Here is a 113,423-nt window from a genome sequence, read left to right on the forward strand (position 1 = left end):
CCCCCGCGTCTCCGGTCCCCGGGGAAGCGCGCGGCCCGCCCGGTGGACCGCCCCCCCCCCGGTCGCCCCGCCGGCGCCCCCCCCCCCCCCCCCCCCGCGCCCCCCCCCCCGCGGGGGGGGGCGCCCCGCTTCTGGCCTTCAGTTCGTCAGGCAGGCTGGACTCCGGGCTGGGCGTCGATCCACGTGGCGAGCCGCTCGATTCCCTGCTCAAGTGAGAAGCGGGGCTCCCAGCCGAGGATCTCCTTGGCCGCCGTGACATCTGCCCAGGCGTGGCGGACGTCGCCCTGCCGGTACTGGCCCGTGACGTGGGGCGCGGGCGCGCCGTAGTGGCGGGCGATGATCTCGGCCGCTGTGCCGATGGTCTGGAACTCGCCGGAGCCGATGTCGATCGGCTGCCCCGAGACCGTCTCCGACGTCGCGCCAGCGACGATTGCTGCGGCCACGTCGTCGATCAGAATGAAGTCGCGGCGGACCTGACCGTCCTCGTAGAGCGGGATCGACTTGCCGCCCATTGCCATGCGGCAGAAGAGGCTCATGATGCCCGTGTACGGGTTGATGAGCGACTGCCCGGGGCCGTAGACGTTTTGAAGGCGCAGCACGACCGTCTCGACGCCGTACGCCTTCGCCCACGTCTGGAGGACATTCTCTTGGGCCAGCTTCGTGGCGCCATAGACGCTCACGGGCGCCGGCGCGACGTCCGCCGCCCGCATGGCCGTCGGCTCGGAAGCTGGGAAGTCCCACTGCGCCTGGTCCAAGGTCTCGCTCGTGCGCTGTCCGGGGTAGTACTGCGTGCCGTCGGCGCGCCGCCATGCGCCTTCGCCGTACACGGCACGGCTCGAGGACAGTACGATGCGGCGCGGGAGCTTGCCGTGGCGGTTCAGGCCGTCCAAGAGCTGGGACGTGCCGACGACGTTCACGAGAGCGTGCCTGGTCGACTCCTCGAGCGACTGTCCGGTGCCCGTTTCGGCGGCGAGGTGGATGACGACGTCGGGCGTGACCTCGGCGAGGACACGGTCCCACGTGTCGGCGTCGGCGACGTCGCCGACGATGAGCTCGGCCCCGTCAGCGAGCTCTGCCGGGCGTTCGCCGCTTGCATGGATCTGCGGGTGGAGGTTGTCGACGACGACGACGCGGTCGAAGGCATCGACTAGGGCCGAGGAGATCGCGCAGCCAATGAAGCCAGCTCCTCCGGTAACCAAGACCGTCCCGCGGGCATATCCGCTTGTCTCGAGTGTTGCCATGGGGTATGTCCCTCTCGATTCTCTAGTTTCCGAAGGTGTGGCGCGTGAGCGCCTTGACGGCAGGGAGGTTGCGCGAGGCGACCGCCTTTGGAAGGAGGCTCAAGGCGTGCGCGCGGGACGTGAGGCGCAGACGAGCGCTGAGCGCGGCACGGGCCCAGCCGAGTTCTTCGGCTTGGGAGGCCGCAAGGGAGAAATAGTCCCGTTCGCCGGCGAAGCGCGAGCCGTCGACGAGTTTGGTCGACGACGCGCTGGCCGAGTGCCTCCGGTACTGGAAGCAGACGCTCGGCTCGACGAGCAACTGGTCGCCGCGATAGATCATGTCCATGATGAGGGCCAGATCCTGGATGATGGGGAAGCCGTCGCGGAAGTCGACTTCGCGGAGCTTGTCCGTCCGGAAAGCCAACGACGGCCAGTAGAGCCAATCGCCATGCAGGAGATTCGACGCGATCATCTCGCCTGAGAGGAGCTGCACCCCGCCGCCACGGGGCTTGACGAACTTCTGCTTCACGGCGTCGACGAGGGTGCTTACGACGGCGCCGTTCTCGTCGATCACCTCGACTCCCGGCTGGATAATTGCTGCGTCTGGGAAGCGCTTGTGCGCGTCGAGAATAACGTCCACGTAGTTTGGCAGGAGCACGTCATCGCATCCGAGGATGACCATGACCTCTTCGGAAGCCAGCGAAACACACGTGCGATAGTTCTCGGTGATTCCCTCGTTCTGGTCTTTGCGGATGTAGGTGATGCGGTCGTCGCCGAGCGCCGCGACGAAGTCCTTGATCTCGTCCGAGGGGTAGGCGTCGTCAACGACCGTAAGCTTCCAGTCGCCGTTGTTCTGGGCGAGGACGCTATTGACGGTGACCTTCATGTAGCCGGGGTCGCCCCAGTAGGGGATGAGGATGTCCAGGGCCATCGGGCAGTTCTCCGTGGTCGGTGGGATGGTGGGGTCGGTCAGCTTGCTTCGCTGTCGGCGTCGCGCAGGGGTTGCTCGCAGGCTGCCAGGGCCTCGACTCGAGCCTCGAGCCGCTCTATCTGCGCGCGGAGGATCGCGGCCTCTTCGGCGAGGATTCGGGTCTCGTCCTCAACGACTGAGATCTCCCACGAGAGGTGGAGGCACACGCCCAAGGCCAGAAGAATGCTGAGCGCGAACAGCAGATTGGACGGGACCTGAACGCCGAGCGTGCGGGCGACCAGTGCGAGCAATTGCGGGAACGCGGCCAGGATGAGGGTCGCGATGCCGACAACGAGCCAGAGTGTGGCGTACTTCTCGCGGAACTTCTTCCGCCGCAGGAGCTCGATGACGACGGCGACGATGACGAGGGCGAGGACGAAAGCTGAGTAAACGGCCACGGTCAGACTCCTGCAGCGGTGAGGTCCGAAGCCGGCAGGCTGGATCGTTTGCGGGTTAAGGCGAAGAGGAGGGCAAAGACGGATCGCCCGAGGTAGATCGCCGCCTTCACAGGATGGTGGCTCGGGGTTCCGCCCTGACGCGGACGCATTTCGACCGGGATCTGGGTGACGACACAGCCCGACTTGATGGCGACGACGAGGGAGTCGATCGTGTCCCCGAGGTACTCGGCGGGGTAGTGGTCGATGAACTGCGCAAGCCCGCGCCGGTTGACGGCCTTGAATCCGCTCGTGACGTCCGTGAGGCGAGTCCGGGCCAAGCCCGAAATCACTTTCGCCAGGAACACCATGGCCCACTTGCGTGGCCCGCTGACCTTGTAATCGCCTCGGTTGGCGAAGCGCGCGCCGATGGAGATATCGGCGCGCTGGAGCCCCTCGAGGACGAGCGCAATGTCACTGGGGTTGTGCTGGCCGTCGGCGTCCACCTGGATTGCCGCGTCGTAGCCGTTGCGGACCGCGTACTTGAATCCGGCCCGCATGGCGCCGCCGACTCCGAGGTTGTACGGAAGGTCAAGGACCGTGGCTCCGGCGTCCCTTGCGACTTTAGCCGTGGCGTCCGTCGACCCGTCATTGACGACGAGGACATCGTAGGGGCCTGGCTGGGCGAGGACTTCGCGGACCGTGGTGCCAACCGTTTCCGACTCATTCCAGGCAGGCATGATCACGAGCACACGCAAAGGGGGACTTTGGAGCATGATTCCCAATCTATCGCAGACCGTACCTTCGCCTGATGTAAAGGCCGTACGCGGCGCCGTAGACCCGGGGAAATGCTCGCAGGAAGCCGGCGGCGAAGGCCAGCACGGGAGCGGCCTTGAGCGTCGCCCACAGCCGTGCAATTGTCAGCTGCTGCCGACATTCTGCCAGGGTCTGCCGCACATCGGCGGAGTTACCTCCTCGTGCCATGGCCGATTGGGCGACGAGCATGGCCACGAGCACATTCATGGTCGCGTACGGTCCTGCGAAGCGGCCAGAACGGAAGCGCTGGTCGAGGCCCTGCTCGAGGTGACCCAGTGCGGCAACAGTGTCCTGCATGGTCGGTACGCGGCCCCACGTAAGGCTCTGCCCCGAGATGTAGTACTTGCACACGGGCTCGGACACGGAGACGACGCGTCGCGCCGAGGAGTAGACGAGGATGTTCATCGTCATGTCTTCGAAGCGAGCGGCGCCTTCGGCAAACCTCAGGCCGTCGAACATGGACCGGCGGAAAAGCTTGTCCCACGGGAACGGCGTGAGCTGGTCGAGCATCGCGAGCCTGCAGGCCTCTTCGCCGTCGAAGACTCCTTGGGCCTTTGACGCGGCCGGGGCGACCGAACCGTTGGCCTGCACGACGAGCCTTCCGGCCACAACGACGTCGACCTCCGGGGACGCCTGAGAAAGCATCGTCTGGTGCCACCCGGGCAGCCACTCGTCGTCGCTGTCAAGAAAGGCGACCCATTCGGTCGTCGTCCGGTCAAGGGCCGCGTTGCGGGCCGCGGAAACGCCTCGGTTCTTCGACTGGGTGAGGACCTCGACCCGCGAATCCCCGTCAGCGAGGCGCCGCGCAACCACCCCAGTCTCATCCGGTGACGCGTCGTCGACAATCAGGACTCGAAGGTCAGGATCCTCTTGGGTCAGGATGCTTGCGACCGCTCGCTCGAGTGTTTCGGCTGCCTTGTACGCGGGGATGATGACAGTCACCTTCAGGGTGTCACTCATGCTTTGCCTCCCGTGGTCGGTGAAGCCTCGTGGGAGGCGGCCGTGATGCCAAGAAGGTGGACCACGACGCCGGCCAAAGGCCCGAGCCCGAGCGCGAGAGAGCATCGAACGCCGAGCGGCAGGGGGCATAGGAGGAGCCCGACCGCGACCACCGTCGCCGTCACCCATCCGGTCGAGTAGATCCTATGGCGTCCCAGTGCGAGCGTGGCGGTGCCGCTGAGCGTGACCGCCGCCATGAGGGCGGCGTCGAATGTGAGCGCGGCCAGCAAGTACGGGCCGACGTCGAAGCGTCCCGGGAACAGCACGGACATGATCCACGGACCGAGCAGACCAGCGGCGACCGCGCCTACCGCCCCCGTCGCAGCGCAGAAGGCCAGAGGCTTGACGAGCGCCGCCACGCCGCGGCTCCGATGGGCCACGAAGGCCGAGACAGCCACGCCCTGGAAAGCTTGCAGGGGGACCATGATCGGTGCCCTCGTGAGCTGGATCGCGAGCAGGAGGCCGCCCGCCGACGCGATCTCGGCCGAACTGCTCGTCGCGCCGAGAAGAACCGGGAAGCCGACGATGAGCACCGCCGTCGACAGCGCGGAGAGAATTGCGTGCCCGGTGGTCTGCCAGAGCCGCGCCCGGTCGACGTCGGCCCGTGCTGCGGCAGCCCGGCGCGCCTGTCCCGACAGGGCGATGAAGCCGAGCCAGACGACTGCTGCTGCGGCGGCGCCTGCTTCGAGGCCGAACAGTCCGGCCCCGATCAGAGCGAGGCCAGCGATGAGGAGCAGCCGGACGAACGATTCGGCGCCCATGAGGAGCGAATAGAGTCCCCAGCGTTGATATCCCGCGGATGCCCCTGCGAGCGCCGCGTGTCCGGAATATGACACCGCGGCCGCGGCCATGACGAGGATGAGCGGGAGCCATGCCGTCCCAAGGATCCGCGGGGCCCACAGGGGGCTCGAGATGCAGCCGACGAGGGCGATGAGCCCTCCGGTCACGATGGCGTTGGGCAGGACTCGGGCGCGTCGCGAGCCCACGCCGGAGGAGTGTTCGACGCCGGTCCGGACTGCGCGCGTTGTCTCCTGCTGGATCCCGCTCAGCGTTCCGAACGTGCCGAACAGCGCTCCCCAGAACACCGAGAACGCCGCAAAGTCAGGGCCGGAGAGCGAGTTGCCAGCGATGATCATGATGACCAAGCTCGAGCCGGCGGCGACGATCGAAGCTAAGCCAACACCCGATGCCCCGCGGCTGTTGATGGTCTTTTCGCCGTCTGCGGCGGGAGCGTTTGCGGACGGCATGGCTACTTGCTCCCGGGCGGATCGATCAAGGGGACCATGAAGTCCCATGCCGTGATCTGGCATTTGTCCGTCCGCTTGAACGAGGTGCGGATGAGCTGGCCGTTCGCCCTTCCGAAGACGTCGGCCACTTGCGGTCCGCCGTCGATCTTCTTGCAGTTGTCTGAAGGAACAGGTGTCGTGAGCGATGTCACGTTTGCCTTCACGAACGCGCAGGCCTCGTTGCCATCGGCGCGAGTGCTCGGCTGGACCGCTTTCCCGTTCTGACACACGACGCGAGAGGTGACGGGGTCGACGGCGTTGCCTGGGACAAGCGTGATCGTCAGATCGATCTCGGGTTGACCGGTTGCCGCGGGGTAGAGGGACGTGTGGGGCGACGCGGAGCGGGAAGAAGGGGCCGGGGAAGTCGGAGAGTCGTCATTCGGCGGGGCCTCGCACCCGGACACTCCAAGTACCACCAGCGCCGCGACAGCCGTGAGCGCTGTTGCGGGGCCGATCTTCATGTGCGCCTCCTCCTGTCTGCTCAGCAGCCCAGCCTACAGGAGGCTGCTCGGTCAGGCGTGACGGCGGGGGCGCAGGTAGGCTTGTGCCCATGCGCAGACTGCTCGTGACCGGTGGCGCCGGGTTCATCGGCTCGAATTTCGTCCACTACGTTCTCGGCCACACGGACCATCACGTCATCGTCCTGGACAAGCTGACGTACGCCGGCAACCTCGAATCCCTCAAGGGTCTTCCCAGCCAGCGATTCCGCTTTGTCATGGGTGACATCACCGATACCTCCCTTGTCGACGAGCTTGTCGGAAGCGTTGACGCCGTCGTGCATTACGCCGCCGAGAGCCACAACGACAACTCGCTCCAGGACCCGCGCCCGTTCCTCGACACGAACATCATCGGGACGTACACGCTCATCGAAGCCGCCCGGAGGCATGGGAAGCGATTCCACCACATCTCGACAGACGAGGTATACGGCGACCTCGAGCTCGACGATCCGGAGCGCTTCACGGAATCGACCCCGTACAACCCCTCGAGCCCCTACTCGTCGACGAAGGCAGGCTCGGATCTTCTTGTCCGCGCCTGGGTTCGTTCGTTCGGTCTCGAGGCCACGATCAGCAACTGCTCGAACAACTACGGGCCCTACCAACACGTCGAGAAATTCATCCCGCGTCAGATTACGAACGTGATCGACGGTGTGCGCCCGAAGCTATACGGCAAGGGCGAGAACGTCCGCGACTGGATCCACGCGGACGACCACTCCTCGGCCGTCCTCACGATCCTTGACAAGGGCAGCACCGGTGAGACCTATCTCATCGGAGCCGACGGCGAGAAGGACAACAAGTCGGTCGTCGAACTGATCCTCAAGGCCATGGGACAGCCCGTCGACGCCTACGACCACGTCATCGACCGCCCCGGCCACGATCTGCGCTACGCGATTGACTCCACGAAGCTCCGAACTGAGCTCGGGTGGGAACCCCAGTACCGCGACTTCGAGGCTGGCCTCGAGGCGACTGTTCAATGGTACCGGGAGAACGAATCGTGGTGGCGGCCGCAGAAGGCTCAAACCGAGGCGAAGTACAAGGAGCAGGGCCAGTGACGGCGTCAGGGCACAGGTCAGAGCACAACATCGAGTTCTCCAAGCCGCTCGCCGCGCACGAGACGCCTATTCCCGGCGTCGTCTTGTATGACCTGCCCGTCCACGGCGACAACCGTGGGTGGTTCAAGGAGAACTGGCAGCGCGAGAAGATGCTCGCGCTTGGCCTGCCCGACTTCGGGCCCGTGCAGAACAACATTTCCTTCAACGAGAAGGCCGGAACGACGCGTGGCATCCACGCGGAGCCGTGGGACAAGTACGTTTCCGTTGCGACCGGGCGCATTTTCGGCGCTTGGGTGGATCTCCGCGAGGGGTCGACCTTCGGCGCCGTGTTCACCGCCGAGCTCGACCCCTCGAAGGCGATCTTCATTCCGCGTGGGGTTGGCAACGCGTTTCAGACGCTTGAGGACGGAACGGCGTATACGTACCTCGTGAACGACCATTGGTCGGCCGCTGCGCAGAGCCAGTACACGTTCCTCAACCTCGCCGATGAGGCCGCCGCGATCGAGTGGCCCATTCCGCTCGAGCAGGCCGAACTCTCCGACAAGGACCGGGCCCACCCGTCGCTTGCCGACGTCACTCCGATGGCGCCCCGCAAGATTCTCGTCTTGGGGGCCGACGGCCAGCTCGGCAAGGCGCTGCGCAAGACGTACGACGGCGACGCGAACGTAGAGTTCGCGGCGCGCGCGGAGTTCAACCTCACCGATCCGGCCTCGTACGCGAGCCGCAACTGGAAGAGCTACTCAACGATCATCAACGCGGCGGCCTACACGGCGGTCGACAAAGCCGAGACCCCCGAGGGACGCCGCGCCGCGTGGGCGATCAACGTCACGGCCGTCGCCCGCCTCGCGCGCGTCGCCGTCGAGCACGGGCTGACTCTCGTCCACGTCTCGAGCGACTATGTCTTCGACGGGACCGCGGAGGTCCACGACGAGGACGAGCCGTTCTCGCCGCTCGGCGTCTACGGCCAGACGAAAGCCGCGGGCGACGCCGTCGTCTCCGTCGTGCCGCGGCACTACATTGTTCGGACATCGTGGGTTATCGGAGAAGGCAACAACTTCGTCCGGACCATGGCCGCCCTCGCCGCGAAGGGCGTCAAGCCCTCCGTGGTTAACGACCAGGTCGGTCGACTGTCGTTCACCGACGACATCGCCGCCGGAATCCGGCACCTTCTCGACACTGAGCAGCCCTTCGGGATCTACAACCTGAGCAGCGACGGCGAGCCTCGGTCCTGGGCGGATATCGCGAAGGACGTATACCGCCTTTCCGGACACCGTGAGGACGAGGTCTCCGGCGTAACGACGGAAGAGTACTTCCGGGGGAAGCACGCTGCGCCGCGCCCGCTCGTGAGCACGTTCACGACCGCGAAGCTGGCGGGGACCGGCTTCGGTGTCCAGGACATGGGTGAACGACTTGCGGACTATCTGGGCGGCCGCGCCTGATCCGGCGCAAGAGACTTCGAACAACCGCGCCCGCCGAGCATTGCTTCGGCGGGCGCGACGGCGTTTCTGGATCCAGGTGGTCTTTCTAGTTCCAGCTCGCGTTGACTGAAAGGTTTCCGTTGACGTCGTAGGTGACGTACCAGCCGCCGTTGCGCACGATTCCGAATGTTGCGCGCGTCGCGCTCGGGTTCCATGCTCCCACGACCGGCTGGTCGCTCCCGATGCCGAACGCGAAATAGCGGTCGATGTTGCCCCACCAGATGCTGTTCTGGAGCATCCAAAGACCGTCCCGAACAATGCCAGGCGTGTCGTAGCCGTTCCCGAGCCAGTCGCCCACAATCGGCTTGTCAGTATTTACGCCGAAGTAGAAGTCGCGAAAGACGTACGGACTCGTCGTCGACTGCGCGAGGATCCATTCGTTTCCTCTCACGACTCCGATCGACGCTGGTCCGGGCCCGCTCCAGCGGCCAACGATCGGTCTGTCGGAACCTATACCGAAGTTGACGGCTCGGAATACCCACGGATTGGTAGCGTCGTTTGCCAGGAGCCATTGTCCGTTTCTCACAACTCCGATTCCGTCGGTTCCGCTGCCGGTCCAGTCGCCGACGATGGGGAGGTCCGTCGAGATTCCGAAATTGAAGCAGCGGTTGACATTGAATGGCATTTGCAGGCACCAGTAGCCGTTCTGCGCCCATCCGGCGTAAGTCAGGCCGTCGCCACCCCACTTGCCTGAGAGCAGCGTCGCCCCCGCAGGGGTCTGCAGGGAAGGCCTAACGTCGGCGTGCGAGGCGAGAGCCTGAAGCTGCCCGTACGAGCCATTGAAGACATTCTGATCGCCCGGGAACACCGAGCCGGCGCCGTCGTTGTACTGCCACATGGTGTATGTCGGCCACGAGCCCGGGATGTACGGACCGGTGCTGTTGTAGGCGGCAAGCCATACCGGGTTTGACTGGCTGAAAGCGTTCGTTCCGCCGAGGCACTGCTGCCAGAAATAGTAGCCCGTGTAGATCATCGGGGCTTTGGTCGTCCGGTTGAGCATTGTCTGCACGAAGTCCCGGGTCCACGATGTCAGTTGGGCTGGGGTCATCCCGTAACACTGATCTGTTCCGTACGCAGCTGGCTGCGCTTCCAAGTCAAGCGCGGGGGGCAGCGTAATTCCGTCGGGGCTCCAGCCGCCGCCTGAATTCAGAAACACATTGGCCTGCGTTGAACCGCTCGAAAGGTTAGGGCGAGCGAAGTGGTAGGCGCCACGGATCATTCCGGCGTTGGCGGAGCCGTTGTACTGCTGGGCGAAGTAGTCATTGAGAGTCCAGTTGCCCTCAGAGGCTTTGACGTAGGCAAACACGGCTCCATTGGCTCTCGCGCTCGTCCAGTCAACGTTGCCCTGCCACCCGCTCACATCGATGCCCATCGGCATGCCGTCCGTAGAGGGCGGCTGGCCCGGGGCCAATGAGCTGGGCACCGCGAAGTGGGATGCGAGAACGGACTTCCCTCCGGAAGGTGCGCCCGCTGAGGGCGAGGTTTGCTGATTCTTTGCTTGGGCAGCTGGCTGCCCGCGACCGGCACGCATCACCGCGCCGCCGCCGCTAGGTTTGCCAGAACGGTCGACGGTCAGGCTCGGCTGCCCGTCGGGAGCTGATGTTGTCGATGGGCTAGCGGGTGGGGCGGGGGCGCCCTGCGCTCGACCTGAAGGCAATGAAGTCGCGGTTGGTGCGGAAGACGCTGTAGCCGACGGACTTGGAGTCGTTATGGAAGCGGCTTGTGCGCACAACGGCGAAAGCATCATGGCGCCAGCCAACAGCGAAGATGCAGCGAGTCGGATACGGCGGCTCATCGACAGAACTCCAGAGTAGGGGCAGGGAGCTCGGCCCCCACCTCCCCAGGCCAAAGCATAAGGCACCTGTTACGGATGTTTCTAGTGATGCGCAAGTTAACACCGGCGCTGCGTATCGCCCAGGCTGACTCTGACCCTCCCGTAGGCTACCGATATGCCTCAGAGCTCACGTATCACGAAGGCCGTCATCCCCGCGGCGGGTCTGGGCACCCGCTTCCTCCCGGCAACGAAGGCGATGCCGAAGGAAATGCTGCCGGTCGTCGACGAACCTGCGATCCAGTACGTTGTCGCCGAGGCGGCGAAGGCAGGCCTGGACAACGTGCTGATGGTCACCGGCCGCAGCAAGCGGGCGCTCGAAGATCACTTCGATCGCGTTCCCACGCTCGAGACGATTCTCGAGGAGAAGGGGGATACGGCCCGCTTGGCCGCAGTGCGGGAGGCGAGCAATCTTGGCGACATCCACTATGTTCGCCAAGGAGATCCCCTGGGTCTCGGCCATGCAGTGCTCTGCGCGAAGCGGCACGTCGGCAATGAACCGTTTGCAGTTCTTCTTGGCGACGACCTGATTGATGCCCGTGACGAGCTTCTGAGCGAGATGATCCGCGTGCAGCAGACAACCGGCGGGTCGGTGATTGCTCTCATGGAAGTCGAGCCAGAAAAGATCTCGGCGTACGGCTGTGCCGACGTGATGGCGGTCGACGGCGAGGATTTTGTCAAGGTCAACGGATTGGTGGAAAAGCCTGCGGTTGAAGACGCCCCGTCGAATCTTGCGGTGATCGGCCGCTATGTTCTGAACCCCGCCGTCTTCGACATTCTCGAGATGACGGCGCCGGGTCGGGGTGGCGAGATCCAGCTCACTGACGCGTTGCAGACTCTCGCCGCTGGCGACGGCGAGGGAGGCGGCGTCTACGCGGTGGTCTTCCGCGGGCGCCGTTATGACACTGGGGACAAGGTCAGCTATCTCAAAGCTGTGGTGACGCTGGCCGTCGAACGTGAAGATCTCGGGCCCGAGCTGCGGCCGTGGCTGAAGGAATTTGCTGCTGCACTCTGACGCATTGCCCCCGCGATCAGAGCTGGCGAGACTGGTCGTATGGGATCTGCCACTACTGCTGCGGACGCGATCGGCGTATACGTCGATCGTTACCTGGACAAGCTCCTCGAACTGATTCCTGCCGCGGCACTTGGCGACGTCGACGCGGTCCATGACGCGCGGGCGGCGCTCCGGAGGGTGATCTCGGTGCATCGCGGCTATGGGGGCGAGCTGTTCAAGGTGCGGAAGAAGAAGCTTAAGGGGGCGCGCGCCGTCGTCCGTCATCTCGGTTCGGTGAGGGATCCCCAGGTCGCTCTGCAGAGGCTCTCCGAGCCTCCGCTGCCGCAGGACGTCGCGAGCCTCCCGGCATTGCGGCGGGCCCTGGTCGACCAGGCCGACCTGGGCCTGAACCGGCTGCGTCCCAAGCAGCTTCGCCGTCAGTCGCGCAAAGCTGCCAAGGGCCTCCGGCTCGAATCCTCGGAAGTCGGCAACGAGGCGGTCGTAGATCTCCTGCAGCAGCAGTGGGACATTTGCGAGCAGCTCAGGACCGAGGCCGAAGCCTTCCCGCCCGGTGCCGCGAGATGGACGCAGCTTCATCTCGAACGAAAGGCACTCAAGCGGCTCCGCTACATGGCGGAGGCTCTTGAATCGTGGGCGGAAGACCGCGCGAGCGGACTCGCCGACGCAGCCCGGGAGCGTCAGGACTCGCTGGGCGCGCTCAACGACTGCTGGCAGCTTGAGCGCTGGCTCGTCGATTCGATCCGCCTTCGTGGCGTTACCGAGGAGGACATTGTCCGTCTGTTGGGTGCCGAGGATGGTGCGCTCCGAGCGTGCGACGGCGACTACCGAGACCTTGCATCTGCCTCGCTCCCGTCGTGGGACCGTCAGCGTTCGGCGAGCTGAGTTATCCACAGACGAACCAGCCGGTGCCTAACAACTGCCTAAGATCCGCTAGGCTGGTCGAGTCGGCCGGGGGGCCGGCCCGCTGCGGCTTCGCACCGTCTGCAGCGTTGGGGGAGCAGCATGGCGCTGCGTTGGGGGTTGCATGGACGCCATACAGATCGTCGAAACCGAAGTGCGCGAGCTCGTACGCCTGCGCGGCATCGACCCGTTTCACGACGGGACCGAGGTCCGCCGGCTCATCGACGAAGCGGTCGCGGACTACGACGAACGAGCACTCCTAGGGGCTGTCCCCCCGGTCGGCGCGATCGAACGCGCACGCAAACAGGTATTCGATGCGGTGGCCGGATATGGTCCCCTTCAACCGCTCCTCGAGGATCCGACGATCGAGGAGATCTGGATCAACGCGCCGCATGAGGTTTTCGTAGCCCGCAGCGGCGAGTCGGAACTCACATCGGTGACGCTCACCGACCAGCAGGTGCGGAATCTGGTCGAGCGGATGCTCAAGACTTCGGGGAGGAGGCTGGACCTCTCGAGCCCGTTCGTCGACGCGGCATTGCCTGACGGGTCCCGCCTCCACGTCGTCATTCCCGACGTGACGAAGCGCCACTGGGCGGTGAACATCCGCAAGTTCATCGCCCGCGCGTCTCGTCTCGACCACCTCGTCGAGCTCGGCTCCTTGACACCGGAGGCCGCGCGGTTTCTGGCCGCGGCAGTCTCCGGCGGCCTCAATGTCCTGGTCTCGGGGGCAACGCAGGCAGGCAAGACGACCATGCTCAATTGCCTCGGGGCGTCGATCGGCTCGCGTGAGCGGGTCGTCACTGTGGAGGAGATCTTCGAACTGCAGTTTCCGCTCCGGGACGTAGTCGGCCTGCAGTGCCGCCAGCCGAACCTCGAAGGCACGGGAGAGATTCCCCTGAGACGGCTTGTGAAGGAGGCCCTGCGGATGCGCCCGGACCGGCTCATCGTGGGGGAGGTCCGCGAGGCCGAAAGCCTCGACATGCTCATTGCCCTGAACTCGGGCTTGCCCGGAATGTGCACCGTCCACGCCAACTCGGCCCGAGACGCGGTGACCAAGCTCTGCACGCTGCCTCTTCTCGCGGGAGCGAACATTTCGAGTTCATTCGTCGTGCCCACGGTGGCCGCATGCATTGACTTGGTTGTGCATTGCGCTCGGCGCCCCGACGGAACACGGCGTGTCGAGGAGATCCTCGCGGTCGGCTCCCGGGTGGAGAACGGCGTCATTGAGACCACTTCGGTGTTCGCACTCGACGGAGGAGCGCTGCGGCCCCATTCGGCCGGCGTTCCGAAGCCCGAGAAGTTCGCGCGAGCTGGCGTTGACGTGGCGGCCTTTCTTGGAGCCGCCTGATGGCCGCGATCGTGGGTCTCATGGGCGGCATCGGACTGTTCTTCGTGTGGTGGGCGTGCTGGGCGGTTCCTCCTCCCGCGCCGCGGACGCCCCGCGAGGGACGGATTGCCGCGCTTCTGCGACGCGCGGGCATCGACCGCGTGACGACGGCTGGCTTCGTTGCCTCGGCCGTGGGCCTCGGCTTGTTCGTGGCCTTGAGCCTCTTCGTCGCGACGTCGGCATGGCCGGTGGCCGTGTGCTTCGGCTTGTTCGCGTCTTGGCTTCCCGTCGCTGCAGTGCGGTGGCAGGCCCGGCGGCGCGCTGCGCTCCTTCGCGAGCATTGGCCCGACGCTGTCGACCACCTTCGTTCCGCGATTCGCGCTGGCCTGCCCCTCCCGGAGGCTCTCATCCAGCTTGGCCATAAGGGTCCCGCACCTCTTCGTCCCGTGTTCCTCGAATTCGCTGCTGATTATCGGGCGGGTGGGCGCTTCGGTGCAGCCTTGGATCGGCTCAAGGGGCGGCTCGCGGATCCGATCGCCGACCGCATCGTCGAATCCCTGCGGCTCACCCAAGAGGTAGGGGGATCAGACCTCGGGCGACTCCTCGGAACGCTTGCAGAGTTTCTCCGCGAGAGCGCGAGGACGCGAAGCGAACTCGAGGCCCGTCAGTCATGGACCGTCAACGGCGCAAGGCTCGCCGTTGCCGCCCCATGGGCTGTCCTCCTCATGCTCGCCACACGCCCCGAGGCCATGGTCGCCTACTCCAAACCGATCGGGATGGCTGTGCTGGGCGGGGGACTTGCCGTCTCGGTCGTGTGCTATCGGCTCATGCTGCGCATCGGAGCCTTGCCCCGCGAAGAACGGGTTCTGGGATGAGCGGAATCACTGGCTTGGCTGCCCTTGCCGGAGCAGCGCTGGGGCTCGGTCTCTGGCTCGTCTATGTCCGGCTTCCCGCGATGCGGCGGATCACTTTCGCTGACCGTGTGGCTCCCCAGCTGCGTTCGGTCGATGCCTCCTCGCGGCTCCTCCGTGACATTCCAGGCCCGGTCCTTCCCTTCGGGCCGCTTGAGCGGATCGCGCGGCCCATGCTTCGCGAGGCTGTTGCGGTACTTTCCCGTTTCAACCTGGGCAGCTCAGCGCTTTCAAAGCGACTCGCGGAATCCGGCTCGCCGAAGACTCCTTTCGACTTCCGCGCAGAGCAGCTCGTCTGGTCGGGCGTCGGCTTCGCTGCTTCGACGGCGGTTGCGGTGTGGCTTGCTCTGTCGGGGCGGCTCAACATCCTGACTGGCGTGCTCATGGTCTTGGGCGCCGCGGTGGCGGGGTTCGTGGCGAGGGACTACGCGCTCAGCTCGGTCATCCAGCGCCGACGCCACCGCATACTCGCCGAATTTCCGGCTGTTGCGGACATGATGGCCCTCGCGGTCGGAGCCGGCGAGACGGCCGGGGGCGCGCTCGAACGAACCTCGCGCCTGACACAAGGGGCCCTGGCTCAGGAATTCCGGCTCGTCTTGGCGGACATGCGGTCGGGGAGTCCGTTGGCGCAGGCCCTTCACGGCATGGCGGATCGAGTCGGCCTATCGCCGATCACACGTTTCGTCGACGGACTCGTCGTCGCTGTCGAGCGCGGAACCCCGCTCGCCGACGTCCTGCGGGCCCAAGCCCAGGATGTGCGCGACCTCGCAAAGCGGGAGCTCATGGAGGCTGCGGGGCGCAAGGAAATCGGAATGATGGTGCCGCTCGTATTCGGCATCCTCCCGCTCACCGTGCTCTTCGCCGTGTATCCCGGCATCGCGGCCATCACCATTGCGACCTAACCACCTTCACACCACACACAGGGGGAGACATGAACAGGATCTTTGGTCACGCGGCGATCGCGTGCCAGTCGACCGCCAGCGCGGCGTTCCGGATCATCGGGGGCGCACGGGATGACCGCGAACGGGGCGATGTGCCCGGCTGGGTGATGATCACCTTGATGAGCGCTGTGCTCGTGATGGGCCTTCTCGCCATCGCGTCGCCCACGCTCGAGGGACTCTTCAAGCAGGCCATCAGCAAGGTCAGCAAGTAGGCCGGGATGCGTTCTTTGGGTGCAGGAGAGCGCGGATCGGCGCCTGCCGATTTCGTGCTCGTGGGCAGCCTCGCCACGGTGCTCGCGCTGGGCATCGTTCAGCTGGCCTTGATCCTCCACATGCGGAACTGCCTAGTTGACGCGGCGGCATCGGCGGCTCGGTACGGCTCGTTGGCAGACCGAAGCCGCGACCAAGCGCGCGATCGAGCCGAGGAGCTCGTGACGTCCTCGGTCGGCTCCTCCTATGCGTCGGACATCTCGGTCCTCGATGCGAAGATCGGCGGCGTCGACGCGGTAGAGGTCAGAATCCGCGCGCCGCTCCCGATCATCGGACTTCTCGGACCAGCTGGGACGATCGAGGTGGCGGGGCATGCCCCTGCACTCTGAGCTACGGGAACCAGACGGTTGGCCGTCGCGGTCAAGGCCCGGGCCCGACCGCGAATCCGGAGGCGCGGCCGTCGAATTCGTGATGCTGGGCGCGTTGCTCATGGTGCCGATCGTGTACTTCATCCTCGGCGTAGGGATACTCCAAGGGGCGTCGTTTGCGGCCGCGGGAGCGGCCGATCACGCGGCGAAGGTCTTCGTGCGGGCCGAAAACCCCGTGTCCGGACAGGCCGCAGCGGAGGCCGCACTCCGCATGGCTGTCGCAGATTTCGGCCTCGTCGAGGCGTCCGCCTCGCTTGAAATCTCGTGTGATCGGCCCATGTGCCTCGAATCCGGGACGGCCGTTAGCGTCACGGTTGTCGTGGAGGCGCCGCTTCCACTTGTTCCGGCGCTCGGTGACGCTCAGCTCGCGGCCGGGCGAGTGAGCTCGAGCGCGACGCAGATCGTGGGGAGGTTCCGCTGAGACCCAGGGCGCCGGGCGACGGATCCGGCCAGCTCGCGATCCTCCTGATCGGCTACGCGGTCCTCTGCCTGCTCGTGGTCGGAGCAGTGATTGGGGTGTCCGCAGTCCACATCGAGCACAAGCGGCTCCTTTCAGCGGCCGACGGCGCCGCGCAGGCAGCCGCTGACAGCTTCACCTTGGCTGACGCGGCCCAAGCGCAGGGACTGCCCGCCGCGGCGCTCGGCACGGACCGGGTGCGTTCTGTCGTGAACACCTACCTCGCGCGCGACGTGGCAGCAGCGAGGCTCGAGGGCCTCGCCGTCGAAGGCGCCACTGGATCGCCCGACGCACGCAGCGCCCAAGTGACCCTCTCCGCCGTCGCCCGTCTGCCCCTCATCGGCATGGTCATGCCGGACGGCGTGCCGATCCAGGCGACGTCAACTGCCCGGGCGAGGCTCACACGCTAGCCGATGGCGTAGGCTTGAGAGGCTATGGCTGAGATCGACTTTCCCGCAGAAATCCGCGCCCTTCGCTCGACCCACTCGTCAATCGAGCAGGTGACCGACGTCGAAGCGCTGCGCGCCGAAATCGCCGAACTCAGCGAGGCCGCGGGCGCCCCCGACCTGTGGGACGACCCGAGCAAGGCCCAGCAGGTGACGTCGCGCCTCTCGCACCGGCAGTCGGAACTCGAGCGAGTCGAGCGGCTCGGAACCCGCATCGACGACCTCGAGGTGCTTGTCGAGCTCGCCAACGAAGAGGGCGACGCCGATTCCCTCGCGGAAGCCGCCAAGGAACTTGGGTCTATCAGCAAGGCACTCGAGGAACTCGAGGTCGTCACGCTGCTCAACGGCGACTACGACGAGCGCGAAGCCGTCGTGACGATCCGCTCGGGTGCCGGCGGCGTGGACGCCGCCGACTTCGCGGAGATGCTCCTGCGCATGTACCTGCGGTGGGCCGAGCGGCACGGCTACTCGACCAAGGTGATGGACACCTCGTACGCGGAAGAAGCCGGCATCAAGTCGGCCACGTTCGAGGTCAACGCGCCCTTCGCGTATGGAACGCTCTCGGTCGAGGCCGGGACCCATCGCCTCGTCCGCATCAGCCCCTTCGACAACCAGGGCCGCCGGCAGACCTCCTTTGCCGCGGTCGAGGTGATCCCGCTCATCGAGCAGACCGACTCGATCGAGATCCCCGACAACGAGATCCGCGTCGACGTGTTCCGCTCGTCGGGCCCGGGAGGGCAGTCCGTCAACACGACAGACTCCGCCGTGCGGCTCACTCACCTTCCGACGGGCATCGTGGTCTCGATGCAGAACGAAAAGTCCCAGATCCAGAACCGTGCGGCAGCGATGCGCGTGCTCCAGTCGCGGCTCCTCCTGCTCAAGAAGGAGCAGGAGGACGCCGAGAAGAAGGCACTCGCGGGAGACGTCAAGGCGTCGTGGGGCGATCAGATGCGCTCCTACGTCCTCAACCCGTATCAGATGGTCAAGGACCTCCGGACGGAGCACGAGGTCGGGAATCCTGCATCCGTGCTCGACGGGGAGATCGACGACTTCATCGACGCCGGCATCCGCTGGCGCGCGGGCCAGCGCCAAGGCGCCGAAAACTAGCCCGCGAGCGTGAGCTCGGGTCCGCGGCACCTGCGCCGTGGGAGAGACATTGCCCGTCCCGCGGCGGGAGGGTGAGGACTCCGCCGTCGAGCGTGGAGAAGATCCCGGAAACGGCAAAGTTCTCCCAAGACTTCTCCAAGGACTCGGCAACACGCCGGGGATGACCTCCTCGAAAGTCCCATTCCATGCATATAGTCGAGCAGCCGGCGCATTCCGTCCCCCCGACTGCGCCCGTGCGCCGGTGTTGGATGCGGCGACGCGTCCCGCCGGGCCGGAAGTGCCATGATTCGCTTCGACAACGTCACAATGGTCTACGACAAGAAGGCCAGGCCCGCGCTGGACTCGGTATCGATCGAGATCGAGCGCGGCGAGTTCGCGTTCCTCGTCGGCCCGTCCGGCTCCGGAAAATCGACTTTCCTCCGTCTCGTCCTGCGTGAGGACCGCGCTACCGCGGGGGCGGTGTACGTCGCGGGCCAGAACGTCGCCCGGCTTTCGAGCTGGCGGGTTCCGAGGCTCCGCCGGGGCATCGGCGTCGTCTTCCAGGATTTCCGCCTCCTCCCACAGAAGACCGTCTTCGCGAACGTCGCGTTCGCGATGCAGGTCATCGGCAAGAACCGAGGCGTGATCCGCGAGACCGTCCCCGAGGTCCTCAAGACGGTCGGCCTCGAAGGCATGGGCCACCGCATGCCGCACGAACTTTCTGGCGGCGAGCAGCAGCGCGTCGCGATCGCGCGCGCCGTCGTCAATCGTCCCGGAATCCTGCTCGCCGACGAGCCGACGGGAAATCTCGACCCCACCACCTCGCAGGGGATCATGCAGCTGCTCGACAAGATCAATCAGAACGGCACGACTGTCGTCATGGCGACGCACGACGACGACATCGTCAACTCGATGCGCAAGCGCGTCGTCGAACTCGGCTCGGGGAAGATCGTCCGCGACGAGGCGAAGGCGCTCTACACGTCGATGATGCCGGCCCTGCGTCCGCGCCGCCTGGACGATCCGCCGGCCGACGGAGGACGCGAACCCGTGCCCTCGCCGTCGGGCGCCGGCGAGGAGGAGATCTGATGCGGCTCGCGTTCATCCTCGGGGAGATCGCAAGCGGTCTCCGTCGGAACCTCTCCATGGTCGTCTCGGTCATTCTGGTGACGTTCGTGTCCCTCACGTTCGTCGGCGCGGCCGGAATGCTCCAGCTCCAGATCAGCCAGCTCAAGGGCTATTGGTACGACAAGGTCCAGGTCGCGATCTTCCTGTGCGGCCCGGGTTCGACATCGGCGGGCTGCGCGGGCGGGTCGGTCACCCCGGACCAGCAGAAGTCCATCCAGGCGCTCCTCGATTCGCCTGCCGTCGCCCAGTACGTCAACGACTACCACTTCGAATCCCAGTCCGAGGCCTACCAGCACTTCAAGGAGCAGTTCGCGAACTCGCCGATCGTGGACTCGGTGACCCCGGACCAGCTCCCCGCGTCGTTCCGCATCAACCTCAAGGACCCCGAGAAGTACCAGATCATCAGTGAGACGTTCTCTTCCCGCCCCGGCGTCGAGACCGTCATCGACCAGCGGCAGCTGCTCGAGCGCCTCTTCACGATCATGAATCAGGCCTCGGTTGTGGCGATCGTCATCGCAGGGGTCATGATCGTGTGCGCGATTCTCCTGATCGGCACCACGATCAGGCTCTCCGCATTCAGCCGTCGCCGCGAAACTGGCATCATGCGACTCGTGGGAGCCTCGAAGCTCGTGATCCAGCTGCCATTCGTGCTCGAAGGCGTCATCTCCGCCGTCGTCGGGGCAGTGTTGGCCTGCGCGACGCTGTGGGCGGTCGCGAAGTTCTTCCTCGGCGACGTGCTCGCGAAGCAATACCCGGACACGGCCTTCATCTCCCCGGCGCAGGTGCTCATCCTCGTGCCGCTGCTCATCGGTCTGAGCGTCGTCCTCGCGGGCGTCTCATCCCTCGTGACCCTCCGACGCTACCTGAAGGTCTGACATGGCTTCCGAGAAACGACTCTCCGCGCCCCGCACCGCATCGGCACGCCACCGACGGCTGGCCTTCGTCGCCGTCGTCGCCCTGGCTCTGAGCCTCGCCGCCTCCGTCCCGGCCAGCGCGGACGATCTCGACAACCAGAAGGCGCAGCTCGACCAGCAGTCGCAGCAGGTCCAGTCATCGCTCGAGTTCCTCGATGGCCGCATCCAGCAGTCCGCGGCGGACCTCGCGAACTATCGCGCCCAGATTCCCGGGGCCCAGCAGGCGCTCGTCGAAGCACAAGGGCGCGTCGCCGCCGCGACCAAGGAAGCCGAAGCCCTCGCGATCCGCGTCGACGCGGCGCAGCAGGACAAGGCCAAGATGACCCAGCAGCTGGCCGACGACCGGGGGAAGGCCGAAGAGACCAAGAAGCTCATCGGTCAGATTGCGACCCAGGCCTATAAGACCGGCGGCGTGCCGTCGAACCTGAGCCTCATCTTCGGCGACGCCGGCGGCGGGAGCCTGGCAGACAGCATTGACCTCGCAGACCAGGCGCTCCGCACCCAGAACGCGACCCTTGAGCGGCTCTCGCAGCAGACCGCCGCGAACGTCAACGCCGAAGCGAGGCTCGCCGCCGTCGAGGACCAGATCCGCGACCTCAAGGCCCAGGCGGATGCCGCGCTGGCCCGCGAGCAGGCGGCGCGGGACGACGCCGCGGCGAAGAAGGCTGCGGTGGACAAGCTGGTTGCCGACACCGACCGGCTCAATCAGGAGCTTGAGGCGCAGCGGCCCGCGATCCAGCAGCAGATCGCCGACCTCAAGGCCCAGCAGGACGCGGTGGCCGCCCAGATTGCCGACCGCGACCGTCGGCTGCGCGAGCAGTGGCTCGCCGAGCAGGCAGCCCGCGGGCAGTCGACGCAGGTCGGCTCGCCGTCCGCCTTCGGACTCCGGCACCCGTTCGCGTACGACATCCCGATCACGTCCGGCTTTGGCTGGCGCGCGACGCCGCCAGGAACCATCGATTTCTTCGGCACCGGCGGCTATATGCACACGGGCGTCGACTTCGGTGCCCCGTGCGGCACCCCGGTCTACGCGGCAGCGGCGGGCACTGTCACCGTCGGCGGCTGGACGAACGGCGGCGGTGGATGGACCGTCATGATCTCCCACGGAGTGATCCAGGGAAACTCGCTCACGACCGTCTACTACCACAACTCGAGCGTCGTCGTCTCGCCGGGGCAGCGCGTCGGCCAAGGGCAGCTCATCGCATACTCGGGCAGCACCGGCAACTCGACAGGCTGCCACGCCCACTTCGAAACCTGGCTCAACGGCAGGGCAGTCGATCCGATGACGCTGCTCTGATTCGCCCATGCGGTAGAATTCTTGGGTTCCTCGGGGCTGAACGCCAGAGGATCAGACCACGGAATTCGCAGCGAACCCAGCGATGAGGAGGAGAGACGTGTCGAAGGAGACCGGCCGCAAGGCCGTCGCAACCAACCGCAAAGCCCGGCACGACTACCACATCCTCGACACGTGGGAGGCGGGCCTCGTGCTCATGGGCACCGAGGTCAAGTCGCTGCGCGAGGGCCACATCTCGCTCACGGACGGGTTCTGCTCGTTCTCGAACGGCGAGCTGTGGCTTGAGGCCGTCAACATCCCCGAGTACAGCCAGGGGAGCTGGACGAACCACTCCGCGCGCAGGCGCCGCAAGCTGCTCCTCCACCGCGAGGAACTCGTGAAGATCGAGCACAAGGTCAACGAGCAGGGTCTCACCGTTGTGCCTCTTCAGGTGTACTTCAACGAGGGGCGCGCCAAGGTCGAGATCGCGCTCGCCCGAGGCAAGAAGGAATACGACAAGCGTCAGGCCCTGCGCGAGAAGCAGGACAACCGCGAGGCCCAGCGCGAGATGCGGGTACGCAACCGGCGCTGACCGCTCGCGGCGAGTCCCGAGCGGCGAACAATCGGAGCCTGTGAGGGAGGGTCGTGGCATTCGGGAGTACGCGGGCGAGGATCGTCCTGGCGGTCGGCGCGGCAGCTATGCTCGCCGCGGTGGTCGTCGTCATCGGCATCGTTCCCCGGCTGATCGGCACTCCCGGCGCCCCGCCGTCGTCGTCCGCATCCGCGACACCATCTCCCACCACGGCGCCCGGGACAGCCAGTCCGACGACGGCGGCGCCTGCCCCGCCGTCGTCCGCCCCGCCATCCAGCCCAGGCGCCGCGGCGCAAAGCCAGGCCCAGCGGATCCTTGCCTCGATGAGCATCGAGCAGCGCGTCGGCCAGATCATGATGGTGAGTTCGCCCGTGACCGGACCGGATTCGGCGACCCTTGACGCGCTCCGCCGGCTGCACGTCGGCAACGTCTTCCTCAAAGGGCGGACGACGGCGGGGGCGGCTGCCGTGGCGGGCGTGGTCGGGCAGCTGCGCGCCGAGGCAACGGCGGATGCGACACTCGGTGTCGGCCAGTTCGTGGCGACCGATCAAGAAGGCGGACAGGTCCAGATCCTCCGTGGCCCGGGATTCTCGTCGCTGCCGTCGGCGCTGGGCCAAGGATCCATGGACCCTTCCTCGCTCCGGAGCGCTGCGGGGCAGTGGGGGAGGGAACTCGCGTCCGTGGGCGTCAACGTGAATTTTGCGCCCGTCCTGGACACGGTTCCGTCCGCGGAATTTGCGCCGAGCAACATCCCGATCGGGCACTACGAGCGCGAGTACGGCTTCACGCCAGACGACGTCGCGGCGCACGGCATCGCGTTCGCCCAGGGGATGGCCGATTCGGGCGTCGAGGCTACCCCCAAGCACTTCCCTGGACTAGGGCGGGTCACGGCGAACACGGACACGAGCAGGGACGTCTCCGACCCCGCCATGACCCGATCCGACCCGTACCTTGCGCCGTTCGCAGGGGCCGTGAAGGCGGGGGTGCGGTGGCTCATGGTCTCGAATGCGCTCTACCCGGCCATCGACCCCGGCAACAACGCCGTGTTCTCGCCGGTTGTCATCCAGGGAATGATCCGTGGCGATCTCGGCTTCCGTGGCATCGTCGTCTCGGACGACGTCTGCGACGCGGCCCAGCTCTCCGGATTCCTCCCCGAGCACCGCGGAAGCAACTTCCTCGCCGCCGGCGGCACTATGGTGCTCTGCACGGATCAGGCCCTCGCACCCCGCGTGTGGCAGGGGATCGTCGACCGGGCACAGTCCGATCCGGCCTTCGCGCGGACGGTCGACGGCGCCGCGCTCGCCGTGGTTGAAGCCAAGGCGGACGCGGGGCTGCTTCCGCATTGATCCGCGGTCGGGGCGGGAATGAACCGCCTCTCGGGGGCGCTATACTGGATGTTCCGGTGAGCCGCGAGGCACGCCGGTCGGTTGACAACCGAATAGGGGATGATCGGTTTCGACGGTGTTGGTTGAGACAGGTGAAGCGGGCCGAGGATGCAGAGTCATCTCGTCAACGCTCTCTGCAAAACAATAAGTGCCAACTCTAAGCGCACTGACTTCGCTCTCGCTGCCTAAGTAGCGAACGAGTCCGTCAGCCCGGGAATGCTATCGTCCCGGATCCTGGCGTCGTTTAGATAGCCACTGCTGGTAGCCCTCGTCATTGGGGCTGCTGGGACTCTTAGATGACTGGGCCCGGGTCAGCCACTTGTGTGCATGATGGCTGGGGCCGAGAAATCCCGACGCATACTGCGCCCGGAGAAGCCCTGACAAAGCCGCATCGGACGGGGGTTCAATTCCCCCCATCTCCACTTTTCGCCCCCGGTCTTCGGACCGGGGGCGTTCTGTTTTTCCGACGGCGTCCGAAAGTCCCGTTGTCGCGAATCGCAGTTCTCTCCTCGCCCCTAAGTTCTCCGGTGGGGGACTTGTGCGCGAGGAGGGGACTGCTGTCGCCGGTTCCTTCCGAGTGGGGCCACGGGCCACGAGGTGCCGCCTCGACCTCGCGAGCTCCGTGGAGCAGGATGGGCGTGTGACCCAACCCGCGGGACCACCCGAGAACCCGGTGATGACGTCTCTCCAACGCCGTGTGCTCTTCGTGGCCGTGTGCTCGAGCTGTCTCGTGATCCTCGACGCGAGCGCCGTCAACCTTGCCCTGCCCGCGATGATGCGCGAGCTCGGGGGCGGACTCGCCTTCCAGCAGTGGGTTGTGGACGGCTACCTGCTGACGCTTGGGGCGTTCATCCTCGCGGCGGGATCGGTCGCCGACCGCTACGGCCGGGCGCGCGTGCTCGGCATCGGCGTGATCGCGTTCACCGCGACGTCCCTCGTCTGCGGCTTCGCATGGAGCGACTGGATCCTGGTGGTCGCCCGGCTGCTCCAGGGAACCGCCGCCGCGGTTGTGACACCGAGCGCACTCGCGCTCATCACGGCGTCCTCGGGGGGCCCTGTCCGCGCCCGCATGATCGGCCTGTGGACCGCCTGGACCTCGGCCGCGGCGGTTGCCGCGCCATTCGTCGGGGGCGCTGCCGTGGACCTCGCGACCTGGCGGCTCGTGTTCCTCGTCAACGTCGTTCCCGCCATACTCATGTGGCGGCCGCTTGTCCAGCTCAAGAAGGCCGTCCCCACCCCCGCGCCCTCGGGGAGGCTCGATGCGCTCGGCGCGTCCCTCGCCGTCGTCGCCCTTGGAGGCATTGTGCTGGGGCTCATCGAGCAGGGTGCCCGCGGATGGGGAGACCCGCTCGTCATCGTGTGCCTCTCGGCGGGAGTCGTCGCGGGGATAGCGTTCGCGGTGCGGCAGCGCGTTGCGGCCACGCCCATGCTTCCGCTCGCCCTCTTCCGCGAGCGGAACTTTGCGGCAGGCAACCTTGCAACGTGGTGGGCGTACGGAGCGCTCGGTGTCGGGTTCTTCATCCTCGGTCTGTACCTCCAGCAGCGCATGCGGCTCACGGCGTTCGAGGCGGGCCTAGGGCTCCTTCCGGCCACCCTGTCCCTGCTTTTCCTCTCCTCGACAGCCGCTCGGATCGGGGCACGCATCGGGCCGCGCCTGCCGATGGCGCTCGGCCCTGCGCTGGGGGCCGTGGCCTTTGCCTGGATCGCGCTCGAGACGCCGCCCCTCGACTACTGGCGGGACATCCTTGCACCCGTCGTCCTGTTCGGCATCGGACTGTCCATCATGGTGGCGCCGCTCACGGCGGCCGTCCTCAACGCAGCGCCCATCACGGCGGCCGGCATCGCGTCGGCGGTCAACAACGCCGTTGCCCGTGTCGCCTCTCTCGTGTGCATCGCGGCTGCCGGCGGGATCATGGGCGGCGTGCTCGACGAGGCCGGCCTCCGCCGTGGCATGCTCGCCTCGGCGGGGCTGCTCGCCGCGAGCGCGGCGACGTCGGCTGCGTGGATCCGCAATCCGAAGGCTGCCGCCAGGCCATCCTCCTCAGGGGCCGGCTCGGCCGTCGTAGGCGGAACCGAAGAGCACGACTAAGCTCGCCTCATGCCCGAGCGAATGGACACCGAGCGCGCCCGCAGGCCGCGGCCGCCTGCCGCGCGGCCCGTTCTCGCGGCAGTCCAGGGGCTGGTCGCGTTTCTTCTCGAGATCGCGATGCTCGCCGCCTGGGCCTATGCGGGCTTCCGTGGCACGCCACCCGCGAACGTCGTGTTCGGCATCGGCCTGCCGCTCGCCGTCGTCGTTCTGTGGGCCTTCTTCTTCGCGCCGCGCGCGTCCCGCCGCATCCCTTGGCCGTGGCTTCCGCTCGCTTCGTTCGGGATGTTCGCGACCGCGGGCCTCGCCGTCGTCGTCGTGCGTCAGCCGGTGCCCGGCGCGGCGCTTATCGCGGTCGCGTTCGCAAACCTGATCGCCTCGTTCTGGCTCAGGCGGAAGGACTGAGGCGCGTCACGCGCTTTCGATGGTGCAGCCCTCGTGGGGCGCGTCGCTGTGCACCCACAGCGCGGAGGCGATCGAATCCGGCACGTCGAACTCGTGTGCGGCGCCCCCGCCCCCGATCCGCACGACGAGCGGCCCGCCGAAAGGCTTGCGGCGCACCACCTCGACGGCCGTGTCGAGGCCGATGTGCTCGCGCGCGAGATAGCGGAGCATCTCGGGGTCGTCGTCGCTGATCCGCGTGATGCGCCCGGCATGGCCGGGGTCGAGCCCGCCGAGCGGGAAGGCCGACGGATGCTCGACGCGGCCCGTCGGTGTGGGGATCGGGTCGCCGTGGGGATCGCGCTCAGGGTGCCCGAGCTTCTCCGCGAGGCGTTCGACGAACGTCTCGGAGACCGCGTGCTCGAGCTGCTCGGCCTCGTCGTGGACCTCGTCCCAGCTGTAGCCGAGCTCCTCGACGAGGAAGGTCTCGAGGAGCCGGTGCCGCCGGACCATCGTGAGCGCGAGCCGCTCGCCCTCGGCGGTGAGCCGCACGGCGCCATACGGGCGGTGGTCGACGAGGCCCTGGTCTTTGAGCTTGCGCACCATCTCGGACACCGAGGAGTTCGCGACGCCGAGGCGAGCGGCGAGCTGGGACGACGTGATGGGCTTGTCCTGCCACTCCGTGAAGGAGTAGATGACCTTCACGTAGTCCTCGATCGAGGAAGATGGCTGGCTTTTCACTGTCTCAGCCTACCGTCACCCTTGCGCCGGGCCGCGGGGACGCGGCGTCGTCGTGGGGCGGGGCGCCGTCGTCATGCACCCGCAGTCGCCGTGAGCCACACGAGGACGAGGTTGAGCGCGACGACGAGCGCAGCGCTCCCCCAGGCCGCGACGACGACCGTGCGCGGCATGGAGAACTCGCCGACCAGCGACGCGTCGGATGCGAGCCGGATGAGCGGGATGAGCGCGAACGGGATCCCGAAACTCAGCACGACCTGGCTCACCACGAGGGACATCGTGGGATCGAGGCCGAGCGCGAGGAGCGCGACCGAGGGCACGAGGGTCACGAGGCGGCGGACCATGAGCGGGATCCGCCGGTGCAGGAGCCCCTCCATGATGGTCGCGCCCGCATACGAGCCGACTGCCGTGGACGCGAGCCCGCTCGCAAGCAGCCCGATCGCGAAGACCGTTCCGACGAGCGGTCCGAGCGCGCTCTCGATGGCTGCATGCGCGCCCTCTATCGAGTCCGTGCCTTCGCGGCCGCCGAGCGTCGAGGCCGCGAGCAGGAGCATCCCGACGTTGACGACGCCGGCGATGCCGAGCGCGATCACGACGTCGAAGCGCGTCCCGCGCAGGAGACGCGCGACGGCGTGTGGCGGCACATGCGTGTGCGGGTCCCCCCGGTGGCGGTCGCGGGAGAGGGCCGAGTGGACGTAGATCGCGTGCGGCATGACCGTCGCGCCGAGCATGGACGCGGCGAGGAGCACGGATTCGGGCCCGTCGAAATGCGGAAGGAGTCCCGCGACGACGCCTGAAGGCGCGGGAGGGCTCACGAACATCCCGGTGAGGAAGCCGATCGTGATGATCGCGAGGAGTCCGATGATGGCGAATTCGAAGCGCTGCTGGGTCCGCCGGTCCTGGATCGCGAGGATCCCCATGGAGACGGCTCCGACGATGACGGCGCCGAGGGGGAGCGGCACCTTGAAGAGGAGCTGGAGGGCGATCGCGCCGCCCACCACCTCGGCGAGATCCGTCGCCAGAGCGACGACCTCGGCCTGCGCCCAATAGAGGCGCCGCGTCACGGGCCGGAGCTTCTCGCCGAGGAGCTCGGGCAGCGTCCTGCCCGTGACGATGCCGAGCTTCGCGGATTGGTACTGGATGAGCATGGCCATCGCGTTCGCAAGCACGAGCACCCACACGAGAAGGTAGCCATAGCGCGACCCTGCCGTGAGGTTCGCCGCGACATTTCCGGGGTCGACGTAGGCAATCGACGCGACGAACGCGGGGCCGAGGAGCCCGATCGCGAAGGGCCATCGGAGGCGACGCGCCGGCCGCTCTCCGGTGTCCCGTATAGTCCTGCTCACGCCGCCCAGCCTTTGCGATGTCTCGGAAGAGTCGCGGCAGTTTCTGCCTGCCTCATCATTGAGTTTCGGTACACCTAAACATTAGGTGCGACTGTCAGCGGGCGCAAGGCGGCGCGGAACTGACGCGGGCCCTAGTGCGTCGCGGCGACCGCGCGCCACGCCTGCGTGATGTACGGCAGCAGGAGCTGCCCGCCGTCCCGGTGGCCGAGATGCTCGTGGAGGTACCACGCGAGGTTCGCTTCGACGCGCGCCCGCTGCTTCTCCGAAGCCCGCAGATAGTAGCTGCGCGACTTCGTGAGCTCGATGATCCCCTCGGGCGTGATCGGGTCCTCCCACCTGAACACTGCCGACTCCCACCCCGTGAGCTCGGGTCCAGTGGGCGGGTGGTAGTCAGGCTTGTGGACATCGCCGGCATGCATGATGCGGGAAAGGCGATGCACCCACGGGACCGAGGTGTCGAGCTGGTTCCAGACGAGTGCCGCTCGGCCGCCCGGCGCGAGGAGCCGAGCCGCCTCGCGGCTCGCGGCGCCGGGATCGAACCAATGCCAGGCCTGCGCCGCCACGACGAGGTCCGCGGAGCCACTCGGTAGAGTCGTCGCCTCTGCGGGGGCTATGACGACGGCGACACCCGGGTGGAGGCGGGTGAGCTCGGCGAGCATGCTCGGGCTCGGGTCGACGGCCGTGACCGCGAGGCCTCGCGCGACGAGCTGGCCCGTGAGCTTTCCCGTCCCGGCCCCGAGGTCGACGGCGGTGCTCGCCCCAGGCGGCAGGATCCAGTCCACCGCCGCGTCCGGATACCCCGGCCGCACCTGCTCGTAATGGGCTCCGCCGTCGAGGAACGCCTCGGCGAGCTCTCGCCGTCGTCGGTCGTCGAATTTCGGTCCGCCCCGCGCCATGCTGTTGCTTTCCTCTCCAGCATGCCCCTGCACGCTCAGTTCCCGGGTTCCCCCGATTCGCAGGGTCGAATCTACCGGGAAAAGAAGGCGCTGGCCGCACGAGGCGGATCGGTCAGTCCTCGGCGACGCAGGGCGCGGCACCAGCGGTGCCGGGCGTGTTGGGTGCCCACACGGGGAACGGGCGGCCGTCTTGGGCGGGAACCCACCGGCCGGCGTCGATGCGGTAGTCGAGGCGCAGGCCGCGTTCGACGAGTTCCCGGACACCAGCCACGAGGCGTTCGACGTCGTCGAGCCGCGAGCCGAGGCCGAAGCTCGCCCGCAGCGAGCCCGACGGGAGGCCGAGGCGGCGGAGGGCCGGATGGGCGCAGAAGCGGCCGTCGCGGAGCCCCACGCCGTGCTCGGCGGAGAGGTAGGCCGCGGTGAGGCCCGCGTCGTGCCCCGCGATCGAGAAGTTGACGATGCCGACGGCGCCGCGCGACGCCGTGCTTGCTCCGAGGTCCGAGTCCTCGAAGAGCCGGTGCACCGTCACACCCTCGATCGTGCTCAGCCCGTCGACGAGCGCCGACCGGAGCTGTTGCTCGTGGCGGTGCCACGCGGACTCGTCGAGCGAGGAGATCACCTGCGCGGCCTTCGCAAGCGTCGCAGCGCCGAGCACGTTCGGCGAGCCGGCCTCGTGGCGCGCGGGGCCATCGGCCCACGCGACCGAGTCGAGCCGCACTTCGCGCACGGCCCCGCCTCCCGCGAGATGCGGGCGGCCCTCGTCGAGCCAATCGCGGCGGCCCACGAGGATGCCCGCCCCGAACGGCGCGTAGAGCTTGTGCCCGGAGAAGGCGAGATAGTCGATCCCGGCCCCCGCGACGTCGATGCGGCGGTGCGGCGCGAGCTGGGCCGCGTCGACGGCGATGCGCGCACCGTGTTCGTGGGCCAGCGCGGCAAGTTCGGTGATCGGCAGGATTTCGCCCGTGATGTTGGACGCGCCGGTCACGGCGACGAGGCTGATCTCGCCCGCCTTGAGCCAGGCCCGCACGCGCTCGAGCGTCTCCGCGAGCGTGCGCGCGGCAACCACGCTGCGGTGCGGACGCGCCTGCCACGGGAGAAGGTTCGCGTGGTGCTCGATGTCGAGGTACAGCACCTCGCCCGAACCGGGAACCGAGCTGGCCAGGAGGTTCAGCGAATCCGTGGTGTTGCGCGTGAAGATGACCTCGTCGTCGGGGCGGGCCCCGACGAATTCGCGCACGATCCCCCGCGCGTTCTCGTAGAGCGACGTGCTCACCTGAGATGCGTACCCCGCGCCGCGGTGGACGCTTGCGTAGTAGGGGAGCACCTCGTTGAGGTACGCCGCGACCTCGGTGAGCGCCGGAGCCGACGCGGCGTAGTCGAGGTTGGCGTAGCGGACCTCGCCCCCGCCCGCGAGCGGCGTGATGAGCTCGGCGCCGATGACGTCCGCGAAGGGGCGCACGGAGTCGGGGTAATTCGCAGGGGAAAGAAGGGGAGAGGAACCAAAGGCCGAGGCCTGGTTGGACGGGGAAGAAGACTGGACGACGACGGGCGTGCTCATGACTGCACCTCGGGGTCGGGGCCCCGCCTCGCGGGGGCCGCGCTTGCCGTATCCGCTCCGGACCGGCCTGGTCGTCACCCGGGGCACCCCGCCGCGTGAGGAGGGTTGCCGGCCAGCAAGCCGGGGCTTCGCGCTGGCACTCGTGACCTGAACACGAGATTACGGGAGGGCGCGCACGGCCTCCAGCCGGCGCGCCCGTGTTACATCCCGTGAAGTGCGCCCCTTGCGCGGGTCTGGAGTTCGTGCGTGGCGTTCCCCTATGGGACGAGAAGGTCGTCGAGCTCGGGGTTGAGCCGGTGCAGCGCAGCCGAGTGGAGGATGCCGTTCGTCGCGAGGGCATTGCCTCCCCAGGGACCGTCCTCGCCTTCGAGGGACGTGAAGCGGCCCCCCGCCTCCGTGACGATCGGCACGAGCGCCGCCATGTCGTACAGCTGCAGTTCGGGCTCGGTCGCGATGTCGACGGCGCCCTCGGCCACGAGGCAATAAGACCAGAAGTCGCCGTACGCGCGCGTGCGCCACACGTCTTCCGTGAGGCTCAGGAAGTCGCCGAAGTTCCCGCGCTCGCGCCAGCCCGAGAGGCTCGAGTAGGAGAGGGAGGCATCCTCGATCCGCGAGACGTCGGAGACCTTGAGCTTGGTTGCGGAAGCGAGTGAGCGGCCCGTGTACGCCCCGGCACCCTTCGCCGCCCACCACCGGCGGCCGAGGGCGGGCGCGCTCACGACGCCCACCACGACCTCGTCCCCGTCGACGAGCGCGATGAGCGTTGCCCACACGGGCACGCCACGGACGAAGTTCTTGGTCCCGTCGATCGGGTCGATGATCCAACGGCGCGAGCCGTGGCCCGTGGTGCCGAATTCCTCGCCCACGACGGCGTCGCGGGGGCGCGACCGTGAAAGCTGCCCCCGGATGGCTTCCTCGGCGGCACGGTCCGCGTCGGTGACGGGCGTCAGATCGGGCTTCGTCTCGACCCGGAGGTCGAGGGCCTTGAAGCGGTCCATGGTCTGCGCGTCGACGGAGTCCGCGAGCACGTGGGCCAGGCGGAGGTCGTCAGTGTACGACTCGGCAGCGAGGGTCATGGGCTCAACGCTATCGTCTAGTTGGACGTTGGACGGTGTCCGGCGCGGATCGGGGCGGAATCAGAGCGTTCCGAGTTCCTTGGCGTCGGCGATCTCCTCGCGCGGCCCCGCCCCGAGGAGCCGTCGCAGGGATGCGAGGCGTGCGGGCCCGTGCGGGCCCGCGTGGCCCTCGGCAACCCAGGCGTCGAGCCCGCAGTCCACGGCGGTCGCGTCGTGCCGGCAGCCGCGCGCGCAGTCTTCGGTGCCGGGCTCGAGGTCGGGGAACGCGTGGAGGATCCGGTCGGGGTCCACATGGGCGAGGCCGAACGAGCGGATCCCCGGCGTGTCGATGATCCAGCTCCCGGGGGGCGCGCCGTCGAGCCGCAGGGCGAGGGCCGACGACGACGTGTGGCGGCCGCGGCCGGTCACCGCGTTGACGCCCCCCGTCGCGCGGTCGGCACCCGTGAGCGCGTTGACCATGGTCGACTTGCCGACCCCCGAGTGCCCGAGCAGAACGGTCACCTTGCCGTCGAGTTCCTCGCGCAGGCGGGCGACGGCGTCGTCGTCGAGCCGCACGCTCTGCCCGTCCGGTGCCGAGGCGCCCTCGGGCGCTTCACCCGCGTCGTCGTCGGCCTCCGCGGTGCGGCTCACGACGACGGCGAGCGGCAGGAGCTCGTAGGTGGCCAAGAGCGGGGCCGGATCCCTCAGGTCCGCCTTCGTGACGAGCAGCAGGGGCTCGATGCCCGCGTCGTAGGCCGCGACGAGGGCGCGGTCGATGAAGCCCGTGCGCGGCTCGGGGTTGGCCGCCGCGACGACGATCACGAGCTGGTCCGCGTTGGCGACGACGACCCGCTCGATGGGATCGTCGTCGTCCGCGCTGCGCCGCAGGACCGTCTGACGCTCCTCGACGCGCACGAGGCGCGCCAGGGTGTCCGCCCGCCCGCTCACATCCCCGACGAGGCCGACGAAGTCGCCCGGGACGACGGGGGTTCGGCGCAGCTCGCGCGCGCGGGCCGCGACGACGATGCGCTCCTCGGGCGTGTCCTCGGCGACGACGGCGGTGTAGCGGCCGCGGTCGACCGTGATGACGCGGCCGGTCACGGCGTCCTCGTGGCTCGGGCGGTCCTTAGTGCGCGGCCGGCTGCCCTTCTTGTTCGGGCGGATCCGGACGTCGCTCTCGTCCCATTCGCGGGCGGCCATGGGCCTACCGGGCTCCGTCCGCTCGCGCGCCGGTCTGGGCGGACGCCGCGGCCTCGCCGAAGCCCAGCATGCGCGCCCACATGTGCGGGAACTCGGGCATGGTCTTGGACGTCGTGGCGATGTCCTCGACCTCGACGCCTTCGACCGCGAGCCCCCAGATCGCGCCGGCGGTCGCCATGCGGTGGTCTGCGTAGCTCAGGACGACGGCGCCGTGCAGGCGGGCGGGCCGGATCACGAGGCCGTCTGCGGTCTCCTCGGCGTCCCCGCCGAGCCGCGTGATCTCCGTGACGAGGGCAGCGAGCCGGTCCGTCTCGTGGCCGCGCAGGTGGGCGATGCCCGTGAGGCGCGACGGCGAATCGGCGAGGGCGCACAGCGCTGCGACCGTGGGGGCGAGCTCGCTCGTGTCCGCGATCTCCGCCCCCGTGATGCGCTCGCCGCCCGTGACGGTGAGGGTTCCGCCGTCGAGCGCCACGCGTGCGCCGAGCTTCGGCAGGATTTCGCGCCATGCGTCGCCCACTTGGGTCGTGTGCTCGGGCCAATTCGGAATCCGCACCGTGCCGCGCGTCGCGAGCGCCGCGGCGAGGAAGGGGCCCGCATTCGAGAGGTCTTGCTCGATGCGGACGTCGAATGCGCGGATCGGTCCCGGCTTGACGAACCAATGGTTCGGCACGGTGTCGTCGACCTCGACGCCGAGCTCGCGGAGCACCGCGATCGTCATCGCGATGTGGTCGAGGCTAGGGACGGGCTTGCCGATGTGCTCGAGGTGCAGGCCTTCCTCGAACCGGGCACCCGCGAGGAGGAGCGCCGAGACGAACTGGCTCGAGCCGCTTGCGTCGACGATGATGTGGCCCCCGGGCACCGCGCCGGTTCCGTACACGGTGAAGGGGAGCGACGCGGGGCGCGCGCCATCGGGGGCGGACAGGGCGACGCCGAGCGATTCGAGGGCATCGATGACCGGGCCCATGGGGCGCACCCGGGCGTGCGGATCGCCGTCGAACGCGATCTCCCCGCGGCACAGCGCCGCAATCGGCGGCACGAACCGCATGACCGTGCCCGCGAGGCCGCAGTCGATGGCCACGGCACCGAGGCCGCCCGCCTCGCGCGAGCTTGAGGGGATGGGCGTGACCTCGAGATCCGGCCCGAAGTCGCCGTCGCCCTGCACCTCGGTGACGGTCGCGCCGAGCGCGCGGAGGGCTGCAATCATGAGCGCCGAATCACGCGAGTGGAGCGGGGCCCGCAGGCGGCTCGGGCCGTCCGCGAGGGCTGCGAGGATGAGGTAGCGGTTGGTGAGGGACTTCGATCCGGGGACCGTGACGGTGGCGTCGACGGGGCCGTGGGCAAACGGTGCTGGCCACGGCGCGGCGGAAGGGGTCACGCGTGACCGCCCGAGATCGCGCGCCCGGCCTTCTTGACGGCCTTTGTCGCGGACTTCGCCGCATCGGCATTGGCTGCCATCGTCGTCTTGGCTGTCCTCGACGCGTCCGCGGCGAGCTGCTGCGCGCGCCACGCGAGGCCCGGGCGCCCCGCGGTGTCGACGGATGCGAGCAGGACCCCGCCGACGAGCGAGAGGTTCTTGAGGAGCCTCGCGCGGCGCTCGGCCCGCAGCCCCTTCGAGCCGATGTCCGCCGTACGCCACTCGACGAACGTGTTGAGCGCCGTCGTGAGCGCAAGCACCGACGCCGAGAAGCGCGGCACCTTCCCGAACGCGAAGAGGAGGCCCGCCCCGAGCTGCGTGGCACCGACGGCGCGGGCAAGCGTCTTCTCCTCGACCCGGACCGGCAGGGCGTCGGCCGCGCGCCGCAGGACGGGGGAGAGCTGCTCGGCGGTATCGTCGGCGTTCTTGAACTTGTCGAAGCCCGCGACGATGAACGACGACGCGAGGAGTGGCCTCGCCAGGAACCGGACTGCCGTCATGCTTCGCTCCTCTTCCGTTTCAGTGATTGGTCGGTGACGTGGTGGCCACAGGGGCCCCAGCAGGTCCAGTCTTCCACTTCCTGGGAATATTTTCCCTTCCGCAGCGGTTCGCACCTTCGTCGACCCCCGCACCATCAGGAGGAGAGCCCGTGCTGGTCCTCGACCGTCCGCGCCCCGCCCCGCCAGTAGACTGGAGCGCGATGAGCACCGTCGATTCCATCGAGCCTGACGAGTTCGGCGCGGACAGCGCACCGGTCGTGGAGCTCGGCGCCGAGAGCGCCGAGCAGCGCCGCGACCGGTTCGAGCGGGACGCCATGCAGTATGTCGATCAGCTGTATTCGGCTGCGATGCGCATGGCCCGCAACCAAGCCGACGCGGAGGACCTGGTCCAGGAGGCGTACGCGAAGGCCTTCGCGGCGTTCCACCAGTACAAGCCGGGCACGAACCTCAAGGCCTGGCTGTACCGGATCCTCACGAACACGTACATCAATCTGTACCGCAAGCGGCAGCGCGAGCCGCAGCAGGCCAACACCGACTCGGTCGAGGACTGGCAGCTCGCACGCGCCGAGTCGCATTCGTCGACAGGGCTGCGTTCGGCTGAGGCCGAGGCCCTCGACCACCTCCCGGACTCGGACGTCAAGGATGCGCTGCAGTCGATCCCCGAGGAGTTCCGGCTCGCGGTGTACTTCGCCGACGTCGAGGGCTTCGCCTACAAGGAGATCTCGGAGATCATGGGCACGCCGATCGGCACCGTCATGTCGCGGCTCCACCGCGGCCGCAAGCTGCTGCGGGACCGGCTCGCGGACTACGCGGCGGAGCGCGGCTTCGCAGGTGCCGCCGCACCGGGCACTGCCGGTGCCACCTCGGGTGCGGGAGCGACCGCACGAACAGGCTCGAGCAAGCAGGAGAAGGAACGATGAGCAACTGTCAGGGACTCGGCGATTGCGATGAATCGCGGCTCGAGCGCCTCTATGAGTACCTTGACGGTGCGCTGACCGCGGCAGACGTCGCCGAGATCCGGGCGCATCTCGAGTCATGCGCCGAGTGCCGCGAGGAGCACAACCTCGAGTGCATGATCCGCAGCGCGATGAAGCGAAGCTGCAGCGAGCAGGCGCCCGCGACCCTCAAGATGAGCATTCTCGAGAAGATCCACGCCGTCCGTGGGGCGGCAGAGGCCGCGGAGGTCTGAGCCGCCCGCGCATGAGCTGATGCGAAAGGGCCCGGAGCCATTGGCTCCGGGCCCTTCCCGCACCACGGGGACGCCGCGCGGGCGCCTCATGAGGCGCCTCAGGCGTTGGGGCGCCGTCCGTGGTTCGCGCCGCTCTTCTTGCGGTCACGGCGCTTGCGTGCACGCTTGCTCATAGGGGCCTCCTTCGACTCGGTAACGTTGATGGCCCAGAAGGCCGCCTACCATCCTCCCATACGCCGCGCCGTGCGCCTAAACGCCCCCGGCGTCTTCGCGAGAGCGGGTTCAGCCGCGAAGCGAGTTCTTGACCGCGATCCGGGCCTGGTCGAGGACGGTCCGCAGCGTTTCAAGAGTCACCTCCGTGACGGGGTGGCGGGCGGCGTGGGTGCGCAGCTCGACGCGGACGTCGTCGCGGAACGCCTGGACGAGCATTTCGGCTTCCTTGAGGCGCCCCTGGCTTTCGCGGCTGAACCGCTCCGGCGAGGGTTCGCGCGTCTCCTCGCCCGGCTCGGGTCCCTGCCAGGACGACGACGGCGAGCCGGCCCCGTGAGGGTGCTTCGCCGTCGTACGCGCCTCGACGCGGACGCTGCGTGCCGCCTGACGCGCCGATTCCGCCGTCGCCGCTAGGTCCGCGCGCAGTCCGCGCATGCTTGCGCGCAGCTCGTCTCGCAGCGAATCGGCGAGGCGGCGCACCGACGCCGAGATGTCCTGCTCGACGTCGGCGAGCTCGTCGCGCCGCGCGTCGAGCTCGTGCAGGCCTGCTTCGGTGATGCGGTAGATGCTGCGCCGCCCGGCCGACTCTGCCTCGACCAGGCCCTCCTCTTGGAGCTTCGCGAGGCGGGGGTAGATGGTCCCGGGGCTTGGAGCGTAGGTGCCGCCGAAGCGGTCACTCAGGGCCTTGATGAGCTCGTAGCCGTGGCGCGGGCCGTCCTCGAGCAGGGCGAGGAGATACAGCCGAAGCGCTCCGTGCGCGAAGACCGGGGGAGTCACTCCGGGGCCTGCTCTCCCTCGGGTGAGCTGTCCGCCCTGCCCGGCGCGGCGCCGTCCGCCGCATGCACCACCGAGACGTTGCCCGAGACGGTGTTGGTGCGCAGGACCATGAGCTTGAGGTCGGGGCCGAGGATCGTCTCGAGGCGGCCCTTGATGGACGAGAAGCGGGATTCGTCGACGACGATGCGGCCTGACACCGTCGTGGCCGAGAGGTCCACGCCGATGTCGCGGGGGAGCCGGATCGTGACGTCGCCGCTCACGGTGCTCGCCCCGAGCGACTCGCAATAGCCTTCGGTGTCGAAGACGAGATCGCCCGAGACCGACTTCGCCCTGATGTCTTTGAGGCGCCCCGAGGCGGTCACTTCGCCCGAGACGGTCTTGGCGGTGAGGATGCCTTCGTGCGCGCGGGCGATGACGTCCCCGCTCACGGTGTTGAGGTGGAGCTCGCCGCGCGTGCCGTTGCCCAGCACCGAGCCGGAGACGGTGTTGAGCCGCGTGGCAGGTCCGGTCCCCGAGGCGAGGCCGTCCCCGCTCACGGTGCCGAGCTCGACCGGGACGCCCGCCGGGATGGCGATCGAGATCACCGCGTGGTTCTCGCTCGACCCGGAAACTGTGCTCATGAGGGTCTTGAACCACCCCTCGAGGCCCTGGACCTGATGGCGGACTTCGAGCCGCCCGTTGTCGAGGCTCACGGCGACCGCGTCGCCGACCACCTCGCTGATTTCGATGATCGCGTCGGTGCGGTCGTGCACGATGACGTCGAGCCGCCCGCCGACGATCCCGGCGCGGAGCGACGTGACGCCGTCGACCGTGATGGTCTGTGCCTCGGTGACGTTCCAATTCTCTGTGGACATGACCCCTCCTTGCGGATCCCCCTGCAAAGGTCCCGGCCGCGGGCCGGGGGGCCAGCGGCGGTCGCGATATAACGCGTTCTTGAACACGATATATCGCGATGTTGGAAGGTGCAAGGCCCCGCGAATACGTTCAGGGGTCAGCTCCCGGACCTAACCCACGGGAGCTGACCTGAACGAAAGAAAGGGGGACTACTGCTGCGGCTGGGAGAGCCGGAGCCACGGGAACCACCCGCGGTGCAGGACGAGCCACGCGATGAGGCCGTAGCCGGCTTGCCCTGGCGCGCCCGCGTTCGCCCCGAGATCGGTGCGCCACTGCTCGTGGTTCAGGAGCGGCGAGAACGTGTCGACGTAGTAGTGCTTGCGCCGCGTCGTCACGTCGGCGAAAGCTGTGTTGAGCTCGGCGAGCCGCCGGTTCTGGACCGGGTCGAGCGTCGGCGGGGGCCCGACGACGAACACCTCGGCGCTGTTCTGCGCCGCGCTGTCGAGGATGTTGGCCACGTTGAGGCGGCTTCGGGCCGGCGAGATGCCGAACTCGATGTCGCGTCCCGAGAGCCCGATCACGAGCCGGTTCTCATACCCGTCGCCAAACCGTCGCTGAGCCTCGGCAAGCCATCGGGTCGAAAGGGACTCCGTGCCCTCCTCGGGGGCCGCGAGCACGTAGCTCTCGAGCGTGAGCTCCTCGCGCGGCGTCCGTGCGAGGACACGCCCGAGCCAGCCGAGCGCGCGGGGGTCGCCGTTCCCCGCCAGCAGCTCGTCGCCGATCGCCGCGAGGCGAACTTTCCTCTCCTGCGCCATGCGCCCCTCCACGTCCCTGCCGGCGCCGTCCGCGCACGGCTCTCTCGGCTCCCGAGTCTAGCGAACCGAGCCCGCGGGACAGCGGAGGCGGGGAGTCCTTCGCGGGTCTTCGCACCGACGGAGGACGACGGCGGCCCGCACCCTCCGTCGGGAAGGCGCGGGCCGCCGTCGACCGCGTGGCACCCGGGGGCGCCACGAGCGCGTCAGAACTGGAAGCACTCCTCGAGGAGCGTGGTCTCCTCAGCCGTGTGCCGCTTCATCGAACCGGCCGACGTTGCCGCCGACGCCGGGCGCGAGACAAGCCCGAGCGGGCGGCCGAGCGTCGGTGCAAGGTTGAGGGCCATGAAGGACCATCCACCCTGGTTCGCGGGCTCGTCCTGAGCCCAGACCACCTCGGCGTTCGGGTACTTCGCGAGCTCCGCCTGGATCTCGGCCTCGGGCAGCGGGTAGAGCTGCTCGAGCCGGACGATCGCGGTCGTCGTGTCCTTCGCCTTCGTGCGCTGCGCGAGCAGGTCGTAGTACAGGCGGCCCGAGACGAGGAGCACGCGCTGCACGCCGTTCGGATCGAGGTTCTCGTGCTCCCCGATGACCGGGCGGAACGTGCCGCTCGTGAACTCCTCGACGGGGGACGCCGCGGCCTTGAGACGCAGGAGCTGCTTCGGCGTGAAGACGATGAGCGGCTTGCGCGGGCGGCTGTAGGCCTGGCGGCGCAAGAGGTGGAAGTGCGACGCAGGAGTGCTCGGATGCGCGACGATCATGTTGTCCTCGGCGCACAGCTGGAGGAAGCGCTCGATGCGGGCCGACGAGTGGTCCGGACCCTGGCCCTCGTAGCCGTGGGGGAGGAGCATGACCACCGACGAGCGCTGGCCCCACTTCTGCTCGGCCGACGAGATGAATTCGTCGATGACCGTCTGGGCGCCGTTGACGAAGTCGCCGAACTGCGCCTCCCACAGCACGAGCGCCTCCGGCCGCTCGACCGAATAGCCGTACTCGAAGCCGAGCGCGGCGTACTCGGAGAGGGACGAATCGTAGATCGCAAGCTTCGCCTGACCGTCGGAGAGGTTCCCGAGCGGCATCCATTCCGCACCCGAGTTGCGGTCGTGGAAGACCGCGTGGCGCTGGACGAACGTGCCACGGCGTGAGTCCTGGCCGGCGAGGCGGACCGGGACGCCCTCCATGACGAGGGTCGCGAAGGCCGCGAGCTCGCCGAAGCCCCAGTCGATCCCGCCCTCGCGGGACATCTGCTCGCGGCGCTCGAGGAGCTGCTTGAGCTTGGGGTGGACCGCGAAGTCCTCGGGGATCTCGAGGTGCACCTTGCCGACGCGCGCGAGGGTGTCCGTGCTGATCGCCGTCGACTCGGGGTGGCGCTCGCCCGTCGAGTCCTCCTGCTGCTGCGAGATCGGGCGCTCGAGGTCGGAAACCGCCTTGAGGTCGCTCGTGACGATCGGGATCGGCGAGGTCTGCGCGGCGTGCGTCTCGGCGAAGACGCGCTCGAGACGCTCCTGGTAGTCGCGGAGCAGCTGCTCGGCCTCGTCCTGCGTGATGTCGCCGCGCCCGATGAGGCTCTCGGTGTAGAGCTTGCGGACCGAGCGCTTCGCCTCGATGAGGTTGTACATGAGAGGCTGCGTCATCGACGGGTCGTCGCCCTCGTTGTGCCCGCGGCGGCGATAGCAGACGAGGTCGATCACGACGTCCTTGTGGAAGCGCTCGCGGAACCGGTACGCGAGCTGGGCCACGCGGACGACGGCCTCGGGGTCATCGCCGTTGACGTGGAAGATCGGCGCCTGGACCATCTTCGCGACGTCGGTCGAGTAGACCGACGAGCGCGAGGCGGACGGCGACGTCGTGAAGCCGACCTGGTTGTTCACGATGATGTGAATCGTGCCGCCTGTGCGGTAGCCGCGCAGCTGCGAGAGGTTGAGTGTCTCGGCGACGACGCCCTGGCCCGCGAACGCCGCGTCGCCGTGGACGAGGATCGGCAGGACGGGGAACGCCTCGCCCGTGTCGAGCCGGTCCTGCTTCGCGCGGACGATGCCCTCGAGGACCGGGTCAACGGCCTCGAGGTGCGACGGGTTGGCGGCGAGGTAGACCTTGGTCTGCTTGCCGTTCTCGGCCGTGAACGTGCCCTCGGTGCCGAGGTGGTACTTGACGTCGCCCGAGCCCTGGACGCTGCGCGGGTCCTGGGTGCCCTCGAACTCCCGGAACACCTGGGCGTAGGTCTTGCCCGCGATGTTCGTGAGCACGTTGAGGCGCCCGCGGTGGGCCATGCCGATGCCTACCTCGTCGAGGCCGTCCTCGGCCGCCTCGGAGAGGATCGCGTCGAGCATCGGGATGAGCGATTCGCCGCCTTCGAGCGAGAAGCGCTTCTGGCCGACGAACTTCGTCTGGAGGAACGTCTCGAACGCCTCGGCCGCGTTGAGGCGGGACACGATGCGGAGCTGCTCCTCGCGGCTCGGCTTCTTGTAAGCGTGCTCGATCTCGTCCTGGAACCACTTGCGCTCGGCGGGTTCCTGGAGGTGCATGTACTCCGTTCCCGTCGTGCGGCAGTAGGCGTCGCGGAGCACTCCGAGGATGTCGCGGAACTTCATCTTCGGCTTGCCGCCGAAGCCGCCCGTGGGCCATTCGCGGTCGAGGTCCCACAGCGTGAGGCCGTACGTGAGCACGTCGAGGTCGGGGTGACGGCGCTGGACGTACTCGAGCGGGTTCGTGTCCGCCATGAGGTGACCGCGCACGCGGTACGCGTGGATGAGCTGCTGGATCCGGGCCACCTTGTTGATGGTGTCCTCGGGGTTGACCTGGAGGTCGGGGCTCCAGCGGACGGGCTCGTACGGGATGCGGAGCGCCTCGAAGATCTCGTCGTAGAAGCCCTGCTCGCCGAGGAGGAGCTGGTGCACGATGCGGAGGAACTCGCCCGAGCCCGCGCCCTGGATCACGCGGTGGTCGTAGGTCGAGGTCAGCGTGATGATCTTGCCCACGGCCTGGAGCGCGAGGATCTTCTCGGACGAGCCCTGGAACTCGGCCGGGTACTCGAGGGCGCCGACACCGACGATCGCGGCCTGTCCCTTCGAGAGGCGCGGAACGGAGTGGACTGTGCCGATGCCGCCCGGGTTGGTGAGCGAGACGGTCGTTCCGGCATAGTCGTCCGCGGTCAGCTTGCCCGAGCGGGCGCGCTTGATGAGGTCCTCGTACGTGTGCCAGAACTCCGAGAAGTTCATGGTCTCGGCCTTCTTGACGTTCGGGACGACGAGCAGGCGCGTGCCATCCTTCCCCGGGAGGTCGATCGCGATGCCGAAGTTCACGTGTGCGTGCTGGACGGCGACGGGCTTGCCGTCGACTTCGTCATAGCTCACGTTCATCGACGGCATGAGCTTGAGGGCGCGGATCACGGCGAAGCCGATGAGGTGCGTGAAGGACACCTTGCCCCCGCGGACGCGCGTGAGGTGGTTGTTGATCACGACACGGTTGTCCATGAGGAGCTTCGCGGGGACCGCGCGGACGGTCGTGGCCGTGGGGACCTCGAGGCTCGTGATCATGTTGGCCGCGATGGCCTTGGACGGCCCCCGAAGGGTCGTGACGACGTCTTCCTCGACGGTCTCGTCCTTGGCCGACTTGGGCAGCTGGGCGGGAATCGGGCTCGTTGCCGAGGGGCGGGCGCCGTCACGGACGACGGCGGCGGCGCCCTTCTTGGGCGCGGGAGCTGCCGTGGGCGGGGAGGCGGGCTTGGCTGGGGCGGGTGCGGTGGGGGAAGCCGGCGTGGGGGTGGGCAGCGTCGCCGCGGGCTGGACGGGCGCGGCAGGTGCGGCGGCCTGGGGGGCGGCGGTGCCCGTGGCTGTCGTCGGTGTGCCGGTCTTGGGGAGTTCGCGCGTGAGTGTGTCGACGGAGCCCGGCTTCAGCGCGCCGTTGACGACGGCGGAGCTGCTCGCCGCCGATCCGCCACCCGCGGAATCGGCTTCGAAGGATTCGAACAGGGGCCACCACTTCGAGTCGACCGAGTTCCTGTTCTTCTGATACTGCTCATAGAGCTCGTCGACAAGCCACTCATTCCCGCCGAATTCTTCGGGCAGGCGGTGGGTTGGCAGTTCTGGCACGGGGAATACGCCTCTTCCATCGATCTATTCGGCCCTTCACCCGGTCATGAGCAGACCAGCCGTCGGGGCCATGTCCCGGCAGGCGGTCGACGTCGGGACAGGAGCCGCCTGCCACCGTGAACGCTGGGATTTCGGCCTTCGCGCCCACACTCCCGACTAGTCTAGTGAGCCTGCGCGCGAAACGGGCAATCCGTGCCGAGTGTCACATCGTATGGCAACGGGTTGGGGCCCGCGTGTGGCGCAAAGGCGGCTGATAAGCTGAGAGGGCTATGGACGATGACCCTCACCGATCCAGTTTCCGAACCCCATTTATTTCTACGCGCCGTCGAAATCGGCTGCGTTCACGACCGCTCCCGTCTTCTGCCCGGGTGGTCGAGGCCTGAATGGAGTGGCTCCTTCTCCTGGCTGGCGTCGTCTTGGTGCTCGGCACTGGCTTCTTCGTCTCCGTCGAGTTCTCGCTTGTCGCCCTCGACCATTCGACCGTCCAGCGGAGCATTGACCTCGGCGAGAAGGGCGCGAAGGCACTCATGCAGTGCGTCACGACCCTCTCGACCCAGCTGTCGAGCTGCCAGCTCGGCATCACGCTCACGACCCTCCTGACCGGCTTCGTCATGGAGCCGTCCGTCGGCAAGCTCCTCGAGACGCCGCTCGCCGCACTCGGCCTCCCCGGTGCCCACGCGGTCTCGCTGGTCATCGCGATGATCATCGCGACCCTCGGTTCCATGCTTCTCGGCGAACTCGTGCCGAAGAACCTCGCGATCGCCCGCGCGCTCGCGGTGGGCCGCGCCGTCGCCCGCCCCCAGCTCGTCTTCACGGCACTCTTCCGGCCCGCGATCCTCCTGCTCAACGGTTTCGCGAACCGCGTCCTCCGTGCGATGGGGATCGAGGCGCAGGAAGAGATATCGGGTGCACGCTCGCCTGCTGAGCTTGCCTCGCTCGTGCGCCGCTCGGCCGAGCTCGGCACGCTCGACGAAGGGACCGCCCGCTTCGTCTCGCGCACCCTGAGCTTCGCCGAGCGCACGGCGGCCGACGTCATGACGCCGCGCATGCGCGTGACGACGATCGAGGCGACTGACCCTGTCGAGGCGGTCATCACGGCCGCGCGCGCCACCGGCCACTCGCGCTTCCCCGTCATCGGAGATTCGCCCGACGACGTGCGCGGGCTCGTGCACGTCAAGAAGGCCGTCGCTGTCCCTGCGAGGAAGCGCGCGTCGATCGAGGCGGGGGCGATCATGACGGACGTGCTCCGGGTTCCCGAGACCATCCATCTCGACGCGCTCATCTCGCAATTGCGCGACGGGAACCTCCAGCTCGCGGTCGTCCTCGACGAATACGGGGGGACGGCAGGCGTCGTGACGCTCGAAGACCTCGTCGAGGAGATCGTCGGCGAGGTATCGGACGAGCATGACCGGCTTGTTCCGGGGGTCCTCCAAAGCGCCGCAGGGGATTGGTATTTCCCTGGTCTCATGCGACCGGACGAGGTATCGGAGCATGTGCCCGGGCTCGTCGTCGAGGACAGCCCCGCCTACGAGACCGTGGGCGGCTACGTCATGAGCGTGCTCGGCCGCGTTCCCGCGGCGGGCGACCGCGTCGACGTCGTCGGCGGGCTGCTCGAGGTGACTCGCATGGACGGCCGCCGCGTCGACCGGCTGCGTTTCTCGCCCGACCGCGAGCCTGCGCCGGAGGGCGCGCAGGAGGCAAGCCCAGACGGACGGCAGGCCGGAAAGCCGCACGCCAGGACGGCGAAAGGGGCTGACGCGTGATGGGCGACTGGGGAGGAATCGTCTGGCTCGTCATCCTGCTGCTCGGCAACGCGTTCTTCGTCGGCGCCGAATTCGCCATCATGTCTGCCCGGCGCAGCCAGATCGAGCCGCTCGCCGACGCGGGATCGACGCGCGCCGCGACGACCCTCAGGGCCATGGAGCACGTCTCGCTCATGCTCGCGTGCGCCCAGCTCGGCATCACGGTCTGCTCGCTGCTCCTGCTCCAGGTCGCCGAACCGGCCATCCACGACCTGATCGGCGTCCCGCTCACGTTCCTCGACATCCCCGTCGAGGTCGCGGACACCATCGCGTTCGTCGTCGCGCTCGCGCTCGTGACGTTCCTGCACGTGACGTTCGGCGAGATGGTTCCGAAGAACATCTCGGTTTCGGCGGCAGATCGCGCGGCCATCATCCTCGCGCCGGCCCTCGTTGCCGTGTCCCGCGTGGTGCGTCCGGTCATCGTCGCGCTCAACTGGGCCGCGAATGGTGTGCTCAAGCTCCTGCGCGTCGAGCCGAAGGATGAAGTCGCGTCGTCGTTCACGCTCGAGGAAGTCCAGTCGATCGTCGAGGTCTCCACGCGCTCAGGGCTCGTCGACGACGAATCGGGCCTGCTTTCGGGGGCGCTCGAGTTCTCAGACCAGACCGTCGCGTCGATCATGGTCCCGGTGGGCGAGATCGTGACGCTTCCGACGTCGACGACGCCCGCCGCGTTCGAGAAGGCCGTCGCGAAGACGGGCTTCTCCCGCTTCCCGATGGTCGACGACGACGGCGAGCTCGCCGGCTACCTCCATGTCAAGGACGTCCTCGCCATCCCGGAGGTGACGCGCGAGCGGCCGATCGGCGAGACGCGCGTGCGCTCCCTCGCGAACATCGGGCTCGACGTGACCATCGAGGATGCGCTCACGTCGATGCAGAAGAGCGGCCTGCACGTGGCCCGTGCGATCGATCGGGAGGGACGGACTCGGGGCGTGCTGTTCCTCGAAGACGTCATCGAGCAGCTCGTCGGGGAGATCCGCGATGCGACGCAGAGCCGGGTTCGGAGGACAGGGGAGAACGGCGGCGCGTGAGGCCGCTGCGAGCTAAATGGGAATTATTCCCAAGAAGCGCTACAGTGGTCGGTGTTGTGAATGTGATGCATTCGCATTAGCCCGAGAGGGCCGTCCGTGTCGCCCGCCGTGAACCGAGGATTTCCCGTGTCGCCTTCTGTCCGTCCCGCTTCTGCCCGCCTTGCCGCGCGGGGACTCGCCCTCGCCGGATCGCTCGTGGCCGGGGCGCTCGCGCTGAGCGCGTGCGGCGCCCAGTCGGCCGCGGGCCCCAGCTCGGGTTCGACGGCGGGGCAGATCGCCGTCGTCGCGTCGACCAACGTGTACGGGGACATCGTCAAGCAGGTCGGCGGGGACAAGGTCTCGGTCACGTCGATCATCTCCAAGCCGAGCCAGGATCCGCACTCGTACGAGGCGACGAGCCAGGACCGCGTCGCCGTCTCGAAGGCCAAGCTCGTCGTGCTCAATGGCCATGGCTACGACGATTTCATGGTCAAGCTCGCAAACGAGGCGAAGCTCTCGGCGGACAGCCTCGTCAGCGCCGTCGAGGAGTCCGGCCTGCACCACGACGAGGCGTCGCCGTCCGCCAGCACGTCGGCCTCGTCCGAGGCGAAGGACGAGTTCAACGAGCACGTGTGGTACAGCCAGGACGCCATGAAGAAGGTCGCCGACGCGCTCGCCGCGAAGCTCGGCAAGCTCGATCCAGCCGATGCCCAGGGCTTCAAGGACCGTGCCGCGCAGTGGGAAGGCAAGCTCTCTGGCGTCGCGTCGAAGCTCAGCGCGATCAAGGCCGCGCACCACGGTGAGGGCGTGGCCATCACGGAGCCCGTGCCCCTGTACATGCTCGAAGCGGCGGGGCTCGAGAACAAGACGCCCGAGGAGTTCAGTGCGGCGTCCGAAGCGGGCAACGACGTTCCGCCGGCGGCGCTCAAGGGCATGCAGGACCTGATCTCGGGGCATGACGTGAAGCTCCTGGCGTTCAACCCCCAGACCGAGACGCAGCAGATCCTCACGCTCCGGAAGTTCGCCGAGGGTGCCAATGTTCCCGTCGTCGATTTCCTCGAGACGATGCCCGAGGGCTCGGACTACGTGAGCTGGATGACCGCCAACGCCGATGCTCTCGCAAAGGCGCTGGGAGGGGCCAACTGAGGGGTGCGCCTCGCCTAGACTTGTCAATCATGACAGTCGACGGCGGGCGTGCCCGGGGAATTGCCGGGCCTGGTGGCACCCGGCCCTCCGCTTCCGCCGTCGCGCTTCGCGGAGCCTCCCTCGCGTTCGGCCCGCGGACCCTCTGGAGCGGACTCGACCTCGACATCCGCCCGGGGGAGTTCTTCGCGGTCCTCGGGCCCAACGGGAGTGGGAAGACGAGCTTCCTCAAGGTGCTGCTCGGGCTCCTGAAGCTCACGTCGGGAAGCGCCACGATCGCGGGGCACCCGGCAGGGGCGGCCGGACGCGACATCGGCTACATCCCCCAGCAGAAGGGCTTCGCCTCGGACGCATCGCTCAGGGCCCGCGATCTCGTGGGCCTTGGCGTGGATGGCCACCGCTGGGGCCTTCGCCTCGCACGGAGAAGGGCCGACAACGAGATCGACAGCCTGCTCGAGCGAGTCGGGGCGTCCGCCTACGCGAAGGTCCCGGTAGGCCAGCTCTCGGGCGGCGAGCTCCAGCGGCTCCGCGTTGCGCAGGCCATCGCGGGCGGTCCGTCCGTGCTCCTGTGCGACGAGCCGCTCCTCGCGCTCGACCTCAACCATCAGCAGGCCGTGAGCGCGCTCATCGACCGTCAGCGCTCCGAGACGGGCGCCGCCGTCGTTTTCGTGACGCATGAGATCAATCCGATCCTCGACTATGTGGACCGCATCCTCTACCTCGCGCAGGGCCAGTTCCGCATCGGCTCGCCTGAGGAGGTCATGACAACCGAGGTCCTCTCGGACCTCTATGGAAGCAATGTGGAAGTCTCGCGGGTCAATGGCAGGATCGTCGTCCTCGGGCTGCCCGATGCGACGACGCACCTCCACCACGACCACGTGCACTCGGCGCTTGCGCTCGACCAGGGTGTCGAGGAGGAAGCATGAGCCTCGCGGACATCTGGAGTTCGATCTTCTCGTTCGAGAACTACGGCGAGATCCTCGCCCTCGTCCAGAACTCAGTGTGGGCCGGCGCCGTCCTGGGACTCCTGGGCGGCCTCGTGGGCACGTTCGTCGTGCGGCGTGACCTCGCGTTCGCGGTGCACGGAATCTCGGAGCTTTCCTTCGCGGGCGCGGCTTTCGCCCTCCTCGTGGGGACCGACGTCGTGACGGGCTCCCTCGTCGGCTCGATCTTCGCCGCGCTCACGATCGGCCTCATGGGCGGGCGCGCGCGCAGCAAGAACTCGATCATCGGCGTGCTCATGCCCTTCGGACTCGGCCTCGGAATTCTGTTTCTCTCCCTGTATCAAGGGCGTTCGGCGAACAAGTTCGGGCTCCTCACAGGGCAGATCGTCGCGGTCGACACTGTCCAGCTCCAGGTCCTTGCGGGCGCGGCGCTCGCCGTCGTCGTCATGCTTGCGGCCGTGTGGCGGCCTCTTTCGTTTGCCAGCGTCGACGCCGAGATGGCCCAGGCGCGCGGCGTGCCCGTGCGCTTCCTCGGGATCCTGTTCATGTTCCTGCTGGGGGTGAGCGTCGCACTCTCGATCCAAGTGGTCGGCGCGCTTCTGGTCCTCGCACTCCTCATCACCCCCGCGGCCGCAGCGCAGAGGATCACCGCGTCTCCCGCCCTCGCCGTGCTTCTGAGCGTCGTCTTCGCCGTGACGGCGACGGTGGGCGGGATCCTGCTCTCGCTGGGAGGCAGGATCCCCATCAGCCCGTACGTCACGACGCTCTCCTTCATGATCTATGCCGCGTGCGCGGGCGTCGGCGCGCTACGCAGCCGGTGGGGGAGCGGCGGCCGCGTAGCGGCCGCCGATGTGGCCCGGAGGCCATCGCGCGCTCAGACCCCCGCCGCCTAGCCTCGCTGGGACGTGCGAACCACTGAGCGGTGAGGAGCCTGTGTGCCTCAGTGCACGCACTCCGCCACTTAAATGTGCGGCAGCTGAGAATCTTTCGCGACTAGGTGTGTCGCCTAGCCACTGAGATCGCGATGTCGGCTCCTTAGGGTGAGTAGGGCGCGGCCATCCGCAGCCCTGGAAAGCAGCTCGCACCCCTAGAAAGGGCCCTCGCGCATGGAAGAACAGAGGAAGCCAGTTAACCGACGTACCGTTCTGTACGGCGCAGCCTGGTCGGCACCGGTTGTCGTTGCCGCGGCAGCAACTCCTTTGGCGGCGGCGTCGGGATCGGGATCCATCCAGTTTGACAGCCCCAACTATTCGACGAGCGCCGGCGGCACCTACACGACGATCACCGGCAAGGTGATCCTGACCTCGGGAAGCTACCCGGCCACCGTCACGATCGCCTATCCGTCCGACTTCAGCGGGAACATCACCGTGGCCGTCAACCCGGCGACGGGTGCCTTCTCGCTCGGCACGGTCCAGGCTCCCGGCAGCGCTATTGCCTCGGCCGTGCTCACCGCGACGGCCAAGGGCTTCTCTCCGGGCACGACGACGCTGACGGTCACCCTTGTTCCCGTGCCGCTCGCGGGGCGCGGGCTCGTGTGGGGCTACGGGACCATGAACGGTACCGGGAGCTCGCAGACCCCCTACAACCGCCCGTATGCGGCAAATCCGCAGAAGGTCGTCGACCAGGGATGGAGCAACTATCGCGACGTCGCCCAGGTCGGCGACGAGCACACGTACATGATCTCGCCGGATGGGCTTTCCTACGTGTCGTTCGCGGGTGCCGCGGTCACGAAAGTCAACCGCTCGATCGCGCTCAATTCCGGCGAGACGATGGCCTCGCTCGCCGGCGGACCTCAGGTGATCGCCATCCTGACCTCTCAGGGACGCGTCTTCACCTCGCATTACGTCACGACGAACCTCACGTCTGCCCAGGTGCGGAACCCTGCGGGCGTGACCTTCGTGCAGATCGCGCATTTCTGGAGCGACGTCGCCGGTGCGGTCGGACTGGCCTCGGACGGGAAGGTGTACATCCTGAAGTCCGTCGACTCGGGGCCTTCTCCCACCACGGTGAAGCTCCAGGATGGCAGCGACCTTACGGGCGTCGTCGAGATCGCGGCAGGTGCCAATCCGCAGATCACGGCACGCAAGGCGGACGGAACAGTGTGGTCGGTGAGGTCCTACACCGGGACCTCCACTGCCAACACAACCTACGCCCAGCAGGTGTGGGCCGGCTCGCAGGGCACTCCGCTCCTCGCCAAGAGCCTCGCTGTGCACTCGAGCCCTTACACGGACTCGAGCTACGTGACCGCGGCCCTCGGCCAGGATGGGCTCATCTGGGTGTGGGGCCAGCGCGTGTCCTACTGCGTCTCCGGCGGTAATACGACGGATCGCTTCGCCCGCTCGGTCAACGTGATCCAGGCCCTGGGGCTCTCGGGCGTCGCCGTCAAGAATGTCTCGGTCTCGGCGCCAGTCTTCGCCACGCTCACGGACGGACGGGTTGTGAGCTTCGGCAACCCGGCGGACGAGGGCGAACGTGGGCAGGGCAAGGGCAACCAGTTCACCTTCACGACCAACCCGGGCTTCGTCGTCGACGTGAACGGTACCCCGATCACGGGCATCGACCGCGTCTGCACGACCCGCGGCGGCGGTTGGGCGATCCAGCCCTGATTGACGCGCTGGCGCGGGGCGTGGCTTGGCGGCGCCCCGCGCCGAGGCGTTTCCCTAGTCTTCGCTCCCGCTCTCGGCGGCAACCGCCGCGGAGCATTCGGGGCACAGCCCGAAGATCTCGACCGTGTGCTCGACCGCCGTGTATCCGTGCTCGGCGGCCACGCGGCTCGCCCACGACTCGACGGCCGGGGCCTCGATCTCGACGGCCTTCCCACACCGCCGGCACACGAGGTGATGATGGTGGCCACGGGCCTCGCATCGCCGATAGCGCGCCTCGCCGTCATCGGTCCTCAGGACGTCGACGAGGCCGTCCTCGGCCATGGATTGGACGATGCGATACGTCGTCGCGAGGGAGACCGACGCGCCGCGTTCCTGGAGGATGCGATGCAGCTCCTGGGTCGAGACGAAGTCGGCGAGGTCGTTGAGCGCCTCGCCCACAGCGACCTTCTGCTTTGTGACGCGCTGCTCGCGCCCCCCGGACGCGCGCGTGTGGCCCGTCGTCGTCCCGGTCACTGCATCCTCCGTCCCGGACGAGCCGCCCGATTGCTTCCTCCGCGAACACCGTGCTGCCGGCCTCCCTGTGAAGAACGCCAGCCATTCGCAGATATTCCAGCCTAACAAGCCTGCCTAGACTGGCCTGCATGAGGCTCACCAAGTACACCCATGCATGCGTCCGCCTCGACAAGCCCGCGCCGGTGGCGGGCGGGGGAGCGCCCGAGGACGGCGGGGCGCGCCGCGTGCTCGTCATCGACCCGGGGAGCTTCTCGGAGGTCGAGGAGGCCTTGCGCGGAGCTGAGGCGCTCCTCGTGACCCACGAACATGCGGACCACGTCGACGTCGATCGGGTCGCCGCGGTCCTCGGTCAGAGCCCCGTCCTCGAGGCATGGGCCCCTGCCAGGGTCGCCGAACAGCTCCGGGCGGCGGCTCCCGGCGCGGCGGACCGGATCCACGCGGCCGAGCCGAACACCGAGTTCGAGGCCGCCGGCTACCGCGTGCAGACGTTCGGGAGCCAGCACGCGCTCATCCACCCGCTCGTCCCCGTCGTGGCCAACATCGGCTACCTCGTGGACGGCGAGGTGTTCCACCCGGGCGACTCTTTCACGGTCCCGCACGGGACTGAGGTGGGCACTTTGCTCGTCCCGATCCACGCGCCGTGGAACAAGATCGGCGAGGTCGTGGACTTCATCATCGCGGTGCGGGCGCGGCGCGCCTACCCCATCCACAATGCTCTCCTCAACGACCGGGGGACTGGACTCGTCGAGGGGCATGCGCGGCGCATCGGGGACATCTACGGGACGGCGTTCGCGCATCTCGAGCCTGGCGAGTCGGTCGAGCTCTGACCCTCAGCCCGCCCAGCGGCCGGTCCCGAAGAACTCGTCGAGGGTCGCCGTGTGCTCGGTCGGGTCGAGGCGGTTCTCGGCGAGCCACGCATCGTCGGCGTAGGAGTTCGCGTAGCGCGCCCCGCCGTCGCACATGAGCGTCACGATGCTCCCGCTCTCGCCCGCCGCGAGCATCTCGGCGACGAGCTGCCACACGCCCCAGAGGTTCGTGCCGGTCGAGGGCCCTGCGTCGAACCCGAAGCGGGCCTTGAGATCGCGCATCGCGGCGACGGAGCCGCCGTCGGGCACTCGCATCATCCGGTCCACGATGGCGGGGTTGAAGCTGGGCTCGACCCGCGGACGGCCGATGCCCTCGATCCGGGACGCCCCGCCGTCGACCGCTTGCCCGGAGGCCCAGCTCGGGTAGAACGCAGAATTCTCCGGATCCACGACGGCGAGGCGCGTCGCGAACTGGCGGTACCGCACGTAGCGGCCGATCGTCGTGCTCGTCCCGCCCGTGCCCGCGCCCACGACGATCCAGCGCGGCACAGGGTGCCGCTCGACTTCTAGCTGGGCGAAGATCGTCTCGGCGATGTTGTTGTTGCCTCGCCAGTCCGTGGCCCGCTCGGCATAGGTGAACTGATCGAGATAGTGACCGCCGCACGCCTCCGCGAGCCGCGCGGCCTCGCCGTACACCTCGCCGGCGGTGTCGACGAAGTGGCAGCGGCCGCCATAGGACTCGATGAGCGCGATCTTCTCGCGGCTCGTCCCGCGCGTCATGACGGCGACGAACGGCACCCCGATGAGGCGCGCGAAATACGCCTCGGAGACGGCGGTGCTGCCGCTCGACGCCTCGACGACCGTGGTGCCCTCGCGGATCCAGCCGTTGACGAGGCCGAAGAGGAAGAGCGAGCGCGCGAGGCGGTGCTTGAGGCTTCCCGTGCGATGGGTCGATTCATCCTTGAGGTAGACGTCGATTCCCCATGCTGCGGGGAGCGGGATCGCGTGCAGATGCGTGTCCGCGCTGCGTCGCGAATCGGCCTCGATCCGCCGGATCGCCTCGTTGGCCCATGCGCGCTCGGTGCCGAGCGGATCGCGGTCGAGGGTCGGGCGGCCGTCGCGGGGTTCGGCAGGAGAATTCACCAGGAAAGCCTATGCGGTCGGGCCCGCCAGCGAGGGCTAGGGTGGTGGAGATGAGCACTTCACGGGTGAATTCGACGCCGGTCCTGATTTCCGCAGCCGAGCTCCGCGAGCGCCGCGAGGCCGGCCGCCTGGTCCTTGTGGACGTGCGGTGGGCCCTCGGCGGGCCGAACGGCCGCGACGCGTACCTTGCGGGCCACATCCCCGGCGCGGTGTTCGCGGACCTCGAGACCGAGCTCGCCGTCCCGGTGGAACCCGGCAGCCCCGAGGAGGCCGCTGGCGGTCGCCATCCGCTTCCGAGCCCCGAACGCTTCGAGGACGCCGCGCGCGGCTGGGGGATCGACGACGGCGATGCGGTCGTCGTGTACGACGCGACGTCTGGGCAGGCAGCCGCTCGCGCGTGGTGGATGCTGCGCGACGCGGGAATCGACGACGTGCGGATCCTCGACGGCGGGCTCGCGGCGTGGACGGGCGCTGGCGGCCCGCTGGAGGCGGGGCCGAGCAGCCCGGCACCGGGGAACGTGACCCTGCGGTCCGGCGTCATGCCGACCATCGACGCCGACGGCGCAGGGGCGTTCGACGGCGTGCTCCTCGACGCGCGTGCGGGCGAGCGGTTCCGCGGCGAGGTCGAGCCGGTCGATCCGCGCGCGGGGCACATTCCCGGGGCCGTGAACGCCCCGACGGCCGGCAACCTGGCCGACGACGGCAGCTTCCTTCCGTCGGACGCGCTCCGGCGCCGCTTCGAGAGCCTCGGCGTCGGGCCGGGGCGGCCGGTCGCCGTGTACTGCGGCTCGGGCGTCACTGCGGCGCACGACATCGCCGCGCTCGCCATCGCCGGCTTCGACGCCGCGCTCTATCCGGGCTCGTTCTCGCAGTGGTCGCGCGACCCCGAGCGCCCGGTCGCGGTCGGCGAGGACGCCTAGCACGGGTGTGCCATGGGCTCGGCCCGCGCGATGGGATAGCGTCGGCTGTATGACTCCAGGACGCCCCGTCATGCCAGGGGCGGACAAGCTGCGCCGCGGCCTGCCCGCCGACGTCACCGAACCGCCGTCGTCCGCCCGTCCCGACGACGCCGAGGTTCCCGCCGGGGGCAGCGACGTCGCGGCCCGCGGCGCGACCTCGTCGCGGAGCGGGCTCGTGCCGCTCACTGTGCACCGACGCGACCCCAAGCCGGACGACGTCGAGATAGACATCGAATTCTGCGGCCTCTGCCACTCGGATGTGCACGCCACGCGCGGCGAGTGGGGCGAGCGGGCATGGCCCCTCGTTCCAGGCCACGAAATCGTCGGCCGCGTTCGCCGCGTGGGCAGCGACGTGCGCGGGTTCGCGGTCGGCGACCGCGTGGGCGTGGGATGCCTCGTGGATTCGTGCCGCGAATGCGCCAACTGCCTCGACGGCGTCGAGCAGTACTGCGAACGGGGGAACGTGGGCACCTACGGTTCTCCGGATCCTCGGAACGGCGGCGAATTAACTCAGGGCGGCTACTCCGAGCGGATCGTGGTCAACGAGAGGTTCGTGCTGCGGATCCCCGACGCGCTCGATCCTGCAGAGGCCGCGCCGCTCCTGTGCGCGGGCATCACGACGTTCTCGCCGCTTCGGTATTTCGGGGTCGAGCCGGGCGAGACCGTGGGCGTGGTGGGCCTCGGCGGGCTCGGCCACATGGCCGTGAAGCTTGCGAAGGCGATGGGAGCCGACGTCACGGTGTTCACACGTTCCGAGGCGAAGGCCGGCGCAGCGCGCGAGCTCGGCGCGGACCACGTCGTCGTGACGTCCGACCCCGAGCAGCTCGCGGCGGCGCACCGCTCTCTCGACCTCGTCATAGACACGGTCGCCGCGCCGCACGACGTCAACGACTACCTTCGCACGCTGCGGCTTGACGGGGCACTCTTCCAGCTGAGCCTTCCCTCGGGCTCGATGCCGCCCGTCGACCCGCGGCTCCTCATCCGGCAGCGGCTCTCGTACGGGGGATCGCTCATCGGCGGAATCGCCGAGACCCAGGAGATGCTGGACTTCTGCGCCGAGCACGGGATTGTCGCAGACGTCGAGCTCGTGGGAGCCGACGGCCTCGACGAGGCGTACGACCGCATGGTGGCAGGCGACGTGAAGTACCGCTTCGTGCTCGACGCCTCGACCCTCAGACCAGATTCGACAGCAGCCTCGCACGGGGCACAGGAAGGACAGCGATGACCACGATTTTCACCAAGATCATCGACGGCGATATCCCGGGCCGCTTCGTGTGGAAGGACGACGACGTCGTAGCCTTCCTGAGCATCGGGCCCCTCGCCGACGGGCACACGCTCGTCGTGCCCCGCGAGGAAGTCGACCGCTGGACGGACGCCGCGCCCGAGCTGCTCGACCAGGTCATGCATGTTGCCCAGAAGATCGGGCAGGCCCAGGTCGAGGCGTTCGGGGTCGAGCGCGCTGGCGTCATCATCGCGGGCTTCGAGGTGCACCATCTGCACGTCCACGTGTGGCCCGCGAGCTCCGAAGCCGAGTTCAATTTCCAGCGCGCCCAGCACAATCCCGATCCCGCCGCGATGGAGGCTGCAGCCGAGAAGATCCGCCAGGCGCTCCGCGACGCGGGGCACGGGGAGTTCGTGCCGGAGGGCTGACAGTCGCAGCTACCGCCTGACGCGCTCGCCCCGCCGCTCACGCCGGGGCGAGCGCCTCGTTGAGGGCCTGCCGCACTCGCTTTTCCGAGACCTTGCCCGCGGTTCCGAGCTCGACGGCGAACAGGCTCACGCGCAGCTCCTCGATCATCCATCGGACCGTTTCGAGCTTCGCCTCGTTCCGGCCCGTCGGCGCAAGGGCGGCGACGGCGTCGTCGTAATCGTCCTCGAGCGCCTGGACGGTGCTCATGGCTACCGCGTCCCGCTGGACGTTCGTGGGCAGCTTCTCGAGCCGACGCTCGATGGCCCGCAGATACCGGGGGAGGTGCGCGAGCTGGGTGTAGCCCGTGCGTGCTACAAAGCCCGGGTACACGAGCTGCTCAAGCTGCGCCTTGACGTCATTGAGCCCGCTCACGAGCGCGAGGCTCGTGGTGCCCTTGAGCTGTTTGCCGATGCGCAGCGACGCCGCGAGCACCTGTTCGGCGATCGCGGTGACTGCGAACACCGTGTCGATGAGCTCGGCCCGCACGTGGTCGTAGAGGGCATCGAACGCGGCGCGGTCCCACGGGAGCTCGGCGGGCACCAGACGATCTATCCCCGCGAGGACGCAGTCGGCGATGAGGTCGGGGACGCTCCCGTGCGGGTTCTGGCTGAACGTGAGCTTCTCGCGGTTGTTGAGGTGCTCGAGCACGTAGCGGTCAGGCGGTGGGATGCGCAGGGCGAGAAGGCGGATCACTCCGGCGCGGTGGGCCCGCAGCTGGTCCTCTTCGGTCTGGAAGACGCGCAGGCCTGCGGTGCCGCGTGCCCCCTGCTGGCCCTTCGTACCACGGCCCTCGTCGACGAGCGCGGGGTAGCCCGTCACGGTGTGCCCGGCGACGACGGTGCTCGCCGTCCGCGGGATGGTCCCCACGGTCCACTCCGCCAATCCCGTACGTTCGGCCAGCCCCGAGCGCGCGGCGAGGCGTGCGCCGGAGGCTGGCTGCGCCGTCGTGCCTTGAGCGGCCGACGGCGCCGGGCCAGTCGCGGCCGACGTCGCGGGGCCTTCTCCTCGCCGCGTTGACGGGGCTGCGGACTTCGGTGTGGCGCCCAGCGACTCGGCAATGGCTCGTCGCGTCGCGGGCGCGAGCTGCTCCTGGAGAGCCGCGAGGTCCTTTCCTGAGCCGAGGACCTTGCCGCGCGAATCCACCACGTTGAAGGACATCTTGAGATGCGGCGGCACCGCGTCCCAGTTCCACGAGTCGGGCGGGATGATCTGCCCCTTGAGGCGCCGCAGCACGAGTTCGAGGGATGGCTCGAGGTCGTCGCTCTGGGGGTCGAAATCGGCGTCGAGCGCCGCGACGGCCTGTCTCGCGACGTCCGGGGCCGGCACGAAGTTCTTTCGGATCTGCTTGGGCAGCGACTTGATGAGCGCCGCGACGAGGTCGGCCCTCTGGCCCGGGATCTGCCAGCGGAACGGCTCGGCGTCGAGCTGGTTGAGGAAGAGCACGGGGACCTCGGCCGTGACGCCGTCGTTCGGGTCCGGGGTCCCGCCCGGGGCGACCGGCTGGAACTCGTAGGCGAGGGGGAGCTCGAACGAGCCCTGCCGCCAGACCTTCGGGTAATCGGCGTCGTCGAGGTCTTCGGCGCGATCGGTCAGCAGCAGCGCACGGTCGAAGTCCAGGAGGTGCGCGTCCGCCTGCCGGGCCTTCTTCCACCACGCGTCGAAATGCCGCTCCGAGACGACGCTCGCGGGGATCCGCTCGTCGTAGAAGTCGAAAAGGGCCTCGTCGTCCACGCGAAGGCCTCGCTGGCGAACGCGCGTCTCGAGTTCGTCGACTTCCTCGAGGAGGGCTCGATTGCGCTGGAAGAACGTGTGGTGCGTGCGCCAGTCGCCCTCGACGAGGGCATGGCGGATGAACAGCTCGCGCGCGAGCACGGGGTCGATGCGCCCGTAGTTGATACGCCGCTGCGGTACGACGGGCACCCCGTACAGCGTGACCTTCTCGTACGCCATGACTGAGCCCATGCGCTTGGACCAATGCGGCTGCGAATAGGTGCGCTTCACGAGCTGCGGGGCCACGAGCTCGGCCCATTCCGGGTCGATCTTGGCTGCGGTCCGCGCCCACAGGCGGCTCGTCTCGACGAGTTCCGCCGCCATGACGTACGTCGGGTTCTTCTTGAACAGCGCCGAGCCGGGGAAGATCGCGAACCGCGTGCCGCGCGCGCCGGAATACTCTCGCTTGCGCTCGTCAAGGAGGCCGATATGGCTCAGGAGGCCCGCGAGCAGCGACTGGTGCACGGCGTCGTGGTTCGCCACGGGGTCGGTGTCTCGCCCAGGGCCGAGGCTAATGCCCAGCGGTCGCGCAAGCTGGCGCAGCTGCTGGAAGAGCTCCTGCCACTCACGCACGCGCAGGTAGTTGATGAACTCGGCCTTGCACAGGCGGCGGAACGCGGACGAGGACAGCTCGCGCTGCTGCTCTTGGAGATAATTCCAGAGGTTGAGGTAGGCGGAGAAGTCCGAGTTCTCGTCCTTGAAGCGCGCGTGCTTCTCGTCGGCCTGCTGGCGCTTCTCCGTGGGCCGCTCGCGCGGATCCTGGATCGTCAGCGCGGCGGCGAGGACCATGACTTCGCGCGCGCAGTCGCGTCGGGCCGCCTCCACGATCATGCGGCCGAGGCGTGGGTCGACCGGGAGCTGGGCGAGCTGATGGCCGACGGCGGTCAGCGCGCTCGAGCGCCTGCCCCGCCCGCGCTCTTCGGCTTCCGGGGCTTGACCCGGCTCGGCGAGGGCGCCGAGCTCGCGCAGGAGAGTCACGCCGTCGTTGATCGCCCGACTCTCGGGCGGCTCGACGAACGGGAAGGCCTCGACGTCCTTCGGTCCGCGCGCGATCCCCATCGCGGTCATCTGGAGGATGACGGCGGCGAGGTTGGTCCGCAGGATCTCCGGATCCGTGAACTCCGGGCGGGAGAGGTAGTCCTCCTCCGAGTACAGGCGGATGCAGATGCCATCCGAGACTCGGCCGCAGCGTCCTGCGCGCTGGTTCGCGGATGCCTGCGAGACGCGCTCGATCGGCAGCCGCTGGACCTTTGTGCGGTGCGAGTAGCGCGAGATGCGCGCCGTGCCGGTGTCGATGACGTACTTGATGCCTGGCACCGTGAGCGACGTCTCGGCGACGTTCGTCGCAAGGATGATCCGCCGTCGTCCGCCCGGGGTGAAGACGCGGTGCTGCTCGGCAAGCGAGAGGCGCGCGTACAGCGGCAGGATCTCGGCGTTTGCGAGGAGGCGGTTTTTCTGGATGCGCGAGCCGAGCGCGTCGGCGGCGTCGCGGATCTCGCGCTCGCCGGAGAAGAAGATGAGGATGTCGCCCGGGTCTTCGCGCGAGAGCTCCTCGACGGCGTCGCACACCGCGTCGAGCGGGTCGCGATCGTCCTCGAGCGCGTCGTCGGAGCGGGCGACGGCGGATTCGTCGTCGTCGGCTTCGCCTGCGTCGGCGACGAGAGGGCGGTAGCGGATCTCGACCGGAAACGTGCGGCCGGAGACCTCGATGACGGGCGCCAACTCGCTGGAGCCGTCCGGGAGCTCGCGCGCGAAGTGGCGGGCGAACCGCTCGGGGTCGATCGTCGCGGACGTGATGATGACCTTGAGGTCCGGCCGCTGGGGGAGGATCCGCTTGAGGTACCCGAGGATGAAGTCGATATTGAGGCTGCGCTCGTGGGCCTCGTCGATGATGATCGTCGAATATCGGCGGAGGAGCCGGTCGCGCTGGATCTCCGCGAGCAGGATGCCGTCGGTCATGAGCTTGACCTTGGTTTGCGGCCCCACCTCGCCCGTGAAGCGGACTTGGAAGCCGATCTCTTGGCCGAGCTCGACGCCGAGCTCTTCGGCGATGCGCTCCGCGACCGTCCGCGCTGCGAGGCGGCGCGGCTGGGTGTGCCCAATGAGGCCCTTCTCACCGAGGCCGAGTTCGAGGCACATCTTGGGGATCTGGGTCGTCTTCCCCGAACCGGTCTCGCCCGCGATGATCGTGACCTGATTCGCGGCGATGGCCTCCATGAGCTCGTCGCGCCGCTCGGAGACGGGCAGTGCACTGGGGTACGTGATCGTCAGGGACATGGCTGATCCAGTCTAGTGGGGCGAGGGAAGCAGGCCGTCCAGGGATTCCGTAGGTGCTGAGAGGCGACGATCACCGGTGCCCAAGAAGCGAATCGATCGGTGCCTAAGAATCGAAATTTCAATTGGCATATTGGATATTTCTGCTTGACGTGACGGGCGAAGGTGGTGAAGGATCGGAACCGTAGCCAGTCGGATCGGAGATGGGGGAATCGTGCGATTGACAGTGTCCAGAGTGACGGCGATGAGTGTGCGAACGAGGGCGGTGGCTATCGCGCTGGCCGGAGCAGTCCTTCTGACAGCGCCCGCCGCCGTGCAACCGTTGGCGGGAAGTCCTTCGGCACAGGCGGGGGTCTCTTCCCTCGCAACGTCTCCTTCGAACCCGACTATTCCGTCTGGGACGAATCGGCCTCAAGAGTCGACACCGCTGCCGCAGATCCGGTCCCTGCCGTTACCGGAGGAGACAGTGCGGGACGCGCAGAAGCGGGTCAACGTCCGGCCGCTGCTCAGTTGGATCTGGTCAAACGCGCGTTATCTGTGGAATGGAATGGTCGAATCTGTACGGTGGGGATGGTTCACGTTCAGTGGATTCTGGTGGAGCTTGCCGGACTGGATCCGTGGTGTTGCGAGCTGGTTCGCGGGCGGCACGCTGTGGGACATTTATGTGAGCCTCCGTGAGTACTTCTTCGGCTGGTAAGAGTCTTCGGATCCGACACGCCATGGCAACTGTGGTTGGACGCGGCCCGATCTCTCTGATTGCATGCGTCAGTCTTGTAGTTGCGATGCTTCTTGCAGGCCTTGATGCCGCACTCGCGTATGTCGGGGCAGCGGAGGAACCAGCGATTGCCGCATCCCTGAGCCTGTCTTCGTTGGCTGCAGTCGTTACGTTGGAGGCCCTTGGACGCTCTCCGATGGACATGTTCGGGCGTTCACGGTCGTCGAGGGTCCTTGCGCTCGCCGTTGGTGGGTCGATGCTGATCTTGGTCGGGATGTGCTTCGCGGTGCGGATGCCCGCCGACTCCCGTTCGATAATGCTCCTGTTGCCGGGCGCGTTTTTTGAGGAACTTCTCTTTCGTGGTGTTCCGCTCTTGGTGTTGATCCGACGCAACCAGGCCATGCCCGTGACCGTGGGCGGGGTGGTCGTTGCCTCGATCGTGTTCGCAATGCTGCATCCGTCGCAGCATGTTGGTACCTACGTGGACACCTTCGTGTTTTCCTTGCTGGCGTTCTGTATTGCGCTGGTTGCGCGGTCGCTCTGGCCCGCTGTTGCGTTTCACGTCGTCGCCAACATCGCCGCGACGTCGGTGGCCTCCCCGTTGAACGGCTCTGATGAGCGCGGGCTGCTCTTTGTGTTCGTTGATTTCGGGTTGTTCGTGGGGACATGGATCGTCACGTCCGCCATGTACAAGATCGTTCACCGGAGGCGGGTCTCGCCATGACGTTGCTTCTTGAGGGTGTTTCGAAATCGTTCGGTTCAGTTCGTGCCGTGCGCGACGTGAGCTTCTCCTGTGCGGCTGGCTCTATTACCGGATACATCGGTCCGAATGGCTCGGGCAAGTCGACGACGCTGAGGATGATTGCGGGTCTCGTAAGGCCTGATTCGGGCCGTATCACGATCGACGGCGCGCCTTACGCCTCAATCCCGAATCCCGGCCGAAGCGCTGGATTCCTTCTGGATCCCGCTGCCCATCATCCCGGACGCTCTGTTCGCGAGACGGTTGCCCTTCCAGCAATCATGATGGGCCTGCCGTCGCGGCGGGTTAACGAGGTGCTGTCGACCGTGGGGCTGGCCAGCGTGATGCGGCGCAAGGTCCGGGCACTTTCCCTTGGCATGCGGCAGCGTCTGAGTTTAGCCATCGCGCTCCTCGGCGAGCCTGGCGTGCTGGTCCTGGACGAGCCGGCGAACGGCTTGGACGTGGAGGGGATGGCGTGGCTCAAGACGTTGTTGCGTTCCCTGGCTGACGAAGGTGCGACCATCCTTGTGTCAAGCCATCTCCTCAATGAGCTCGAGACCTACGCCGACCGGGCCATCATCATTGATCGTGGCCGCGTGCTCTCTGAGCGACGACTCAATGGGGTTGACATGGCACTTTGGACCTTTGTGAGCGGTCCGGACCTCAGGGTCATCGAATGCGTTCTCCGTGACGCCGGGCGAGACCACGAAAGCCATGCGGATCAAGTCGCGGGGATGGGCTTCCGCGTGCGCGGACCGGTGGACGAGATCGGCGACTTAATGTGGCGCCATCACGTGAGGTTGAGCTGCTTGCAACGGAACGGAGAGAAGTCCCTCGAGGCTTACTACGCGTCGCTCACTTCGCCGGAGTTCACTGCCAACAGCAGAGTGGAGAGAACATGAAATGGACGTTTGCACCAGTCTCGCGCGCCGGCTGGGTGGCCATTCACGTTGAGGCCCGCAAACTCATCGATACGCGGAGTGCTCGCTGGCTCCAGCTGGTTATGGCTTCCGTCGGACTGGTGTTGATAGCGCTCGCGATAGGTTTGACTTCCGCCCGCAGCGCAACCTTGGAGCTGTCCGTTGTTCTGGCCGGCTTGGCGCTTCCAGGAGCGGTGATCGCGCCGCTTCTCGCGATCTTGGCAATAACGTCAGATTGGCAGCACAAGGACGTCGTCAAGTTCTATGCGGTCCAACCGAAGCGCTCGGTCATTTTGGCGGCCAAGTACATCGCGGTGACGGTCTTCGCGGTCGCTGTGGTCTTGGTCGATTGCGTCATTGCGCTGTTGGTGGCAACAGTCTTTTCGTGGGCGGCGAATGTTCCGCTCGTCTATGGGGCGTACGGTTCCAGCCTGTGGCAAGTGGTCTGCTCCGTGGTCGTCGGATCCGTGTCGGGTGCCGCCGTCGCATCCGCTTTGATGTCCACGCCAGTGGCCATCGTATTTGTCCTGGCGCAGTCGACCGTTCTCGATCTTCTGATTGGTTTCATCCCGAATATCCCGGCCGCTTACCTCCAATCTGGGACGTTCTCGAGCTTCCTCAGCGAGGGAGGAGAGGTCATTCCGGCCGTGAGCTCGGCGCTCATATGGATCGTGGTTCCCGCCCTGATCGGGGCGTGGCGTCATGCCAAGAGGGATGTTGTCTGAAATTGGGCTCACTCCGGACGCGCCCTGTCCGCAGACGGTCCTAGCCTCGGATCATGACTGAGGACCAGAACGAACCGGACCGAGGCACGTCGGCTGCTCCCTTGCGCGTCGTCTTCTACCTTCCTGAGGGGATGGCGGACTGGGAAGTCGGCTATCTCATGAGCGAGCTGCGTCAGCGGGAGGTCACCGAGCGACCCGCTGAGATCGTCGTGGCGACGGCGACGGGCGGCGCGGTGACGAGCATGGGCGGCCTGCGTGTAACACCGGACGGGCCGCTTGAGACGTTGACGGACGAGCCGTTCGACGCCCTCGTCCTCTGCGGCGGCGCGTCATGGTTCGACGACGACGCCAACAAGGCCGCGCTGGGGCTCGCCGCCCAGCGCAAGCGCGAAGGCCGGCTCGTCGCGGGGATCTGCGGCGCGGTCGACGCGATGGGCGGCGCGGGCCTGCTCGACGACGTCGACCACACCGGGAACGAGCTGGGCCAGCTTGAGAAATGGCCCGGCTATCACGGGCGGGACAGGTTTGTGAGCGAGCCGCACGCGGTCCGAGCCCGCACCCCGGCTGGCGGGACGATCGTGACTGCTGGCTCGTGGGCGCCGACGGATTTCGCGGCGGCCGTCATGGAGGAACTCGGTGCGCTGTCCCACGAGCGGTCGGAGCTGTGGCTGCGGTTCTGGAGGGACCGCGACGTGAGCGCCATCTATGGTCTGTTCGGTGTGGACGCCCCGACGAGCTGAGTCGCGTGGGTTCGCAGCACAATGGCCCCGCCGATGAGATCGGCGGGGCCATTCGCGTGGTGCCCTCGATAGGATTCGAACCTACGGCCTTCTGCTCCGGAGGCAGACGCTCTATCCCCTGAGCTACGAGGGCTCACGTCCCGGGAACTGCAGCTGCTGCGAACAGTGCCGCCGCCTCCCGAGGGGACTTATCGAGCTTATCAGGTGCCCGCCCCGCCCACGCAAACCGAGCGGAAGGCAAGGCGCCACGCCGGTCGCGGCCTACCCGAGGTACTTCTCGACGACGTCCTCGGAGCGCGCCGCGGCGTCGTCGGGGTTCTCCCCGTATTGGCGCTTCGCGCGCCGCTGGCGCAGGAGGTCCCAGCACTGGTCGAGCTGAGCCTCGATCGAGCCGAGGCGCGCGTGCTCCTCGTCGGCCGTGATGGCGCCCTCGCCGAGGGCCGCCCGGAGGCGATGCTCTTCGGTGATGAGTTCCTTGATGCGTCCTTGGATGTCCTGGTCCATGCCTTCTCCTTTCGCGGCCCCGTTTCTGGCGCCGGCCCACGGCCAGCGTACGCCGGAATGCGCGAGCGCTGAACGGCGGTCAGTACCCCGAGAAGGCGTCGCGCCGCACGCGCCGGGCACCCGCGCGGCGCAGCGCAGGCGCGACGGCGCCGACGAACGACGGCGGGCCCGAGACGTAGGCGATCCGCGTGGCGATGTCCGGCACGAGCTCTCGGAGACGCGCCGCGCCGAATGGCGCCGGTCCGGCGTCTTCCGCGAAGGACGGCGGCGCGCCGCCGTCGGACGTCCGCACGACGACGCGGATCTTAGACGCCTTGAGCACGTCCGCGAATGCGAGCTCGTCGGCGCTCGGCACGGAGGCGAGGAGGACGACGTCGCGCGCCTCGCCGGAGCCGTTGAGGGCGCGCAGCATCGACGCGAAGGGCATGAGGCCGATCCCGCCCGCGACGAAGATGAGAGGCTCGGAGGGGTTCCGCGGCAGGACGAAGTCGCCACCCACGGCCACGGCCCGAACGCGTTGGCCCGGTGCGAGATCGAGCAGGACCTGCTTCGCGGTCGAGATCGGTGGGGCGGTGCCGACCCCGAAGGTCACGACGTCCGCCGAGGGCGCGCTTGCGAAGCTGAAGGTCCGGCGCTGCCCGGCGAGGGCCTTGCCCGTGTGCGGGAGCGCGAGTTCCGCGTATTGGCCGGGCAGGAACCGCACGCGGCGGCGCGGCACGAACACGAACTCGTGGGACGTCGGGGTGAGCCGACGTCGCTCGACGAAGCGGAGATCGAGGCCGCGCGAGAGGCCGAACGCGAACGCGAGCGCGTTGCCGACGAGGAGCGCGAGCTCGGGCGAGCCGCTCACGGGACCTACCCCGAACGGGATCGCGTAGGCCCCCGCGATCACGGCGGCATACGCGAGCTGATGGCTCCGCCGCCCGGGCGCTGTGACCGGTTCCGAGAGCATGAACCCCGCAAAGAACACGAGCGGCCCTTGGGCGATGGCCTGCACGAGGGCCACCCCGATGGAGACTCCTGCGGCTGCGAAGACGGCCGCTGTGCACGAGAGGGCGACGACGGCGAACACTCCCGCCATCGCGAGCCGTTCGACGCGGTAGAGGACGAGCAGTGCACACGGCACCACTGCCCACAGCATGGCCGGTGTCCCGACCCACCATGTTGCCGCACTCCAGCCCGTCAGCCCGACCGCGAAGGCACCGAATGCCGCCGGGTTGAACGCATGCCTCCCGCGCCATGCGAGAACGTACTTGGAGGCGGCCGCCGCGGCGCACGCGAGTGCGGTCGCCCCGAGATCGACGGGGGTGAGGCTCGGCCAGAAGAGGAAGTAGATGATCAGCCCCGTGACGAGGGCAGACTCGGTGTGCGGGCGCACGCGGAGGAGCGCCGCGAGGCCGCGGTTCACGCCATACGAGACGCCCAGGCACACGGCGAGCGACGCGAGCATCGCGGGGACGCCGAACGTGAGCCAGCCGAGCAGGTCGAGAACAACGCTGTACAGCGCGAGCAAGGCCAGGAGGGACAGGACGAGCCGGTAGGGGCTCATGCGCCCGAGCGCCGTGTCGAGGCGGACCTTGGCCGCGCCCGGCGCTGTCAGGATGGGGGTCATGAGAAGAGGCCTTCGATGAAGTAGGGCGTGCCTTCCGCATGCCCGTCCGCAAAGACCTGAAGCCACTCGGGTGCCCAGGAATCGGTCGCGAACTCCGCGGCGAGATCTTGGCCGGAGGCGACGAAGAGGGCCGTCGCGAGCGCATCTGCCGTCATGGCGTCCGGAGCCGTCGCCCACGTGGCCACGACGGAGCGCACCGGAGCGCCCGTGCGCGCGTCGAGAAGGTGGTGGAAGCCGTCGCCCCACGCGCGGCGATTGCCCGCGGACGCGCACAGCGCGGCACCCTCGAGGTCGACGACGCCGATCGCCTCGTCGGAATGGTACGGGTGTTCAAGACCGACGCGGAGCGGAGCAGCGCCCGCGTGCAGGACGTCGCCGCTCCCGTCGACGACGAAGGCCCGGTGCCCGGCCTCCGCGAGCAGCGAGCCGAGCAGATCGACGAGGAGTCCCTTGCCTGCGGCACCGATGTCCAGCACGGCGGGGCGGGAGAGGACGACGGCGGTGCCCTCCCACCGATGGTCGTCGTCCCAGACCGGGGCTGGCTCGGGAGAGCCGGCCGGAACGAGTTCGTAGCCCGGGCCGTAGCCGATGCGCTCGAGGCTGGACCCGACCCAGGGGTTCACGGCGCCCCGCGTGACCCGGTAGAGGCGCGCGTAGAGCTCCGCGAGCCGCGGACTCTCCTCGGGCAGGTCCCATCGACCGGTTCCCGCGCGCATTTGGGAGACGATCGAGTCCGGGCGGAATCTGGACCACACCCAGTCGAAGCGCTCGACTTCGCGGAGCAGCGTCCATTCGAGCGCGTCGCCGAGCGGCCCGGCCGTGCGGATCTCGAAGAGCGTCCCGATCGCCTCGAACGTAAAGGACTCCATGCGCGCTCCTACGAGGCCTCGCCCTTGATGGCCGAGACGGCGTCATTGAAGCCCTGGCCCGTGAGCGACGAACCCGAGACGATGCCCACTTTGATGTCGTCGAGCTTCTTCCCCACCACGACGTCCTTGATCCCTGACGCGAAATGGTTCTGGAACAGACGCGTATTCGCGCTCGTGGGGTGCTCGGTGATCTGCACGTCGGTGACGACCCCTGACTGGAGCGTGAGCGTGACTCCGACCGTCTCGGGACCGTTGGGCGACGTGTAGTGGCCGTCTGCGCTGTACGTCCCGTCGCGGTAGGCGTGCGAGCCGGAGGTGCCCTTCGAGGCCGCGGCGGTCGGCGCCGTCGTGGGCTGTGTGCCGCCGCCCGCTTGCACCGTGCTCGCGCTCGACGGCGCGCACGCGGCGATCGTCCCGACAAGGGACGCGCCGGCCAGCGCCGTGAGGACGAACTTGTGTGCGGGGACCGTCTGCGGGCGGTTGGAGGGCATAGGGCAGATCCTGAGTGGTCGGGTCGAAGCGACGCGTTGGCCCATCGGTCTGCAGCCGATGGTTGTCCTTTAAACGTAGCCGGGCCGGCCGCCGTTCACCGCCGCCGTGCCTGTGCGCGGGCTGTGAGGTTCGCGAGTAGGACAAGCCTCAACGCCCTAGCGGATTCCATGTATCGATGTCAATAGTTCGAAGATTCATATCGACGCTGCTTCCGAACCTGCGGACCGTTCCTCGGGACGCTTCTCCGTGGTGAATGAGATGGATCCGTGGAGTGCGCCGAATGTGTCTTCGAAAAATCCGTGCTGCGATGGGGGTCGCGTTGCGTTTTCAGTGTGCGTCTATGGTTATCTCAGTGGTGACTTCGCGGTCTCTCTCCGTGTCGTCTTTTCATCAGCAGCGATCCCTCCCAGGTCAAAGTTCGGCGCAGACGCATTAGGACGAACGGAATTGGCTCGCGATACAGCCTTGCCTTGACCTGTGGCAATAGCGTCGGGAGGATTGGTGTACCCGGCTGCTGGGGCCGGTTATTCGCACCTAAGGGGGAGCCGTGAGGTCGTCGAAATTTTGTCTGCGTGGACAGGTGAACTGGGCTCGGATCCATTTGCGCAGGCCGGATGTCGCTGCTGAAATCGGTCTTCCAGCTGGGGAAGTCAGAGAAGTGGAGCGTGCTTTGGTGCTTGACAAGTTGGATCGGCTCGCGAAGTCGATGTTTGGCCTCGCAGGAGGCAGCGGACTCTTCACATGACCCGCAGAGAGGAAGTTCCCATGGCGAAAGTCAAGAAAAGGTTCATCTACGCAGGAATCCTTCTGTGTGTCGTGGGAGCTTTGCCTGAAGGGCTTGTGGTCGGCGCCTTTGGATCTCTCGGGATGGATTCCTCCTCGGGAAGGGAGGTCCTCTTGTGGGCAGTGGATTTCATGATTTCGGTGATGCGATTCGGGCTCGCTCCACTCGGTGCTGTTTTGCTGGCATTCGGAATTGCCCTCCATTGGCTCCGGGATTTCTTCCCGCAATTTTCCGACCCTTCGCAGGCGATGACGGGAGGATCTTCGCCGCATGATGAACCCTAGGTTGCTGGCTCTATATATTGTCGCGTGCTCGGCCGGCGCATTTCTTGCGGCCCTCGGGCTCTTTTCCTACTACATCCGCTATTCCCACCTGGATTCGCTTGAGCGGGAGATTCCCGACGCCGTGTATCTTCAGGTGACCTCGATGTTCGACGTCGAGAGGGTGGTCCTGCTCGGCGGGGCGGGGCTGTTCGTCGTCGGGGCCGCTCTCGCCATCGTGGCGGGAATCACGACGAGCGCCCGCCCGCGGTGACTTCGCTCGGCAGGCCCCTGCTGTAGCGTCGTCCCGTGAGCGAAGCGGGGACGGACGAAGCATCAGGCGCCCTGGCGGGCACCACGAAGTCCTCGGGCTCGGCGATGCGTGGCAGCCTCATCGCGGCCGCAGGAATCCTCATTGTCGCCTTCACCCTCCGCACCGCGGTCACGAGCGTCCCGCCGCTCACCGCTGAGATTTCGCGAGAGCTCTTCCTCCCGACATGGCTCGTCGGGATCCTCGGTATGCTCCCGACCGCGCTCTTCGGGATTGCGGGACTCGTCACGCCTGCATTCATGCGCCGGTGGAGCGTCGAGGCGCTCGCCATCGCGTGCATGGTCGCGGCGGGCGTCGGCCAGGCGGTGCGCGCCGTCGCCCCGAGCACGTGGCTCTTCCTCGCTGGCTCGGCCATCGCCCTCGCGGGCATGGGCGCCGGGAACGTCGTGCTGCCGCCCATGGTCAAGAAGTACTTCCCGAAGCGCATCGGCCTCATGACGGCGCTCTATGTCACCGTCATCAGCCTCGGCACGACAGTGCCGCCGCTCCTCGCAGTGCCCGTGGCGGATGCGGCCGGCTGGCGCGTGTCCGTCGGTTCGTGGGCTCTGCTCAACATCGTCGCGATCCTCCCATGGCTCGGGGCCTGGGTGGGCCGGGGCGCGCCGTCGTCATCCTCGAGCGCGGGGGCGACGACGGCGCCTGGGCCGCCGCGCGCCGTCGTCCGCCCGTGGCGCTCTCCCGCGGCCTGGGCCCTCGCCCTCCTCTTCGGCTGCACGTCGCTGAATACGTACGCCCTCTTCGCGTGGCTTCCCGCGATCGCGGCCGGTGCGGGGCTGAGCGCGGGGGAGGCCGGGCTGCAGCTCGCGATCTTCTCGGGCCTCGGGCTCCCGATCAGCCTTGTCGTCCCGCTCCTCGCGGGGCGCCTGCGGAATCCGTTCGCGGTCGTCGCGTTCGGCGTCGCGTGCTTCGTAGGCGGCTATCTGGGCCTCTGGCTCGCGCCCGGGACGGCCACGACGCTGTGGTCGACGCTCGCTGGGCTCGGCCCGGCGACGTTCCCGCTCGCCCTCGTCCTCATCAACCTGCGCACGCGCTCGCATCGGGCGTCCGGCGCCGTCTCGGGCTTCGCGCAGGGCGTCGGCTACACGGTCGCGTGCACAGGACCCCTGCTCGCGGGCATCCTCCACGACGCGACGGGCGGGTGGGCGGCGTCGTTCGCGTTCCTCGGGGTGACCCTCGTGATCCTTGCCGTGGCCGGATGGGTCATCTGCCGCCCGCGCTACATCGACGACGATCCGGGGGTGCTCGCTCCCGCGCGGTTTCAAGGCGATGCCACCCCGCCGGTAGGCTAGGTCCGTGACTCCCGAAGAACTCTCCTCTGCCATCTCCGCCTGCCTTGCCGACGCCGTGCGCGCCGGCGACATCGCCGTGGATGTGCCGGACGAGATCCGCGTGGAGCGGCCCAAGAATCGCGAGCACGGCGACTGGGCCACGAACATCGCGCTCCAGCTCGGCAAGAAGGCGGGGATGAACCCCCGCGCGTTCGCGGAGATCCTCGCGGGCCGTCTTGCCGCGCTCGAAGGCGTGAAGAGCGTCGACGTCGCGGGCCCGGGCTTCCTCAACATCACGCTCGACGCCGCGGCGGCCGGCGCGCTCGCCAAGGCGATCGTAGAGGCCGGCCGCGACTACGGCCGCAACGACGCCCTTGAGGGCCACGTGGTCAACATGGAGTTCGTCTCTGCCAACCCGACGGGTCCGCTGCATATCGGGCATACGCGGTGGGCCGCGCTCGGCGACTCGATTGCCCGCGTGCTGCGCGCCTCGGGCGCCGACGTGACCGCCGAGTACTACATCAACGACGCCGGCAGTCAGATGAACGTCTTCGCGAACTCCGTGCTGGCGCGCCTCCACGGCCGCGACGTCCCGGAGGGCGGCTATCCCGGCCAATACATCGTCGACTTGGGCCATGACGTGCTCGTCGCGCACCCCGACGTGCGGGAGCTCAACGACGACGCCGCGCTGCCGATCGTGCGCCACGCCGCGTACGAGGCGCAGATGCGGGACATCAAGGCGACCCTTGCCGCGTTTGGCGTCTCCTTCGACGTCTACTTCTCCGAGAAGGATGGGCTGCACGAGTCCGGCGCGATCGAGTCCGCCGTTGCGCGCCTCCGCGAACAGGGCCACGTGTTCGACGCCGATGGCGCAGTGTGGCTGCGTACGACCGACTTCGGCGACGACAAGGACCGCGTCCTCATCCGCGCGAACGGCGAGCCGACGTACTTCGCGGCGGACGCGGCCTACTACCTCTCCAAGAAGGACCGCGGCTTCCCCGAGAAGATCTACCTCCTCGGCGCGGACCACCACGGGTACGTCAACCGCCTCAAGGCGATTGCAGCGTGCGCGGGCGACGATCCCGAGGCGAACATCGAGATCCTCATCGGCCAGCTCGTCTCCGTCAATGGGGCGAAGCTCTCGAAGCGCGCGGGCAACATCATCGAGCTCAAGGACCTCATCGACTGGCTCGGCAAGGACGCGGTGCGCTATTCGCTCGCGCGCTTCCCCGCGGACTCGCCGCTCACGCTCGATCCCGAGCTCCTGCGCAAGCACTCGAATGAGAACCCGGTGTACTACGTGCAGTATGCCCATGCGCGCTCGCGGGGCGCGGCGCGCAACGCCGCGGCGGCCGGCGTCGAACGCGAGGTCGACGGGCGCGAAGCGTTCGACGCCGCGCTGCTCACCCACGCGACCGAAGGCGAGCTCCTCGCGCATCTGGCGGCGTACCCGTCGATCGTGGGCAAGGCCGCCGAGTTCCGCGAGCCGCACCGCGTTGCGCGCCACCTTGAGACGATCGCCAGCGCGTACCACTCGTGGTATGACAACTGCCGGATCGCGCCGCAGGGCGACGAGGAGATCACGGACGTCAACCGCACGCGCCTGTGGCTCAACGACGCGACGAGCCAGGTGCTCTCGAACGGCCTCGACCTGCTGGGCGTGTCCGCGCCGGAGAGGATGTAGAGATGGCTGAGGAGACCGCGGTTCCTGGGCGGACGGCTTCCGGCTCGCCGCTCGCTCCCGCCTGGTTGGGCGTGCCGGCCAACCTCAACGCGCTCGAGTCCAAGCTGTGGGCGCACGACGTCGACCGCGGCCCGGGCGGCGAGCTCACCGTGGGGGGCCTGGGCGTGGGCGAGCTTGCCGAGCGGTTCGGCACGCCGCTCTTCGTCCTGAGCGAGGATGACTTCCGCGCGAGGGCCCGCGCGTTCAAGGACGCGTTCGACGCAGCGTTCGCCGACGTGTGCGGGGGAGTCGACGTCTACTACGCGGGCAAGGCCTTCCTGTGCTCCGCGGTGGCCGCGTGGGCCGCAGACGAGGGGCTTCGGCTCGACACGTGCTCGGGCGGCGAGCTCGCCGTGGCAGCGAAGGCTGGCCTGCCCGGAGAATCGCTCGGCCTCCACGGCAACAACAAGTCGGATGCGGAGATCGAGCGCGCGCTCGACCTCGGCGTCGGCCGCATCGTCGTCGACAGCCTCGACGAGCTCGAGCGGGTCGCGGCGATTGCCGCGGCGCGGGCCGACGCGGATCCCGAGCGGCGCGAGGTCCGCGCGAAGGTCATGCTTCGGCTTACGCCTGGTGTGCACGCGCACACGCACGAATTCATCGCGACGGCCCACGAAGACCAGAAGTTCGGGCTCTCGATGGCCCCCGGAACGGCCAGCGCGGAGTTCCAGGCCGAAGTGGCCGAGGAGTCCGGGCCGGAGGCCGCCGTGGTGGCCTCGGCGGCGGAAGAGGCCGTGGCAGCGGCCGCCGGGCACGACAGCATCGAGCTGCTCGGGCTCCACTGCCACATCGGCTCGCAGATCTTCGAGCCCGAAGGGTTCGAGGTCGCGGCCGTCAAGCTCCTGACGTTCCTCGCCGCGATGCGCTCGGCCTATGACGTGGCTCTGCCCGAGCTCGACCTCGGCGGTGGGCACGGCATCGCCTACACGCCTGCGGACACCCCGCGCCCGGCCGCGGAGATCGCCGAGGTGCTCGCCGCCGTCGTCCGCTCGACGTGCGCCGAGCTCAAGATCACGCCGCCGCGCATCTCCATCGAGCCGGGCCGGGCCATCGTCGGGTCGACGACGTTCACTCTGTATCGGGCGGGGACGGTCAAGGACGTGGTCGTCGACCTGCCAGGCGTCGACGGGCCCGGCCACGGCGAGGAGGCCGCTGGGACGACGGCGACGCCCACTGCGGTTCGGCGCTATCTGTCGGTCGATGGCGGCATGAGCGACAACGCACGGCCTGTCCTGTACGACGCCGACTACTCGGCCGTGCTCGCGAACCGCGCGTCGTCCGCCGCAGCCCAGCTCACGCGGGTCGTCGGCAAGCACTGCGAGAGCGGCGACATCGTCGTGCGAGACGTATATCTTCCCGCCGACGCCGGCCGCGGGGATCTGATCGCGGTGCCAGGCACGGGTGCCTACTGCTGGGCGCTCTCGAGCAACTACAACTACCTCGGCCGCCCCGGCGTCGTCGCAGTCCGTCATGGTTCTGCACGCTGGATCGTTCGCGGCGAAACTGAACAGGATCTGCTCTCCCGCGACATGGGAGTGTGACAACCCCGATGGGAGACCGGATGACGGAGACTCAGACGCGGCCCGAGCCGGCCGCGCTGCGTGGCGAGCCGAAGGTGCTCAAGGTGGCCCTCCTGGGCTGCGGCACGGTAGGCAGCCAGGTGGCACGGATCCTCCTCGAGGATGCCGACGCCCTCGCCGCGCGAGCCGGAGCGCGCCTCACGCTGGCCGGCATCGCGGTGCGCAACCCGGACGCGACGCGCGACGTCGAGCTGCCGCGCGAGCTTTTCACCGCGGACGCGGAGGGGCTCATCGACGGGGCCGACCTCGTCATCGAGCTCATGGGCGGCATCGAGCCGGCCCGCACGCTCATCCTCCGCGCGGTCCGCAACGGCGCCTCCGTGGTCACGGGCAACAAGGCGCTCCTCGCGCAGGAAGGGCCCGCCCTCTTCGAGGAGGCCGACAAGAACAACGCCGAGCTGAGCTTCGAGGCTGCCGTCGCGGGCGCGATCCCGATCATCCGGCCGATCCGCGAGAGCCTCTCGGGAGACCGGATCACGCGAGTCCTCGGCATCGTCAACGGCACGACGAACTACATCCTCGACCAGATGGACTCGACGGGTGCGGCGTTCGCGGACGCGCTCGCGGAGGCCCAGCGCCTCGGCTACGCGGAGGCTGATCCCACCGCCGACGTCGAGGGACACGACGCGGCCGCGAAGGCCGCCCTCCTCGCAACCCTCGCGTTCCACACGCCCGTGAGCCTCGACGACGTCCGCTGCCAGGGGATTGCGCAGGTCACGGCCGAGGACATCGCCGCGGCGAAGGATTCGGGGCTCGTGATCAAGCTTCTCGCGATTGCAGAGCTGGTCAGCGTCGGCGAGGGCGGGACAGAAGGGCGCGGCGGCGAGGGCGTGAGCGTGCGCGTGCACCCGACGCTCCTGCCGCGCGAGCACCCGCTGTCTGCGGTGCGCGGGGCGTTCAACGCGGTCTTCGTCGAGGCGGAGAACGCGGGCGAGCTCATGTTCTACGGCGCGGGAGCCGGCGGGCGGCCCACGGCTTCTGCTGTCATGGGCGATCTGGTCTCGACCGCGCGTCGCGTCGTGGCCGGCGCGCCCGGCCGAACGGACACGGCGACGCGCGTCCTCCCGATCGTCGGCGTGGACGCGGTCACGACGAGCTACAGCATCGGCCTCGAAGTTGCCGATCAGCCGGGCGTCCTCGCGCGCGTCGCCGCGGTGTTCGCCGAGCACGGCGTGTCGATCGAGGCCATGCGCCAGACGATCGACGGCGGCGTGCCCGGGAACGGCAACGGCCGCGCCGAGCTGCGCTTCGTGACCCATCGTGCGTCGGAGAAGGCCCTTGCCGAGACCGTCGCGGACATCAAGAACCTTGACGTCGTCGAATCTGTGACGAGCGTCCTCCGAGTCGAAGGAGTCTAGTTGGCCCACCAGTGGCGCGGAGTCGTCCGCGAATACGCCGACCGCCTGCCCGTCACCGAGTCCACGCGCGTCATCACGCTGGGGGAGGGCGGCACGCCGCTCGTCTACGCCCAGAAGCTCTCGGCGCTGACCGGCTCGGACGTGTATCTCAAGGTCGAGGGGATGAACCCCACGGGCTCGTTCAAAGACCGCGGCATGACCATGGCGATGACCGCGGCCGTGGCCGCGGGCGCGAAGGCTGTCGTATGCGCGTCGACGGGCAACACGTCGGCGTCCGCCGCGGCGTACGCGACGACGGCGGGGCTCACGTGCGCGGTCCTCGTGCCCGAGGGGAAGATCGCGATGGGCAAGCTGAGCCAGGCCATCGCCCATGGCGCGACGCTTCTCCAGGTCGACGGCAACTTCGACGACTGCCTCGAGATCGCCCGCAAGCTCGCCGAAGCCTACCCCGTGTTCCTCGTGAACTCCGTGAACCCCGCGCGCATCGAGGGGCAGAAGACGGCGGCGTTCGAGATCGTCGACGCGCTCGGCGACGCGCCGGACATCCACGTCCTCCCGGTCGGCAACGCCGGCAATATCTCGGCGTACTGGAAGGGCTACAAGGAGTACGCCGCGGAGACCAAGTATGAGTCCCAGGACGGCGGCGAGGCCCGCACGCTCCCCTCCGTTTCCACCAAGCTCCCTGTCATGTGGGGATTCCAGGCCGCGGGCGCGGCGCCCTTCGTCGCGGGGCACCCGATCACGAACCCGGAGACGATCGCGACCGCGATCCGCATCGGCAACCCTGCGTCGTGGGATACGGCCGTGGCCGCGCGCGACGAGTCCGGCGGCCTCATCGACGCCGTGACCGACGAGCAGATCCTCGCCGCGCACCGGTGGCTCTCCGCCAAGGAGGCGGTGTTCGTCGAGCCCGGCTCCGCCGCGAGCGTCGCGGGCCTCCTCAAGCAGCATGAGGCCGGCAAGGTCCCCGCCGGGAAGACGATCGTGTGCACCGTGACAGGCCACGGCCTCAAGGATCCGCAGTGGGCGCTGCGCACCGAGGGCGGAGGCCAGGTCGAGCCGGTCAAGGTCGCGAACGACGTCGTGAGCGTCGCGGCGGCTCTCGGGCTCGAGCCGTCGGCGCGATGACAGCACCTGCAATGGCGGGCGCGGCCACCCTCCGCACGGTCGCGCCCGGCCAGCGCGTCACGGTCCGGGTCCCGGCAACGAGCGCGAACCTCGGCCCGGGGTACGACAGCCTGGGCCTCGCGCTTTCGCTCTACGACACCGTCGACGTCGCAACGGCCGACGACGGCGAACTCGCCTTCGCGCTGAGCGGCGAGGGGGCGGACACGCTGCCGCGCGACGGCAGCCACCTTGTGGTGCGGACGATCGACCTGGCCCTCGAACGGCTCGGGTACCGGCGTTCGGGGCTCCGGCTGTCCGCCGAGAACGTGAGCCCGCACGGCCGGGGCCTCGGCTCGTCCGCATCGGCCACCGTCGCGGCGGTTCTCGTGGCGGCCGAGCTGGTCGATCCGGCCGACCGCCCTGACCGCGCGTGGGTCCTGCAGCTGTGCAGCGAGATCGAGGGGCACCCGGACAACGTTGCGCCGGCGATCTTCGGCTCCCTCGCGCTCTCGTGGCAGGACGGCGAGACGTTCCGCACCGCCGTCGCCCGCGTCCACCCCGACGTCGTCCCCATTGTCGCGATCCCGGACTACGAGCTCTCGACCGAGCTCGCCCGCTCGCTCCTGCCCTCGTCCGTGCCGCATCACGCGGCTGCCGCGAATTCCGGACGCGCCGCGCTTCTCGTCCACGCGCTCACGAACGACCCGTCGCTCCTCGTTCCCGGCACCGAGGACTACCTTCACCAGAGCTACCGCGAATCCGCGATGCGGCCGAGCGCGGACCTCATCAGGCGCCTGCGCGCGGAGGGCCATGCGGCCGTCGTCTCGGGCGCGGGCCCGACCGTGCTCGCGCTCGCCGCTGGCGCGGAGGAAGCGGACGAGGTGCAGGCCGCCGTCGAGCGTTTCGCCCTCGGCGGGGATGTGCACGCAGTCGACACGGAGCTCGACCGCGTAGAGCGGACGACGTGGCGTGTCATGCGGCTCGATGTCGACTCCGAAGGTGCTAAAGTAGAAGTGCATTCGCGGTAGCTTCCGCCCAGCAAGCCTCCAGCACAGCAACCCCAGGAAGGGTCGCCCCTGAGCAGGAGCGCTCACGGCGCCAGCCGATCCGCGGTTAATGCCGTCCCATCCAGCTCCGCAGCCGGTCAGTCCGCTTGCAGCCGTCGCAGAGGCGCTGTCCCCTCCGAATGCCTGGGGCGTATCTGCAGTGTGCCCCGCCCGGTCTCCTCTGGCGTGGTGGGGCAGCCACCCTGACCGCATTCTGTCCGCGGTCACGAACACGATGCGGCGCCTTACGCGAGCCGCAGTCGACGGGGAAGGATCCTTCGTGACACAGACCACTGAGCTGAACCCGGCAGTGGACGCCTCCACTTCGGCCGAGTCCAAGGGAATCGCGGGCCTCAAGCTCGCGCAGCTCCAGGCGCTCGCCTCACAGCTGGGTATCACCGGCGGTTCCCGCATGCGCAAGGGCGACCTCGTGGCCGCCATCTCTGCGCATCAGAAGGGCGAGCCCGTGCGCCGCAGCGCACCGGCCGCCACCACCGTGCAGGCCGAGGCCCCCGCGTCCGAGCCCAAGGAAGTGGCAGCGCCCGCCGAGGAGCCCGCGGCTCCGACGCGCCGCGGCCGCACGCGCCGTCGTGCCGGGAGCGACGGCGTCGTAACGGCCGGCGAGGCCGAGACCCCCGAGGCAGCTCCGGCTGCCGAGCCGCAGACCGCCGCGGCCCCCGCCGCTTCCGCTGCAGAGGCCGCTGCCCCCGAGGCCGCCCCGGCCGACGGCCAGCGCCAGCCGCGCACCCGCAATCGCAATCGCCGGGCCGTGAGCGAGGGTGTCGTCTCCGCCGAGGGTGCCCCCACCGAGGCCCCGGCGGAGTCCGCTCCCGCCCAGGCTCCCGCCGAGGCCGGACAGCCCGCCGTGCAGGCCGAAGTTGCCGAAGGTCGCCGCCGCGGCCGCGAGCGCGGCCAGCAGGACCGCGGCCAGCAGGACCGCGGCCAGCAGGACCGTGGCCAGGACTTCCGTCGCGACGAGGGCGACGGCGAGGAAGGCGGAAGCCGCCGCAGCCGCCGCAACCGCCGTGGCCGCGAGCGGGACGGCTTCCAGGAGCAGGGCAGCCGCAATGACCGCTTCCGCGACCGCAACGAGCGCGTGCGGGACCGCGGCGGGCGTCGCGGGCAGGGCCCCGAGGTCGACGACACCGAGGTGACCGAGGACGACGTGCTCGTGCCGGTCGCGGGCATCCTCGACGTGCTCGAGAACTACGCGTTCATCCGCACGTCCGGCTACCTTCCCGGCCCGAACGACGTCTATGTGCCGCTCGCACAGGTCAAGAAGTACGGCCTCCGCAAGGGCGATGCCGTCGTCGGCGCGATCCGGGCGCCCCGCGACGGCGAGGAGAACCGCCAGGGCCAGTCTGGGCGCCAGAAGTTCAACGCCCTCGTGCGCGTCACGACGGTCAACGGCAAGACGCCCGAGGAGATGAAGGGCCGCGTCGAGTTCAACAAGCTCGTGCCGCTCTACCCGTCCGAGCGCCTGCGCCTCGAGACGGACCCGAAGAAGATCGGCCCGCGCGTCATCGACCTCGTGGCCCCGATCGGCAAGGGCCAGCGCGGTCTCATCGTCTCCCCGCCCAAGGCCGGCAAGACGCTCATCCTGCAGGCCATCGCGAACGCGATCACGGTCAACAACCCCGAGGTCCACCTCATGATGGTCCTCGTGGACGAGCGGCCCGAAGAAGTCACGGACATGCAGCGCTCGGTCCGCGGCGAGGTCATCGCGTCGACGTTCGACCGCCCGGCCGACGACCACACGACGGTCGCGGAGCTCGCGATCGAGCGCGCGAAGCGCCTCGTGGAAATGGGCATGGACGTCGTCGTGCTGCTCGACTCGATGACTCGCCTCGGCCGCGCGTACAACCTGGCCGCGCCGGCCTCGGGCCGTATCCTCTCGGGCGGTGTCGATTCCGCTGCGCTCTACCCGCCGAAGCGCTTCTTCGGCGCCGCGCGCAACATCGAGAACGGCGGCTCGCTCACGATCCTCGCGACCGCGCTCGTCGAGACCGGGTCCAAGATGGATGAGGTCATCTTCGAGGAGTTCAAGGGCACGGGCAACATGGAGCTCCGTCTGTCCCGCCAGCTCGCGGACAAGCGCATCTTCCCTGCCGTCGACGTCAACGCGTCGGGCACTCGCCGCGAGGAGAACCTGCTCTCGTCCGAAGAGGTCAAGATCATGTGGCGCCTGCGCCGCGTCCTCTCGGGCCTCGACACGCAGCAGGCGCTCGAGATCCTCACGTCGAAGATCCGCGAGACGCAGTCGAACGTCGAGTTCCTCCTCCAGGTGCAGAAGACGACGCTCGCCTCCAAGTCGGAGAACGACAAGCACTAGCTGCCCTGCACGGCGGCCGGCCCGGGCCTACCCCCGGTGCCGGCCGCCGTCGTCGTCCATCCTCTTCGCAGGCTCTCGAGGAGCCGGCACCCTGCCAGAAAGGCCCACACCATGTTCGAGTCCGTGAAAGGACTGCTGGACGAGCACGCTGACCTGCAGAAGCAGCTGAGCGACCCCGCGGTCTACCAGGACCAGGCGCTCGCGCGGAAGCTCGGCCGCCGCTCGGCCCAGCTCAACGGCATCGTGGAGGCCCACTCCCGTTGGAAGCAGCTCTCCGACGACCTCGAGGCGGCGCGGGAGATGGCGTCCGAGGATCCCGAGTTCGCCGCGGAGGTCCCCGAGCTGGAGACGTCGCTCGCTGCCGCGCAGGAGAAGCTCCGCAGGCTCCTCATCCCGCGCGACCCCAACGACGCGCGCAACGTGATCCTCGAGGTCAAGGGCGGCGAGGGCGGCGACGAGGCTGCTCTGTTCGCGGCCGATCTCCTGCGCATGTACGCGCGCTACGCCGAATCCAAGGGCTGGAAGACGGAAATCCTCTCCTCGACCGAGTCAGACCTCGGCGGCTACAAGGACGTCCAGGTCGCCATCAAGGGCACGTCGAACGACCCGGCCGAGGGCGTCTACGCACACCTCAAGTACGAGGGCGGCGTCCACCGCGTGCAGCGCGTGCCTGTGACCGAGTCGCAGGGCCGCATCCACACGTCCGCGGCCGGTGTGCTCGTGTTCCCCGAGGTCGATGAGCCCGAGGAGATCGAGATCAACGCGAACGATCTCAAGATCGACGTGTACCGGTCCTCAGGCCCCGGCGGGCAGTCCGTCAACACGACGGACTCGGCCGTGCGCATCACGCACCTTCCCACGGGAATCGTCGTCGCGATGCAGAACGAGAAGTCGCAGCTCCAGAATCGCGAGGCCGCGATGCGGGTGCTCCGTTCACGCCTCCTCGCGCATCAGCAGGAACAGATCGACGCGGAGAACGCGGAGGCGCGCAAATCGCAGGTGCGCACGATGGATCGTTCGGAGCGCATTCGCACCTACAACTACCCCGAGAACCGGATCGCGGACCACCGCACGGGCTACAAGGCGTACAACCTCGACGCCGTCATGGACGGCGACATCGGCCCGGTCATCCAGTCCTGCATCGACTTGGACGAACAGCACCGGCTCGAGGCGCTCGGCGAGTGAGCGTCCGGGCTTCCGGCGCGGGCCCTGCCGAGCCCGCCGAAGACCTCGGCGCTGCCCTGCGACGTGCGACGGCGCAGCTCGCCGAAGCCGGTGTGCCGAGTCCGCGCGCGGACGCCGAGCTGCTCGCGGAACACCTTCTCGGCTGTGGCCTCGGGCGGCTCAGGGCCCTCGCTGTCATGGGCGCGCCCGTTCCCGCGGGATTCTGGGATCTCGTGTCCGAGCGGACGAGGCGCGTTCCCCTCCAGCACCTCACGGGCAAGGCACCCTTCCGGCACCTCGTGCTGAGCGTTGGCCCCGGCGTCTTCGTGCCCCGTCCGGAGACGGAGACGCTCGTGACGCTTGCCCTTGAGTGGATCGCCGCCCAACCCGGCCTCGCGGGCACGGCGGGGAGCCCCGTCGTCGTCGACCTCGGAACCGGCTCCGGGGCCATCGCCGCGTCGATCGCCGCTGAATGCCCGACAGCCAGCGTGCACGCCGTCGAGCTGTCCGAGCTCGCGCACGCGTGGGCCGAGCGGAACGTCGCGCTCCCCGAGGTCGGCGGCCGTGTGCGGCTCGTGCTCGGCGACCTCCGCACGGCGTTCCCCGACCTCGACGGCGCCGTCGACGTCGTCGTGAGCAACCCGCCCTACATCCCGGCGGGGATGGTTCCCCGCGAGCCCGAGGCCGCGGAGCACGATCCTGAGCTGGCCCTCTACAGCGGGGGAGAGGACGGCCTCGAGCTGCCGCTTGCCGCCATTGCGTCCGCAGCCAGGCTCCTGCGGCCGGGCGGATTCTTTGCGATGGAGCACGCCGAGGTGCAGGGAGGCCCGCTCGCGGCGCGCCTCAGGGCAGATCCGAACTGGACTGACGTCGGGTCCCACCGGGACCTCAACGGCCTGCCGCGCGCCACGACGGCTGTCCGGAAGGGTTCGCCGCGCGTGGAAGAATTGGGGCCGTGACGACGACGAGCTACAACTGCACCGATCGGGATCAGCGGGCCGAGGGGCTTGCACACGCGCAGCGGGCCATCGCCGCCAAGCAGTGCGTGGTGATGCCGACCGATACCGTGTACGGCATCGCGGCCGACGCGTTCTCGGCCCAGGCCGTCGCGACGCTGCTCGCCGCCAAGGGGAGGGGCCGGTCCATGCCGCCGCCCGTCCTCATCCCGCGGCTGCAGACGATGGACGGACTCGCGGCTGACATTCCCGAGGCCGGACGGCGCCTTGCCGAGAAGTTCTGGCCGGGCCCGCTCACGCTCATCTTCCATGCCCAGCCCTCGCTCACGTGGGACCTCGGCGACACGTTCGGCACGGTGGCCTTGCGCATGCCGGACGACGAGCTCGCGGGAGCCCTCCTGACCGTCACGGGCCCGCTTGCCGTCTCCTCGGCGAACCGCTCGGGCCAGCCTGCCGCCCAGACCGCGGACGACGCCCGCGCGCAGCTCGCCGAGTCCGTCGAGGTCTACCTAGACGACGGCTTCCGGCCCGCGAACGCGGAAGCCCCGGCTGCCGGAGTCCCCTCGACGATCGTTGATTGCACGGGGGAGCGCCTTCGCGTTGTGCGCGAGGGCGGCGTGAGCCTCGCGGCGCTGCGCGAGGTGGCGCCGGACATCCTCGGCCTCGGTGAGCCGGCGGAGCCGGGCGCGGCTCCGGCGGAGGGGCCGCGTGAGTGAGCCGCGGGCCGAGCGGTGCCCTGTGCGCGTGGTCGCGGTGGTTGTCAGCTACAACCGCCGCGAGCTCCTGGCCCGTTCGCTCGCCGCGCTAGCGGAGGGACGCCGTCGTCCGGACGCGCTCGTCGTCGTCGACAATGCCTCGACGGACGGATCGCCCGAGTTCCTCGCGGGCCTCGACGTCCCGTTTGAGTACGAGCTCGTGCGCCTCGAGCAGAACACGGGCGGCGCCGGTGGCTTCGCCGTCGGAATGGCCGCGGCGCTTGCGCGGCACAGCCCGGACCTCATCTGGGTCATGGACGATGACACCGTGCCGCTCGAGGGAACGCTCGAGGAGGCTGTGCGGCTCTGGGAATCGTGCCCCACGACGGACCGGCCCGCGTTCATCGCGAGCCGCGTCGTATGGACCGACGGGCGCGACCATCCCATGAACACGATGCGGGACCGCTGGGACTCCTCGACCGAGGACCGCGCGTTCGCCCACGCGCGCCGCGCGCGTGTCATCCGATCGGCGTCCTTCGTCTCGCTCTTTGTCGACGCCGAGGCCGTCCGCGCCCTCGGCCTGCCCGTCGCGGACTTCTTCCTCTGGAATGACGACTTCGAGTTCACCGCCCGCCTCGCGCGCCGCCGACTCGGGCTCGCGAGCCTCGACTCCGTCGTCGAACACCATACGCGCCTCTACGACTCGAACACCGCCGACGTCGGGGAGCGCTTCCGCTTCGAGGTCCGCAACAAGATCTGGACGTTCTTCCGCTCGCCCGCGCTCGCACCCCACGAGAAGGCCCTCTACGGCGCTTCGACGCTTCGCCGCTGGGGCGTCATGGTGCGCAGCAGCCCACGCCCGCGCGTCGTCCTCCGTGCGGGTCTCGAGGGCCTGCGCGAAGGCCTGTCCCGCCCGCCGCGGCCGAACGAGGAGGTCCTCGCGCCCGTGGGCGGCGTCCCGGCCGCGTCGTCGTCGCGGCCCCAGAGTGCGCAGCCCGCGGATGGGGCGTCGCAGCCCGGGGGGCGGGAGCTCCCCGAGTTCTCGGTGCTCCTTCCCGTCTACGCGGGCGACTCGGCCGAGCGCGTGCGCCGGGCGATCGCGTCGGTGACCGCGGACCAGACGGTGGCTCCGGACCAGCTCGTCATCGTGCGTGACGGGCCGGTCGGCGAAGACATCGAGCGGATCCTCGTCGAGGCCGAGCGCGGCGAATCCCTCGCAGCCGACGTCGTGCGGCTCCCCGCGGGCGTCGGGCTCGCCGAGGCGCTCGACGAGGGGCTCGGGCGCTGCCGCCACGACGTCGTCGCACGCATGGACGCGGACGACGTCGCGCTGCCCGCGCGCTTCGAGCGGCAGCTTGCGCTCCTCGGCGAGGGGTACGACATCGTCGGCTCGGCCATCGCCGAGATCGGCGATGACGAATCCCGCCCGTTCGCGAGCCGCCCGGTTCCCGTGACCCACCGGGAGATCATGGCGCAGCTCGACTTCAGGACGCCGTTCAACCACCCGAGCGTCATGTACCGCGCGTCGGCTGTGCAGGCCGCCGGGGGCTATCGGGGCGTTCCGGACATGGAGGACTATTGGCTGTGGGCGCGCATGCTGCACGCGGGGAGCCTCGGTGCGAACGTTCCCGATGTCCTCGTGCTGTACCGCGTGAATGACGGCGCCTACGTGCGCCGCGGCGGGAAGCGCATGCTCGTTGCGGAGCTGCGCCTCCAGCGGCGCATGCTCGGGGCTCGGTACATTGGGCCCATGGGCTTCGCGCGGAACGTCCTCGTCCGCGGCCTCTATCGCCTCGTGCCGACGGGGGTCCGCCGTCGCGGCTACCGCAAGGCCTTCACCGAGCAGCCCGCTTCCGCGGAGGTGCCCCGCACCGCGGCGCCGGGGGAGGCTGCTGGCTGAGCCATGTTCATCTACGTTCTTGTGGCCATGCTGGCCGCCATCGTCACGTACGGCGCGACCGGCGTCGTGCGGGCCTTTGCCGTGCGGCTCGGCATCGTGTCACCGGTGCGCGAGCGAGATGTCCACACGCGTTCCGTGCCTCGGCTCGGAGGGCTCGCGATGCTCGCGGGCTTCGCCGCCGCGTTCTGGGCGGCCTCGCAGACGGTCTGGATCCGGACGATCTTCGAGGCGCACCAGACCTGGGCCGTGCTCGCCGGGGCCGCCGTGATCGTCCTCGTTGGCGTTGTCGACGACATCGTGGACCTCAAGAGCTGGGTCAAGCTCCTGGGCCAGGTCGCGGCCGCCGGGATCGTGGCAGTGTGGGGGCCGCGCGTCACCGTCCTCCCGCTCGGCCTGCTCCAGGTCAACGACGCGTGGCTGCAGATCGGCCTCACGATGTTCCTCATCGTGCTCACGGTCAACGCGATCAACTTCGTCGACGGGCTCGATGGCCTCGCGGCCGGCGTCGCGGCGATCGGAGGCCTCGCGTTCTTCCTCACCGCCTATTGGGTGCATCGCAATGCCTTCCTGCCGGACTATACGGATCTCTCGACCCTGCTGATGGCGCTGCTTGTCGGGGTCTGCCTCGGCTTCCTCCCGCACAACGTGCACCCCGCGAGGATCTTCATGGGCGATTCCGGGTCGATGCTCCTCGGGCTCGTCATGGCGACGGGCGCCGTGGTCGCGACCGGGCAGATCGCGTCGGGCCTCTACGACAGGGCCGAGGGCATCCCGACGTTCGTCCCGGTCGTGCTGCCGATCGTCGTCATGCTCCTCCCGTTCCTCGACTTGGTCCTCGCCGTCCTGCGCCGCACGGCCAGCGGCCGTTCGCCCTTCTCACCCGACCGCGAGCACGTGCATCACAAGCTCCTCGACCTCGGGTACACGCACCGTCAGGCAGTCGCCGTCATGTACGTGTGGACGGCGTTCGTCGCGTTCGGCGGCGTGGCGTACGCCTTCATCCCGTGGCTTCCGCTCACCGTCGTCAACTTCATCGTGCTGCCGACCGTCGGCTTCCTCACGATGCACCCATGGGTCCGGGAGAAGGGCGTCACGGTGCGCCGCGAATGGCTGCGCACGAGCCCGTGGGTTCCGCGCTTCACGCTTCCGTTCGCCGGGTGCGTGGCCGCCGCGACGATCCTCGGATTCACTGGCCTCGCAAGCGGGGGAGTGCCTCTCCTGTACTCGACGTTCCTCGCGCTGGCCGTGGTCTCGGCGTGTGGGGGAACCGGCGTCGTCATCCTCCACGTTGCCGCCCCGTCGCTCCCGTTCCGGCGCCGCACGCTCGTCGCGGACCTCCTCATGAAGGTCGTCGCCACCGCGATCGTCCTCCTCGCGGTCGGCTCTCCCGCGTGGTCGGATCGCGGCTGGTATTGGCTCTCGCTCGCGGTGTTCGGCGCCGTGTGGGTCGCGGTGCAGGCGGCAGTCGTCGGCTCGCAATGGAGGGCGAGGATCGCGCCCGCCGCATGACGACGGCGGGGCTCCCCGAGTTCTATCTCGTGTAGAATATTCGTGCACCCCACCCACGCCGGCACGTACCCTCGCGACGGAGCCCGCCGACGAACGGTATGAGATGAAGAGCAAGGCAGCACGCCCCGGCAGCCCAGCCGGCGCCGTCGGCTTCTCCTCGCTCTGGCTCCGCCTCGCGGCACTGTGCACGGGAGCGGCGGGCGGCGTCGCCGTCGTCCTTGCCGTCGCAGCGTGGCTCACGGCCAACGCAGCCGCCGCCGGAAGCGTCATATTCGCTGCCGCCGTCGTCATGTGCTTCTTCGCGATCAGCCTCCTCGTGGGCCACTTCGTGGGCCGGAGGAATCCCTCCGGGGCCATCGGGGCGTTCGCGGTCGTCTACCTCGTGAAGATCGTGGGCTTCGCGGCGCTCCTCCTCTGGATCGGCACCCCCGCCTGGATCAATCCGCCGTGGTTCGGCGCGACCGGCATCGTCACCGTTGTCGTGTGGCAGGCCGTCGAACTGTGGGGGTTCAGCCGGGTGCGCCTCCAGATCTTCGACGACCCGGGCGACGGCGCGTCGTCCGGTTCGGGAGGCCCGCATGGCTGACTCGAACGAGGGCCCTCGCGGGCCCCGGCGAGAGCCCGAAGGGGACGGCGGCTACAACGCCGGAATGGCCGTCTTCAGCTACATCATTGGCGGGATCATTGTCTGGAGTTTGATAGGGTGGGGGCTGGACACGCTCCTGAAAACTCACTGGATTGTGCTCGTCGGAGCCTTGCTGGGGATTGCCGGTGGTCTGTATCTCGCCGGCAAGCACGGACTCTTCACGCAGCAACGTCATTCAGCGACATCCCAGCCTCCCGACAACGGGGTCGAGGACGACGGAGACCACTGATGGAGCGACCAACAATTTCACACGTGGGGGTCGAAGCCACTCGCCCCGGCACCTGCCCGACGAAGGACACTGCAAGAGAGGAATCGCGTTGACCCCGCTCACGCTTCCGGCCGCTGACAACGGCGCATTCACCCCTCCCACCCTTGAAGAGCTCCACCTGCCGGCGATCCTGCCATGGGGGGCTTCCGACGGCTTCAACAAGCAGATGCTGCTGGTCCTGCTCTCGGTCGTCTTCATTGCGTGGTTCTTCATCGCGGCGGCGCGCAAGCGGCAGCTCGTCCCCGGCAAGCTGCAGTTCCTCGGTGAGCAGCTCTACGGCTTCGTCCGCAACGGCATCGGCAAGGACGTCATCGGCGGCAAGGACTTCATGACCTTCGTGCCGCTCCTGTTCGCGCTCTTCTTCTTCATCCTCGTCAACAACATCTACGGCGCGATCCCGCTCTTCCAGCTCCCGACGATGTCCCACGTGGGCGGCGCGTACTTCCTCGCGGGCCTCGTGTACGTCATCTGGATCGGCGTCGGCCTCAAGCGCTTCGGGCTCCGCTACCTCAAGCTCGCGGTCGTCCCGTCGGGCGTGCCGTGGTACATCATGCCGATCGTCGTCCCGATCGAGATCATCTCGAACTTCGTCGTCCGCCCCATGACGCACAGCCTCCGTCTCTTCGCGACGATGCTCGCGGGGCACCTCGTCGTCGCCCTCGCGGGCTCGGGCATCGCGTTCCTCATCGCGCAGGAGAGCGTGCTCCTCAAGGGCATGAGCCTCCTCGTGCTCGTCGGGGCGATCGCGATGTACATGCTCGAGGCGCTCATCATGGTCCTCCAGGCCTACGTCTTCACGCTCCTCACAGCGATCTACATCCAGGGCGCGGTCGCGGCCGACGCCCACTGAGAATTCCCCCCGCGAGGGGGGTAGAACCAACCGCATCAACCTGCCTGCGGGCGATTGAAAGGAAAAATCAATGGAAGGCACGATCAACGGCAGCCTCAACCTCATCGGCTATGGCCTCTCCGCCATCGGCGGTGCCATCGGTGTGGGCCTCGTCTTCTCGGCCTACATCAACGGCGTGGCCCGTCAGCCGGAGGCGCAGCGCGTGCTGCAGCCGCTCGCGTTCCTCGGCCTTGCACTTACTGAGGCGCTCGCGATCCTCGGCCTCGTGTTCGCCTTCGTCCTGAAGTAAACCAGGCCGAATCGGACGAGAACCAAGCTACTTACGTAGATAGGAGGGGTGGAACACATGCATCAGCTCATGGTGCACGCCGCCACCGAGAGCGCGCCGAGCCCGCTTGCGCCGAACTGGTGGGAGTTGCTTGTCACCGCTATCGGCTTCGCGATCCTGCTCTTCATCGTGGTGAAGTTCGTCGTGCCGGCGTTCGAGAAGACCTTCGCCGAGCGCGCTGAGGCCATCGAAGGCGGCATCGCGAAGGCCGAGAAGGCTCAGGCTGAGGCTTCGGCTGCTCTCGAGGAGTACAAGCAGCAGCTCGTCGACGCCCGCGCGGAAGCGAACCGCATCCGCGAGGAGGCTCGCGCCGAGGGTGCACAGATCCTCGCCGAGCTCAAGGAGAAGGCCGCGGCCGAGGCCGCACGCATCACGGAGCAGGCCCACACGCAGATCGAGGCGGAGCGCCAGCAGGCCCTCGCGTCGCTGCGCAACGAGGTCGGCTCGATGGCGACGACGCTCGCCGGCCGCATCGTCGGCGAGTCTCTGGACGACGACGCGCGCTCTGCTCGCGTGGTCGACCGCTTCCTCGCGGAGCTGGAAGCCCAGAACGCAGGTGCGGCGAAGTAATGGCAGGAGTATCGAGCGAATCGCTGGCGAACGCGCTGGCGGACCTGGAGACCAAGCTGCCCACAGCTTCGCTGTCGCTGGCGGATGAGCTCTTCGGAATTCTGCGGATCGTCGATTCGTCGGCGGGTCTGCGCCGCGCGCTTACCGATCCGTCGCGCGAGGGTGCGGAGAAATCGGCCCTCGTCGAGCGGCTCCTGGCCGGCAAGGTCTCGAGCGATGCGTCCCAGATCGCATCGCACCTGGCCACGCTGCGCTGGGCAGACTCCCGCGACATCAGCGATGCACTCGAAACCCTGGCAGCGACTGTGGCGATCGCCGTGGCCGAGCAGGGCAACGGCGAGGCCGTCGGCCTGGGCGGACTTGAGCGGCTCGAGAACGACCTGTTCGCGTTCAACCGCCGTGTCGAGGACAGCCACGAGCTTCAGGCGGCTCTCAGCGAGCCCCAGGCCACGGCGGACGCCAAGCGGACGCTTGCCCTGCGGCTCGCCGTGGGCGCGTCCGACGAGGCGCTCCTGCTCATCGGCCAGGCAGCCGCCGAGCCGCGGGGCCTCAAGCCCACCGAGCTCGTGAAGCGCTTCGCGGCCCTCGCGGCGAAGCGCCAGGAGCGCTGGATCGCCGAGGTTGCCGTCGCACGGCCGCTCAGCGAGACCCAGCTCGATCGGCTTCAGGCAGGGCTCAACGGGCTGTACGGCCGAGAGCTCAAGATGACGACGACGGTCGACCCCCAGCTTCTGGGCGGCGTCCGCGTCGCGGTCGGCGACGAGGTGCTCGATGCCTCGACGCTGGCCCGGCTCGCGGACCTGCGCCAGCAGCTCGCCGGGCAGGCCGGCTGACACGCCCACAGCACACTTCGAACCAGACAATCCGGTCATCACAGCCACTGCACCGATGATGACCACGAGATGTAGAGAGCAGGGACTGCAGATGGCCGAACTGACCATCAACGCCGACGACGTCCGCGATGCGCTGAACGACTTCGCGGCGTCCTACGAACCCGGAACGGCAGAGCGTGTCGAAGTCGGCCGCGTTGCCCAGGCCGCAGACGGCATCGCCCGCGTCGAGGGCCTCCCCTCGGTCATGGCGAACGAGCTGCTTCGCTTCGAGAATGGCGTTCTGGGCCTCGCCCAGAACCTCGACGTGCGCGAGATCGGCGTCATCGTCCTCGGCGAGTTCGCCGGGATCGAAGAGGGCCAGGAAGTGCACCGCACCGGCCAGATCCTCTCGGTTCCCGTGGGCGACGCGTTCCTCGGGCGCGTTGTCGACCCGCTGGGCCAGCCGATCGACGACCTCGGTCCAATCGCCGCGGAAACCACTCGTGCGCTCGAGCTCCAGGCACCGGGCGTGACGCAGCGCAAGTCGGTGCACGAGCCGATGCAGACGGGCCTCAAGGCGATCGACGCCATGATCCCGATCGGCCGCGGCCAGCGCCAGCTCATCATCGGTGACCGTCAGACCGGCAAGACCGCGATCGCCGTCGACACGATCATCAACCAGAAGGCCAACTGGGCCTCGGGCGATGTGACGAAGCAGGTCCGCTGCGTCTACGTGGCCATCGGTCAGAAGGCCTCGACGATCGCCGCCGTTCGCCAGACCCTCGAGGACCACGGCGCCCTCGAGTACACGACGATCGTCGCCTCCCCGGCGTCCGACCCGGCCGGCTTCAAGTACCTTGCCCCGTACGCCGGTTCGGCCATCGGCCAGCACTGGATGTACGGCGGCAAGCACGTCCTCATCATCTTCGATGACCTGTCGAAGCAGGCCGAGGCCTACCGTGCAGTCTCTCTCCTCCTCCGCCGTCCGCCGGGCCGCGAGGCCTACCCGGGTGACGTGTTCTACTTGCACTCGCGCCTCCTCGAGCGCTGCGCGAAGCTCTCCGATGAGCTCGGCGCGGGCTCGATGACGGGACTCCCGATCATCGAGACCAAGGCGAACGACGTCTCGGCCTACATCCCGACGAACGTCATCTCGATCACGGACGGCCAGATCTTCCTCCAGTCGGACCTCTTCAACGCCAACCAGCGCCCTGCGGTCGACGTCGGCATCTCGGTGTCACGCGTCGGCGGCGCGGCTCAGGTCAAGTCGATGAAGTCCGTGTCCGGTACCCTCAAGCTCGATCTCGCGCAGTACCGCGACATGCAGGCCTTCGCGATGTTCGCGTCGGACCTCGACGCGGCGTCGCGCCAGCAGCTCACCCGCGGTGCGCGCCTCATGGAGCTCCTCAAGCAGGGCCAGTACTCGCCGTTCCCGGTGGAGGAGCAGGTCGTCTCGATCTGGGCCGGCACCAACGGTCACCTCGACGACGTTCCGGTCGAGGACGTGCGCCGCTTCGAGACCGACTTCCTCGAGTACCTCAAGCACCGCACGTCGATCCTCACGACGCTGGCCCAGACCAGCCGTCTCGAGGAGGACACGGTCGAGGCGCTCAAGTCCGCCGTCAAGGACTTCAAGCAGGGCTTCTTCGGTGAAGGTGACAGCAAGCTCGTGGCCGCCGGCCGCGAAGAGCACGAGGCACTTGCCGCGGGCGATGTCACCCAGGAACGGATCGTCAAGCAGACCCACTGATTCCATGCGGCAATCCCCGCAGGGGCCGCCGGACCGGTGAGTGAATCCGGCCCAGTGGCCCCTGCGGGACCGCACTGGAGAGGAAAGGACAAGAATGGGTGCCCAGATCCGCGTCTACCGCCAGAAGATCGCCTCGACCTCGTCGATGCGCAAGATGTTCAAGGCGATGGAGCTGATTGCCACCTCCCGCATCGGCAAGGCGCGTGCTCGCCTCGCCGCCTCCCTGCCCTACGCGCGAGCGATCACGCGAGCCGTCTCGGCCGTGTCCTCGGCGCGCGAGCTGGACCACCCGCTGACCACCGAGCGCGAGAACGTCCGGCGCGCGGCGGTCCTGGTCCTCACGGCCGACCGCGGTCAGGCCGGCGCGTACTCGTCGAGCGTCATCAAGCAGGCCGAGTCGCTCACCGAGCTCCTGCGCGGCCAGGGCAAGGATGTGGCGACCTACCTCGTGGGCCGCAAGGGCCAGGCTTACTTCGACTTCCGCGATCGGCCGTACACCCGCGTGTGGACCGGCCAGACGGACAACCCGGAGTTCGCCACGGCGCAGGAGATCCGCAAGGTCCTCCTCGAGGCTTTCGACGCCGAGTTCGCGGAGGGCGGCGTCGACGAGATCCACGTGGTCTACACGGCCTTCAAGTCGATGGTCGTGCAGCAGCCGACGGTTATCCGCCTGCTTCCCCTCGAGGTCGTCGAGGAGAAGGCTGCGGAGGCCGACGAGATCCTGCCGCTCTACGAGTTCGAGCCGGAGCCCGAGCAGGTGCTCGACGCGCTTCTGCCTCGCTACATCGAGTCGCGGATCTTCGCTGCCATGCTGCACGCGGCTGCGAGCGAGCTTGCCTCGCGGCAGCGGGCCATGAAGAACGCGGGCGACAACGCGACCGAGCTGATCAAGAAGTACACGCGACTGCGCAACACCGCCCGCCAGGCGGAGATCACGCAGGAGCTCACGGAGATCATCGCGGGCGCGGATGCGCTCAACGCCTAGGCCGCCCGGAGCCTTGGCCCACTCATTAGACTGACAACACGCCATTACCTCAAGAAGTGAGAGACATGACTGCCACTGCCTCTGAAGCGGTTGCCACCGCCGGCGCGACGGGTCGCATCGCCCGCGTGATCGGCCCGGTGGTCGACGTCGAGTTCCCCGCGGACTCGATCCCGGAGATCTACAACGCCCTCACCACCGAGGTCACCCTCGGCGGCCAGACCCGCACCATCACGTTCGAGACGGCCCAGCACCTGGGCGACAACCTCGTGCGCGCGATCTCGCTCCAGGCCACCGACGGCCTGGTCCGCGGCACAAAGGTCCAGGACAGCGGCGCCCCGATCTCGGTACCTGTCGGTGACGGCGTCAAGGGCCACATCTTCAATGTGCTCGGCAAGCCGCTCGACGTCGACGAGTCGGAGATCCAGGCTTCGGACCGCTGGCCGATCCACCGCAAGGCGCCGTCCTTCGCGCAGCTCGAGGGCTCCACCGAGATGCTCGAGACCGGCATCAAGGTCATCGACCTCCTTACGCCGTACATCAACGGCGGCAAGATCGGCCTGTTCGGCGGCGCAGGCGTCGGCAAGACCGTTCTCATCCAGGAGATGATTACGCGTGTTGCCCGCAACTTCGGCGGCACCTCGGTGTTCGCGGGCGTCGGCGAGCGCACCCGTGAGGGCAACGACCTCTGGGTCGAAATGGAGGAGGCCGGCGTTCTCAAGGACACCGCCCTCGTGTTCGGCCAGATGGACGAGCCGCCGGGAACGCGTCTTCGTGTGGCGCTCTCGGCGCTGACCATGGCCGAGTACTTCCGCGATGTCCAGAAGCAGGACGTGCTCCTCTTCATCGACAACATCTTCCGCTTCACGCAGGCGGGTTCCGAGGTGTCCACGCTCCTCGGCCGCATGCCCTCCGCGGTCGGCTACCAGCCGAACCTCGCCGACGAGATGGGCGTCCTCCAGGAGCGCATCACCTCGACGCGTGGCCACTCGATCACCTCGATGCAGGCGATCTACGTCCCCGCGGACGACTACACCGACCCCGCTCCGGCAACGACGTTCGCGCACCTCGACGCGACGACCGAGCTTTCGCGTGAGATCGCGTCGCGTGGCCTCTACCCCGCCGTCGACCCGCTCACGTCGACGTCGCGAATCCTCGACCCGCAGTACATCGGCCAGGACCACTACAACACGGCCGTGCGCGTCAAGCAGATCCTCCAGAAGAACAAGGAGCTGCAGGACATCATCGCGATCCTCGGCGTCGACGAGCTCTCGGAAGAGGACAAGATCGTCGTGGCTCGTGCGCGCCGCATCCAGCAGTTCCTCTCGCAGAACACCTACACCGCGAAGCAGTTCACGGGTGTCGAGGGCTCGACCGTCTCCATCAAGGACACGATCGAGGGCTTCAAGGCCATCTGCGACGGCGAGCTGGACCACATCGCGGAGCAGGCGTTCTTCAACGTCGGTGGCCTCGACGACGTCGAGCGCAACTGGGCCAAGATCCAGGAATCGACGAAGTAGCATGGCTGAGCTCGAAGTCGAGGTCGTTGCGGCGGACCACTTCGTGTGGTCCGGTGCGGCGAAGATGGTCAAGGCCCGCACGGCCGACGGCGAGATCGGGATCCTCCCGAACCACACTCCGGTGCTGGCCGTGCTGCATGCGGGCAACATCGAGATCGAGCCTGTTTCGGGTTCGCGGATCGTCGTCGAGGCCGATGGGGGATTCTTCTCCGTCGACAGCAACCGCGTCGTCATCGTCGCGGACAACGCACAGATCAGCGAGTCAGTCGCGGGGATCCGTTAGCCACACTCAATGGACGATTCCGCTCTTCCGTTCATCGTCCTGGCAGCGATCTTCCTGCTCCTTGCAGCAATGCTCTGTGCCCTGGGGGTGCGCCGCTTCGTCCTGCGGCGCACCCTCGGCACAGTGGACGCCTCCATCAGCCTGTCCTCCGGGGCATGGCGGATGGGGGTTTGCCGTTATCAGGACGCCGAACTCGAGTGGTTCGACCTCTTGTCCCTGAGTCCGCTCCCGAAGCGCCGCTTCACCCGCAGCGCGCTCATGCTCCAGGGCCGCCGCCTGCCCACGGAGGCCGAACGGCCCAAGGTGCAGGCCGACGTCGTCATCGTGGAACTCGTGCACCGCGGCACCGAGGTGCGTTTCGCCATGGACTTCCGCGCCTATGCGGGGCTCGCATCCTGGCTCGAAGCCGGGCCCGTGATCGGCGTCGGAACCTGGCGCTGACGTCGGCATGGATGCGCTCTACGACGTGAGGATCGTCGACGGTCCGGTGGCCGTCGTGTGCTGGGTCCTTGCACTCGCGGGGCTCGGGACGCTCGCCGTCCTTGCGGCGCGTCCCCGGAAGGATCCGTGGCATCGGGCGGCCATCATCTGCCTGGGCGCCGTCGTCGCCGCTGCCGCGGTCACGGGCGTGGTGCATTGGCTCCTCGTGGACATCGGGAACGTCTTCCCCGAAGACCTTCCGGCCGAGGTCCTGGTGGCCTCGGGATTCGGGGTCCTCGGGGTGGTCTTGGCCGTCGCGGCACTCATCCGGATCGGCCTCGCGCGGCGTGCGTGGCGCCTCCGGGTGTTCGCGGTGCTCTCGGCAGCCGCGATGGCCCTCCTTTCGGGCCAGCTCATCAATGCCTATTTTGGCCTCAACCTCACAGTCGCGGATCTCGCCGGCGTCTCGCTGAGCCACATCCGCCCTCTCGACGCGTCCCTCGAGAGGCCAGCCCGGCCCACCGCGGCACTCGCCGCCTGGAACCGTTCCGACGTGCTTCCCGCGCACGGCGAGCTGCGCACGGCGAAGATTCCCGCGACGTCGTCCGGCTTTTCGGCACGCCCAGCCTACGTCTACCTGCCGCCTGCCTATTTCGCCCCCACGCGGCCCGAGCTTCCCGTCCTCCTGCTTGTCCCGGGGCAGCCCGGCAACCCGTCGGACTGGATCGTGGGCGGGCGCCTCCGGCACAAGCTGGATCGCTTTGCCGCCGATCATGGGGGAGTGGCGCCGGTCGCCGTCGTCGTCGATCCGAATGGGAGCCCGTCCGCGAACACGATGTGCATGGATACCAAGCTCGGGCGGTCCGAGAGCTATCTCGTCCAAGACGTCGTCCCGTGGGTCAAGGAGCACTTGAGCGTCGCTGCGGACGCTTCGATGTGGGCGGCAGGCGGCTTCTCGTTCGGCGGGACGTGCTCGGTGCAGCTCCTCGCCAAGCACCCCGAGCTCGTCGGGAGCGCGCTCGGCTTCGCGGCCGAGCAGGAGCCCGCGCTCGCCAAGGATCGGGCCAAGACTATTGATTTGGCGTTCGACGGCGACGCCGCGGCTTTCGAGTCCGAGGTCCCTGAGACATTCTTCGCGTCCAGGCGCCACGATGGCCTCCTGCTGTTCCTCGCCGCGGGCTCGCGCGATCAGGATTTCACGCGGCAGGCGAAGGTCATTGCGGGGCAGGCCCAGGCCTCGGGCGTGGAGGTGCACGAGTTCTCCGCGGACGGCGAGGGGCACTCGTGGGAGATGATCGCGAAGGCGTGGCCTTCGGGGCTCGACCTCCTCGCGCGGCGCTGGGGGATCGCGTGACGCCGCGGGAGGAGGCGCCGGCCGCGGCTCCTCCGAGCCGCACGGCCCGGAGCGGGCTCGCCCGCCCGCGTTCCGGCGCGTCGGGCACCCTCGCCGATGCCGTGCGGGGCGCCGTGCGCCGCTGGGTGAGCGCCCTCGGCCGCTACCCCGTGACGCTCACGATTGTCGCAGTGTTCTGGATTGTGGGCCTCGCTTCGGACAGCATTCTCGCGGGACCGGACGAGGCCCTGTACAAGCTGGTCGCCGGCAACTTCGGTGCCCTCCGCGGCGGGCAGTGGTGGACCCCGATCACCTCCGTATTCTTCGCTTCGAACCCGCTCGCGTACCTCGCCGGCACGGTCGTCACGGCCGGCCTCGTCCCGTTGGCCGAGCGGGCGTTCGGGCCGTGGCGCACGCTCGCGCTCTTCTTCGGAGGCCAGCTCGCGAGCCTCGTCGCCTTCTTCACGCTCGTGCAGCTCGCGCGCTGGCTCGGCGACGACTGGATCGGCTCGATGGTGGACGTGCCGATTCTCGGACCGTACCCCGCCGCGCTCGCGTGCGGCCTTGCGGCGAGCGGATCGCTGGGCGCCCTCCTGCGCCGCAGGGTGCGGGCGCTCGTCCTGACGACGGCCGGGATGCTGGTCCTGTACGTGGGCCATTCGGAGACGGTGCTCGGGTTCATCGGCGCCCTCGTGGGTCTCGTGGCGAGCTGGTGGACGGCGGGGCCCGCGCAGGAGCGGCACTTCCGGCTGCCGAGCATCCGGGAGCGCCGCAATCTCCTCGCCCTCCTCGTCGCCGTGGTCGCCGTCGGCCCCGTCCTGACGGCGTTCAGCCGCAGCCCGACGGGGCCCCTGGCGCTCGTGCGCGGCATGGTGCTCAACCCCCTGCCCGTCCTCGCCCAGATCCAACAGGACTGCGCGGGGTCCATCAACGCGGTGTGTCTTCCGTCCGGCCCGCCGACGGTCCTCTCGGCGGCCGGCTATCTCACGGCGCTCATGCCGGTTCTCATCCTCATCGTGTGCGCCGAAGGGCTTCGACGGGGTCGGTCCGTCGCGCTGCGCGTCGCCGTCGGGGTCCAGCTTGCGGTCTTTGCCCTCGCGGCGGGATACATCGCCCTGTTCCTCCGCATCCCCTACCGCCCGGGTCCGGGGCGCACCGGCGTCCTCGGCTCAGGCATCGTGCATGTGCTGCCCGTCGTGATCTCGGCCCTCGCGCTCGTCATCGTGCTCTGGATGCACCGCGACCTATTCCCGGTCGAGACCGCGCGCGGCATGAGGCGGCGGCTGCAGACCGCGGGCGCGGCGTTCGGGGGGAGCCTCGTGGCGCTCTACGTCGTCCTGTGGTTCAAGGACGGCGGGACCGCGCGGCCCGGTGGGCTGTGGGGACTCGTCGAAGAGCTGGTTCGGCAATACCTGCCAGCCCCGCTGCCCACGAGCTACGCGCCGCTCTTCCGCGACCGGGACGGGCTCGCGCTGTGGCTCTTCACGTACGGCGGCCTGATCCTGTGGACCGCCGCCCTCGTGGGCGTCGTCATCGCTGTCCTCCGCGGGCAGCAGACCCTCGGGGCGCGAGACGACAGCCTCCACCTCGCTCGCCGCCTCGTTCACCGCGGCGGCAGCAGCCTCTCGTGGATGACGCTCTGGCCGCCCAACCGCTTCTGGTTCGACGAGCACGCCACGGCGGGCGTCGCCTTCCAGCAGCACGGGAGCGTCGCGCTCTCCGTCGCGGGTCCGATCGGGACTCCGGGGAAGTGGCCGTCCGCGCTTGAGGGATTCATCCGGTACTGCTCGCGGCACGCGCTCGTCCCGTGCTTCTACTCCCTCACGGACGACCACTGGCCGCTCCTGAGAGAACGCGGATTCCGCCGCGTCGAGGTTGCGCAGGAGACGCGGCTCCGCATCCGCGAACTCGAATTCAAGGGCAAGGACTGGCAGAACGTCCGGACCGCGGTCAACCGGGCACGGAAGACCGGAGTCAAAGCCGAATGGGTCCGCTACGCCGCGCTCAGCCCGCACCGCCGCGCGCAGCTCCACATCCTCTCGGAGGAGTGGTCGGCCCGGAAGACGCTCCCAGACATGGGGTTCACCCTCGGCGGACTCGATGAGCTCGCAGATCCCGAGGTGCTCCTGTGCCTCGCCGTCGATGAGGAAGGGAAGCTGCACGGTGCCACGAGCTGGCTGCCCGTCTATCAGGAAGGGCAGCTCGTGAGCTGGACCCTCGACTTCATGCGGCGCAGCCCCGATGGGTTCCCCGGAGTGATGGAATTTCTCGTGGCCTCCGCCGTCGCCGAGCTGAGATCGACGGTCGACGCCATTTCGCTCTCTGGCTCGCCGCTCGCGGCCGATCCGGCGGGAGAACGCGCCGTTGTCGAGGGCCAGGATGAGCTTCTGGGGCGCGTCCTTGATGCAACGGGCCACGCGCTCGAGCCGATCTACGGTTTCAGATCACTCGCCCGGTTCAAATCCCATTTCCAGCCCGAATACCGCGCTCTCTACATGTACTACCAGGACACCATGCAGCTTCCCGCGATCGGGCGCGCACTTGCCGAGGCCTACCTACCCGGCCTCACGATGCGGCATCGCATGCGGCTCCTGAGCAGTCTCGTGCGCTGACCCGGGCTAAATTGACCAACTCTGTCACAAATGCTCCGAGGGCTTCGACTGGCAACAAAAAGCGGGGGCCCCGAATCGGGACCCCCGCTTGACTGCGCGAAGCTCAGAGGGCGGTGACGCCCATCGCCTGCGGGCCCTTCGCGCCCTGGCCGATCTCGAACTCGACTCGCTGGTTCTCCTCGAGCGTGCGGAAGCCGTTCGACTTGATCTCCGAGTAGTGGACGAAGACGTCGCCATCAGCGTCGTCCGGGGTGATGAAGCCGAAGCCCTTCTCAGCGTTGAACCACTTGACGGTTCCCTGTGCCATTACCTGTGTTCTCCTGTGGATTGCCGATTGATGGCCCCCGCTTGTGCTGAGGGCCCAGTTACTCCGCGGGAAGAACCTGACACGCACTGGATATCAGGAGCTTCGCGCTCGCAACGGTCTTGCGAGCGTGCTCTGCTGGCTGAGCTGGCTGCTAGCTCACAGATACTGCTAACTACATCAAGACTGGATATAGCCAATCATGCCCGGCATGTGCGGTCAATGGCACACGAAACGGGGAAACCAATTCTGGGAGAACAAAACTTGAATGCGGCCAGGCTCAGTTCGGTCAGGGTGCTGTGAGCAGCCGGCCGTCGCGGACGACGGCGACGAGCCCGAGGCGCGAGTCCGTCGCCACGAGATCGGCGCGCAGACCGCGGCGCAGGCTCCCGAATTCGTCAGAACGGCCCAAGACCGCGGCCGGGACCGCGGTCGCGGACTTGACCGCGGAGGCGAGGGGGATGCCCGCGTCTGCCGTGCGCCGGACGACGTCGAGCAAGGTCGCCGTCCCGCCCGCAATCGAGCCCGTCGCGTCGAGCGTCGCGACGCCGTTCCGCACTGTGACGGGGGAGGGGCCGAGCATGTAGTGGCCGTCGCTGAGGCCGGCGGCGGCCATCGAGTCCGTGACGAGGGCGATGTTGGAGTCGCCCACAAGTGCGAAGACCGTGCGGACGGTTGCCGGGTCGAGGTGCACCCCGTCGGCGACGAGTTCGACGACGGCGCGGCCCGCGGCTGCGGCGCGGAGGCACGCGGCGACGGGGCCGGGGGCGCGGTGGTGCAGGGACGGCATGCCATTGAACAGGTGGGTCACGGTGGGGACGGAGGCCTGACCGTCGAATCCGCCCTCGATGAGTTCGTCGAGCGCCTGTTCGAGGGACGCCGCGGCCGTCGCATCGTCGCAGTCGGTGTGGCCGAGCGAGGGCGTGACGCCGTGCGCGGTGAGGAGGTCCACGAGCTCCGCCGCACCAGGAAGTTCGGGCGCGTAGGTCATCGTCTCGAGGTTGCCCTCGGCGGCCTCGATGAGCTCCTCGGCGAGGGCGAGGTCCGGCTCGAGGAGGAACGCGGGATTCTGCGCCCCGCAGCGGGCATGGGAGAGGAACGGCCCTTCGAGGTGGATGCCCTCGACGAGCCCTTCGCCGTCGAGCCGCGCGAAGAGCCGGACTCCGCGCAGGAGGTCCTCGGGGGCCGCGGTCACGAGGCTTGCGAGGAGGCTCGTGGTGCCGGCGCGGTGGAGGAAGTCGATCGCTCGGCGCGAGCCCTCCTCGTCGGCGCTCGGGAAGTCCGCGCCGGCGGCGCCGTGGCAGTGGATGTCCACGAGCCCTGGGAGCAGCACCGCGTCCTCGGGAAGGGGAAGCGCGTCGCCGTCGAACGCTGCCGCGTCGAAATCCGCGGCGGCACCGGCGTAAGCAATCCTGTCCCCCTCGAGAGCCACGACGCCGTCGTCGATCGCCTCCCCGTCGCTCACGATGCGCCCACGGGCAACGAGGCGGGCCTGTCCGGAGTCCGGGGAAGTCATACGACGATCATAGGGGAGCACCCAGTTCCACGGACCTATGGGGCCGCCAGCACGAGGAGACCGCCCCCGCCCCCGGGCCGTGGCCTGCTGATCTGTGTCGCTAGAACAGGCGGCTGTCTGCGTCGTCGACGCCGCGCATCGCGTCGTAGTCGAGCGTGAGGCAGTCGATGCCGCGATCGGTCGCGAGGACGCGCGCCTGGGGCTTGATCTGCTGGGCCGCGAAGACGCCGCGCACGGGCGCGAGGAGCGGGTCGCGGTTGAGCAGCTCGAGGTAGCGCGTGAGCTGTTCGACGCCGTCGATGTCGCCGCGCCGCTTGAGCTCGACGGCGACCGTGCCGCCATTCGCATCGCGCGCGAGGATGTCGACGGGGCCGATGGCCGTCGCATACTCGCGCCGGATGAGCGTGAAACCCGGCCCGAGTGTCTCGATCTGCTCGGCGAGGAGGCGCTGAAGGTCCGCCTCGACGCCGTCCTTGATCAGCCCTGGATCGATGCCGAGCTCGTGGCTCGAGTCGTGCAGCTGCTCATAGATGTTCACAATGAGGCGGTCGTCGGTCTTTGCTGACTGCACCGTCCATTGTTCGACGATGCCCTCGTCGAGCTGGGTTCCCTCCGCCGCGATGACGCGAAGCGTCGCGGGAGGGCTCATCCAGTTGAGCGGCTTGTAGGAGCCGCCGTCGGAGTGGACGAGCACGGAGCCGTCCGCCTTGACGAGCAGGAGCCGAGTCGCGAGCGGGAGGTGGGCCTTGAGGCGGCCCTCGTAGTCCACGGAGCAGCGGGCAATGACGAGTCGCACCCGAGCACTCTACCCGGGAGAATGGAGCAGTGCCCCGTTCGAACCGCCCCCGCCGGCCCAGAGTCACGGGCAACCCGTCGGCCCGCGAGCTGAACGCCCGCCGAGCCGAGCGCTCCGACGACGACTTCGACCTCGAGCGTGTGCTCGCCGACTTCGAGCGGCTCGAGTCGGCGCCCGACGGCGACTGGCGCGTGAGCACTGTGACGACGCGGAGTGCCGCGAAGGTCTATACGTGCCCGGGTTGTTCGCGCCCCATTCCTCCCGGCGTCGCCCACCTCGTCGTGTGGGCGGACGACCACCTCTTCGGTGCGGAGGCCGGCATCGCCGAGCGGCGTCACTGGCACAAGCACTGCTGGCGCACGCGGACGTTTCGGTACCGCTGATCAGCCGGTACCTCCGATCGCCTTCACGCGCCGTGACGAGCCTCGATCGCGGCATAGGCTGTCCCCATGCCCTTCGACCCCGAGTCCTACGAGTTCAGCGCGTCCGACGGCCCCGTCGAGATCCGCGCCAACACCGTCCTTCCGGCGCGGCGCGAGAACATCGAGCTGCACACCGAGGACGGCCTGACGCTCGTCGGCGAGCTCGCGCTCCCTCCCGAGCGCGATCCCCTGGCCACGCTCGTGACGCTCCATCCGCTTCCCACGCACGGCGGATTCATGGACTCGCACGTGTTCCGCAAGGCGTCCTTCCGCTTGCCCGCGCTCGCGGACATCGCCGTCGTCCGCTTCAACACGCGCGGCACGTCGAGCCCGCGGGGATCCAGCGAGGGACGCTTCGAGGAGGGCGTCGGCGAGCGCGCGGACGTCGAGGCAGCGGTCCGCTTCGCCGTCGCGCGCGGCCTGCCGCGGCTCTGGCTGGTCGGCTGGTCGTTCGGCACGGAGCTTGCGCTCAAGTACGGAGCTGTGCCTCCCGTAGCCTCCGAGATTGAGGGCGCGATCCTGCTGTCCCCGCCCCTCCATCGTGCGGGCGACGCCGATCTTGCGGCATGGGCCGCGCTCGGCAAGCCGCTCAAGGTGCTCGTCCCCGAGCACGACGACTACCTTCGTCCCGCCGAGGCGGCGCAACGTTTCGCGGCCGTTCCGCAGGCCGACGTCGTGGGGATCGACGGGGCCAAGCATCTGTGGGTCGGCGAGAAGTTCGTCCAGCGCGCCCTGACGGAGATGGTCGGCACGGTCGGCGGCGCGGCAGGCAAGCGGACGACGGCGGAGCCCGGCTCGGGCGCGAGGCCGCTCCCCACAGCGTGGAACGGCCTCGTCGCGACGGCAGCCGGCTGAGCCCAGTGCGGCGGGATCACCGCATCAGCGTTCCTCGAGCCGGTCAAGGGCACCCGATCTGCAGGGGAACGACGAAGCTCACTGATGGCTAAGGGACAGGGGTGCCGTCCAATGTCATCGTGCGATCACAGATGGCTGCCAGGGCTGCAACCCATACCTGGCCAGGCTGTGTGGCTCTCAACCGGCGAAGCGGCGCACCAGCCGCCAGGCCGGGTCATTCGCCGAGTCGACGGCGAGACGGCGGGAGCGGGCCGAAAGGACTCCGGCTCCGTGCCATGGGATCCCAGGTATGCTTTCAGGTCAGTAGCCATCTGAAGCCGCAGAGGAGATCCAACGTGCTCAATGGTGGAAGCGCCGGGATCACCGTCGGGGCATTGGTGGCAGTGGCCGTCGCCTTGTACATCGTGCTGGTGGTGCGCCGGAGGAAGTGAATGCCACTTCGTCACGGCAGCCGCGCCACGAAACAGGATCCCTGAACGGCTGTCGCATCTGAGGACGCGGCCTGTCGGCTTGTGATGACCGCCAGATTGACCGCAAGGCTTTCTCCTCGACGGCGCAACCTCTCGGCCTGCGCCGGGCGTACCCTGAGTCCGTGTGCGCCATCAGTCACCACGAGCGAAATCGGTCAGGCGTCAGCGACTGGTCCGGCAAGGGTGCGGTGATCGTTTTGGGCGCGGTCGTGGGTATCTTCGGCTCGACTTTCGGTCCCTTCAAGAGCATGCTCGCCGGTCTGATCGTGACGGCCGTCGGCCTCGCATTCCGAGGCAAGACATGGGCGTCCGTGGTGCTTGCTGTCGGGATCGCCGTGATTGTCGGAGCCTGCGCGTACATCCTTCTGGGAATCATGATGTCCCACGGGTCAGGCAGGGGGTCAGGGGGCTACTGTGAGCCCGGCCTGACTTGCGAGCCCCAGTAGCGGCGCGCCCGTTGCCGGATCCCCATCGGCAGAGTGAATACGACTTCTCCGCCGGGCTAGGCGGGCCGCATTGCAGCCGACAATGATCACGAAGCGCAACATGGCGCTGAACCACACCTTGCTCATTCCTTCTCCCTGCGACCGTGCGTGGGCAACGTACGCCTCGGTGGCGCTGGCAGACGCCAGGGACCGCCATCGTCCATGCGACTTGTTCCGCTGAAGGATTCCTCAGTCGAGACGCCGGAGTTCATCGAGCGCGGTGCGGCCCGACGCCCTCGGGAATCCCCCGGTGGAGGTGCGGTGCGTAGACGAGCTTGTGTGTGCGGCCGTCGAGCACCGAGGATTCGATGAGGTCCAGATCGAACTCCGCTCCGCCGTGGAAGAGCGCCGCACCCCCTGCCCGACCCGAGACGGCGGGAAACATCATGACTTCGATCCGGTCGACGAGGCCGGCAGCGAGCAGCGCGCGGTTCAGCGAGATGCTCCCGTGCGAACGCATCGGGACATCCGTGGTGCGCTTCAGCCGCTCGATCGCGGTCACCGCGTCGTCGTTGACCACCGTCGAGTTTTGCCATCCGAGCGGCGCTTCGAGCGTGCTGGAGAACACGATCTTGGGCAGTGCGTTCAGGCTGTCGTAGTACGGTTCGTCGAACATGGTCACGAACTTCCGGAACAGCCGGAACGTGGTGGTGCAGAAGAAGTCGACCGTCAGCGTGGCGCTCATTGTGCTGCTTCCTTTCCTTCGTGCCGCCGCCGTTGGGCAGCTCCACTACTGCTACGAACGCCGCCGCCTCGATCCGACATCGCCGTCGGGACTCCTTCGGGAACCCCCGCGGATTCCTCAGCCCAGCGCGGCGACAATCGCCGCCAGAGTCCTTTCGGGCGTTCCGTTGGCGTCGACCCAGATGGCAGCGGGGCGGCTCGCACGCAAGTCGGCCAACGACTGGACGAGCCGTGCCGAGTCTCCCGGACCGACAAGGCGGCCGTTGATCGTGTGCTCGGGGCGGGACGGGAAGTCCGCGCGGCCGGCCAGCCGGAGGGCAAGGTGTTCGATATCGAGGTCGAGGATGAATTCGTGGAATGACGCCGATCGACGTACGGCGAAGTCCTGAAGGGCTTCGATGAAATCGGTGCGGGCGAGGTACTGCCCGACGAAGACATCCCGCCCGGATGCGAGCTGCTCGTCGGCGATGGCCAGCGCCAGCCGCCTTGCGTGGAGACCGGAAGCATTTGGGTCTTCCTCCCATCCGCCGAGTGCATGCTTGATCTGATCGATGTCCAACGCCAGCGACAGCGGGGCCCGCTGGGCGAGGGCGTCAGCGAGCGTAGACTTGCCCGACCCCGGGGCACCATTGATCAGGACAAGACGGGCCACAATCCCCAGATTAGCCAGTGAGACCCCGCAGTCGACAAAGCCAACGAAACGGCAATCCGGCGAGATGCACTGCGGACGCCTCGCGCAGTCCTCATGGGCCGCGCCCACGGCGGCCCAGAGCCGGCGTGATGCCCCCGCATCGCGCACCGCACGGTGCGCCTTCGCGGCCGGTGCCGCAACCCCGGCCTCGACGAGCGCCGTCGCGAGGCCGATCCGCCGGCCGGCCCCGGTACCGGGCCCCGGCGATCGCCATCGTGCACACGGTCCCGGCGAAGCCCGGCGCGGTGAGCCCGGCCCGGGCGTACTCGCCAAGGAGCCCCTCGAGGTCGAACGCGACACCGTGCCCGGCCAGGACTGAGCCGTCCAGAACAGCGAACAGGCCCGCGGCGATGCCGTGGAACGGCGGGGACGCGTCCAGCTGTCCCGTGCTCCCAGGGACCGCGGGCGCTCTCGTGCGGGCGTCAGTGTTGGTCTTGGCGCGCGATGAAGACTTCGCGGATGAGGAGCATGACGGCGGCCGCCGTGGGGATCGCAATGAGCGCGCCGAGGACGCCGAGGAGGCTGCCGCCGGCGATGACCGAGATCACGGCGACAGGACCGGGCACCGCGACGGCCCTCTGCATGATGCGCGGCGAGACGAAGTACGCCTCGAACTGGAGGTAGGCGAAGTACGCGATGCCCAGGACGAGCGCCGTCTGCCAGCCCTGCGTGAGCGCGACGAGGACGATCGTCGTGCCCGCGACCACGCCTCCGACGAGCGGGATGAACGCGAGGAAGCCGACCACGAACGCGAGCAGGGCCGCAAACGGGACGTGCAGGATCGTCATGACGATGAAGGCGAACGTCGCGTTGAGCACGGCGACGCAGACCTGGCCGATCACGTAGTTGCCCACGCCGCGCGTGATCTCCTCCGAGAGCGCCTCGACGCGTGCCCGGCGCGTGCGCGGGGCGAGCCGGTAGGCCCACACCTTCATGGCCGGCAGGGCCGAAAGGAAGTAGAGGCTCAGGACGAGGACCACGAGCGAGCCGAACGCCGTGTTCGCGATCGTTGAGCCGACGCCGAGGACCCCGCCGAAGACGTCCGTGATGGCCTGGGAGTTCTGCCCGAACTTCTGGAGCTCGTCGGTGACGCGCTGCTTGATGCCGAACTGCTCGTCGACGCTCTTGTAGAAATCCGAGTGCAGGAAGTCGGTGATCCAGCCGGGGAACGCGGTGACGAGCTGCGTGATCTGGTCGACGAGCGTGGGGATGAGCGTGCCGAAGAACGCCGCGAAGACGCCGAGGAGGGCCACTAGCGTGACGACGATTCCGAGGGCGCGCGGGAGGCGCCGGCCCTCGAGCCAGCGGACTACGGGATCGAGGCCGAGCGCGATGAACAGCGCGGCGAGGATCCAGACGAGCAGCTGCGTCGTGTGCTGGGCAATGTAGTAGAGCGCAAGGGCGATGCCGACCCCGACCGTGCCCATGAACCCCACGTAGATGGGGTGCTTCGAGGACATGCGGGGACCGGGAGCGCCGAAGCCGCCTTCGGCCGCGGCCTCGTCGCCCTCCTGGACGGGCGGCATGAGGAAGCGGACGCGTGGCTGGGCCCCCGGCAGCGGGCGGCGCAGCCGGTTGGCGAAGTTGCGCATGTCCCAGTGCAGGCGGCCCTCGTCGGCGGATACTTCCTCAGTGCCCGGACGAGGTTCGTCGCCGGGTGTCGGACGGGGTGCGTCTGCCACTGTCAATGCCTTCCCATGGGCTCTCACGCCACCCTATCAGCCGCGCCGTTCCGGGCTTTGGAGGGGGTCCCGGGGGCGCTGCCGGACCGCTAGGGCGAGGACCCGAGTGGGCCTTCAGGTCACGATTTGGTTACCATTGAGTGATCCCCTTCCCCGACGTGAGGTGTTTTCTGTGCGAGTCAAGACCGCAGCCGCGCTCCTGCTGCTGGGCCTGATAGCTCTCGTGGCCGGTATCGGCCAGCTGACTTTCTGGGCGCCTCCCCAGACGGTCACCGCGACGCTGCCGGCCGATGCCAAGGCGGCCCCGCTGACCGTGATCGACACGAAGCTGCGCAGCCTCCGCGGCGGCGAGGCAGAGGTGACGATCAAGGGCGACGGCAACTTCGTCCTTGCCACGGGGCGTCCCGACGACGTCGCGGCATGGGTTGGCAAGACGGCCCACACGACGATCGACGGCGCCTCAGCGGACGGGAAGCAGCTCACGGCCAGCTTCACGGATGGAGAGCCGAGCGCGCCGTCTCCCGCCACGGCGGACACGTTCGCGACGGCACAGAACGCCTCCGGCTCCCTCGACTACCGCTGGGACCTCCCGGACGACGGCGACTGGCAGCTCGTCCTCGCGTCGGATGGCACCAAGCCCGCGCCGCACGAGGTCACGATAACGTGGCCGAGCAACGAGACTAGGCCGTGGGCCGTCCCGCTCATCGTCCTCGGCGCGCTCCTCGCTGCAGCCGCCGTCGCGTTCTTCGTGATCCGCAGGGGCGGGCCCGGCGCCCGAAAGCCTGCCACAGACGCAGCCCCTCAGCAGGGTCCGGCGTCTGCGGGAAGCGCCCCCGAACGGGCCGAGCGCCGCTCGGCCAAGCGGGTCGCATCGGCGGCCATCGCCGTCGTCGTCGCCCTTGTCACCGGTGCGGGGGCCGCGCAGGCCACGACCGCGCCGAGCCCCTCGGGGTCGGCGAGCACTGCGCCGTCCGGCTCGTCCGCCTCGGCGAGCGCGGCCGCCCCGCAGGAGAAGGTGCTCGTCGACGAGCAGCTCCAGCGCATCCTCGATCAGGTGGCCAATACGGTGGCCGCGGGCGACCAGGCCAAGGACGCGAAGCAGCTCGAGCCGCGCGTCGCCGAGTCCGCGCTCCTCGCGCGCACCCAGAACTACAAGATCCGGGCCTCCGTGGCCACGACCGGGGCGCTCAACCCAGTCCGCTCCTCGCGGCTCCTCACGAGCGTCCTCACGGTGCAGCGCGCGTGGCCGCGCACCGTCGTCGCCGTGACCAAGGGCGACGGCAATGCGACGCCGCAAATCCTGACGCTCCGCCAGGACGACGCCCGCGCGAACTACAAGCTCGTGGAAGCCTCGCCGCTCCTGCCCGGGGCGACGTTCCCCGGCGCGCTCAAGGCCGGATCGGACCAGCTTGCGCTCGATGCGAAGAACGGCTTGGCCTACTCGCCGAACGAGGCGCTGCGCGGACTCGGAGACCGGCTCACGAGCCCGGACGCGTGGAAGGACAAGATCCCGGACAACGCGTACATCACGGACACGCTGGGCTACGAGTCGGACATCGTCAAGGCGAGCCCGAACGGGGACCTCACGTTCCGGCACAATCCGACCGCCAATGACGCCGTGGCCTACCGCATGGCGGATGGCGGCGCGATCCTCGTAGCCCCGCTTGACTTCACGATCGAGGGAACGCCCAAGTCCTCGGGGGACAAGCTCACTGTCGCCGACGACGCCGCTGCGCTCGCGGGCGGCAAGGAGGCCACCACGAAGATGAGCCTCCAGTTCCGCGAATCCGTGGTCCTCTACATCCCGGCCGACGGGGCGAAGGGGCAGCTCACGCTTCTCGCGGCGACGCGCAACCTCGTGGGGGCGAGCGTCGGCTGAGCAGCTGAAAGGCTTGCCTGAGCCGACTTCGCGAGGGGCGGAACCGCTGTGAGCGGTTCCGCCCCTCGCACTATGGTGGAGCCATGAGCGTTCCCGGTTCTCGCAATCCCAGCAACGTGCCCTCCGCGAGCCTTCGCGGCGGCGTCGACCTCTCCGCGCTCAAGGCGCGCGCGACCGCGGCCCCGCCGCAGCACGCCCCGCGTCCCGCCGCAGCGGCGAGTGGCGAGGGCACCGCGGACCGTCCGGGGGAGGAAAGCACCGGGGCCCAGGGTACTGGCCAGGCGGTCGAGATCAACGACGCGAACTTCCCGGAGATCGTGCAGCGCTCGTCGGAGGCGCCGATTGTCGTGCTCCTGTGGGCCCAGTACTCGCCCGAGTCGCAGCGGGTCCGTGACGAGCTTGGGCCGCAGGTCGCCGCATACGGCGGGCGCCTCGGCTACGCCACCGCGGACATCGAGTCCTTCCCGGAACTCGCCCAGGCCCTCGGCATCCAGGCCGTTCCGACCGCGATCGCCTTCCTCAAGGGGCAGCCGATCCCGCTCTTCCAGGGTGCCGCGGCGCCCGGCCAGTCCCGGCAGCTCTTCGACGAGCTCCTGCGGGTCGCCGAGGCGAACGGCGTCACCGGGACGGTCGACGGCGCTCCGGCCGGGCCCGTCGAGGAGCCTCCCCTTCCGCCGCTTCACGCCGAGGCGTACGAGGCCCTCGATCGCGGCGACCTCGCCGGGGCCGAGGCCGCCCTCACGAAGGCCGTCGCCGAGCAGCCTTCCGACCACGAAGCCAAGGCCGCGCTCGCGCAGGTTCACCTCATGATGCGCGTCCAGAACCTCGGGCAGGACGACGCTGACCAGGCCCGCCGATCCGCCGCGGAGCGCACGGACGACGTCGAAGCCCAGCTTGTCGTCGCCGACCTCGATGTCTCGGGCGGCCACGTCGAGGACGCCTTCGCACGGCTCGTCGGTTTCATCAGCCGAAACTTCGGCCCCGAGCGGGAGACGGCGCGCGTGCGGCTCCTCGAGCTGTTCGAGGTAGTCGGGACGACGGATCCGCGCGTGAGCTCGGCTCGGCAGCAGCTCGCCCGCGCCCTGTTCTGACCCTGTTTCTGCGCGGGACCTGAGCCCGGCCCCATCGTCGGCCTCATCCTCATGGCCTCATCCTCTCGGCGGATCCGCTCGCGCGGGCTCGCTTGCTAGCGTGTGGACATGACCGTGCCCAGCTATGCCGCGCCGAGTCGGGGCCCCGGCGAATCGGCCCTCTCCCTGCGGGGGCTCGTCAAGTCGTTCGGCGGCAAGCCCGCCGTCGAGGGAATCAGCCTCGAAGTTCCCGCAGGCTCGTTCTACGGCCTCGTGGGCCCCAACGGCGCGGGCAAGACGACGACGCTGTCGATGGCCACGGGCCTCCTGCGCCCCGACGCGGGAACCGCCATCGTGCTCGGCGTCGACGTCTGGCGCGACCCCATCGCGGCGAAGCGGCTCATGGGAGTCCTGCCGGACGGGGTCCGCCTCTTCGACCGCCTGAGCGGCGAGCAGCTCATCACGTACGCGGGCCTCCTGCACGGCCTCGATAGGGCGACCGTCGCGCAGCGGACGGGCGAGCTCCTCGAGGCCTTCGACCTGGCCGCGGACGCGCGCACGCTCGTCGTCGACTATTCGGCCGGCATGACGAAGAAGATCGCGCTCGCGGCCTCTCTCGTCCACGCGCCGAGGCTCCTCGTGCTCGACGAGCCGTTCGAGTCCGTCGACCCAATCTCCGCCGCGAACATCCGCGGCATCCTCACGGACTATGTGCGCTCGGGAGGCTCGGTGATCGTCTCGAGCCACGTCATGGACCTCGTCCAGCGCATGTGCGATCACGTCGCGGTCGTCGCGAAGGGCCGCATCCTCGCGGCCGGAACGGTCGACGACGTCCGTGCGGGTTCGACGCTCGAGGATCGGTTCGTCGAGCTGGTCGGCGGCCACGGGCCGACGGAGGGCCTCTCGTGGTTGCACACCTGATCACCCTCAAGCTCGTGCTCCTGCGGAACGGGCTGCGGCGCAGCGTCGGCCAGCTCGTGGGACTCATCGTCGGCGCCCTCTACGGGCTCGGCATCCTCGCCCTCGCCATCGCGGGTCTCATCGGCCTGCGCCTCGCGGAGGTGCATCTCGCGGGGACGATCCTCGTCGTCGCGGGATCCGCGCTCGTGGTGGGCTGGGCCCTCTCGCCGATCGTCGTCTCGGGGGTCGACCTCACGCTGGATCCCGGGCGATTCGCGCTGTTCCCCATCCCGCTCCCGAAGCTGCTCGTGGGGCAGGCCGCTGCCGGGGTGATCGGCATTCCCGGCGCGTGCACGGCGCTCGCGCTGGCCGCGACCACGGTGACGTGGGCCCGCGGCCCCGCCACCTTCGTCGTGGCCGCGGTGAGCGCCGTCGTCGCGCTCGGGCTGTGCGTGGTCCTCAGCCGGCTCGTGGCGAGCGCCGCGACCGAGCTCGCGACGTCTCGGCGCTTCCGCGAGGCAAGTCGACTGCTCCTCATGATCCCTCTCATGCTCCTCGGGCCCATCATCGCCTTCACTGCGCGGGGTATCGAAACGAACGTCACCGTCTTCACCGCGATCGCAGGCGTCCTCGCGTGGACGCCCGTCGGTGCCGCGTTTGCCGCCCCCGCGGCGTTCGCCGCCGGGAATGGCTTTGAAGGCCTGGCCCAGCTCATCATCGCCGCGGCGTCCCTGGTCCTCGCCGCGTGGCTCTGGTCCCGCGCCCTCGCGCGGGCCCTCGTGACTCCGGCCAGCCGCGCGTCGTCCGGGAGCATGCCGGCCGCCCGCCGCGGGCTGGGCGCATTCGGCTGGATGCCGGCGACGCCGGCCGGGGCGGTTGCCGCCCGATCGCTCACGTATTGGATCCGCGATCCGCGATACGGTGCCGCTCTCATCCTCGTGCCGCTCATCCCGGTCCTGCTCTACTTCTCGTCGACCCAGCGGCACAACTCCGAGGTCTTCCTCCTCTCGGGGCCGATCTCCGCCTTCCTGCTCGCGTGGTCGCTGTCGACAGATGTCTCGTACGACTCCACGGCCTTCTCGCTCCATCTGGCGGCGGGCGTCAGGGGTCGCGACGACCGCTGGGGCCGCGCCCTCGCCCTCATGACCTTTGCCCTCCCGGCCTCGCTCGTCATCACGTTCATCCCGTTCTTCTTCGCGGGACGGTGGGAGCTCCTCCCGGGATACCTTGGCCTTGCCCTAGGAGTGCTTCTCAGCGGCGCGGGGCTCGCGTCGACGGTGTCGGCCCGGTACACGGTCGCCGTTCCCCTTCCGGGCGAGAGTCCGTTCAAGAGGGCGCCGGGGAACAGGATGCAGACCCTCTTGGTCCAGCTTGGCGGGATGATCTGCCTCGGCGTTCTCGTGGTCCCCGAGATCGTGCTCGTGGTCCTCACCGCCGTCACGGGAGCGCCGGGATTCGGATGGGCTGCACTCGGAGCGGGCCTCGCGCTCGGCGGGGGACTCTTTGTGGGCGGGATCCTGCTAGGCGGCGCGTGGCTCGACCGGCGGGGCCCCGAGGTCTACGCGTCGCTCGTGCGGGCGGGCTGAGGGCCCTGTGCCGCGTCGCGGCCGTGTCGGCCCCCATTGCTAGCATTGACGCATGAGCACAGCCGACCCCTTCGATCCGTACGCAAACGATCCTCGGGACCCGTCCACCTCGGGCTCGACGGCGACGATCGAGCGCGAGGAGGTCCGCGAAGAGCTCGAGCCGGGCGATCGCGAACGCTTCTCCCACTACGTCCGCAAGGAGAAGATCATGGAGTCCGCCCTCACGGGCGAGCCCGTGATCGCCCTCTGCGGCAAGGTCTGGACGCCGGGCCGCGACCCGAAGAAGTTCCCGGTCTGCCCTACCTGCAAGGAGATCTACGAAGGCCTGCGCCCGGGCGGCGACGGCGAGAACTCCTGAATGGGAGCTGGGGCCCGCGGTGAGTCCCGCGGGCTCATGTCCCGGGCCTACCGGGGGCTCGTCGTCGGGCTGCTCGCGATCGTCACGTGCAGCGCCTTCGAGGCGATGGCCGTCACGACCGCGATGCCGGTCGTCGCAGGCGAGCTCGGCGGGGCCCGTGCGTATGGCCTCGCCTTCTCGTTCTATCTCACGGCGTCCATGGCGGCGACGGCCACGGCCGGCTCGTGGTGCGATGTCGCGGGCGCCCGGCCCTCGCTCCTGACAGGCCTCGGCCTCATGACGGCGGGCCTGCTCCTGTGCGGCGGCGCGTGGGACTTCGGTGCCTTCACGCTCGGACGGATGGTCTCCGGCGCGGGTGCCGGGTTCATGATCGTGCCCGTCTACGTGATCATCGGGCAGGCTCTGCCCGCCCCGCTCCAGCCCGTCCTCTTCGGCTGGTTCTCCGCGGCATGGGTCGTGCCATCGCTCGTGGGGCCCTACGTGTCCGGCCTCTTGGCCGAGCACGGGCTCTGGCGTTGGGCCTTCTTCGGTGTCGCGCCGATCGTCGTCGTTGCCGTGCTCCTCACGTGGCCGCGCGTGCGGGGCCTTGGTGCACCCGAGGCGAGGTCTATGGCTGCGGGCGAAGGACGACGGCGCGCCCTCCTGGGCCTTGCGCTTGCCGTCGGCGTCGCGGCGGCGCAGTGGGCGTCGCAGTCGTCGACCGACCCCGGCGTGCGGGATGCCATGGGACCCCTTGCCCTCGGTGCGATCGGGGTCGCGGGGGTTGTCGCCGTCGTCCTGACGATTCCCCGCCTTCTGCCCGCTGGCGTCGTCCGAGTCGCTCGAGGACTGCCCGCGGTCATCGTCGTGCGCGGTCTTCTCACGCTGGCCTTCTTCGGAGCCGAGGCGTTCATCCCGCTCATGCTGGTGGACCGCTACGGGCTCGAGCCATCGATCGCGGGGCTCGCGCTGACGGGCGGGGCGCTCGGATGGACCGCGGGCTCGATCGTGCAGACGAAGGGGTGGCTCACACGCCCCACCTACCTCGTGGTGGGCCCCGCTCTGCTCGGCGCGTGCATGGCGGCGGTTGCGGCTGTCGTCGCCTCTGGCGCCACGCCGTGGCTGCTTGCCGTCGCGTGGGCCGTGGCCGGGATGGGCATGGGGCTCGCGACCACGACGACGTCCGTCCTGCTCCTCGACCTGAGCGACGAGGCCGAGCGCGGGCGCAATTCGGCCTCGCTCCAGTTGGCCGATATGCTCGGTGGAGTGATTGGAACCGCCGGAGCCGGAACGCTCTACTCCCTGCTGCTGAACCCGGACAGGACTCCGCAGCCCGGCACGTTCGCGGTGCTCGTCGGCGCTCTCGCCGTCTCCGCTCTCGTCGGTGCCGCAGCCGGCACGAGGACGCGCACGCCGTCGCCCGTCGTTCGCGAAGCGGGCCGCGCGTGACGGAAACGCTTTTCGGCGAACTTGACCCCACCCACCCCGCAGGGCCTTCGCAGGTTTCTCCCACCCACCCCGCAGGGCCTCCGCAGGTTTCTCCCACCCACCCCGCAGGGCCTCCGCAGGTTTCTCCCACCCACCCCGCAGGGCCTCCGGCCGCTCCCTTGCCCGCAGCCGCCCCCGCGGCGCCGTCGCTGCCTCCCGCCTATCCCGAGCGGGCGGCATGGGGCACCGCGCCGAAGCTCCGCGCATGGCAGCAGGAGGCGCTCGACAAGTACGTCGACGCCGCACCACGGGACTTCCTCGCGGTCGCGACGCCGGGTGCCGGCAAGACGACGTTCGCGCTCCGCATCGCGTCGACGCTGCTCGAACGCGGGGTCATCAATCGCGTCACCGTCGTCGCGCCGACCGATCACCTCAAGCGGCAGTGGGCCGACGCCGCCGCGCGCGTGGGGATCGCGATCGATCCGAACTTCAAGAACTCGGACGGGAAGCACGGGCGCGACTTCCGAGGCGTGGCCGTCACGTACGCGCAGGTCGCGAGCAAGCCGCTCCTGCACCGCGCGAAGACCGAGGCCGCGCGCACGCTCGTGATCCTCGACGAGATCCACCACGGCGGAGAGTCGCTCTCGTGGGGCGACGGCCTGCGCGAGGCGTTCGACCCCGCCGTCCGCCGGCTCGCGCTCACGGGAACCCCGTTCCGCTCCGATACCTCGCCGATCCCGTTCGTGGACTACGTCGAGGACGCTGACGGGATCCGCCGCTCGAAGTCCGACTACACCTACGGCTACGGGCAGGCCCTCCGGGACCACGTGGTGCGGCCGGTCATCTTCATGGCGTATTCCGGGCAGATGCGATGGCGCACGAGCGCGGGCGAGGAGATGGCCGCGTCCCTCGGCGAGGCCGCGGTGACCAAGGACGTCACGGCTCAGGCGTGGCGCACGGCCCTCAACCCGCAGGGCGAGTGGATCCCGGCGGTCCTCGCGGCGGCGGACCGCCGGCTCACCGAGGTCCGTCGTACTGTGCCGGACGCGGGCGGCCTCGTCATCGCGACCGACCATGAGGACGCCCGGGCCTACGCGGGCCAGCTCAAGAAGATCACGGGGCAATCCCCGGCTGTGATCCTCTCGGACGACGCCAAGGCCTCGAGCCGCATCGAGGAGTTCTCCGAGGGCGACGCGCGGTGGATGGTGGCCGTGCGCATGGTGTCCGAAGGCGTCGATGTGCCCCGCCTCGCCGTGGGCGTGTACGCGACGTCGACGTCGACGCCGTTGTTCTTCGCCCAGGCTGTGGGCCGCTTCGTCCGCGCGCGCAAACGCGGCG

At 68.6% G+C, this 113,423-nt stretch carries 106 protein-coding genes, 1 tRNA gene, 1 other RNA gene and 1 riboswitch (1 of these 109 running past the window's edge); of the genes, 73 read left to right on the forward strand and 35 right to left on the reverse strand.

Annotation, left to right across the window (positions count from 1 at the left end):
- Positions 1-146: 146 nt before the first annotated feature.
- Genes SPF06_RS14905 through SPF06_RS14935 form a run of 7 tightly spaced genes read right to left on the reverse strand, consistent with a single transcriptional unit; the run spans position 147 to position 6,126 of the window.
- The gene (locus SPF06_RS14905; RefSeq protein ID WP_323279915.1) at positions 147-1,241 is read right to left on the reverse strand and encodes an NAD-dependent epimerase/dehydratase family protein; all 1,095 of its coding nucleotides are present in this window, start codon (positions 1,239-1,241) and stop codon (positions 147-149) included.
- A 22-nt stretch (positions 1,242-1,263) separates the two neighbouring features.
- The gene (locus SPF06_RS14910; protein ID WP_323279916.1) at positions 1,264-2,151 is read right to left on the reverse strand and encodes a glycosyltransferase; all 888 of its coding nucleotides are present in this window, start codon (positions 2,149-2,151) and stop codon (positions 1,264-1,266) included.
- 38 nt (positions 2,152-2,189) lie between these two features.
- Positions 2,190-2,588, reverse strand: a complete 399-nt coding sequence (locus SPF06_RS14915) for a DUF2304 domain-containing protein (protein WP_323279917.1) — start codon at positions 2,586-2,588, stop codon at positions 2,190-2,192.
- Between the two features lie 2 nt (positions 2,589-2,590).
- The gene (locus SPF06_RS14920) at positions 2,591-3,340 is read right to left on the reverse strand and encodes a glycosyltransferase family 2 protein (RefSeq protein ID WP_323279918.1); all 750 of its coding nucleotides are present in this window, start codon (positions 3,338-3,340) and stop codon (positions 2,591-2,593) included.
- Positions 3,341-3,350: 10 nt separating this feature from the next.
- Positions 3,351-4,340, reverse strand: coding sequence for a glycosyltransferase family 2 protein (locus SPF06_RS14925; protein WP_323279919.1), 990 nt, complete (start codon positions 4,338-4,340; stop codon positions 3,351-3,353).
- A complete protein-coding gene (locus SPF06_RS14930; RefSeq protein WP_323279920.1) occupies positions 4,337-5,626 on the reverse strand; it encodes a polysaccharide biosynthesis protein in 1,290 nt (429 codons plus the stop codon). The genes SPF06_RS14925 and SPF06_RS14930 overlap by 4 nt, the downstream gene beginning before the upstream one ends.
- Before the next feature lie 2 nt (positions 5,627-5,628).
- The gene (locus tag SPF06_RS14935; RefSeq protein WP_323279921.1) at positions 5,629-6,126 is read right to left on the reverse strand and encodes a hypothetical protein; all 498 of its coding nucleotides are present in this window, start codon (positions 6,124-6,126) and stop codon (positions 5,629-5,631) included.
- A gap of 89 nt (positions 6,127-6,215) precedes the next feature.
- Between SPF06_RS14935 and rfbB the strand changes: the two genes are divergently transcribed.
- Both rfbB and SPF06_RS14945 read left to right on the forward strand, forming a co-directional pair.
- Positions 6,216-7,214, forward strand: coding sequence for a dTDP-glucose 4,6-dehydratase (rfbB, locus tag SPF06_RS14940; RefSeq protein ID WP_323279922.1), 999 nt, complete (start codon positions 6,216-6,218; stop codon positions 7,212-7,214).
- Positions 7,211-8,653, forward strand: coding sequence for a bifunctional dTDP-4-dehydrorhamnose 3,5-epimerase family protein/NAD(P)-dependent oxidoreductase (locus SPF06_RS14945; RefSeq protein ID WP_323279923.1), 1,443 nt, complete (start codon positions 7,211-7,213; stop codon positions 8,651-8,653). Before rfbB ends, SPF06_RS14945 begins: the two co-directional genes overlap by 4 nt.
- A gap of 85 nt (positions 8,654-8,738) precedes the next feature.
- Here the strand turns inward: SPF06_RS14945 and SPF06_RS14950 are convergent, their stop codons facing one another.
- Positions 8,739-10,070, reverse strand: coding sequence for a GH25 family lysozyme (locus SPF06_RS14950; protein WP_323279924.1), 1,332 nt, complete (start codon positions 10,068-10,070; stop codon positions 8,739-8,741).
- A 571-nt stretch (positions 10,071-10,641) separates the two neighbouring features.
- Here SPF06_RS14950 and galU point away from each other — a divergent pair.
- From galU to SPF06_RS15040, 18 genes are all read left to right on the forward strand, one after another.
- Entirely contained in the window at positions 10,642-11,538 is an 897-nt protein-coding gene (galU, locus tag SPF06_RS14955) for a UTP--glucose-1-phosphate uridylyltransferase GalU (protein WP_323279925.1), read from the forward strand.
- A 39-nt stretch (positions 11,539-11,577) separates the two neighbouring features.
- Entirely contained in the window at positions 11,578-12,420 is an 843-nt protein-coding gene (locus tag SPF06_RS14960) for a CHAD domain-containing protein (RefSeq protein WP_323279926.1), read from the forward strand.
- 142 nt (positions 12,421-12,562) lie between these two features.
- Complete coding sequence (locus SPF06_RS14965; protein WP_323279927.1) at positions 12,563-13,786, forward strand: TadA family conjugal transfer-associated ATPase; 1,224 nt, start codon at positions 12,563-12,565, stop codon at positions 13,784-13,786.
- Positions 13,786-14,640: a type II secretion system F family protein gene (locus SPF06_RS14970; RefSeq protein WP_323279928.1), complete on the forward strand. Its 855-nt coding sequence runs from the start codon at positions 13,786-13,788 to the stop codon at positions 14,638-14,640. Before SPF06_RS14965 ends, SPF06_RS14970 begins: the two co-directional genes overlap by 1 nt.
- The gene (locus tag SPF06_RS14975) at positions 14,637-15,578 is read left to right on the forward strand and encodes a type II secretion system F family protein (protein WP_323279929.1); all 942 of its coding nucleotides are present in this window, start codon (positions 14,637-14,639) and stop codon (positions 15,576-15,578) included. The genes SPF06_RS14970 and SPF06_RS14975 overlap by 4 nt, the downstream gene beginning before the upstream one ends.
- A 29-nt stretch (positions 15,579-15,607) precedes the next feature.
- Positions 15,608-15,829, forward strand: coding sequence for a hypothetical protein (locus SPF06_RS14980; protein WP_323279930.1), 222 nt, complete (start codon positions 15,608-15,610; stop codon positions 15,827-15,829).
- A gap of 6 nt (positions 15,830-15,835) precedes the next feature.
- Entirely contained in the window at positions 15,836-16,216 is a 381-nt protein-coding gene (locus SPF06_RS14985; protein WP_323279931.1) for a TadE/TadG family type IV pilus assembly protein, read from the forward strand.
- Complete coding sequence (locus SPF06_RS14990; protein ID WP_323279932.1) at positions 16,200-16,676, forward strand: hypothetical protein; 477 nt, start codon at positions 16,200-16,202, stop codon at positions 16,674-16,676. The genes SPF06_RS14985 and SPF06_RS14990 overlap by 17 nt, the downstream gene beginning before the upstream one ends.
- A 38-nt stretch (positions 16,677-16,714) precedes the next feature.
- Entirely contained in the window at positions 16,715-17,122 is a 408-nt protein-coding gene (locus SPF06_RS14995; protein ID WP_323280074.1) for a pilus assembly protein TadG-related protein, read from the forward strand.
- Positions 17,123-17,146: 24 nt separating this feature from the next.
- A complete protein-coding gene (gene prfB, locus SPF06_RS15000) occupies positions 17,147-18,265 on the forward strand; it encodes a peptide chain release factor 2 (RefSeq protein ID WP_323279933.1) in 1,119 nt (372 codons plus the stop codon).
- Between the two features lie 282 nt (positions 18,266-18,547).
- A complete protein-coding gene (gene ftsE, locus SPF06_RS15005) occupies positions 18,548-19,330 on the forward strand; it encodes a cell division ATP-binding protein FtsE (protein WP_323279934.1) in 783 nt (260 codons plus the stop codon).
- Positions 19,330-20,244 (forward strand): permease-like cell division protein FtsX, encoded by a 915-nt coding sequence (ftsX, locus tag SPF06_RS15010; protein ID WP_323279935.1) that lies wholly within the window; start codon positions 19,330-19,332, stop codon positions 20,242-20,244. The genes ftsE and ftsX overlap by 1 nt, the downstream gene beginning before the upstream one ends.
- A gap of 1 nt (position 20,245) precedes the next feature.
- Positions 20,246-21,580 (forward strand): peptidoglycan DD-metalloendopeptidase family protein, encoded by a 1,335-nt coding sequence (locus SPF06_RS15015; protein ID WP_323279936.1) that lies wholly within the window; start codon positions 20,246-20,248, stop codon positions 21,578-21,580.
- A 97-nt stretch (positions 21,581-21,677) separates the two neighbouring features.
- Positions 21,678-22,148 (forward strand): SsrA-binding protein SmpB, encoded by a 471-nt coding sequence (gene smpB, locus SPF06_RS15020; RefSeq protein ID WP_323279937.1) that lies wholly within the window; start codon positions 21,678-21,680, stop codon positions 22,146-22,148.
- A 53-nt stretch (positions 22,149-22,201) separates the two neighbouring features.
- Entirely contained in the window at positions 22,202-23,494 is a 1,293-nt protein-coding gene (locus SPF06_RS15025; RefSeq protein ID WP_323279938.1) for a glycoside hydrolase family 3 N-terminal domain-containing protein, read from the forward strand.
- A gap of 95 nt (positions 23,495-23,589) precedes the next feature.
- Positions 23,590-23,958, forward strand: a transfer-messenger RNA (tmRNA) gene (ssrA, locus tag SPF06_RS15030).
- Positions 23,959-24,209: 251 nt separating this feature from the next.
- A complete protein-coding gene (locus SPF06_RS15035; protein WP_323279939.1) occupies positions 24,210-25,622 on the forward strand; it encodes an MFS transporter in 1,413 nt (470 codons plus the stop codon).
- Between the two features lie 9 nt (positions 25,623-25,631).
- Complete coding sequence (locus SPF06_RS15040; RefSeq protein ID WP_323279940.1) at positions 25,632-26,024, forward strand: YrdB family protein; 393 nt, start codon at positions 25,632-25,634, stop codon at positions 26,022-26,024.
- A 6-nt stretch (positions 26,025-26,030) separates the two neighbouring features.
- Here the strand turns inward: SPF06_RS15040 and SPF06_RS15045 are convergent, their stop codons facing one another.
- From SPF06_RS15045 to SPF06_RS15080, 8 genes are all read right to left on the reverse strand, one after another.
- The gene (locus SPF06_RS15045; RefSeq protein WP_323279941.1) at positions 26,031-26,741 is read right to left on the reverse strand and encodes a metal-dependent transcriptional regulator; all 711 of its coding nucleotides are present in this window, start codon (positions 26,739-26,741) and stop codon (positions 26,031-26,033) included.
- A 71-nt stretch (positions 26,742-26,812) separates the two neighbouring features.
- Positions 26,813-28,084, reverse strand: a complete 1,272-nt coding sequence (locus tag SPF06_RS15050) for an Nramp family divalent metal transporter (RefSeq protein ID WP_428985773.1) — start codon at positions 28,082-28,084, stop codon at positions 26,813-26,815.
- A gap of 131 nt (positions 28,085-28,215) precedes the next feature.
- Positions 28,216-28,980 carry a class I SAM-dependent methyltransferase gene (locus SPF06_RS15055; protein WP_323279942.1) on the reverse strand — a complete coding sequence of 255 codons (765 nt, stop codon included), beginning with the start codon at positions 28,978-28,980 and terminating at the stop codon, positions 28,216-28,218.
- A gap of 112 nt (positions 28,981-29,092) precedes the next feature.
- On the reverse strand, positions 29,093-30,538 hold the full coding sequence (locus SPF06_RS15060) for an aminotransferase class V-fold PLP-dependent enzyme (protein ID WP_323279943.1): 1,446 nt from the start codon (positions 30,536-30,538) through the stop codon (positions 29,093-29,095).
- Positions 30,539-30,572: 34 nt separating this feature from the next.
- A riboswitch (SAM riboswitch) is annotated at positions 30,573-30,686 on the reverse strand.
- Positions 30,687-30,795: 109 nt separating this feature from the next.
- Complete coding sequence (gene hisN / locus SPF06_RS15065) at positions 30,796-31,614, reverse strand: histidinol-phosphatase (protein ID WP_323279944.1); 819 nt, start codon at positions 31,612-31,614, stop codon at positions 30,796-30,798.
- A gap of 60 nt (positions 31,615-31,674) precedes the next feature.
- The gene (gene rsgA / locus SPF06_RS15070) at positions 31,675-32,793 is read right to left on the reverse strand and encodes a ribosome small subunit-dependent GTPase A (RefSeq protein ID WP_323279945.1); all 1,119 of its coding nucleotides are present in this window, start codon (positions 32,791-32,793) and stop codon (positions 31,675-31,677) included.
- 4 nt (positions 32,794-32,797) lie between these two features.
- Positions 32,798-34,168 (reverse strand): 3-phosphoshikimate 1-carboxyvinyltransferase, encoded by a 1,371-nt coding sequence (aroA, locus tag SPF06_RS15075; RefSeq protein ID WP_323279946.1) that lies wholly within the window; start codon positions 34,166-34,168, stop codon positions 32,798-32,800.
- On the reverse strand, positions 34,165-34,707 hold the full coding sequence (locus tag SPF06_RS15080; RefSeq protein ID WP_323279947.1) for a DoxX family protein: 543 nt from the start codon (positions 34,705-34,707) through the stop codon (positions 34,165-34,167). The genes aroA and SPF06_RS15080 overlap by 4 nt, the downstream gene beginning before the upstream one ends.
- A 200-nt stretch (positions 34,708-34,907) precedes the next feature.
- Between SPF06_RS15080 and SPF06_RS15085 the strand changes: the two genes are divergently transcribed.
- Both SPF06_RS15085 and rsrA read left to right on the forward strand, forming a co-directional pair.
- Positions 34,908-35,627: a sigma-70 family RNA polymerase sigma factor gene (locus SPF06_RS15085; protein WP_323279948.1), complete on the forward strand. Its 720-nt coding sequence runs from the start codon at positions 34,908-34,910 to the stop codon at positions 35,625-35,627.
- Positions 35,624-35,896 (forward strand): mycothiol system anti-sigma-R factor, encoded by a 273-nt coding sequence (rsrA, locus tag SPF06_RS15090; RefSeq protein ID WP_323279949.1) that lies wholly within the window; start codon positions 35,624-35,626, stop codon positions 35,894-35,896. Before SPF06_RS15085 ends, rsrA begins: the two co-directional genes overlap by 4 nt.
- A 98-nt stretch (positions 35,897-35,994) precedes the next feature.
- Here the strand turns inward: rsrA and SPF06_RS22145 are convergent, their stop codons facing one another.
- From SPF06_RS22145 to SPF06_RS15110, 5 genes are all read right to left on the reverse strand, one after another.
- Positions 35,995-36,069 (reverse strand): 50S ribosomal protein bL37, encoded by a 75-nt coding sequence (locus SPF06_RS22145; RefSeq protein WP_136609796.1) that lies wholly within the window; start codon positions 36,067-36,069, stop codon positions 35,995-35,997.
- Between the two features lie 109 nt (positions 36,070-36,178).
- The gene (locus tag SPF06_RS15095) at positions 36,179-36,883 is read right to left on the reverse strand and encodes a PadR family transcriptional regulator (RefSeq protein ID WP_323279950.1); all 705 of its coding nucleotides are present in this window, start codon (positions 36,881-36,883) and stop codon (positions 36,179-36,181) included.
- On the reverse strand, positions 36,880-37,737 hold the full coding sequence (locus SPF06_RS15100) for a DUF4097 family beta strand repeat-containing protein (RefSeq protein WP_323279951.1): 858 nt from the start codon (positions 37,735-37,737) through the stop codon (positions 36,880-36,882). The genes SPF06_RS15095 and SPF06_RS15100 overlap by 4 nt, the downstream gene beginning before the upstream one ends.
- A 189-nt stretch (positions 37,738-37,926) precedes the next feature.
- Entirely contained in the window at positions 37,927-38,532 is a 606-nt protein-coding gene (locus SPF06_RS15105; RefSeq protein WP_323279952.1) for a GDSL-type esterase/lipase family protein, read from the reverse strand.
- A gap of 203 nt (positions 38,533-38,735) precedes the next feature.
- Positions 38,736-42,620, reverse strand: coding sequence for a multifunctional oxoglutarate decarboxylase/oxoglutarate dehydrogenase thiamine pyrophosphate-binding subunit/dihydrolipoyllysine-residue succinyltransferase subunit (locus SPF06_RS15110; RefSeq protein ID WP_323279953.1), 3,885 nt, complete (start codon positions 42,618-42,620; stop codon positions 38,736-38,738).
- A 383-nt stretch (positions 42,621-43,003) separates the two neighbouring features.
- On the opposite strand from SPF06_RS15110, the gene SPF06_RS15115 reads away from it, so the two are divergent.
- From SPF06_RS15115 to SPF06_RS15140, 6 genes are all read left to right on the forward strand, one after another.
- Entirely contained in the window at positions 43,004-44,383 is a 1,380-nt protein-coding gene (locus SPF06_RS15115; RefSeq protein ID WP_323279954.1) for a hemolysin family protein, read from the forward strand.
- Entirely contained in the window at positions 44,383-45,450 is a 1,068-nt protein-coding gene (locus SPF06_RS15120) for a hemolysin family protein (RefSeq protein ID WP_323279955.1), read from the forward strand. The genes SPF06_RS15115 and SPF06_RS15120 overlap by 1 nt, the downstream gene beginning before the upstream one ends.
- A gap of 126 nt (positions 45,451-45,576) precedes the next feature.
- Complete coding sequence (locus tag SPF06_RS15125) at positions 45,577-46,575, forward strand: metal ABC transporter solute-binding protein, Zn/Mn family (protein WP_323279956.1); 999 nt, start codon at positions 45,577-45,579, stop codon at positions 46,573-46,575.
- 29 nt (positions 46,576-46,604) lie between these two features.
- Positions 46,605-47,498 (forward strand): metal ABC transporter ATP-binding protein, encoded by an 894-nt coding sequence (locus tag SPF06_RS15130; protein ID WP_323279957.1) that lies wholly within the window; start codon positions 46,605-46,607, stop codon positions 47,496-47,498.
- Positions 47,495-48,409, forward strand: a complete 915-nt coding sequence (locus SPF06_RS15135) for a metal ABC transporter permease (protein WP_323279958.1) — start codon at positions 47,495-47,497, stop codon at positions 48,407-48,409. The genes SPF06_RS15130 and SPF06_RS15135 overlap by 4 nt, the downstream gene beginning before the upstream one ends.
- Before the next feature lie 213 nt (positions 48,410-48,622).
- On the forward strand, positions 48,623-50,122 hold the full coding sequence (locus tag SPF06_RS15140) for an RCC1 domain-containing protein (RefSeq protein ID WP_323279959.1): 1,500 nt from the start codon (positions 48,623-48,625) through the stop codon (positions 50,120-50,122).
- A 54-nt stretch (positions 50,123-50,176) separates the two neighbouring features.
- Here the strand turns inward: SPF06_RS15140 and SPF06_RS15145 are convergent, their stop codons facing one another.
- Positions 50,177-50,635, reverse strand: a complete 459-nt coding sequence (locus SPF06_RS15145) for a Fur family transcriptional regulator (RefSeq protein ID WP_323279960.1) — start codon at positions 50,633-50,635, stop codon at positions 50,177-50,179.
- A 128-nt stretch (positions 50,636-50,763) separates the two neighbouring features.
- Between SPF06_RS15145 and SPF06_RS15150 the strand changes: the two genes are divergently transcribed.
- Entirely contained in the window at positions 50,764-51,462 is a 699-nt protein-coding gene (locus SPF06_RS15150) for an MBL fold metallo-hydrolase (RefSeq protein WP_323279961.1), read from the forward strand.
- A gap of 3 nt (positions 51,463-51,465) precedes the next feature.
- On the opposite strand, the gene cds1 is transcribed toward SPF06_RS15150, so the two are convergent.
- Positions 51,466-52,584 carry an L-cysteine desulfhydrase Cds1 gene (gene cds1 / locus SPF06_RS15155; RefSeq protein ID WP_487399477.1) on the reverse strand — a complete coding sequence of 373 codons (1,119 nt, stop codon included), beginning with the start codon at positions 52,582-52,584 and terminating at the stop codon, positions 51,466-51,468.
- Between the two features lie 50 nt (positions 52,585-52,634).
- On the opposite strand from cds1, the gene SPF06_RS15160 reads away from it, so the two are divergent.
- From SPF06_RS15160 to SPF06_RS15170, 3 genes are read left to right on the forward strand one after another with little or no spacing between them, the layout of a single operon-like run.
- A complete protein-coding gene (locus SPF06_RS15160; RefSeq protein ID WP_323279962.1) occupies positions 52,635-53,504 on the forward strand; it encodes a sulfurtransferase in 870 nt (289 codons plus the stop codon).
- Between the two features lie 49 nt (positions 53,505-53,553).
- A complete protein-coding gene (locus tag SPF06_RS15165; protein WP_323279963.1) occupies positions 53,554-54,768 on the forward strand; it encodes an NAD(P)-dependent alcohol dehydrogenase in 1,215 nt (404 codons plus the stop codon).
- The gene (locus SPF06_RS15170) at positions 54,765-55,193 is read left to right on the forward strand and encodes an HIT family protein (protein ID WP_323279964.1); all 429 of its coding nucleotides are present in this window, start codon (positions 54,765-54,767) and stop codon (positions 55,191-55,193) included. Before SPF06_RS15165 ends, SPF06_RS15170 begins: the two co-directional genes overlap by 4 nt.
- Positions 55,194-55,230: 37 nt before the next feature.
- Here SPF06_RS15170 and hrpA read toward each other — a convergent pair whose 3' ends face one another.
- Positions 55,231-59,280 carry an ATP-dependent RNA helicase HrpA gene (gene hrpA / locus SPF06_RS15175; protein WP_323279965.1) on the reverse strand — a complete coding sequence of 1,350 codons (4,050 nt, stop codon included), beginning with the start codon at positions 59,278-59,280 and terminating at the stop codon, positions 55,231-55,233.
- A gap of 544 nt (positions 59,281-59,824) precedes the next feature.
- Here hrpA and SPF06_RS15180 point away from each other — a divergent pair.
- The 5 genes from SPF06_RS15180 to SPF06_RS15200 are packed head-to-tail and all read left to right on the forward strand — an operon-like array spanning position 59,825 to position 63,116.
- A complete protein-coding gene (locus SPF06_RS15180) occupies positions 59,825-59,974 on the forward strand; it encodes a hypothetical protein (protein WP_323279966.1) in 150 nt (49 codons plus the stop codon).
- 22 nt (positions 59,975-59,996) lie between these two features.
- Complete coding sequence (locus SPF06_RS15185) at positions 59,997-60,716, forward strand: CPBP family intramembrane glutamic endopeptidase (RefSeq protein ID WP_323279967.1); 720 nt, start codon at positions 59,997-59,999, stop codon at positions 60,714-60,716.
- A complete protein-coding gene (locus SPF06_RS15190; protein WP_323279968.1) occupies positions 60,713-61,633 on the forward strand; it encodes an ABC transporter ATP-binding protein in 921 nt (306 codons plus the stop codon). The genes SPF06_RS15185 and SPF06_RS15190 overlap by 4 nt, the downstream gene beginning before the upstream one ends.
- Positions 61,630-62,376 (forward strand): hypothetical protein, encoded by a 747-nt coding sequence (locus tag SPF06_RS15195; protein ID WP_323279969.1) that lies wholly within the window; start codon positions 61,630-61,632, stop codon positions 62,374-62,376. Before SPF06_RS15190 ends, SPF06_RS15195 begins: the two co-directional genes overlap by 4 nt.
- A 53-nt stretch (positions 62,377-62,429) precedes the next feature.
- Positions 62,430-63,116, forward strand: a complete 687-nt coding sequence (locus SPF06_RS15200) for a DJ-1/PfpI family protein (RefSeq protein ID WP_323279970.1) — start codon at positions 62,430-62,432, stop codon at positions 63,114-63,116.
- 57 nt (positions 63,117-63,173) lie between these two features.
- On the opposite strand, the gene SPF06_RS15205 is transcribed toward SPF06_RS15200, so the two are convergent.
- The 5 genes from SPF06_RS15205 to SPF06_RS15225 form a co-directional block, all read right to left on the reverse strand.
- A tRNA-Arg gene (locus SPF06_RS15205) sits at positions 63,174-63,249 on the reverse strand.
- A gap of 128 nt (positions 63,250-63,377) precedes the next feature.
- Positions 63,378-63,620: a DUF2630 family protein gene (locus SPF06_RS15210; RefSeq protein ID WP_323279971.1), complete on the reverse strand. Its 243-nt coding sequence runs from the start codon at positions 63,618-63,620 to the stop codon at positions 63,378-63,380.
- 79 nt (positions 63,621-63,699) lie between these two features.
- Complete coding sequence (locus SPF06_RS15215; RefSeq protein ID WP_323279972.1) at positions 63,700-65,232, reverse strand: oxidoreductase; 1,533 nt, start codon at positions 65,230-65,232, stop codon at positions 63,700-63,702.
- Positions 65,229-66,101 carry an FAD:protein FMN transferase gene (locus SPF06_RS15220; protein ID WP_323279973.1) on the reverse strand — a complete coding sequence of 291 codons (873 nt, stop codon included), beginning with the start codon at positions 66,099-66,101 and terminating at the stop codon, positions 65,229-65,231. The genes SPF06_RS15215 and SPF06_RS15220 overlap by 4 nt, the downstream gene beginning before the upstream one ends.
- A gap of 8 nt (positions 66,102-66,109) precedes the next feature.
- Positions 66,110-66,592 carry an FMN-binding protein gene (locus SPF06_RS15225; RefSeq protein WP_323279974.1) on the reverse strand — a complete coding sequence of 161 codons (483 nt, stop codon included), beginning with the start codon at positions 66,590-66,592 and terminating at the stop codon, positions 66,110-66,112.
- 766 nt (positions 66,593-67,358) lie between these two features.
- On the opposite strand from SPF06_RS15225, the gene SPF06_RS15230 reads away from it, so the two are divergent.
- From SPF06_RS15230 to SPF06_RS15360, 27 genes are all read left to right on the forward strand, one after another.
- The gene (locus SPF06_RS15230; protein ID WP_323279975.1) at positions 67,359-67,661 is read left to right on the forward strand and encodes a hypothetical protein; all 303 of its coding nucleotides are present in this window, start codon (positions 67,359-67,361) and stop codon (positions 67,659-67,661) included.
- Positions 67,648-67,911: a hypothetical protein gene (locus tag SPF06_RS15235; RefSeq protein ID WP_323279976.1), complete on the forward strand. Its 264-nt coding sequence runs from the start codon at positions 67,648-67,650 to the stop codon at positions 67,909-67,911. The genes SPF06_RS15230 and SPF06_RS15235 overlap by 14 nt, the downstream gene beginning before the upstream one ends.
- Before the next feature lie 35 nt (positions 67,912-67,946).
- Entirely contained in the window at positions 67,947-69,257 is a 1,311-nt protein-coding gene (locus SPF06_RS15240; RefSeq protein ID WP_323279977.1) for an MFS transporter, read from the forward strand.
- A gap of 4 nt (positions 69,258-69,261) precedes the next feature.
- On the forward strand, positions 69,262-70,920 hold the full coding sequence (argS, locus tag SPF06_RS15245; protein WP_323279978.1) for an arginine--tRNA ligase: 1,659 nt from the start codon (positions 69,262-69,264) through the stop codon (positions 70,918-70,920).
- 2 nt (positions 70,921-70,922) lie between these two features.
- On the forward strand, positions 70,923-72,500 hold the full coding sequence (locus tag SPF06_RS15250) for a diaminopimelate decarboxylase family protein (protein WP_323279979.1): 1,578 nt from the start codon (positions 70,923-70,925) through the stop codon (positions 72,498-72,500).
- A gap of 20 nt (positions 72,501-72,520) precedes the next feature.
- A complete protein-coding gene (locus tag SPF06_RS15255) occupies positions 72,521-73,897 on the forward strand; it encodes a homoserine dehydrogenase (RefSeq protein WP_323279980.1) in 1,377 nt (458 codons plus the stop codon).
- Positions 73,898-75,025, forward strand: a complete 1,128-nt coding sequence (gene thrC / locus SPF06_RS15260) for a threonine synthase (protein ID WP_323279981.1) — start codon at positions 73,898-73,900, stop codon at positions 75,023-75,025.
- Positions 75,022-76,032: a homoserine kinase gene (gene thrB / locus SPF06_RS15265; RefSeq protein ID WP_323279982.1), complete on the forward strand. Its 1,011-nt coding sequence runs from the start codon at positions 75,022-75,024 to the stop codon at positions 76,030-76,032. The genes thrC and thrB overlap by 4 nt, the downstream gene beginning before the upstream one ends.
- A gap of 298 nt (positions 76,033-76,330) precedes the next feature.
- Positions 76,331-78,382 (forward strand): transcription termination factor Rho, encoded by a 2,052-nt coding sequence (rho, locus tag SPF06_RS15270; RefSeq protein WP_323279983.1) that lies wholly within the window; start codon positions 76,331-76,333, stop codon positions 78,380-78,382.
- Positions 78,383-78,493: 111 nt separating this feature from the next.
- Positions 78,494-79,567: a peptide chain release factor 1 gene (gene prfA / locus SPF06_RS15275; RefSeq protein WP_323279984.1), complete on the forward strand. Its 1,074-nt coding sequence runs from the start codon at positions 78,494-78,496 to the stop codon at positions 79,565-79,567.
- Positions 79,564-80,505: a peptide chain release factor N(5)-glutamine methyltransferase gene (gene prmC / locus SPF06_RS15280; protein ID WP_323279985.1), complete on the forward strand. Its 942-nt coding sequence runs from the start codon at positions 79,564-79,566 to the stop codon at positions 80,503-80,505. Before prfA ends, prmC begins: the two co-directional genes overlap by 4 nt.
- The gene (locus tag SPF06_RS15285; RefSeq protein ID WP_323279986.1) at positions 80,502-81,218 is read left to right on the forward strand and encodes an L-threonylcarbamoyladenylate synthase; all 717 of its coding nucleotides are present in this window, start codon (positions 80,502-80,504) and stop codon (positions 81,216-81,218) included. The genes prmC and SPF06_RS15285 overlap by 4 nt, the downstream gene beginning before the upstream one ends.
- A complete protein-coding gene (locus tag SPF06_RS15290; RefSeq protein WP_323279987.1) occupies positions 81,211-83,097 on the forward strand; it encodes a glycosyltransferase in 1,887 nt (628 codons plus the stop codon). The genes SPF06_RS15285 and SPF06_RS15290 overlap by 8 nt, the downstream gene beginning before the upstream one ends.
- Positions 83,098-83,100: 3 nt before the next feature.
- Positions 83,101-84,606 carry an MraY family glycosyltransferase gene (locus SPF06_RS15295; RefSeq protein WP_323279988.1) on the forward strand — a complete coding sequence of 502 codons (1,506 nt, stop codon included), beginning with the start codon at positions 83,101-83,103 and terminating at the stop codon, positions 84,604-84,606.
- A gap of 103 nt (positions 84,607-84,709) precedes the next feature.
- Positions 84,710-85,192, forward strand: a complete 483-nt coding sequence (locus SPF06_RS15300) for a hypothetical protein (protein WP_323279989.1) — start codon at positions 84,710-84,712, stop codon at positions 85,190-85,192.
- Positions 85,193-85,256: 64 nt separating this feature from the next.
- Positions 85,257-85,481 carry an AtpZ/AtpI family protein gene (locus SPF06_RS15305; protein ID WP_428985774.1) on the forward strand — a complete coding sequence of 75 codons (225 nt, stop codon included), beginning with the start codon at positions 85,257-85,259 and terminating at the stop codon, positions 85,479-85,481.
- An 88-nt stretch (positions 85,482-85,569) separates the two neighbouring features.
- Positions 85,570-86,370 carry a F0F1 ATP synthase subunit A gene (gene atpB / locus SPF06_RS15310; protein WP_323279991.1) on the forward strand — a complete coding sequence of 267 codons (801 nt, stop codon included), beginning with the start codon at positions 85,570-85,572 and terminating at the stop codon, positions 86,368-86,370.
- A 70-nt stretch (positions 86,371-86,440) separates the two neighbouring features.
- The gene (atpE, locus tag SPF06_RS15315; RefSeq protein WP_307965349.1) at positions 86,441-86,659 is read left to right on the forward strand and encodes an ATP synthase F0 subunit C; all 219 of its coding nucleotides are present in this window, start codon (positions 86,441-86,443) and stop codon (positions 86,657-86,659) included.
- Between the two features lie 57 nt (positions 86,660-86,716).
- Positions 86,717-87,268 carry a F0F1 ATP synthase subunit B gene (locus tag SPF06_RS15320; RefSeq protein ID WP_323279992.1) on the forward strand — a complete coding sequence of 184 codons (552 nt, stop codon included), beginning with the start codon at positions 86,717-86,719 and terminating at the stop codon, positions 87,266-87,268.
- The gene (locus tag SPF06_RS15325; protein WP_323279993.1) at positions 87,268-88,101 is read left to right on the forward strand and encodes a F0F1 ATP synthase subunit delta; all 834 of its coding nucleotides are present in this window, start codon (positions 87,268-87,270) and stop codon (positions 88,099-88,101) included. The genes SPF06_RS15320 and SPF06_RS15325 overlap by 1 nt, the downstream gene beginning before the upstream one ends.
- A 91-nt stretch (positions 88,102-88,192) precedes the next feature.
- Entirely contained in the window at positions 88,193-89,830 is a 1,638-nt protein-coding gene (atpA, locus tag SPF06_RS15330; RefSeq protein ID WP_323279994.1) for a F0F1 ATP synthase subunit alpha, read from the forward strand.
- A 94-nt stretch (positions 89,831-89,924) separates the two neighbouring features.
- Positions 89,925-90,815 carry a F0F1 ATP synthase subunit gamma gene (locus tag SPF06_RS15335; RefSeq protein ID WP_323279995.1) on the forward strand — a complete coding sequence of 297 codons (891 nt, stop codon included), beginning with the start codon at positions 89,925-89,927 and terminating at the stop codon, positions 90,813-90,815.
- A gap of 65 nt (positions 90,816-90,880) precedes the next feature.
- Entirely contained in the window at positions 90,881-92,332 is a 1,452-nt protein-coding gene (gene atpD, locus SPF06_RS15340) for a F0F1 ATP synthase subunit beta (RefSeq protein WP_323279996.1), read from the forward strand.
- 1 nt (position 92,333) lies between these two features.
- On the forward strand, positions 92,334-92,615 hold the full coding sequence (locus tag SPF06_RS15345; protein ID WP_307965354.1) for a F0F1 ATP synthase subunit epsilon: 282 nt from the start codon (positions 92,334-92,336) through the stop codon (positions 92,613-92,615).
- A gap of 9 nt (positions 92,616-92,624) precedes the next feature.
- Entirely contained in the window at positions 92,625-93,056 is a 432-nt protein-coding gene (locus tag SPF06_RS15350) for a DUF2550 domain-containing protein (RefSeq protein ID WP_323279997.1), read from the forward strand.
- Positions 93,057-93,063: 7 nt separating this feature from the next.
- Positions 93,064-94,389 carry an alpha/beta hydrolase gene (locus tag SPF06_RS15355; protein ID WP_323279998.1) on the forward strand — a complete coding sequence of 442 codons (1,326 nt, stop codon included), beginning with the start codon at positions 93,064-93,066 and terminating at the stop codon, positions 94,387-94,389.
- Positions 94,386-96,980, forward strand: coding sequence for a DUF2156 domain-containing protein (locus tag SPF06_RS15360; RefSeq protein WP_323279999.1), 2,595 nt, complete (start codon positions 94,386-94,388; stop codon positions 96,978-96,980). The genes SPF06_RS15355 and SPF06_RS15360 overlap by 4 nt, the downstream gene beginning before the upstream one ends.
- A gap of 103 nt (positions 96,981-97,083) precedes the next feature.
- Here the strand turns inward: SPF06_RS15360 and SPF06_RS15365 are convergent, their stop codons facing one another.
- The 3 genes from SPF06_RS15365 to nucS all read right to left on the reverse strand — a co-directional run bounded on the left by SPF06_RS15365 (position 97,084) and on the right by nucS (position 99,596).
- The gene (locus SPF06_RS15365; RefSeq protein WP_323280000.1) at positions 97,084-97,287 is read right to left on the reverse strand and encodes a cold-shock protein; all 204 of its coding nucleotides are present in this window, start codon (positions 97,285-97,287) and stop codon (positions 97,084-97,086) included.
- Between the two features lie 286 nt (positions 97,288-97,573).
- Complete coding sequence (locus SPF06_RS15370) at positions 97,574-98,800, reverse strand: N-acetylglucosamine-6-phosphate deacetylase (protein WP_323280001.1); 1,227 nt, start codon at positions 98,798-98,800, stop codon at positions 97,574-97,576.
- Positions 98,801-98,900: 100 nt separating this feature from the next.
- On the reverse strand, positions 98,901-99,596 hold the full coding sequence (gene nucS, locus SPF06_RS15375) for an endonuclease NucS (protein WP_323280002.1): 696 nt from the start codon (positions 99,594-99,596) through the stop codon (positions 98,901-98,903).
- Positions 99,597-99,625: 29 nt separating this feature from the next.
- On the opposite strand from nucS, the gene SPF06_RS15380 reads away from it, so the two are divergent.
- Positions 99,626-99,979, forward strand: a complete 354-nt coding sequence (locus tag SPF06_RS15380; protein WP_323280003.1) for an ATP/GTP-binding protein — start codon at positions 99,626-99,628, stop codon at positions 99,977-99,979.
- Between the two features lie 66 nt (positions 99,980-100,045).
- A complete protein-coding gene (locus SPF06_RS15385; protein ID WP_323280004.1) occupies positions 100,046-100,873 on the forward strand; it encodes an alpha/beta hydrolase in 828 nt (275 codons plus the stop codon).
- Positions 100,874-102,036: 1,163 nt separating this feature from the next.
- Here SPF06_RS15385 and SPF06_RS15390 read toward each other — a convergent pair.
- The 3 genes from SPF06_RS15390 to SPF06_RS15400 form a co-directional block, all read right to left on the reverse strand.
- Positions 102,037-102,513, reverse strand: coding sequence for a dihydrofolate reductase family protein (locus SPF06_RS15390; RefSeq protein ID WP_323280005.1), 477 nt, complete (start codon positions 102,511-102,513; stop codon positions 102,037-102,039).
- Positions 102,514-102,630: 117 nt separating this feature from the next.
- Positions 102,631-103,311 carry an AAA family ATPase gene (locus SPF06_RS15395; RefSeq protein WP_323280006.1) on the reverse strand — a complete coding sequence of 227 codons (681 nt, stop codon included), beginning with the start codon at positions 103,309-103,311 and terminating at the stop codon, positions 102,631-102,633.
- Between the two features lie 314 nt (positions 103,312-103,625).
- Complete coding sequence (locus SPF06_RS15400; RefSeq protein WP_428985775.1) at positions 103,626-104,885, reverse strand: AI-2E family transporter; 1,260 nt, start codon at positions 104,883-104,885, stop codon at positions 103,626-103,628.
- Positions 104,886-105,057: 172 nt separating this feature from the next.
- Between SPF06_RS15400 and SPF06_RS15405 the strand changes: the two genes are divergently transcribed.
- The 7 genes from SPF06_RS15405 to SPF06_RS15435 all read left to right on the forward strand — a co-directional run.
- A complete protein-coding gene (locus SPF06_RS15405; protein ID WP_323280007.1) occupies positions 105,058-106,764 on the forward strand; it encodes a DUF8094 domain-containing protein in 1,707 nt (568 codons plus the stop codon).
- 83 nt (positions 106,765-106,847) lie between these two features.
- A complete protein-coding gene (locus tag SPF06_RS15410; protein WP_323280008.1) occupies positions 106,848-107,855 on the forward strand; it encodes a tetratricopeptide repeat protein in 1,008 nt (335 codons plus the stop codon).
- A 108-nt stretch (positions 107,856-107,963) separates the two neighbouring features.
- Complete coding sequence (locus tag SPF06_RS15415; protein WP_323280009.1) at positions 107,964-108,755, forward strand: ABC transporter ATP-binding protein; 792 nt, start codon at positions 107,964-107,966, stop codon at positions 108,753-108,755.
- Entirely contained in the window at positions 108,740-110,320 is a 1,581-nt protein-coding gene (locus tag SPF06_RS15420) for a transporter (RefSeq protein WP_323280010.1), read from the forward strand. The genes SPF06_RS15415 and SPF06_RS15420 overlap by 16 nt, the downstream gene beginning before the upstream one ends.
- Before the next feature lie 52 nt (positions 110,321-110,372).
- The gene (locus SPF06_RS15425; RefSeq protein WP_323280011.1) at positions 110,373-110,678 is read left to right on the forward strand and encodes a DUF3039 domain-containing protein; all 306 of its coding nucleotides are present in this window, start codon (positions 110,373-110,375) and stop codon (positions 110,676-110,678) included.
- Positions 110,679-112,106 (forward strand): MFS transporter, encoded by a 1,428-nt coding sequence (locus tag SPF06_RS15430; protein WP_323280012.1) that lies wholly within the window; start codon positions 110,679-110,681, stop codon positions 112,104-112,106.
- Between the two features lie 158 nt (positions 112,107-112,264).
- Positions 112,265-113,423, forward strand: the 5' portion of a protein-coding gene (locus tag SPF06_RS15435; RefSeq protein ID WP_323280013.1) for a DEAD/DEAH box helicase. Its footprint extends 611 nt past the window's final position; only the first 1,159 of its 1,770 coding nucleotides appear in the window; the start codon lies at positions 112,265-112,267; the stop codon falls past the right edge of the window.

The organism is Sinomonas terricola (genome assembly GCF_034931225.1).
GTDB classification, from domain to species: domain Bacteria; phylum Actinomycetota; class Actinomycetes; order Actinomycetales; family Micrococcaceae; genus Sinomonas; species Sinomonas terricola.

Bases quoted from the DNA above. Each gene is read 5' to 3' on its own strand.
- SPF06_RS14905 (WP_323279915.1), bottom strand. From the start codon at position 1,241: ATGGCAACACTCGAGACAAGCGGATATGCCCGCGGGACGGTCTTGGTT.
- SPF06_RS14910 (WP_323279916.1), bottom strand. From the start codon at position 2,151: ATGGCCCTGGACATCCTCATCCCCTACTGGGGCGACCCCGGCTACATG.
- SPF06_RS14920 (WP_323279918.1), bottom strand. From the start codon at position 3,340: ATGCTCCAAAGTCCCCCTTTGCGTGTGCTCGTGATCATGCCTGCCTGG.
- SPF06_RS14925 (WP_323279919.1), bottom strand. From the start codon at position 4,340: ATGAGTGACACCCTGAAGGTGACTGTCATCATCCCCGCGTACAAGGCA.
- SPF06_RS14930 (WP_323279920.1), bottom strand. From the start codon at position 5,626: ATGCCGTCCGCAAACGCTCCCGCCGCAGACGGCGAAAAGACCATCAAC.
- SPF06_RS14935 (WP_323279921.1), bottom strand. From the start codon at position 6,126: ATGAAGATCGGCCCCGCAACAGCGCTCACGGCTGTCGCGGCGCTGGTG.
- rfbB (WP_323279922.1), top strand. From the start codon at position 6,216: ATGCGCAGACTGCTCGTGACCGGTGGCGCCGGGTTCATCGGCTCGAAT.
- SPF06_RS14950 (WP_323279924.1), bottom strand. From the start codon at position 10,070: ATGCCGATGGGCATCGATGTGAGCGGGTGGCAGGGCAACGTTGACTGG.
- galU (WP_323279925.1), top strand. From the start codon at position 10,642: ATGCCTCAGAGCTCACGTATCACGAAGGCCGTCATCCCCGCGGCGGGT.
- SPF06_RS14960 (WP_323279926.1), top strand. From the start codon at position 11,578: ATGGGATCTGCCACTACTGCTGCGGACGCGATCGGCGTATACGTCGAT.
- SPF06_RS14965 (WP_323279927.1), top strand. From the start codon at position 12,563: ATGGACGCCATACAGATCGTCGAAACCGAAGTGCGCGAGCTCGTACGC.
- SPF06_RS14970 (WP_323279928.1), top strand. From the start codon at position 13,786: ATGGCCGCGATCGTGGGTCTCATGGGCGGCATCGGACTGTTCTTCGTG.
- SPF06_RS14975 (WP_323279929.1), top strand. From the start codon at position 14,637: ATGAGCGGAATCACTGGCTTGGCTGCCCTTGCCGGAGCAGCGCTGGGG.
- SPF06_RS14980 (WP_323279930.1), top strand. From the start codon at position 15,608: ATGAACAGGATCTTTGGTCACGCGGCGATCGCGTGCCAGTCGACCGCC.
- SPF06_RS14985 (WP_323279931.1), top strand. From the start codon at position 15,836: ATGCGTTCTTTGGGTGCAGGAGAGCGCGGATCGGCGCCTGCCGATTTC.
- SPF06_RS14990 (WP_323279932.1), top strand. From the start codon at position 16,200: ATGCCCCTGCACTCTGAGCTACGGGAACCAGACGGTTGGCCGTCGCGG.
- prfB (WP_323279933.1), top strand. From the start codon at position 17,147: ATGGCTGAGATCGACTTTCCCGCAGAAATCCGCGCCCTTCGCTCGACC.
- ftsE (WP_323279934.1), top strand. From the start codon at position 18,548: ATGATTCGCTTCGACAACGTCACAATGGTCTACGACAAGAAGGCCAGG.
- ftsX (WP_323279935.1), top strand. From the start codon at position 19,330: ATGCGGCTCGCGTTCATCCTCGGGGAGATCGCAAGCGGTCTCCGTCGG.
- SPF06_RS15015 (WP_323279936.1), top strand. From the start codon at position 20,246: ATGGCTTCCGAGAAACGACTCTCCGCGCCCCGCACCGCATCGGCACGC.
- SPF06_RS15035 (WP_323279939.1), top strand. From the start codon at position 24,210: ATGACGTCTCTCCAACGCCGTGTGCTCTTCGTGGCCGTGTGCTCGAGC.
- SPF06_RS15040 (WP_323279940.1), top strand. From the start codon at position 25,632: ATGCCCGAGCGAATGGACACCGAGCGCGCCCGCAGGCCGCGGCCGCCT.
- SPF06_RS15055 (WP_323279942.1), bottom strand. From the start codon at position 28,980: ATGGCGCGGGGCGGACCGAAATTCGACGACCGACGACGGCGAGAGCTC.
- SPF06_RS15060 (WP_323279943.1), bottom strand. From the start codon at position 30,538: ATGAGCACGCCCGTCGTCGTCCAGTCTTCTTCCCCGTCCAACCAGGCC.
- hisN (WP_323279944.1), bottom strand. From the start codon at position 31,614: ATGACCCTCGCTGCCGAGTCGTACACTGACGACCTCCGCCTGGCCCAC.
- rsgA (WP_323279945.1), bottom strand. From the start codon at position 32,793: ATGGCCGCCCGCGAATGGGACGAGAGCGACGTCCGGATCCGCCCGAAC.
- SPF06_RS15080 (WP_323279947.1), bottom strand. From the start codon at position 34,707: ATGACGGCAGTCCGGTTCCTGGCGAGGCCACTCCTCGCGTCGTCGTTC.
- SPF06_RS15085 (WP_323279948.1), top strand. From the start codon at position 34,908: ATGAGCACCGTCGATTCCATCGAGCCTGACGAGTTCGGCGCGGACAGC.
- rsrA (WP_323279949.1), top strand. From the start codon at position 35,624: ATGAGCAACTGTCAGGGACTCGGCGATTGCGATGAATCGCGGCTCGAG.
- SPF06_RS15100 (WP_323279951.1), bottom strand. From the start codon at position 37,737: ATGTCCACAGAGAATTGGAACGTCACCGAGGCACAGACCATCACGGTC.
- SPF06_RS15105 (WP_323279952.1), bottom strand. From the start codon at position 38,532: ATGGCGCAGGAGAGGAAAGTTCGCCTCGCGGCGATCGGCGACGAGCTG.
- SPF06_RS15115 (WP_323279954.1), top strand. From the start codon at position 43,004: ATGGAGTGGCTCCTTCTCCTGGCTGGCGTCGTCTTGGTGCTCGGCACT.
- SPF06_RS15120 (WP_323279955.1), top strand. From the start codon at position 44,383: ATGGGCGACTGGGGAGGAATCGTCTGGCTCGTCATCCTGCTGCTCGGC.
- SPF06_RS15130 (WP_323279957.1), top strand. From the start codon at position 46,605: ATGACAGTCGACGGCGGGCGTGCCCGGGGAATTGCCGGGCCTGGTGGC.
- SPF06_RS15135 (WP_323279958.1), top strand. From the start codon at position 47,495: ATGAGCCTCGCGGACATCTGGAGTTCGATCTTCTCGTTCGAGAACTAC.
- SPF06_RS15140 (WP_323279959.1), top strand. From the start codon at position 48,623: ATGGAAGAACAGAGGAAGCCAGTTAACCGACGTACCGTTCTGTACGGC.
- SPF06_RS15150 (WP_323279961.1), top strand. From the start codon at position 50,764: ATGAGGCTCACCAAGTACACCCATGCATGCGTCCGCCTCGACAAGCCC.
- SPF06_RS15160 (WP_323279962.1), top strand. From the start codon at position 52,635: ATGAGCACTTCACGGGTGAATTCGACGCCGGTCCTGATTTCCGCAGCC.
- SPF06_RS15165 (WP_323279963.1), top strand. From the start codon at position 53,554: ATGACTCCAGGACGCCCCGTCATGCCAGGGGCGGACAAGCTGCGCCGC.
- SPF06_RS15170 (WP_323279964.1), top strand. From the start codon at position 54,765: ATGACCACGATTTTCACCAAGATCATCGACGGCGATATCCCGGGCCGC.
- hrpA (WP_323279965.1), bottom strand. From the start codon at position 59,280: ATGTCCCTGACGATCACGTACCCCAGTGCACTGCCCGTCTCCGAGCGG.
- SPF06_RS15180 (WP_323279966.1), top strand. From the start codon at position 59,825: ATGGTCGAATCTGTACGGTGGGGATGGTTCACGTTCAGTGGATTCTGG.
- SPF06_RS15185 (WP_323279967.1), top strand. From the start codon at position 59,997: ATGGCAACTGTGGTTGGACGCGGCCCGATCTCTCTGATTGCATGCGTC.
- SPF06_RS15190 (WP_323279968.1), top strand. From the start codon at position 60,713: ATGACGTTGCTTCTTGAGGGTGTTTCGAAATCGTTCGGTTCAGTTCGT.
- SPF06_RS15195 (WP_323279969.1), top strand. From the start codon at position 61,630: ATGAAATGGACGTTTGCACCAGTCTCGCGCGCCGGCTGGGTGGCCATT.
- SPF06_RS15200 (WP_323279970.1), top strand. From the start codon at position 62,430: ATGACTGAGGACCAGAACGAACCGGACCGAGGCACGTCGGCTGCTCCC.
- SPF06_RS15210 (WP_323279971.1), bottom strand. From the start codon at position 63,620: ATGGACCAGGACATCCAAGGACGCATCAAGGAACTCATCACCGAAGAG.
- SPF06_RS15215 (WP_323279972.1), bottom strand. From the start codon at position 65,232: ATGACCCCCATCCTGACAGCGCCGGGCGCGGCCAAGGTCCGCCTCGAC.
- SPF06_RS15220 (WP_323279973.1), bottom strand. From the start codon at position 66,101: ATGGAGTCCTTTACGTTCGAGGCGATCGGGACGCTCTTCGAGATCCGC.
- SPF06_RS15225 (WP_323279974.1), bottom strand. From the start codon at position 66,592: ATGCCCTCCAACCGCCCGCAGACGGTCCCCGCACACAAGTTCGTCCTC.
- SPF06_RS15230 (WP_323279975.1), top strand. From the start codon at position 67,359: ATGGCGAAAGTCAAGAAAAGGTTCATCTACGCAGGAATCCTTCTGTGT.
- SPF06_RS15235 (WP_323279976.1), top strand. From the start codon at position 67,648: ATGATGAACCCTAGGTTGCTGGCTCTATATATTGTCGCGTGCTCGGCC.
- SPF06_RS15250 (WP_323279979.1), top strand. From the start codon at position 70,923: ATGGCTGAGGAGACCGCGGTTCCTGGGCGGACGGCTTCCGGCTCGCCG.
- SPF06_RS15255 (WP_323279980.1), top strand. From the start codon at position 72,521: ATGACGGAGACTCAGACGCGGCCCGAGCCGGCCGCGCTGCGTGGCGAG.
- thrB (WP_323279982.1), top strand. From the start codon at position 75,022: ATGACAGCACCTGCAATGGCGGGCGCGGCCACCCTCCGCACGGTCGCG.
- prfA (WP_323279984.1), top strand. From the start codon at position 78,494: ATGTTCGAGTCCGTGAAAGGACTGCTGGACGAGCACGCTGACCTGCAG.
- SPF06_RS15295 (WP_323279988.1), top strand. From the start codon at position 83,101: ATGTTCATCTACGTTCTTGTGGCCATGCTGGCCGCCATCGTCACGTAC.
- SPF06_RS15300 (WP_323279989.1), top strand. From the start codon at position 84,710: ATGAAGAGCAAGGCAGCACGCCCCGGCAGCCCAGCCGGCGCCGTCGGC.
- SPF06_RS15305 (WP_428985774.1), top strand. From the start codon at position 85,257: ATGGCCGTCTTCAGCTACATCATTGGCGGGATCATTGTCTGGAGTTTG.
- atpE (WP_307965349.1), top strand. From the start codon at position 86,441: ATGGAAGGCACGATCAACGGCAGCCTCAACCTCATCGGCTATGGCCTC.
- SPF06_RS15320 (WP_323279992.1), top strand. From the start codon at position 86,717: ATGCATCAGCTCATGGTGCACGCCGCCACCGAGAGCGCGCCGAGCCCG.
- SPF06_RS15325 (WP_323279993.1), top strand. From the start codon at position 87,268: ATGGCAGGAGTATCGAGCGAATCGCTGGCGAACGCGCTGGCGGACCTG.
- atpA (WP_323279994.1), top strand. From the start codon at position 88,193: ATGGCCGAACTGACCATCAACGCCGACGACGTCCGCGATGCGCTGAAC.
- SPF06_RS15335 (WP_323279995.1), top strand. From the start codon at position 89,925: ATGGGTGCCCAGATCCGCGTCTACCGCCAGAAGATCGCCTCGACCTCG.
- atpD (WP_323279996.1), top strand. From the start codon at position 90,881: ATGACTGCCACTGCCTCTGAAGCGGTTGCCACCGCCGGCGCGACGGGT.
- SPF06_RS15345 (WP_307965354.1), top strand. From the start codon at position 92,334: ATGGCTGAGCTCGAAGTCGAGGTCGTTGCGGCGGACCACTTCGTGTGG.
- SPF06_RS15350 (WP_323279997.1), top strand. From the start codon at position 92,625: ATGGACGATTCCGCTCTTCCGTTCATCGTCCTGGCAGCGATCTTCCTG.
- SPF06_RS15355 (WP_323279998.1), top strand. From the start codon at position 93,064: ATGGATGCGCTCTACGACGTGAGGATCGTCGACGGTCCGGTGGCCGTC.
- SPF06_RS15365 (WP_323280000.1), bottom strand. From the start codon at position 97,287: ATGGCACAGGGAACCGTCAAGTGGTTCAACGCTGAGAAGGGCTTCGGC.
- SPF06_RS15370 (WP_323280001.1), bottom strand. From the start codon at position 98,800: ATGACTTCCCCGGACTCCGGACAGGCCCGCCTCGTTGCCCGTGGGCGC.
- SPF06_RS15385 (WP_323280004.1), top strand. From the start codon at position 100,046: ATGCCCTTCGACCCCGAGTCCTACGAGTTCAGCGCGTCCGACGGCCCC.
- SPF06_RS15390 (WP_323280005.1), bottom strand. From the start codon at position 102,513: ATGAGCGCCACGCTGACGGTCGACTTCTTCTGCACCACCACGTTCCGG.
- SPF06_RS15410 (WP_323280008.1), top strand. From the start codon at position 106,848: ATGAGCGTTCCCGGTTCTCGCAATCCCAGCAACGTGCCCTCCGCGAGC.
- SPF06_RS15415 (WP_323280009.1), top strand. From the start codon at position 107,964: ATGACCGTGCCCAGCTATGCCGCGCCGAGTCGGGGCCCCGGCGAATCG.
- SPF06_RS15425 (WP_323280011.1), top strand. From the start codon at position 110,373: ATGAGCACAGCCGACCCCTTCGATCCGTACGCAAACGATCCTCGGGAC.
- SPF06_RS15430 (WP_323280012.1), top strand. From the start codon at position 110,679: ATGGGAGCTGGGGCCCGCGGTGAGTCCCGCGGGCTCATGTCCCGGGCC.